Below are 115,343 nucleotides of genomic sequence, written 5' to 3'. Positions count from 1 at the left end.
AACCATTCGTGAGCGAGTTCATGGTGTAATAACCAATCAAAGCCATTTTTGTCCCTTAGATACTTTTTGCCATAGGCGTTGATGGTTTGATGTTCCATGCCTAGGTGTGGTGTCTCTACAAAGCCTAACTTTTGGTCACCCCAAGGGTAGGGACCCAGAAACGCTTCGAAAAAACTGATTTGTTGTAATAAGTCGTCTTCAATCAAGGTTTTGGCTTTATCTGTGTTTTCGTTTAGTGCCCAAAACTCTATAGGCACCGATTCACCGTTTATGCTGGTGTAGGACTGTTGAATGCGCGTAAATGGGCCAATATTAAGCGCTATATTATAATCACTCGCGGGAACAGATAATGTCCAATTAAAGCGGTGTTTATCTTCGCCAATATTGTCTATCGATTGCAAAACACCATTAGTCACCGCGCTAACTGATTTAGGCACAGTTAAGGAAATCTCCATGCTATCGGCTTTATCAGCAAAATGGTCTTTGCATGGCCAGAATAGATCACACCCTTCACCTTGCACCGCTGTGGCTATCCAAGGTGTGCCATTTTCGGTTTCGCTCCAAACAAAGCCGCCAGACCAAGGTGCGCGAAGGGCAATATGGGGTTTACCTGAATAATGCACGGCTACCTTGACTGAATCTCCGCTGGTTTTAGGCTCTGCTAGGTTGATGGTTATAATGCCGCCAGCACGCTCATAACTGACTGTTTTTCCTGCAACTGATACATTGGAAATGTCGAAACGACTATCTAGTTTTAATTCAATTTGTGATGTGTATTGAGTGATTAAAAAGTGACTACGTCCAACTCCAGCAATGCTTTTACTGTGTGGGAATATTTCTAAATCTAAGCCGTAGCTAATGACATCTGTACGGTTAGCTAAATCTGAAAAAGCTTGGCCTGTGTCACCAATTATCGGGTCAAGGGGCGCGATCGAGGTACAAGCCGTCAAGATAATTAAACCACTACAAGTCGTCAATTTTCGAAACATTTTCATTGCATATGTCACAACAATCGTCCAGCCTAATTCCTGAATATGTGTATCTTTACATGACTTGAACAACAGCACCAGTTTGCAGGTAAATCTCTTGGTTTTATTCACTAAATTGCTTATCACCAATATATTGAGTTTAAACCGTGCTTTTTTCTGATTGGCGCATATTATCTAAGGAATTCAGGTTTGTGTTAAACATGTTTGATGCACTTGACTGATTTAGTAAGTTGTAATACCCAAAACCTAAGGTACCTTTTATAGCAATTATGATGGCAACTATGATAGCAACTAAGAGGTCAATCCACTTTTACTCTTTGGAGCTTGGGAGCGAGATGAGGTATTCTATACCCATGCCACCTCAAAATGCGCGTTTCAGAACGACTGGGGCGCTTCAATTCAAGGCGCGTCAATGACTGAATGTCGGTCACCTTCTGAATTGGCGCAACGAAGAAGTGGAGTGCCCCAGCCGTTCCCTTCGGGCGGGTTTTAAAGCGATTTAACCGTTGTTGGCCATTTTTGACTTAGATTGCTAAGCCTGCAAATAGCCGCCTAGTCTAAATCGCTTTAAACTCCCGCTGAAAAATGTGTATGGAACACATTTTAACAACCGCAGGTTGGCCTATGGTGAATACCATGGATGGTATTCATAATCCGTCATTTTGAGGTGGTATGGGTATATACTTCAATTTCGGTGGACATGTTCACTTCCTTGTTAAGTAAAGTTAAGTCAAATTGGAAATGACTGAAAAAGCAAAAGTTACGCTTAAAAAGCCTTTGTTTTATGAAAATGTAAATTAGGATATTGATATGAATGAAATTTCACAGGAACATTTTCTTGAATTAAGTAAAATGTTACCCGAGCTGCGTTTTGAATATGCATTGGCACAAATGATCGAAAAACAAAACCTTTGGGGATTGTATGGTGAAAGCGGTTGGGTGATGCTCAAGGCTGATGACGATGCCTGTATACCCGTTTGGCCTCATAAAGAATTTGCTGAGTCTTGGGTGAAAGATGAATTTCCTAATTGCCAGCCTAAAAAAATTGATTTTGTGGAATGGATAGACACATGGCTTCCGGGAATGAAAAACAACAATACCTTAGTATTGGTTTTCCCATTAGGTGATGATGAAGAAGGGATCATGCTTGAGGCTGAAGAAATGATCAGTTGTATTGAAGAGGATTTAAAAACGCTAGCGGCAAACGATCCTAGCTAAATGTCACTAAGTAAGATGTTATCTGGACTGGGCGATCAATACGCCCAGTTCAATGTGTATATCGCCAATTATCGAATATTAAAATAATGCGGCTTGTAGAATTGATAAAACAACTGAGGGGGGCATCATTCACTTTATAGTAAAGGCACCAACTTAGTGCGTTTGCACCTGTTTGGTCTTTAAAAAAACAAATTGTTTACAAGTTTATTTTTAACTTCTTGATATGTATGGTCATTAAATTTGGCTCATGGCTTGCTAAAGCAAAGTTATGAAAGATGATTATTATGGATCGGAAAGATAGCTTGCAACATATCGCCTTGTCTAAAGAACAAAAAAACGTGATAGCAGAATTGCGCATTTTGTTGATTGATGAAAATCGCCAAAGAGCGGAGTCATTAACGTCAGCTCTAAATAACTCTCGATACAAAATTAGTCACTTAGTCAATCCCGACATGTCGCTGTTAAAACAGGTGGATGAGATTCAGCCAGATATTATTGTGATTGATATTGAGTCTCCCAGCCGCGATATTTTAGAAAGTTTAAGTACCATTTCTCACTACAACCCTAAACCCGTAGTGATGTTTTCTGGCGAAAAAGATACTGACACCATTAATCAATATATTGAATCTGGGGTTAGCGCATACGTTGTCGGCGATTTGCAAGCTGAAAGGGTAAAACCGATTTTGGATGCAGCTGTAGCGCGCTTTCGTGAATTTCAAAAATTAAAAGTAGAGTTAAGTGACACCAAACAACAGCTAGCCTCGCGAAATCTGATTGATCAAGCTAAACGATTATTAATGAAGAAAAAGAATCTATCGGAAGATGACGCTTTTAAAGCCATGCGCAAGACAGCTATGGATACAGGGCAAAAATTGGATGACGTGGCGAAAACTCTTATTTCTTTTCTCAACACTATTTAAGGTATTAGGTCAAAAGTATGATTGAACCTGAACAAACAGATTTAACCTTAGGATTTATACCACTGACAGACTCGGCACCATTAATTGTGGCCAAAGAAATGGGTTTCTTTAGTCAGTGGGGACTGAATGTTAAATTGCAAAAACAAAATTCTTGGGCAACCTTAAGAGACAAATTACACGCCGGATTATTAGACGCCGCTCAAATGTTAGCGCCCATGCCATTAGCCAGTTCATTAGGATTAGGTTGTGCCAAAGTAAAAGTGATCACACCTTTAGTACTTAGCTTAAATGGCAACGCTATTACGTTGTCAGAAAAATTACACCAAGAGATTTTAAAAGAAAACAACCTCGTCCATGTGACGTTGCCTCTTGCTGCCTATCTATTACAGAAAGTGATTAGCGTGCGCAGAGAACAAAACCGTCCGAAGCTAAGGTTTGCTACCGTGTTTCCTTACAGTTGTCATTATTATCAGCTCAGAGATTGGTTGGCTTCTGCGAATATTTCAGAGGCAGACCTAGACATAGTGGTTGTGCCACCGGTGAATATGGTGGCATTTTTACAAAGTGGTGAAATTGATGGTTGTTGTGTTGGGGGACCTTGGAATGCCAAAGCTGTCAGAGCAGGGATTGGTTTAACCGCTTTGACTTCATTTGATATTTGGCAAGATAGCCCTGAGAAAGTCCTAGGATTATTAGCTAGTTTTCAGCAGACTAAACCCAATACCGTTATCGCTTTAACCGCTGCGTTAAAACAAGCCTGTATTTGGTTAGAAAGTATTCCAAATCGATTTGAGGCTGCACGTTTATTGAGTTCAGATCAATATTTAGACGCGTCTGTTGATGTGATTGCACCCTCATTAATTGGCAGTTGTCTAACCCATATCACTATGCCGCCTCGTGCTATCCCTTCCTATAATCAGTTCTCCAAATCTAGCAATGGCTCAATCAATGTGCCTGAATATATTCGAGGTGAATGGTTAATTAGTCAAATGAGAAATGCAGGGCAGCTGAAAAACATTGAGGTACCGGCTGATCTAGTCAGAGATGTATTTAGACCCGATATCTATCAGCAAATGCGCTTGAAACTCGAAGACCAAGCAGTGCAATTTTATCGCAGGTCAGGTTAAACAAACATTAGGTTGATACGTCCTTGGCCCATTGCTTTTTATGGGGAGGACTGTTTTTAAACTAGAAAATCCGCTCACAGAATAGGTTTATCTTTTTTTATTATGTTTATCTCTCCACATGAGAATACCCAAAAAACACAAAGGCACTGCGGTAGTGCAAATATGCACCCCTTTGGTAATAATACTGTTTGGACAATCCGATGCTTATTTGTTAACTTATTGAAAATAAAGGAATATAATAGTTGGCATTGTTACTGCAATACCATAATTGAATGAGAGACTTCTTATAACAAGAATAATTGTCCTCAATAATTAGAAGACGTTAAGCGTCCATACGCGTTAAACAAACAATTGTAATTATGCGATGAAGCGTTGTTACAAATAGGCAATGCAGCCCGCAAAGACTTTCCGTGTCCTGGAGTCTTTGCGGGTTTTTTTTTGGCTAATAAAAATCGGAGTAAGAAATGACTAATCTGAAGTTATTAAGTTCGTTAAAACGAGTTGTTAAATCACTTCGTGTAGGGGTTATCTCAACGGTTTTAAGCGGTTCAGTTATCGTAACCGGTGTATCAGCACAAGAGTTGGGTTGGCCAGAGAAGGAAGAATTAAAATTTGGATTTATTAAATTAACCGATATGGCACCCCTTGCGGTGGCTTATGAAAAAGGCTACTTCGAGGAAGAAGGCCTTTATGTGACGCTTGAAGCACAAGCGAACTGGAAAGTATTACTTGACCGGGTGATTGATGGTCAGCTTGATGGTGCGCATATGTTAGCGGGTCAACCTTTAGGTGCAACTATTGGTTACGGCACTAAAGCAGATATCATTACAGCCTTTAGCATGGACTTAAATGGTAATGCCATCACAGTTTCCAATGATATTTGGAAAGAGATGAAAAAACATGTACCTCATGAAGGTGGAAAGCCCGTTCATCCAATCTCAGCGGATTCGCTTAAACCAGTAGTAGACGATTTCAAAAGCAAGGGTAAACCTTTCAAAATGGGCATGGTGTTTCCAGTATCTACTCATAACTATGAGTTACGTTATTGGTTAGCTGCTGGTGGTATTCACCCTGGATTTTATGCGCCCCATAAGGGTGATACGAGTGGACAAATCAATGCTGACGCCTTGTTGTCTGTTACGCCCCCACCACAAATGCCTTCTACTATGGAAGCTGGCACTATTCACGGTTATTGCGTAGGTGAGCCTTGGAATCAACAAGCGGTATTTAAAGGGATTGGTGTGCCAGTTGTGACCGACTATGAAATTTGGAAAAATAACCCTGAAAAAGTCTTTGGTGTGAGCAAAGGATGGGCTGAAAAATATCCTAATACCCATGTTCGTGTGGTTAAAGCGATGATCAGAGCGGCTATGTGGTTAGACGAAAATAACAATGCTAATCGGCCCGAAGCGGTAAAAATTCTCGCGAAAAGTCAATATGTTGGTGCTGATTATGAAGTGATTGCTAACAGCATGACAGGTACATTTGAGTACGAAAAAGGCGACAAGCGTGATGTGCCTGACTTCAATGTATTTTTTCGTTACAACGCGACTTATCCCTTTTACAGCGATGCCATATGGTACCTGACACAAATGCGTCGCTGGGGACAGATCTCGGAGCCTAAAGCTGACTCTTGGTATAAAGATATCGCCAAACAAGTTTACCGTCCTGATATTTATGCTCAAGCTGCTAAGGCTTTAATAGCTGAGGGTAAAGCCAAGGCGGTTGACTTCCCTGAGTTTGCAACAGAAACAGGTTTCAAACCTGCTCAGATACACTTTATTGACAATATTGTGTATGACGGAAGCCAACCTAACGCTTATTTAGAAAAATTTGCTATCGGTCTTAAGAATGATAGCAAAATCTAACTAGCTATTTGAGCTGATGGGGAATGCTCCATCTAGCGCGGAGTGTTCCATATGAGTAAACAACAAACGGTTCCTATGATTTTTAATCAGGTGAGAGACATAAACTGGCCAACCCTTAATCAATTTTTAACTGCCACAGCACTGCCTATTGTTGGAATTGTGATATTCCTTGGGTTATGGAGCTTAATGGCAAAGAATATTGATACGTCTTTGGGCACGTTTCCTGGTCCTGGGGCAGTGTGGCAGCAGACTATCGTGTTAGTTGATGAGCATAATACGCAGATGGAAAAAGCCAGCAAGTTTTACGATCGTCAAGAACAACGCAACGCCGCCCGTTTAGCTAAAGACCCAAGTTATGCGTCGAAGATTAGGGATTTTACCGGTGCGCCCACTTTCTTTGAGCAAATTTGGACCAGTTTATACACTGTGATGGTGGGGTTTATTGTTGCTTCATTGTTGGCCATTCCGATAGGAATTTTGTGTGGGTTAAGTAAAAATGCTTATACGGCTATTAACCCATTGATCCAATTATTTAAACCGGTATCACCTTTAGCATGGTTACCCTTGGTCACTATGGTGGTAAGTGCTGTGTATGTCAGCTCTGATCCGATGTTTTCAAAATCGTTTATTACCTCCGCAGTAACCGTTGCACTGTGCTGCTTGTGGCCCACTTTAATCAACACTGCTGTGGGTGTATCGAGTATCGACAAAGACCTAATTAATGTAAGTAAAGTGCTGCGACTTAACGGCTTATCACATGTGACTAAGATTGTATTACCTTCATCGATCCCTGCCATTTTTACCGGTTTACGTTTATCCCTTGGGATTGGCTGGATGGTTCTGATTGCTGCAGAAATGCTCGCCCAGAATCCTGGTTTAGGTAAGTTTGTGTGGGATGAATTTCAAAATGGCAGCTCAGAGTCATTAGCCCGTATTATGGTGGCAGTATTAACCATTGGTGTGATTGGTTTTGCGTTAGACAGAATAATGTTAGCGCTGCAGAGAACATTTAGTTGGGACAAGAGTGCGGTATTGCGTTAAGCCTTTTGTTTAGACGTATAGTCACCAAAAATTTTGACTGGTAGTAACCAAAAGTATATTCGAGGATAAAGTAATGAGTCACAAACATCATTTAGAGTTGACACAAGTAGGCATGGATTTCCCCACTGCTAAGGGACCATTTAACGCTTTGCAAGACGTTAACCTGCGTATCAATAAAGGTGAGTTTATTTCATTGATTGGTCACTCTGGCTGCGGCAAGTCAACAGTTTTGAATATTGTTGCTGGTTTATATCAAGCAACTAAAGGCGGCGTTATCTTGGATAACCAAGAAGTAAACGAACCCGGCCCAGAGCGAGCGGTGGTATTTCAAAATCACTCGTTACTACCTTGGTTGAGTGCTTATAAGAATGTTGAGCTGGCGGTTAAACAAACCCCAAATGGTCGCTCAAAAAAAGAAATAAAAGAGTGGGTTGAGCATAATCTTGAATTGGTTCATATGAGTCACGCTGCTGACAAGTTACCCGCTGAAATATCAGGTGGCATGAAACAACGTGTTGGTATTGCAAGAGCATTAGCAATGGAGCCAAAAGTATTGTTGATGGATGAGCCTTTTGGAGCCCTTGATGCCTTAACTCGCGCTCATCTGCAGGACTCAGTTATGGAAATCCATGCACAGTTGGGCAATACCGTTATTATGATTACCCATGATGTGGATGAAGCCGTGTTACTTTCAGACAGAATTGTGATGATGACTAATGGTCCTGGGGCAGTATATTCCAATTAACAAATGAGTCTTAAGTAAGTAAATTTTTAGGCTCGTTTATTCTGTTCAAAGATCTGGTTAAATAATTCATTACGTTCTTTTTGAAGTAATTCAGCACAAGCATTATCTGTCATTTCCATAGCTTGCTCATCTAGTATTTCAAAATGAAAGTCTGCTTTCAAATATGTTTTGGCATTGGGTAAAGATTTTAGTTTTTCATAGGGCGTCATCATACTTTTGTAAGGGTAAGTTTTACGTTGTTTCCCTTTATCATCAGTGGTGACTTCAGGAAAGAAACAAGGTCTATGATAATTGATATACGGGTAAAGATATTTTAAATTAAACGTATTGATTAACGGTGCCCATTTCTGTGGAATATGTGTGTAACCAAACTGTTTTCTTACAATTGATGCATTTTTACTTTCTGCTAAGGCATTATCGTTTGAGTGTCTTGAGCGTGATTTAGTGAGCTCTATTTCAAGTTTGGTGAGTAATTTACACACGTGTTTGTTGATGTATTCAGAGCCATTATCTGAATGAAACCCTTTGATAATAAAAGGAAATGCGGCCATCATTTGCGTTAGTACTGGAATGAGGTAACGCTCACTAATACGTTCAACTGAGCAAACAACCTCAAACTGTGTCACCTCATCAACTGCATTAATATGATACACGCCTTTTTGTTTATCTAGGTCTCCTTGGTGCACGGTATCAATACGAATATAGCCAGGCTCGCCGTTGGGTTGAGGTTTACGCCGTTCGCCAATAGGCACTTGTCTTGATTGTGTTTTTGTGAAGTGTCTGCGTTGTTTTTGGTAGCCTTGAGAGTGCCTCAAGTTATATAAATGTGAAACAGAGATAGTGGCAAGCATTTGGTATTCTGATTGCTCAAACGTATTGTAGGCACGCTCCAACAGCTTTTTAGTGGCATGACCACAGATATCATCATGCCTTGCGTCCATTTCAGCCAGTAGCTTAATATCCTTTGTACTGTAAATGGTTGAAAAGCCGTTAGTTCGGCAAGGTTGCCAGTTAATTCTGCCGACGTCCTTGTATTGTTTTATCAATCGAGTGAGTTGCTGCCGCGAGTAGCCTGTCACCTTTTTAAGGTATTGATTGACGATCCCTTTGTCGGTTTTTTTTAACGTGATATAGCGAAATTTTATCAATGTTTTTTGAATGAATTGATATCGCTGATTTTTATCACCTAAAACGGTAAAGGCGACGGCTTGGTTACCTTGAATAAAGCGTTCAAGCTCTTCAATAGTGGTGAGGTTTTCTATATTCATGATCGCTTGCATCTTATGATCATGAACAGAATTTAAGTCTTTAGACGCATTTCATTTTGGAAACACGCAATTAGTTAAGACTCATTTCATATTGGACAAGGCTGGGGCTACTATTGGTGAGATTTTATCTATAGAATTAGACAGGCCTAGGAACCGCATCGAATTAGCTGATAACCAACAATACAATCACTATCGCCACGAAGTTCTTAAGTTTTTATACGAAAAGCAGCGCAAAGTGGAATCTGTTGACGAACACCGTAAAAAACAATCCAAACGCAAGAGTGGGGCAACTCAAAGTAATGTGGCTTAGTCACAATATTACCTCATAACTTTTATTCAATAAAATTATATAACTGTTAACAGCAAACTCTGTGACAAAACAGATCTGTGCTTAAATCTAGAGAGAAAACCATGAAAACAACCATTAAGAAAATGAACAAACATGCTATCAATATTGCTCTAGCAATAGTACTTGTTGGCTCTGCTACTAGTCAAATGGCATACGCAGAAGGATTTACTGAAGCACTGACCTCAGGTAAGGGAAGTGTTAATTTAAACTTGCGTTACGAAAGTGTAGACCAAGATAACGCCCTTGAAGATGCCAGTGCGCTGACATTACGTACATTATTGGCTTATGACACTGGCAGCTACAAAGGATTTTCGGCTAAAGTTGAAATGGAAGACACTCGCATTGTGCTAGGCCAAGGCGATTATACTGTTGGACCAACCGGCTATAACCTTGGTCTATATTCAGTGATTGCAGATCCTGAGCACACTGAATTGGATCAAGGTTACATTCAGTATAAAAATGCTGGTTTAAGTGCAAAATTAGGTCGCCAAGTGATCACTATGGACGGACATCGATTTGTTGGTCATGTTGGCTGGCGTCAAGATAGACAAACCTTTGATGCGTTATCTGCAAAATATTCCGCTGTAAAAGACTTAACGTTGCAATATGCTTATATTACTCAGAGAAACCGTATATTTGCTCAAGACGCTGATTTAGATTCAAAAGATCATTTAATCAACGCGTCTTACAAAACATCAGTGGGAACATTGACAGGTTATGGCTATCTACTTGAAGTTGATAATAATACCGATAATGCTTTGGATACTTTTGGTATTAGCTTTGCTGGTAGCACTAAAGCGGGTGATACTAAGGTGTTATATCGCGCCGAATACGCCAGCCAGACCAGTGAGTCAGCGGTGGCGGACTTTGATGTTTATTATTTAAACTTTGAAGCTGGGGTCGTGTTTAGTGGTATGACTGCTAAAGTTGGCTACGAAGTGCTGGGTTCAGATAACGGTGCCTTTGGATTTTCTACCCCTTTAGCCACTTTACATAAATTTAATGGTTGGTCTGATCAGTTTTTGGGCACGCCTTCACAAGGATTAGTCGATACTAGCTTTATGTTAGCTGGTAAAGTATTGGGTGGCGGGTGGACAGCTGTTTATCATAAATTTGACGCTGATGAGGCCAGCGAAAGCGTTGATGATTTAGGCAGTGAACTCAACTTATCATATGTCAAAAAATACGCTAAATATTACACCGCAGGTATCAAATATGCGGCGTATTCTGCTGGGGATATCAAAGTAGACACTGATAAAGTTTGGATATGGGTTGGCGCTAAGTTTTAATAATATGTAATGATGAAAAAAGAGGTCAACATTATGAATAATGTTGACCTCTTTTTTATAACATTATCTAAAGTAAGCATATGACCGATGGTCAAATTGTTAATTAGATTAGAGAACTAATTCAGTCTAAAGATTGTTGGCTTTTCGATTGTCCAAACTTAGCCAACCTGTACCTATGCTTGAAACCATAAGTAGTCCAGCCATGATCCCCATATTTTTAAAGAAGTTTTGAGTTTCGTGGGTGCGTTCTAAACTTTCCGCCATACTCCAAAAGTCGTGCATGTAAATACTTATCACTAGAGTTAACCCCGCTAAAATAAAGGCCGCTAACTTGCCTTTAAAGCCAATAATAATCGCCAAACCTAATAAAATTTGTATAACGATAGTAACAGGCAATAAAAATGCAGTAGCAGGCACACTGTGCGCCAGCATATAGTCTGTCATTGTTTGATAGTTGGTTATCTTCTGTAATCCCGGCAGAATAAAATAGGTGCCCATTAACAGTCGACCTAATAACAAGCAGATATTTTCAATTACGCGCATTGGTTATCCTCAAATTTAGTAAATTTTAGTGCATTATTACACTAACAACTTGCTAACATGATGCTTTAAACAAATGGAGAATACTATGAGCCAACACCATAAAATTAATTATATTGAAATTCCAGTAAAAGCCTTGGCTTCGAGTAAAGCCTTCTTTAATAAAGTGTTTGGTTGGACATTTGTTGATTACGGGGACGACTATGCGGCGATTACTGGAGCTGGGATAGATGGCGGTTTATACGTTTCTGAACATAATGTGTCTGCGGATAAGGGCAGTGTGCTAGTTGTGTTATACAGTGATGATTTAGTGAAAAGCCAAGCCGCAATAATATCGGCTGGAGGCACAATTAAAACGGCCACCTTTGAATTTCCAGGTGGCCATAGGTTTCACTTTTGCGATGGAAACAACAACGAATATGCGGTGTGGAGTGATAAGTAACCCTAAGGTACTTGTCACCTTTTAAGTCTAGCTGGGTTGCACTGATTGGTTAGCCAGAAAAGCCGCTATCTTCTGGCATGTTTTTTCCTTCAGCTGCTTTACGAGCAAGTTGATCACAAGCTTCATTTTCCGGATGACCAGAGTGACCCTTTACCCAAAACCAACTCACTTTATGTTTAGCAACTTGTTGGTCTAAACGTTTCCATAAATCGACATTTTTGACTGGTTTTTTATCTGAGGTACGCCAGCCATTTTTGCGCCAATTTTTAATCCACTGGTTAATCCCATTTTTAACGTACTGGCTGTCAGTCGTTAAGTTAACAGAACACGCCTCATTTAAAATTGCGAGTGCCTCGATAGTGGCCAGTAATTCCATTCTGTTATTGGTGGTATGTTTAAACCCTTGACTGAGTTCTTTGCGATGCTGGTCAAAAATCATCACGGCACCATAACCACCAGGACCGGGATTACCTAGGCAGGAGCCATCGGTAAAAATTTCTACTTGTTTCATATGAACCTAATTTAGTGGATAAATGTCAGGAATTTTTAATTCAGCGCAGTATAATGGCCAAGATTGTTAATGCTACAAAATTCTATAAAGTAAATTATAAAGAGCTTGAAATGCGCCAAATTGTATTAGATACCGAAACCACTGGATTAGATCCTAAACAAGGACACCGCATCATTGAGATAGGGTGTGTGGAAATGATTAACCGACGTCTCACGGGGAAAACCTTTCACGTGTACATTAATCCACAGCGGTTGGTCAAACAAGAAGCGATAGGGGTGCACGGGATCACCAATGAATTTTTGGTAGACAAGCCCGTATTTAACAACATAGCCAAAGAATTTATTGATTTTATTAGCGGTGCGCAACTGGTGATCCACAACGCACCATTTGACATCGGTTTTATGGATCATGAGTTCAATAGGCTCTCAGGTTTGGCAGTCAAAGAGTCTGCTAAAATGTGTACCGTGCTCGACACTTTGGATTTGGCAAGAAAGCTCCATCCTGGGCAAAAGAATAATCTTGATGCACTGTGTAGGCGTTATGGCATAGATAACTCACATCGAGAGAAACACGGCGCGTTATTAGATGCAGAGATTTTGGCTGATGTGTATCTAATGATGACAGGGGGGCAAACTGACCTCAATTTAAGTGGTAAGGCTAGTGGCGAAGGTGGCGTTCAAGTAGAAACTATTCGCAGGCTGTCTGCTCAAAGAAAACCGTTAAAGGTTGTTATGGCAACGGCCGATGAATTAAATAAGCACGAAAGTCGATTAGACTTGGTGGCTGAAAAAGGTGGCGCCTGCGTATGGCGTCAATAGTGATAAATAGTGACAAAACAGTGGGTTGAGTAAACATGTTGAAATGGGTCGTATCTGCTCATATTTTGTGGTTTTTTCCTTACGTGAGCTTGTCGGTACAAGCTATTCCTCAAATTAAGCAGGACAGCGCCCCATCTTCAATTAATCAAGCTATCAGTCAAGATCGAGATCCGCCCCTTACGCAATTAGGTTCCGATTACCAAAATGGAATCGAGTTACTGCAAAACCGTTTTAGAATCGATTTCGAAGTTGAAGAAATTACCATGATATTTTTTCGTGACTTCGGTTCTGCACCTATAGTTTTAGTGCAGCCTGATGGTTCCAAAATTTTTCAATCCAGCGCCGATGGTAGCGACGTTTTTTGGTTTGATAGCAGTACTTATGACATGATCAGCATTAAAAATCCGATGCCAGGGCCATGGCAAGCGGTTGGTCAGATTTCCCCTGAAAGTCGAGTTATGGTGATCAGTGAGCTAGCATTACATGCTGAGCCTTTACCTAATATTATTTTTTCTGGTGAAATCCTTAAACAAACGGCCTACTTAACCAACAATGGTGTGCCGATTGACTACACTGCATTTAGAGATGTGGTTGAACTGACTATTTCATTGGCTAGTACAAATAATCCCAATTTTAATAATTTTGGCGCCAATAAAGAAATCATCGCCTTTTTTGAAGACAACGGTAAAGGCATGGATGAAAGACCATTAGATGGGGTCTTCACTGGGCAATTTAATCTTGCCATTGCCGATGGCGAATGGATCCCTACATTTACTGTATCTACACCTATGTATAGCCGTGAGCAAGTCGATCCTGCACTTATGCTGTTGACCAATCCAATTAAAGTGAACGTTGAGCTTGATGGCGGCGGCGATGGTTACCATAAACTTACAATAGATGCCCAGCGTGAATATGTGGATATGTCTACGTTATTGATTGATGGGAAAGTGCGCTTTCCGAATGGCGACATTCAGAACTTTTCTATTACCGATATGTCATCTGACGTACGTGAGTATCTAATTGTCAATTCCGAATATGGAGTATACCGCGTTAAGTTAACGGCTTATGGAAATACCACTGAAGGCAGAGCGTTTATTTTGGATGTGCCTGAATATAGCTTCCTATCAGAAGAACCAGAGCCGGTTGTTGTTGCTGTCGATAAAGCTGTTGTTGATGCCTCTATAACGGACAATGCTAATGAAAAAAGTGCAATGCCTGAACAAGAAGTCACATTAACTGCTGAGAAAATGGCAACATCGACACTTGTAACGTTGATTGTGAGTATTAATCTGTTTATTTTGGTAGTGGGTGGTGGGCTAATTTGGTGTCTAACCTTAGACAAAAAGCCCGAGTTTAATTTTATCAAAAAATTCAAAAAACCAACCAAAAAACCTGCCAATGTACAAGGTGACTCAAAAATAGCGGGGTTGTTTGGAAAAATATTTAAACGTAAAGCTAAACCCAAAGAAACAACAGTAGAAAATAAGCCAGAAAAAAAAACTGAGTCCAACCCTGAGTTTATGGACTTATCCCTCCCTAAAGAATAAATGTATGCACGCTTAATCGACAAATTGTTCAATACTACAGCAATCAAGGCTTTTAACTGAATTTCGTGCTAAAAAGCTATTGACTAGTATGGGGTGAACCCGTATTATCTGCGCCGCGGTTGAGAAGGGATATCCTTTATTTCTTATCTAACTGCTTGATAATGTTAAAGATTGTGGAGTGGTAGTTCAGTTGGTTAGAATACCGGCCTGTCACGCCGGGGGTCGCGAGTTCGAGTCTCGTCCACTCCGCCAACTTTAATTTTGTCTAATTACTGAGTAGCGGCACTTTTTACCGTCAGGTTTAAACGTAAAACTATAAAGTAATGTTTTGATTACGGCTGGAGTGGTAGTTCAGTTGGTTAGAATACCGGCCTGTCACGCCGGGGGTCGCGAGTTCGAGTCTCGTCCACTCCGCCAACATCAAAACAAAATACAATTTATATGCGGAGTGGTAGTTCAGTTGGTTAGAATACCGGCCTGTCACGCCGGGGGTCGCGAGTTCGAGTCTCGTCCACTCCGCCAATAAATTGATTGTTAGCTTCTTCTGGCTTAATAATTCCTTTTTGTCTCTATTAACACTACGTTATCTGCTGATGGTTTGATAAGCTTGTGTTATGCCTCTTATCCATACTTATATGATGCTCTTGACGCCATCCTCTGAGATTTAATTCCTATGTTTTTGTTGTTTTTATATATCGTTATCGCGTTAGGTTTTTCGTTTATTTGCTCAATTGCAGAAGCGGTTATCCTGAGTATTTCTTCTGCATATATTTCTGTGTTAGAAAAAAGTGGCCATCCGTCTGGGAAGCTGTTGAAAAAACAAGTCAGCGATATCAACCGGCCACTTGCTGCTATTTTAAGCTTAAATACCATTGCGCATACTATGGGCGCTGCTGGTGCTGGTGCTCAGGCCGCTGTAGTGTTTGGCGATGCTTATCTAGGGATTGCCTCGGCTATATTGACTTTATTGATATTGGTATTCTCGGAAATCATTCCTAAGACACTTGGAGCAACCTATTGGCGTAAACTTGCGCCAGCTACAGCTTATTTTTTAAAGTATTTAATCATTGTTTTGTGGCCTTTTGTACAAATGGCGCAAAAAATGACATCCAAAATGCAGGACGAGTCGCCTCTTATTGGTTTGAATCGAGATGAACTCTACGCCATGACTGCGTTGTCTTTTGAGGAAGGTCAAATTGCCGCTCGCGAGGCGACAGTTATGCAGAACTTGCTTAGTTTAAAACAAGTTAAAGTTCGTCAAGCAATGACCCACAGAACGGTGGTTTTTTCGTTACCTGATACCAAGACTGTTGAACAGTTTTTGGAACACCATGCGGATGTGTCATTTTCACGGATACCTATCTATGAAAATGGCGAGCCAGAGAAAATTACCGGCTATGTTTTAAAGTCCGATATATTATTGGCTTATGCCCGCGGCAATAAAGACAAAGAGCTCAAAGCTTACCAAAAGGACATGGTCACCATATTAAGTAGTATGTCCTTAGCCAATGCATTTGCCCCTTTGCATTCACAACGAGGAAACATGTTACTTATCGTCGATGAATATGGTGGTTTAGAGGGGGTGTTAACCGTTGAGGATTTAGTCGAGAGCTTGTTTGGTATTGATATCATTGATGAAAGTGACCAAGTGGTAAGTATGCGAAAATTAGCGCGAATATTGGCGAAAAGAAGGGAAAAGAAACGTCTTCGTAAGTACCAGAAAACAAACAGTTCTAATGCAAACTAGGGAAATGTGCTGATTATGAGTGAGTTACTCAGATGTACCAATCTAACTAAAGAATACAACGATGGAGATAATAGCGTTAAGGTGCTAAAAAACATCAATTTCTCGATTAATATAGCCGAACAAATTGCCATTGTGGGAAGTTCAGGTTCTGGTAAAAGTACATTATTGCACTTGTTAGGCGCGCTGGATAAACCTACATCAGGGCAAGTCACGTTTGAACAACAAGATATCTTTACTTTTAGTAGCAACCAACAAGCTCAATTTCGCAATCAATCTCTTGGATTTGTTTATCAATTTCATCATTTATTACCCGAGTTTAGTGCGCTAGAAAACGTAGCTATGCCATTATTAATAGCCAAAAAAGCCATCAAACAAGCAAATGAACTGGCTATGGCGATGTTAGATAAGGTCGGGTTGTCCCATAGGTATTCTCATAAACCTGCTGAATTATCGGGTGGCGAGCGGCAACGAGTGGCAATTGCCAGAGCCTTAGTGTCCCAGCCTAAGTTGATACTCGCAGACGAACCGACAGGGAACCTCGATCAAAAAACTGGTGAAAGTATTTATCAGTTACTCAGTGACTTACGGCAGCAAATGCATACCAGTTTTGTGGTTGTGACTCACGATACTCAATTAGCCAAAAGATTAGACCGCACTTTATATTTAGTTGACGGCTGTTTGACAGATACCCAAACCCCATCTGTGGCGAGTACCCTTTAGTGCATCTGGTTTGGTTGTTGGCGTGGCGTTTTCGTACAAATAAACGTCAAAATGGTTTTATTTCCTTTATTTCTGCTTCTTCGACCTTTGGTATTGGCTTAGGGTGTTTTGTTCTTATTTTATTGTTATCGGTAATGAATGGTTTTGAAAAAGAATTAAAAGACCATTTGTTGTCTGTTATTCCCCATGCAGAGTTTAAATCCGTTCATGCAAGTGGCATTAAAAATTGGCCTACGGAAGTAGAGGCTTTAATGCTGCATCCTGAAGTGATCTTTGTTGAACCATACGTTAACGCTACAGGTATGTTGCAAAAAGGCAATAAAATGAAGGCCGTGGAGATGACAGCTATAGATCCTCTTTATGCCGCGGATGGCGTCATTCCAAGTTTAGTTACAACACAGCAGTGGCAGCAATTCCAATCTGATGAAAGTGCCACTATGTTAGGCATAGGTCTGATGCAAAAACTGGGTTTGTCTGTGGGTGATAAAGTACAAATTTTATTGCCTCAGTTATCTGAAGATTTAAGTTTAAGTGCGCCAACAACATTACGACTTACTATTATTGCCAGTTTAGATATGGGCGGCGAACTCAGCAATCATCTTGGCTATATGCATATGTCCTTAGCTGCACAGGCACAAAATATTAAGTATGGTGCACAGGGTATACGTTTAAGGTATCGCGATGCTTTTGTTGCCCGGGAATTAACCCGCGAAATTGGTTATGAATTAACACCTGAAGTCTATATGTCTGATTGGACTATCAATGATGGCAATCTCTATCAAGACATTCAGCTGGTAAGGGCAGTGGTGTATATCGCATTAAGTTTGGTTATCGCAGTTGCGTGTTTCAATATAGTGTCGACTCTGGTGATGGCGGTAAACGAAAAACAAAGCGAAATTGCCATGCTTAAAAGTATGGGCGCAAAAAACAGCCTAATTATCTCAGTGTTTATGTTGCAAGGTACCTTTAATGGTCTGATTGGCACAGTAGTGGGCATAATATTAGGCGTTTTGACGGCGATTAATTTAGCGGCTATAGCACGTTTTATTGAAAATTTATTGGGTGTGCAATTCTTATCAGGTGATGTTTATTTTATTAATTTTTTACCTTCAGAATTAAACTGGAACGAAGTGTATCTCACTGCTCTAATCGCCATGGTGTTGAGTGTTTTAGCCACGCTTTATCCCGCAATAAAAGCCGCTAGAATTAATCCCGCAACAGTGTTGGGCCATTAATTTGTTTTTTGAGCAAGGTTAACAAAAATAGGTGAATTATAGTTTTTAGGCGTTTTTAGGCGCTGTTACTTACAATGAGTTGGGGTAATTTAGATGTCAAAAAAGACTATCGATGTAAAAACCCGTAGGTCACCGAGCAAAAAGACTGGGCGGCAGGTGTCACTGCTGTCATGTCGGCATATAGAAATGTCAGTGCTAAAGTCGGACCTATTAGAGGCACTAAATTACTGGCTCAACTAAATCAAATTGAAGGCTTTGACTGCCCCGGTTGAGCTTGGCCTGATCCTTATTAAAACGTTCAACCTTCGAGATTTTTGAAAATGGAGCAAAAGCAGTCGCTGACGAGGCAACGTTAAAGCGAGCAACGGCAAAATTTTTTGCCAAACATAGTGTTGATGACTTAAAACAGAAATCTGATCGTTGGCTAAATGCGCAAGGACGTTTAATTGAACCTTTATTTTTAGCCGAAGGTGCAAGCCAGTATCAACCATTAAGTTGGTCGGAAGCACTGACCCAACATAAAAATGCAGTCGCTAATATTCAGCTGATGACCAACTTTTTAATGTTACAAGGCAATATGGGTAAACCATGCGCCGGGGTATGTCCGGTGCGTGGTCATAGTAATGTGCAGAGTGATCGTACTATGGGAATTTGGGAGAAACCGTCAGCGACTTTCCTTGATGCCTTAAAGCAAACTTATGATTTTAATGTACCCAGACAATATGGCTACGACACCATAGAAACTATTCAAGCTATGGCCCAAGGGCAGGTTAAAGTATGGTTTGCCTTAGGCGGTAATTTTTATCGTGCTACCCCCGATCATAGAGCCACAAAACAGGTTTTGCCAACTGTGAATTATCGGTACAAGTTTCCACTAAATTAAATCAATCTCACCTTTACACCGCAAAAAACGCCTTGATATTACCAGCACTTGGTCGAACTGAAATCGATCAACAAACATCTGGGATCCAAACTGTTACGGTAGAAAATTCTATGGGTGTGGTGCAAACTTCCCACGGTAAAATACCGCCTGCTTCTAACTTACTCAAAAGCGAAGTCGCCATTATAGCTGATTTAGCCAGCTTAACTTTTAATCCTTTGGCTCCTCTGTGGTGAATTATTTTTGATGTTTAGCCTAAGAATCCGCGCGACCCATAAACTTAGTTTCAGCTGTATTCACTTTGATTTTTTCGCCACTGGCAATGTATTCAGGGACTTGAATTACAAGACCTGTGGTCAATGTAGCTGGTTTAGTACGAGCACTGGCCGATGCACCTTTGATAGACGGGTCGGTTTCTGTGATTAGCAACTCAACAGAGGCAGGCAGTTCAATACCGACTGGCTTTTCTTCAACCAATAAAATCTGCAGGCCCTTAGTATCTTCGGTGATGAAAGGTAATTCTTCACTGATGGTTTCAGAGTTCAAAGAATAAGATGAATAGTCTACGTCATCCATAAACACATATTCGTCGCCATCAACATAAGAAAAGCTCACTTTATTTCGATGAAAATCCACTAAGTTGAGCATTTCATCTGATTTAAAGCTCTCGTCTGCCTTAGCGCCTGTGCCCACTTCATACAAACGCATTCTATATAAACTGGCACCTGCGCGACCGCTTGGTGTCATTTTATTGATGTCTTTAACAATATAAGTTTTGCCATTAAGTTCAACGGCGGCATTCTTTTTAATTTCACTGGCTTTTGGCATGGAGCACACTCTTTTATATTTTGTGGCAAAAAATACCATGAAAATAAAAATAGGCAAGGTAAGTTGTGACTAGAACCAAAACTTTTCACTCGTTAGTTGTCATGCTTTTTGGCATAATCTCAGCCTAGGTTTTTACACTTCCATTATTTATTAAGGCGCTATGTCCAAAACATCATCTTTGTTTGCTGTAGATGGCAAGTTATCTGAGGCTATCGACGGGTTTGTTCCGCGCCAAGCACAAACTGATATGGCAGTTGCCGTTGAAAACACCATCAAAAATAAAGCACCTCTTATTGTTGAAGCGGGCACGGGCACGGGGAAAACCTTTGCTTATCTAGCACCTGCGTTATTGTCTGAAAGAAAAACTATTATCTCCACAGGCACTAAAAATCTGCAAGAGCAACTTTTTCATCGTGACTTACCTTTGATAAAGAAGGCGCTAGGTTCCAACAGCAAGACTGCTCTGCTAAAAGGCCGAGCCAATTATTTGTGTTTACATAGATTAAGGCAACACGGTGGAAATAGCACGCTAGTTGATAGACAAACGTTAACTGAACTCACGCAAGTTAGAGTCTGGGCTTCGAGTACTAAGACCGGTGATATGGGCGATATGAGAGCACTTGCAGAAGACGCTAAAGTGTTACCTTTTGTCACCTCTACAGCGGATAACTGTTTGGGTAAAGATTGCCCAGATTATGAAGACTGCTTTATGGTCAAAGCGCGACGAAAAGCCCTAGATGCCGATGTGGTTGTGGTTAATCACCACTTGTTTTTTGCAGATATGGCTTTAAAGGATACTGGTTTTGGTGAGCTTATCCCTGATGCGGATCTCGTGGTATTTGATGAAGCCCATCAAATACCTGATATTGCCAGTGAGTATTTTGGTGAGACGTTTTCTAGCAGGCAATTGCAGGATATCAGCCGCGATGTAGAAGTGGTGTATCGCACTGTACTCAAAGACGCCAAACAATTACAAAGTGCTGCTGAAAAATGCAAAATGATTGCTGCAGATTTGCGTATTTTATTTCCTGAAAATCCAGGCAAGGGTAATTGGCGTCAAATGTTATCTCGGGACGATGTACAAATTCAGATCAGGAAATTAACTGACAGTCTAAACGTATTCTATGAAGTGTTAAAATTACATGTTGGCCGAGACAAAGACTTAGATAATATTTTTGAGCGTGTGTCCGAAACTAAAGGTAAATTAGCGCGTTTAACTGATACCACACAATTAGGTGTGAGCCTTTGGTACGAAACGACTATGCGGCATATTGTGCTGCATTTAACGCCTTTGAGCATCTCCCAAAAATTTGCTGATTTTATTGCAGAGCCAAAACGCAGTTGGGTCTTTACTTCTGCCACATTAATGGTTGATGGTGCTTTTACCCATTTTCAAAAGCAAATGGGTTTAGACAATGCCACCACTTTGTCTTTAGACAGCCCCTTTGATTATCCCAATCAAGCCATGTTATGTGTGCCTCGTTTTTTGCCAGAACCTAATGCCAGGGAAATGCGCGCCACCTTGTTGGATATCTCTATCAAATTGGTTAAAGCAAGTCGTGGCCGGTGTTTTTTATTGTTTACCAGCCATGCCACACTTAATGCCATTGCCGACCAGTTAAAAGATAAAATCGACAATCCTATTTTGGTTCAAGGCTCCACTACTAAACGCGCATTGCTGGAAAGTTATTTAGAGAACAAAGATGCAGTGTTGTTAGGGACAGGTGCATTTTGGGAGGGGGTTGATGTACGAGGTGATGATTTGACTTGCGTGTTAATTGATAAATTACCTTTTGCTTCACCAGATGATCCGTTATTGCAGGCAAGAATCGAAGATTGTCGGAAAAGTGGCGGCAATCCTTTTGTACAATTACAAATTCCTCAAGCTGCTATTGCCTTAAAACAGGGGGCAGGGCGCTTGATCCGTGACGAAACGGATAAAGGGGTGTTGGTTATTTGTGATCATCGTCTGGTTACCAAAGACTATGGCAAAATCTTTATGGGCAGTTTGCCAGATATGCATCGCACCCGAGACTTACAAAAAGCAGTGGATTTTTTACACGACATTCACAGCGACAAAGATCAAGTGGAAACTCAAGCATGAATATTTTAATTATCGATACTGCTACTGAGGCCTGTTCAGTCGCCCTTGAGGTCAACGAACAGGTTTTTAATCGATTCGAAGTCTGTCCACAGCAACACAGTCAACGTATATTGCCGATGATTGATGAGGTGTTAACAGAAGCGGATGTGACACTTCAAAATTTGGATTATTTAGCCTTTGGGCGCGGCCCCGGAAGTTTTACTGGTGTGCGAATTGCGACTGGCGTGTTGCAGGGATTAGCTTTAGGTACGGGTCATAAAGTGGTGGGTATATCAACCTTAGCGGCAATGGCACAACAAGCTTATGTGCAAAATAAGAGTGAACTGGTGACTGCAGCCATAGATGCTCGTATGTCTGAAGTGTATTTTGGCCAGTATCAACTGCAACAAAATGTCATGACATTGATTGGGGAAGAGCAAGTGATACCACCAGAGGAAGCACTAGTGTTACTCAGTGGTCACTTGGAAATGGCTGGCGTTGGAACTGGGTGGCAGGCATATCCTGTATTAAATGGAGTCTCTAAGGTTGAGGTGTTAACCCGTGTTTTGTATCCAAATGCTGTGTATATGTTGCCCTTAGCTAAGGCATTAATAGCCGATGGTCACGCTGTTGAAGTGGAAGATATCCAACCGGTTTATTTACGTGACAAAGTGACCTGGAAAAAATTGCCGGGACGAGAGTAAATACTGAATGCAACAATCTGGAACAATTCTTGTATCTATTTGGGGTTGTAGGTTGGGGTTGTAGGTTTGTAAACTATTATTGCTACAGATTAGGAAAAGTTGTTGAGTATAGAGTCACTATCTTTATTAAAAGCATCTGATATTGCCCGTTCCTCTCGGGACAAGCCCCGTGAGCTAAAGTCAGATAAAAGCCAAGATGACATTCTAGTCACTTCTCAAGTTTCTATTATTCGTACTGGTGATAGCGAAACATTTGAAAAAGCCGCTTCTTTTAAACAACAAACTGACTCACTTTCTAACAATAATTTAAATGAAAAGTCAGCTATCGCCGCTTATCAAAGTATGGAAAAAGAGCAGCAACGCCAGGGCATTCAATTATTATTGGGTGTCGACACCTTCGTTTGATCTATTCTTCGTTCTGATAGATATAAAAATAAAGCCAAAATTCAGTAGCTGTTCAGTTACTATAAATAAAATAACAGATAAACATATCCTGTTTGATCTATCTGAGGAAAATTATGAATATTCGTATATGTACAATATTAGTCGCCTTGTTTCTGGTTGGCTGTTCAACATTTCCTGACAAGCTTCAGCTTGATGATACTACCCAGTTAATCTCTTATGAGGATGCCGGGTCAAAGGCCGAACAAGTCAAAGGTAAAATGTTGCGATGGGGGGGAGCTATCGCAAAAGTCGAAAATAAACCTGATTCCACTGTTTTTGAAATGGTTTATTACCCGTTAAATGGTTATGGGCGACCTGTTTCAGGTGATGAAAGCATGGGACGTTATCGTATTGTTATTAACGGCTTTATGGATCCTATGGTCTATCAAGTTGGACGTTTGATGACATTTACCGCGCAGCTGAATGGTTTAGAAAAAGGCTTAGTAGGTGAACACGAATATGTGTTTCCAACAGCAACTGTTGAGGCCTATTATTTGTGGAAAAATGTGCAGCGTATAGATGTGAGAGGTGTGCATGTATGGCCATATCAATATGGATATGGATATTATCCTCGCCCTTATCATAGAAGTTTAATTATTCACAACTCAAGTAGAAATAGCAGTCATAGGGTTCAGGCAACACGTCCAAGTGGTGCCACAAATTACCCTAAACCTGTGAATACAAAAAGAACTAAAAGATAACGGTAACTTTTTGCCAAGCAGGCAGAATATCGCTGGTTAAGCGGCAAGCTATTGCCGCTTTTTTGTGTTTAAAAAGGAAAATACGTGCAACAAGCCCTTGAATTTCCCCTTGCCAATATCACCCTTCGTGGCATCGGTTATGGTGATCCCACTAAACCCATGATTTTGGCATTGCATGGTTGGTTAGATAACGCCGCAAGTTTTCAGCCTATTGCTGAGTACCTTACTGATTATTATATTCTGGCATTAGACATTACTGGTCATGGATTGTCTTCCCACCGAAGTGATGGTGCTCACTACCACCTTATTGATTTTGCTTACGATTTATATGAATTGGTCGATTCACAAGGTTGGCAAGCATTTATATTGATGGGGCACTCTATGGGTGGCATCATTTCAACTATTTATGCGAGTTGTTTTCCTGAACATGTGAGTAAACTTATTTCAATTGAGTCGTTCGGGCCGATGACAAAAGATACCCAAAGTAGCCCAGTCCAACTTAGGGACTCCATTCTAAGCAGATTAAAAGCCCAACAAAGTGAAGCTAAACATCCTAGCAGTATTGAACGAACGGTCGAAGCCAGAGCAAAGGTGGGGGATATCAAATTAGAGTCTGCAAGATTATTGATAACTCGCAATATCCGTGAGGAAAATAAACAATTATTATTTAATACAGATAGGCGTTTACGTACTTTTTCATCCCTTAGAATGACAGAATCACAAGCAGAAGCTTTTATGGGTAATATTCAATGTCCCATGTTAGTAATAACGGGCGATCATGGTTATGAATCCATGCGAACCATTTTACAAAATAGGCTGGACTGGGTTGAAAATTTAACTGTTGCAGAATGTGAGGGGTATCATCATTTACATATGGACAATCCCCAGCCAGTCGCCGAAAAAATTGTCGGATTTTTAAGCTGAATCTGAACTGGTCTTAGTTGTTAAACAATTGTTGATTTATTTTTGCAGAAGCTTTAGGTAGAATCTATTGTAGTTTCATATTTGTTTAAAATAATTATATGTTGGTTTGGTACCTTCATCAAGGTACCAGCTTAACACCAAAGGCCTGGAGGCACAGTGGAAAAAATCTGGTTGAAGAATTATGACCCTAAGGTTCCTGCCGATATCGATCCTGATCGTTATTCATCTATAGTCGACATTTTTGAACAAGCCATTGAAAAATATTCTGCTAATGTCAGTTATATCAATATGGGCAAAAGTATTACTTTTGCGGAGTTGGATGAGCTTTCTCGTGATTTTGCTGCATATTTGCAAAACTCTGGTTTGAAAAAGGGGGATGCGGTGGCAATTATGATGCCTAACCTTATCCAATATCCAGTGGCTTTATTTGGCATACTTCGCGCCGGTATGACAGTGGTAAATGTGAATCCTCTATACACCCCAAGAGAATTACAACATCAATTAACTGACTCAAACGCAAAAGCTATTGTCATTGTTGAAAATTTTGCCTGTACTTTGAGTGAAGTGGTTAAAGCTACTGCTTTAGAAACCGTTTTAATCACCTCTATTGGTGACATGTTATCCCCCCTGAAAAAAGTCGTCACAAACCTTGCGATCAAACACCTTAAAAAAATGATCCCAGCTTATGATTTACCTAATTCGCAAAGGTTTTTAAAGGCCCTCAAGCAAGGCCATAACCAACATTATCATCGCCCTGAGGTGACAGGCGAAGACTTGGCTTTTTTGCAATATACAGGTGGCACCACTGGTTTATCTAAGGGAGCGATGCTAACCCATAGAAATATCGTGGCGAATTTGGAGCAAACCTCGACTATTCTAGAAAACGTAGTTGAGATGGGTAAAGAGTTAGTGGTTACGGCTTTGCCTCTTTACCATATATTTGCCTTGCAAGGTAATTGCCTGACCTTTGTTAAATTTGGTTGTCCTAATTTATTGATCACTAATCCTCGGGATATGCCGGGTTTTGTGGCCGAGTTGGCCAAATATCCATTCACCGTTATAACAGGTGTAAATACATTATTTAATGGATTGCTTAACACCCCAGGTTTTGCTGAATTAGATTTTAGTCGATTAAAATTTGCTTTGGGTGGTGGTGCAGCTGTCCAGAGACCAGTAGCTGAACGTTGGCAAAAAGCCACTGGACATGTTTTGCTCGAAGGTTATGGATTAACCGAATGTTGCCCAACTGTGACCGTTAATCCGCCACAACTTAAAGCCTATAAGGGCTCAATTGGTATGCCTGTTCCTTCGACTGATATAAAATTGGTGGACGAAGAAGGAAACGAAGTTCCCATGGGAGAAGCTGGCGAAATGCTAGTCAAGGGACCACAGGTAATGAAAGGTTATCTTAATCGCCCTGAGGCAACCGATGAAATGATAGTTGATGGTTGGTTAGCTACGGGTGATATAGCAACATGTGATGCAGATGGTTACTTTTATATTGTTGATCGAAAAAAAGATATGATTTTAGTTTCTGGGTTTAATGTCTTTCCAAATGAAATCGAGGAAGTTGCCGCTATGCACGATGACGTTGTTGAGGCTGCTGCAATAGGTGTGCCCCACGAGGTCTCTGGCGAAATAGTTAAGTTGGTAATAGTGAGTAAAAGCCAAGAACTGTCAGAAAAAGAAGTGATAGATCATTGTCGTAAACACTTAACGGGTTATAAAATACCGAAAATAGTTGAGTTCACAGACGAGCTTCCTAAAAGTAATGTTGGTAAGATACTACGCAGAGAATTAAGAGATAAATAGCCCAACCGTTTACACTTATGTAAAAGCCGGCATTAGCCGGTTTTTTTATGGGTCTTGTGACCACTAATTTGGAAATCCATGCAATACAACTTTATAACCAGTAATCAAGCACTCGCCGATTTTTGTCAACAAGCCAGTCAGGTAGAAGCCATAGCTGTGGATACCGAGTTTGTGCGTACACGGACCTTATATCCTCAGCTGGGACTTATTCAGATTTATGATGGAAAACAATTAGTTTTAGTTGACCCCTTGGCGATTGATGATTTCTCCAGTTTGACTGAGTTATTAACTAATCCTAATGTGGTAAAAGTGCTGCATTCTTGTTCTGAGGACTTAGAAACTTTTTGGCATGCATTTAAAGTCATGCCTAGTCCCATTTTTGATAGCCAATTTGCTGCCAGTATAGTCGGTATGGGATCCGCTTTGGGGTATGCTAAGTTAGTAGAAATGATGCTTGATGTGACAGTTGATAAAGGCGAGTCACGCACTGATTGGTTAGCGCGGCCTTTACGTGATGAACAGTGTGATTATGCGGCTAAAGATGTGTTGTATTTGTTTCAACTTTATCCAGAACTTAAAGCCCGTGTAGAAGACCAAAATAAACTCTCTTGGGTGTATGCCGAAATTGCTCACCTATCAGCAAAGAAACAAAGTTTAATACCTTTAGATTCAGTGTATTTAACGATTAAAAATAACTGGAAACTATCCAACAAAGCTGTATTAATTTTAAAAATGTTGGCTGCTTGGCGAACATCAACTGCAAGGCTGCGTGATATGGCACTGAACTTTGTGGTGCGAGAAGAAAATTTAGTCTCTATTGCTTTACTGCAACCATCAAGTAAAAATGAATTACGTTCAATTGAAGGAATAAACCCGCACGAAGTAAGGATCCACGGTGATGCATTATTAGCGATAGTCGCTGAGTGTCAAAATGTAAGCGAACAGACTTACCCGCCTATTGTAAAGCGCTTAAATGATGTTGAAAATTATAAAAATACTGTCGCTAGTGTTAAAAAATTATGCATCAGTATTGCCGAAAAATATGCAATTCCACCGGAATTAGTTGGTTCTAAAAAACAAATTAATCAATTACTTAAATGGTGCTGGTTCAATCAAGATGAAACTCGAGATATGGGACTGCAACCAGATTTATTGAGTAGTTGGAGACGCGCACTTTTTGTTAACGAACTCCTTAAAATTGAGGCTTTAAATTTGTCGAGTGAACTGCTTGAGGTCAACTCATAATGTTGTGCGCGGTTTACAAAAGCAGTAAAAAACAAGAAACCTACTTGTATGTACCAGGCAGGGACGACTTCTCTAAGGTCCCGGAAGCTTTGTTAAAAACATTTGGTACACCGGTATTTTTAATGATTATGCCCCTTAAAAAAGATCGTGAACTGGCAAGAGTGGATATTGATAAGTTGCGTACTGAGCTCAAAAAAAAGGGATTTTATTTGCAACTGCCCCCCCCCACTGAAAATTTACTAAAAACGCATCTGCAACAGCAGAACACAGACGAATGCCTATGAAAAATAACTATTTCTTATTGTCTATTCTATTACTTTTAGTCAGTCAAACCTTGAGTGCTAAACCTACCTTCGAGCAGTACTTGGCTGATCTCAAGGTACAAGCCATTGAACAAGGTTACACCAGTGATTTTGTTGAGCAAGTGTTTGCAGATGTCAGTTACCATAAAAAAACGGTCACAGCTGACAAAAATCAACCAGAAACGAAATTAACATTAGATAAATACTTAGCCACCCGTGTACCCGATTGGAAAGTTAAAAAAGCCGTTGATTTAATGGCGCAGCATCGAGTGTTATTAGATCAAGTAGAGCAACAGTTTGGTGTGCAAAAGCGTTTTATCGTGGCGCTATGGGGGAACGAGAGCAACTTTGGCAGTATTATGGGTAAACACTCGGTGATTAATTCATTAGTGACTTTGGCATACGAAGGAAGGCGAGAAACGCTTTTTAAAAAACAGTTATTTGCCGCCTTAAAAATTCTTCAACAAGGACATATTGAACTTGAACACTTTGTTGGTTCATGGGCAGGTGCCATGGGACAGAGTCAATTTATCCCTACCTCGTTTTTAGACTATGCGATAGATTTTGATAACGACGGTCGAAAAGATATATGGAACAATGAAGCTGATGTATTCGCTTCTATTGCCAATTTTTTAAAATCAGAAGGTTGGAGTAGCCAAATAACATGGGGGCGTCAAGTAACAGTTCCTGACAACTTTGATTTTAGTTTGACTGGCCTTAAATCTTCATCAAAGCGTATGTTATCAGACTGGCAGGCAATGGATGTTAGACGTTATGATGGCGGAAATTTACCCAACTTGCCTATCAAAGGCTCACTTATCGCTCCTGACGGTGAAACCGGGCGTATTTATTTGGTTTACGAGAATTTTCATACATTAATGAAATGGAACCGTTCGAGTTATTTTGGGGTATCAGTAAGCTATTTATCTGATCGTATTAAAAAAGGGTCGTGAAGTCTTGTTTGAATATAAACATATTGATAGTGATGGCAAAAACATTGATTTACCAGTAGGAAAAGTGGTTTGTGTTGGGCGTAATTATCTTCAACACATAAAAGAATTAGATAATGAGGTACCATCTGAACCCTTGTTATTTAATAAACCTTCATCGGCTTTATCTGTGCTCAATAATCCTATTGTAATACCTAAAAATTTAGGTTCTTGCCACAATGAGTTAGAAGTGGCTGTATTGATTAAGACCAGACTCTGCCAATCCTCGATTAAAGAGGCAGAGGCAGCAATCTGGGGAGTCGGTTTAGGTTTAGATCTAACTTTAAGGGATGTGCAAAACGCATTAAAAAAGCAAGGACATCCATGGGAACGATCAAAAGCTTTTGATCGTAGCTGCCCTATGTCGCAATTTGTCGCTAAAGAAAAAATGAAAAGTTTATCCAATATAGACTTCAGTTTGAGTGTGAATAATGAAATAAGACAGCAAGGTAATAGCCAAGAGATGTTGTTCCCTATATTAAAACTACTCGTCAATATTTCTAATACCTTTACTCTTTTACCTGGAGATATTGTGATGACAGGCACACCAAAAGGTGTGGCAGCTTTAGTAGTTGATGATCAGATAATAATAGAATTGAATGAGCACTTTTTAATCAGGACATATGTTGTATAAACCATGAAATTTTCTTTTGACGTTACAGTCGACTCAGCGGATAAATTACTGATCTGTGAAGCTTTTGGCGAAGTTCGAGAAGTACTTGATCTTGAACATATGCTAAAGACTGTCGTAAAGATGGCAGGCAAAAATCAACTAAAAAATATTGTGATGGATAGTACTCAATTAAAAATCCACTGCTCCAACCAAGAAATAGCTCAACTGTTGATAATCACTCAAGAGAACGATTGGCTTGGTAATCTAAAAATCGCTATGATCGTTAAACCTGAACTTAATATTTATAATGTAATTGAAGGTCTAGCCGAAAACTTATCTTTGTTAATAAAAAATTTCGAAACTCGCAGCGAAGCAATGCTTTGGTTGTTGTTTGATAAAGCATAAGAAGCACATTGATGAGTAATAAATATAAGGACTGTCATGGATAAATATTGGGAAACTACCTCCCTTGAAAATATGACTGAAAAACAATGGGAAGGTATTTGCGATGGCTGTGCCAAATGTTGTTTGCACAAGTTCATCGATGATGAAGCAGTCACTGAAGCGGCACCTACAAGTCATATTCAACAGGGTGAAAAAATTCATTACACTAACATTGCATGCGGATTATTGAACACCAAAACATGTGCATGTACACAATACGCTGAGCGAACCACTCTGGTTCCAGAATGTGTCAAACTTACCAAGGACAATTTACAAGACATCTTTTTTATGCCTCATAGCTGCAGTTATCGTAGACTTTACGAAGATAGGGGGTTACCCACCTGGCACCCACTGCTAAATAAAGGCAAGAAATCGGTTATGCATAAAGCTGGCATGTCCGTAAGGGGCAAGACTGTTGCTGATCATGATGTTGATCTAGAGCAGTTTGAAGACTATATCGCGTTGTGGCCAATGGAAGATTTGGATTAGACTTTTGAGCTACGAGCTACGAGCTACGAGTTATTATTGAGCCACAACCGAATAATTAGCCTTGTGCCAAAATCTCTATTATCTATTGAGGCTTTCTTAAATCAAGAAAGCCTCAATAGATACCAACACCATCGCCTATGACACCAAAATATGCGGCAGCGATTCCAGTAACAGTGCTTATTTTAGAAACCATTGACACCATAGATGTAACCCATACGACTAAGTATTAGATTACATCTCATAAAACCTCTCACGCAAATGATTGAATCAGTCCCAATAGTTTGTCTTAAGTGTTTTTATCAAAATGTTCAAAATCGACTTCTTCGCTTTTTATCCCCGCATTAGGATCGTTATACACTTCGATATCTAATTCGTTCTCACTTTTGCCTACTATACAGGCCACCATGCAGTCGCCTGTGACATTAACAGCGGTGCGAGTCATATCTAACAACCTGTCCACGCCAATAATAAGAGCGATACCTTCTACTGGTAAATTTACTTGTTGTAGCACCATAGCGAGCATAATCAGGCCCACTCCGGGCACCCCAGCTGTTCCAATTGATGCAAGGGTTGCCGTGAGTATGACCATCATATAATCACTCAAGCTTAAATCTACGGCATAGACCTGTGCGATAAATACAGTGGCTACGCCTTGCATAATAGCGGTGCCATCCATGTTAATTGTAGAGCCAAGGGGCACGGTAAAAGAAGCTACTGAGCGTTTAACACCTAGTTTGCTAATGGCCGTTTCCATGGTGACTGGGAGTGTGGCACTGCTGCTTGCAGTACTAAAAGCAAATAAAGCGGCGTCACGCATTTTGCGTATTAATATTAGGGGGCTTAATCCGCTTAACAGCTTCAAAATTATTGGATAAGTCATAAACGCGTGGATAAACAAAACGAACACAACGAGGAAAAAGTACTTGAGAAGTCCAGAAAACGTTTCTAATCCAATTGTTGCCGATAACTTTGCCATAAGCGCAAATACACCATAAGGCGCAAGATTCATTAAAATGGTAACTAGTTTCATTATGACCGAACTAAAATCTTCAAATACTGAAATAAGCCTTTTGCCTGGTTCCCCTGTCATAGTCATAGCAATGCCAAAAAGTACGGCAAACACAATAATTTGTAACATGTTGCCTTCAGCCATCGCATTAATGGGGTTAGTGGGCATCATATTGATAATGACTTGGCCTAAAGAAGGGGCTTCTTTGGCTATGTAGGTAGACTCTGTCGCAAGGTTTAACCCTTGGCCCGGGGCAACTAATAAGGCAAAGGTCACGGCTAGACTAATTGCTATCGCAGTGGTGCCAACGTATAACAATATTGACTTCCCGCCTAATCGACCTAATTTAGATGGGTCAGACAAACTCGATGTGCCACACACCAAAGAAACAAAAACCAAAGGTACAACCAGCATCTTTAAGCTGGCTATAAAGATACTTCCCACTATATTAAATATACCTTCGACTAAAAGTGCATACGTTGAAACATGCATGCCAAATACACTAAAAGAAAAATCTCCGCTATTATCAAACAACCATTGTAATAAAGCTCCGATAATTATTCCGGCAATCATGCCGATAAAGATACGAGCGGTCAGTCCGAGTTTTTGTGAAGCGGGTTTTTGTGATGACGAGTGAGTTGATGTGGTCATGGAAATCCTAAGCTTTATTATTGTTAAAAGTCGCGGGTATTAGTGCTATTGAATTTGGTTATCTCGTATAACCTAAGCCTAGGTTAGCAAGATTGTCGGTCAAGCTGAACTGTTAAAGTGAATTTGCCATCACAATATGGCTCATGTGTATAGGAAAGGTTTATGATTTTACGTTTTAGAACGCTGTTTGGAATTTTGGTTTTACTTACCCTTTTCTCATGTGGGGGCGGCGGTAGCCTTTCTCGTGATGATAGTACAAACGGGGGAACGCCTGGAGGTGGAACAGTTACTGTCACCAGAAGTATTGCGCTGACTTTTACTGATGTTAATGGACAGTCATCAATATCACTAAGTGAATCCACTCCTTTAACGCTCACGGCAACAGCAACAGACTCGAACGGCGACCCTGTTACCTCTACCTTGATTACATATAGGTTCCAACCAGAAGGTTTGGCTGTTTTTGGCAATGATTCAGGCACTGCTTCTACTGATGCAAGCGGCGTGGCAACTATTCAAATACTGGTTGGCGAAAACTCTGGCGCTGGGGAAATAGTAGCGGCTCTCAGTTCTGGCGAAGAAGCAACGACTACTTTTAATTCAACAGGCACAACACTCATAGGTGAACAACCTGCTTCATTGGACTTGTTTGGCAGCTCCACTCAATTGGCCTCTAGTGGCTCCGATGATATTGAACTCATCGCTTTAATAAAAGATGCAAATAACGTGCTGCTTGAGGGTATAGATGTGACCTTTTCCGCTAATGCTGGTGCAAGTCTGCAACTTGAAAACGGTGGAAGTGTTGCGGTAACTGGTGTTGATGGTATTGCCAGAGCTACCCTTTCTACCCAAAATAACCAAGAAAATCGGACTATTGAGGTTACCGCTAGTACTGCGACTTTCTCTCAAATATTAGAAGTTCAAGTTGTGGGTACACAGATAAATATCAATGGATCATCATCCGCGATTTTAAATGATCCCGTTCCTTTAACCATTAGTTTGGTCGACTCTGACGGTAACGGTATTGCGAACGAAACTGTCAGTCTAAGTGCTACTAATGGGCAGTTGAGTGACACCAGCCCAGTTACCTCAGTTGAAGGACAAATTACAGTAAACTATACCAGTGATGTGGCAGGTTCTGATACAGTGGTTGCAATTGCGCTTAACTCGCAAAGTGAATTTTCCATAGCCGTCCAAGAAGACGATTTTTCTTTTGTTGATGCGTCGGTAGATAACGAAGCAGTTGAAGTTGAACTCAATACTGCAACTGAGCTAACAGTACAGTGGTTAAAAAATGGCACTGCTTTTGCCAATGGAAACGTAACGCTTACCACATCAAGAGGTCTAGTGGCCGTAGCTATTGCTAGTACGGATAGTGAAGGTAACGTGGCATTTTCGATTCAATCTAATAATGCCGGTTTTGCTTCAATCACTGCAACAGGATTAGATGCACAGGGCAATGAAGTGAATGCCAGAACTTTAGTGGAATTTGTCGCCACAGTGGCAGATAACATTATTGTTGATGGTACTCCCGACTCTGTGGCCCCAAGCGGCCAAACCAGTACTATTACTTCTGTGGTTCGCGACCCAAATGGTAACCTTGTTAAAGGCAAGGTGATTAATTTTGTAGTGGATGATGTCAGTGGCGGCACCATAGCACCTAATCAAGCAACTACTAATAGAAGCGGCATAGCATCAACAGTTTACACCTCCAACGCAGTCAGTAGTTTTGAGGCTGTCAAGGTCTACGCAACTGTAGCTGATACTCCAACAGTCAGTGATTTTACCAGTTTGACCGTTGGTGACAGAGCGTTTGATATTTCGATTGGAACTGGACGCTTAATTGAAGCACCTGAGCAATCTTCTTACTCAAAAGAGTTCTCGGTTTTTGTGACCGACCCAGACTCAAATCCTGTACCTAATGCGCTTATGACTTTTTCCGCACCTCCAGTGAAATTTTCCGATGGGGGCGTATTTCGTAAAGGTTTCTGGAGTTATGACAAAGATAACGATATTTGGTTACAAGTCATCACAGCGACTTGCCCAAATGAAGATGTCGATGGTAACGGAATACTGGATGTGGGTGAAGATGCTAATACGGACGGACTGCTAACACCTGGAAACGTAGTAAGTATCCCTTCTACAAGTACCACAGATGATAATGGTCAGACCTTGATTAATATATTGTACGCGAAACAATTCGGAGCATGGGTAGACGTAGATATTTCGGTTAATGCAGAATCTGCTGGTAGTGAATCATCAGAGAGCCAAGAGTTCGCATTACCTGTGTCTGCGGTTGATTTGGTGGATGAAGCCTCTCCACCACCTAGAAGTCCATATGGAATAAGTTCTAACTGTAATGATACAGATTAATCTATGAAGTAGATAAAAAGCCCGATCTTATCGGGCTTTTTTATACGCATACTTATTAAAAATAAATAGGTTAAAACATCACACCTGTTGAAATGGGTAAACAGAACCTAGATCTAACAATTGCGTCAACTCATCTAATGCCGTTCTAGACTCAATCAATAACTGAGGATCGCTCAAATCATTCACATGTAATGTATCGCGATAATGTTTATCCACCCATGTATTTAATCGCTCAAACTGCATGTCGTTGATTAAGGTACTTTGATTGACCGCTGCATATTCTTTGTCGGTCATGGCGACTCTTAAGCGCAAACAAGCGGGTCCGCCACCATTGCGCATACTCTCTTTAACATCGTGGTAGTACACATGTTTGATCGGTGTGTTTTGTGCAACCAAGTTTGTTAAATAGGCCGATACTGCAGGATTTTCTTGGCAATTAGTAGGAGCAATAATGGCCATATCACCATTCGCTAATGTGATGATTTGCGTGTTAAATAAGTAACTGTTAATGGCGTCTTGCACACTCACTTCATCGGTCTTTACACAAATAAAGTGCAAGTCGTCACCCACAAATTTTTGTCTTATCTCAGCTATTGCTTGTGACGATTGATAGAAAGCTTGTTCGTGAAAGAAGAGTACATTTTGGTTACCAACAGCGATGACATCATTATGAAACACGCCTTGATCAATTAAATCCGGGTTTTGTTGCACATATACCACATTGTCATCGTTCAGTCCGTGTAATCTCACCACCGCCTGACTCGCCTCTAGTGTCTGACGGGCCGGGAACTTTTTAGGTGCGGGTTTACTGGTATCAAAAGCATGGCGTCCGTACACAAACATTTCTAGGCCTGTATTGCCATAATCGCTACAAAGACGGGTGTGGTTAGCTGCGCCTTCATCACCAAAATGTTCGTTATCTGGCAAATGCGCATGATGGGCAAAATAATCTGGGTTTGAAAACGTTGCTTGGAGAATGTTACCCGTCACTTGTGGTTCGAGTGAGCGATGGTACTTATTGGTCAAATTTGCTGGGGTAAAGTGAATTTTCCCATCACTGGTATCGGCACTAGGCGAGACAGTTGCTGCGTTCGCTGTCCACATACTCGATGCGGAACAACAGGCTTGAAAAATAGCCGGAGCCTGTTTAGCTGCCATGGCTAAAACGTTGGCATCGGTTCCACTAAAGCCCAACCTACGAAGCGAAGCTATGTCAGGACGCTCCTGCGGCGCCAGAACACCTTGAACCATGCCAAGGTGAGTTAGGGCCTTCATTTTCTTTAGTCCTTGCTTAGCGGCCTGTTTAGGACTGCTTGAAGCACTCGCATTATTTAATGACGCTACGTTACCATATGATAATCCAGCGTAATTATGAGTCGGTCCTACTAGTCCATCAAAATTGGCTTCAAACTGTTTCATCTAAACCTCTCCTATTATTATTTATCAATGGCAATGGGGTAATTTACACCCGATATATATTGTCTGAAATCGCTTTTAAAAAACGAATGTGCGAGCATTATACTGTTTTAGTTGGTTATGCCAATCGAGCTGTTCGAAAAGTGAGCAATGTAAGCCACTGAAAAAAAAGAATATTAGATAAGTATGAAGAAGAACTTGTTTTCTATTCATTTTGTCGATATATGTTAAAAAGCAATTTTAAGAGGTAAACGCAACGTTGCGTTTACCTAACCAATAAATACCTATAAAAATCAAAGGTTAAAACCAATTTATGGCAAAACATCTAGTCATTGTCGAATCACCGGCAAAGGCAAAAACGATTAATAAATATCTCGGCAAAGATTTTATCGTTAAATCTAGTGTCGGTCACGTTCGGGATCTTCCTCACAAGGCTGTGGGCAAAGTTGCGCCTAAAAAACCAGCAAAAGAGCTCAAACTTCTTTCCGATAAAAAGCGTGAAACCTATTTACGGGATTATGAATATAAAAAACTCGTTGATCGTATGGGTATCGATCCTAAAAATGATTGGCAGGCACATTACGATGTGCTTGAAGGCAAAGAAAAAGTTGTCAATGAACTTAAAAAGTTGGCAAAAAATGCCGACACTGTCTATCTCGCAACGGATTTGGATAGGGAAGGGGAAGCCATTGCTTGGCACTTACGTGAATTAATCGACGAACCTGGCAAAAATTTTCAACGGGTAGTGTTTAATGAAATCACTAAAAATGCCATTCAAGAAGCCTTCGCTCACCCTGGAAAACTAAATGTCGAGCGAGTCAATGCGCAACAAGCTAGACGTTTTCTAGACCGAGTTGTGGGTTTCATGGTGTCGCCATTGTTATGGAAAAAAGTCGCTAGGGGCTTGTCTGCGGGACGTGTTCAATCTGTAGCGGTGCGTTTAGTTGTCGACCGTGAAAGAGAGATTAAAGCCTTTGTACCAGAAGAGTTTTGGGATCTACATGCAGATTTAAATACCGCCAAACAAACAAGTTTGCGGATGCAAGTTGTCAAAGAGAATGGCGCGGCATTTAAACCCGTTAATAAAGCTCAAACTGATAAGGCGTTAGGTTTCTTACAAAGCGCAAATTATCAAGTGGTGAGTCGTGAATCTAAGCCGACCCAAAGTAAACCTTCGGCGCCTCTTATTACCTCTACTTTGCAACAAGCTGCCAGTACTCGTTTAGGCTTTGGTGTGAAGAAAACCATGATGATGGCTCAGCGGTTGTACGAAGCCGGTCATATTACCTATATGCGAACTGATTCTACGCATTTGGGTCAAGAAGCGGTTGATAGCTGTCGGGAATATATTACCAATAATTTTGGTAATGATTATTTACCGGAAAATGCTATTAAGTATGGTAGTAAAGAAGGTGCGCAAGAAGCTCATGAAGCCATTCGTCCTTCTAATGTATTACTTAAATCTGAATCCATAAGTGATGTAGAGCGTGATGCTCAGCGCTTATATGAATTAATTTGGCGTCAATTTGTTGCATGTCAAATGACACCAGCTAAATATGATGCTAGCACCATTAGGGTCAAATCCGGTGATTTTGAATTGACCGCGAAAGGCCGAGTATTAAAGTTTGATGGTTGGACAAAAGTACAAAATCCCCAGCGTAAAAAAGGCGAAGAAGATTTATTGTTGCCTGATGTGAAAGAAGGTGAAAACTTAACACTTAAAACCCTTGATCCGAAGCAACATTTCACCAAACCTGTGGCGCGTTTTAATGAAGCGTCCTTGGTAAAAGAATTAGAAAAACGTGGCATTGGCCGTCCTTCTACTTACGCCAGTATTATCTCTACCATTCAAGATAGAGGTTATGCAAGAATCGAAAACAAACGATTCTATGCGGAAAAAATGGGTGAGATAGTTAACGATCGTTTGATGGAAAATTTCGACGATCTAATTAGTTATGATTTCACAGCGAATATGGAACAACAGCTGGATGAAGTAGCAGAAGGAAAAGCCTCATGGAAAGGCGTTTTAAACGACTTTTATGAGGATTTTGAGAAGAAACTAGTGGTTGCTGAAAAATCCCCTGAAGAAGGCGGCATGCGGTTAAATCAAGCCGTACCTACAGATATTGCTTGTGCAAAATGTGGTCGTCCAATGAATGTTCGCACCGCTAGTACCGGTGTGTTTTTAGGATGTTCTGGTTACAGCTTACCCCCTAAAGAACGCTGCACAGGTACCATGAATCTGACCGCGGGTGATGAAGTCATCAAAGTTGAGGATGAGGAAGAATTAGAAACTGAAGTATTACGCTCTAAACGTCGTTGTGACCTTTGTGGTACGGCTATGGACAGTTATTTGGTTGACGAGTCTCGTAAGTTACACGTTTGTGGTAATACGCCTACATGTGAAGGGATTTATGTGGAAAAAGGCACCTTTAAGATAAAAGGGTATGAAGGACCTATTATTGAATGTGACAAGTGCCAATCCAACATGGAATTAAAAAGCGGTCGTTTTGGTAAATATTTTGGGTGTACTAACGAAGAGTGTAAAAACACTCGTAAGTTACTCAGAAGTGGTGAAGCTGCCCCACCTAAAGAAGATCCCACTGACTTACCAGAGTTGGAATGTGTCAAGTCTGATGCGCATTTTGTGCTAAGAGATGGTGCATCTGGTATCTTCTTAGCGGCCCACAATTTCCCTAAATCAAGAGAAACCCGTGCCCCTAAAGTAGAGGAGCTAGCTAGATTCAGAGATAGGATTTCGCCAAAGTTTTATTATTTGGCCGATGCGCCCGCAAAAGATCCTGATGGTAGTCCGGCTATCGTGCGTTACAGCCGCAAAACCAAACAGCAATACGTTATGTCAGAAAATGAAGAAGGCAAAGCGACGGGCTGGTCTGCATGGTGTACCGACGGCAAATGGATAGCGGAAGATAAGCGTAAGAAACCTAAAAAATAAATTTAGGTTTCCGATTGACTCTTTTACGGCAGCTTTTGGCTGCCGTAATATTTTAAACTTAATCAAAATGGCATTCAATTATGGCCCTCTCTTTACAAGAACAATTACTTAAAGCTGGTTTAACCAATAAGAAAAAAGCTAATCAAGTGCGTCAACAAAAAAACAAACAAGTCAAAGCGCAAAAAAATCATAATGTAGTACAAACCAACGATGCAAAATTAGCCGCTGAAAAGATAGTGGAAGCCAAGAAAGTCAAAGACAGAGAGCTCAACCAAAAAACCAAACAAGAAGCTGAGAAAAAGGCACTTGTGGCACAAATTAAACAGTTAATTGAAGCCAATAAACAACCCAAATTTGCTGGCTCAGGTCGCAAGGAAGAAGTTGCCTGCAACTTCACCGATGGCACGTTGATTAAACGGATGTACGTCAGCCAAGTTACTCAAAAACAAATCAGTCAAGGCAAGCTTGTCATCGTTAAATTAAATGATGGTTATGAGTTAGTACCCACGCCTGTGGCGAATAAAATCGCCGAACGAGATGAAGCAAGTGTGGTGTATCGCGCCGATAATATTAGTGACGCAGATCAGAAAAGTAGTGAAGAAGATGACTGGTATGCTGAGTATGATATTCCGGATGATTTGAATTGGTAGAGATACAATCGTTTTAACCCAAAGGTTCATTCATAAATGAACCTTTGGGAGAATGCTGCTCGTTTTCTATCTGATTTGAATGACAAGTATGAGCGAGAACCGGTCATACGATTGAATAAAACGTGACTGGTAAGTGATTGCTCATAGGAGTCGTTGAGTAATCTTGGTAAAAGTCAAAAATTACCTGATAGCTGACTTAAAATTTTGTTGATTTTCAGCGCCGATGTTCGAGAAGATAGTGCGAATACCGGAAACTAATCGCTTGGTTAGTTCAACGGCAAAAAGGGCTAATGGACTAAAAGACTAAAAGACTAAAAGACTAAAAGACTAAAATACTAAAATACTAAAATACTAAAATAATCGCACGGTAAAAGAACCTGCCTCAATGCTTACGATAATCTCCAGTAGTGGCGAAAATTTCTATAAATGTCGTTCTGGTAGCATGGTTTCATGCAATACTCCCAGTACCTCTATATAGTTCTCCTGAATGAGGTAGGAAATTATGTATTTCTTATAATCGCTGCTGTAATAGCCTTCTTTTATTTCATTACGAGGGCGGCCCATTAAGGGCATATCTGCTAGAGATTCAAAGCGTTTATCAATAAAGGGCAAGTGCGTCCTAGTGCTTTTTTGGCTCCCAAGCCTGCCACACCATCTGATAAATAATTGCTTACCCATGTGTTAACACTGCGTCTACTGACTTTTAGGTTGAGGGCAATCTGCGTTCGGTTTTTACGTTCAAGAAAATGGGATATCGCTAACAGGCTAAGGCGTTTACGTGCATTTGATTCCGCTCTTGATAGAGCTAAAAGGTGTTGTGATGTATCAAGTTTCAAGTGAATAATAATAGTGACTAATTCATCAATGCATTAGATCACAAATCATTACTAAATGGTATTACGTTGATTTTTACCGTGATTTTTACCGTGATTTTTTAGGGTATAACGTCCAATTTCTTTTAGGTCTTCTATGGCCTCCTGGTGCAATTCATATTTTATGGCCATGCTGCTAAGTGACTTCGTTATCAAGTTCTTTTATTAGCTCGTCCATAGAAAAATTATCAAGCAACGGGCTTTTTTCGGCAAGTTCTAGTTTTGCGCTCAATATTTCCATTTTCTTTTTATATTGGCGCTGTTCATTCCATACGCGCACTACTTAGCTCGATGAATTGTATAAACCGATTTCGACTTGACATTTTACAAGGCTCTCAAGTTATGGTGTTAAAGATACGTGCATGGCCTTACCTCTTGTTTGTGCTCTTTGAAAATAAAAGTAGTGACTATCATTGTCAATCTTTAACATTGGTGAGGTTATCAAAACAAGCTTGTTTCTTGCACTTAGTTTTAATTTGTAACCTTTTCAAATGAGACAGCAAGCCAAGTTTACTGTGACAATTGATAATAACTAAACCATTCATTATCATGCCCTTAATCGCCTCGCCAGGGGGGATTTCCTGCTTATCATCTTGTGGCAAGTGCTTATCTAATAAGAACACCATATTTAAGTCGTCGATAACGCCGGCAACAATACCATGATGGTCTAACCGCTTGAATTTTATTGTCATATCGCCCTCGAAAGTTGAGGTGATATTGTACTAATCTGGGGATTTTGTAGGAAATATTATAAATAGAAATAATTCAATTTTGTCTGATCAATGTGAGTTTCAGCTTCTTGTGTTTCGGGTTCATCGAGGAATAGAAATTTTGAACAGGCATTTACAAAAGTGAGGGGGTCTTTCGCTCGCCAAAGCCTAGCACGACTTTCCCTTCGGCTAAGGCTCTTGTTACCATAGGTGTGAAGTCGCTGTCAGATGAAATAAAGCACATTACATCGATGTTTTTGGTGTATATGATGTCCATGGAGTCAATCACCATAGCGATATCAGAAGCGTTTTTACCTTTGGTTAAGTAGTATTGCTGAATAGGTTGGATTGCATGTTCGTGAAGTAACTCTTTCCATCCTTTAAGTGTGGGAGATTTCTAGTTGCCAATAAAAAGCCCTGATTAACAGGGCTTTAAAAACAGGCGTTAAGCTACTTTCTTAGCTCGTGGTTTTCTTTTCGGTTTGTCTTTTTGTACACTTTGCACCAATTCACTTGGGTCAAAGTCGTCAACATTGATGGTGCGCAATCGCCCTTTTTCTGTTTCTCTAAGCAGTGCTGCCTGTTCTTCGGTTATCACGCCCAATTCAAGCCCTTTAGTTGCCACCTTATCTAACTCGGTAAAAGGTAAATATTGTTTAGCGGCTTTACATACTTTGTTATAAATAGGCTCGGCGGCGATAACATTTTCGAGGGTTTGTTCTAAATCTCCCATTAAACTGCCTTCTTCACGGGATAAGTATTGCCCTGCACCTAAACGGTTACGGGCTTCACTTGGCGTCTGTAACAGTCTGGCGATTTTATGCTCTAATTGATCCGAAGGGCGTTTATATGTTTTTCCAAATGGCATAATGATTAATTTGAGTGCTTTCCCCATTATCATAGAAGGGAAGTTGTCGAGTAACTCCTCTAAAGCCACTTCTAACTTGTGTAAACTGTCTTGCATCGCCCAGTGCATCAGAGGTAGATCGTCAGCTTTGCGACCTTCATCATCAAAACGTTTCAACACACATGAGGTGAGATACAAATAACTTAATACATCACCTAAACGAGCCGATATGCGTTCACGGCGTTTTAATTCACCGCCCAATACTGCCATGGCAACATCAGATAGAAAGGCCATATTAGAACTGTAACGTTGCATCGAACGATAGTAGCCCGCTGTTTCATCAGTAAAAGGAGCCTGAGTAAAACGCGCGCCTGTTAATGAGAACCATAAACTGCGGAACAAGTTACTGATAGCAAAACCAATGTGTCCAAATACTGCTTGGTCAAATTGTTCTAAACTTTCGTCAGCATCAGGATTGTTGGCAGCGAGCAACTCTGTCAGCACATATGGGTGACAACGCATTGCTCCTTGCCCATAGATCATCATATTACGAGTGAGAATGTTGGCACCCTCTACCGTTATAGCAATAGGAGCTCCTTGGTATGCGCGGCCTAAATAGTTGTTTTGCCCAAGCATAATACCTTTACCACCATGGACATCCATGGCGTCATTGACTACCTGACGCATTTTTTCTGTTAAATGGTATTTGCAGATAGCGGATATAACGGAAGGCTTTTCACCCAAATCGACACCTTTGGTTGAAAAGGATGTCACCGCGTCCATAAGGTAGGCATTGCCACCTATACGACCTAACATCTCTTCAATACCTTCCATTTTACCCACAGGCATTTTAAATTGACGACGAATTCGAGCATAAGCGCCAGTGGCTAAAGCAATACTTTTTGCGCCTCCTGCGGAGGTTGAAGGTAAGGTAATGACTCGGCCAACTGACAAACATTCTACTAACATACGCCAGCCTTGGCCGACCATTTTTGTACCACCGATAATGTAATCTAAAGGTACAAAAATATCCTGACCTCTGATGGGTCCATTTTGGAAGGGGACGTTAAGTGGGAAATGGCGGTTGCCTATTTCCATACCTGCAGTGTCTCTAGGTAATAAGGCACAGGTAATACCCAATTCTTTTTCATCACCTAATAATCCATCAGGATCATACATTTTGAACGCTAAGCCAATGACAGTAGCTACTGGGGCTAAGGTAATATAACGTTTATCGAAGGTAAGGCGCATTCCAAGAATTTCTTCGCCATTCCATTGTCCTTTACATACTATGCCGCTATCAGGCAAAGAGCCTGCATCTGAGCCCGCTTCTGGGCCAGTTAGTGCAAAACATGGGATTTCATCACCGACTGCTAATCTGGGTAAATAATGGTTCTTTTGTTCTTCAGTTCCGTAGTGCTGAAGTAATTCACCAGGCCCTAATGAATTAGGCACACCGACTGTTGTGGATAAAACTGCACTCACACTAGATAACTTTTGGAGTACACGAGATTGGCAATAAGCTGAAAAGTCTAAACCACCAAATTCTTTCTTGATTATCATAGCGAAGAATTTATTGTCTTTTAAGTACTGCCAAACTTCTGCAGACAGATCTGCATTTTTGTGAGTCACTTCCCAGTCATCACACATTTTACACACTTCTTCTACAGGACCGTTTAAAAATGCTTGTTCTTCAGATGTTAGTCGAGCTTGGGGAATATTATGCAGTGTTTGCCAGTTTGGGTTACCACTAAATATCTCGCCATCCCACCAAACTGTGCCTGCATCGATAGCATCTTTTTCTGTGCTCGACATTTCAGGCATGATTTTTTTGTAGAATTTGAGGATAGGTTCACTGATGTATTGTTTACGTACAGATTCAATATTAAGGGGCAGGGCCACAATTAAAAAGATTATCCAACTGAATTCATCTATCACACCTAGAATACTTCCAAGTACAAATAGGCAAAAAATTGCGACAGTTGCGTTAAACAATTTCATTCTAAAATAGCTTACTGCACCTAGTGTCGCTATCACGTATAAAAACCAAATTAGGAATTGCATAAATGCTCCAATAAGTAGAGGTCAGACCAAGTTTTCAACAATATATTTTAGCCATGTAAAAATCAAGTTTAAGGATCAGTTAGTCCCTTTGATTTGGATGGATATTTCAAATGATACTGCATAAGTTAAAATGATAATATAGCGACATAATTATAGATGAGTTGTGGGTGGAGTCAGTTTTTTGTTTCTAATTCGGTGTTTTGTGATTTGAAATATTTTAAACGTAGTTCACCTTGTTCATCACCATCTTTGAATTGTTGCAACTTCACTAGTTGATAATTTAGCTGGGGTGAAAACCAAACGATGGTTTCTCTTGATGAATTTTTTCGTAGAATTTTGACCTTGATACCTTCAATCATTCCGAAAGGTAAGTCGAGTTGTTCTTTGCCTACTACTTTTAACTCATAATGACGCAACTGGCCTCTATTATTCACAATGTCATAGGCAAATTTACGCTTACCAGAGGCCAATTTTAATTGCACATCCAAGCGATAAAGTTGGTTGTCTAATTGACCTAACCATTCTATTGGTTGCGCTTGATTGATGGTAACTGTTGATTTTTCAGCATCGAAACGAATTTTGGTGCTTTTATTCGAACCTGTTCCACTGCGGCTGTAAGCATAGGTATGGGGTTGTAACTGCTTATTTTCAAACGAAAAAAGACTGGTCTCAGAACGAATGTCTGATAAAAAGAAGGCTGAAACTTTAGAGTAGTAATCTAATCTATATAGATTATCTTCATCGGCTTTTAGGCTCAGTCTGGCTTTACCTAAACTTCGACCAAATCGATAGACTATGTATTGTGCCTCGAAACCTACTAACTGTTCGGTTTCGCCATAAGCAGGTTTATTTGCGCCAAAAGTCAGCCCTAAAAGTAAAGTGATTGATAATAACGTGAGCCATTTACTCAATTGCGTAACCCTCTTCAGCTAATATTTGGTTGTCTAGTACTGCTTTATTATTGATCATTTTCAGCCTGTCTTCACAAAACCATTTAATTACAAGGGGGTACATTTGACGTTCTTGTTGTTGAACGCGATCCGCTAATTCTTGTGCGTCTTGTTGCTCAAATACAGGCACTTTAGACTGCAACACTACTGGACCACCATCTAACTCTGGTGTGACAAAGTGCACTGAAGCACCATGCTCTTTATCTTCAGCATCAATCGCCCTTTTGTGTGTATTTAATCCCTTATACTTGGGCAACAAAGATGGATGAATGTTCAACATCCTACCGAGATAATGTTCTACAAAATCTGGAGTGAGAATACGCATAAACCCTGCTAATACAATGAGATCCGGAGTGAACTCGTTGATACACTGCACCATTTTGGCATCATATTCTTCTCTGCTAGCAAAGCTTTTATGATCAATAAAAATTGCTGGGATACCCGCGTTTTCAGCGCGAGTTAACCCATATGCTGTTTTTTGGTTTGCGATAACAGCTGAAATCTTAGCATTAATTTTTAGCTGAGAAATGTCCTCGATGATCGCTTGTAAGTTTGAACCATTACCTGAAACCAATACAACTATGGACTTTTGCGCCTGTTGCTCAGTCACTTAATTTATCTCAACCTGTTGTTCGTCGTCAGTATTTTCTATACGACCAATCTGCCAAGCATTTTCGCCAAGTTTGTTTAAAATTTTAATCGCTTGGGCAGCTTTATCATTGGGTAGCACAATCATTAAACCTACACCACAGTTGAAGGTACGGTACATTTCATGGGTAGTCACATTACCTTTTTGTTGTAACCAATTAAAAATTGCTGGCCATTGCCAACTTGTGCCATCGATCACCGCTTTGGTGCCTTGTGGTAAAACTCTCGGAATGTTTTCCCAAAATCCACCGCCAGTGATATGGGTTATAGCGTTAACTTGTATTTGTTCTAGTAAAGACAATACATTCTTGACATAAATGCGGGTAGGCTCAAGTAAATGTTCCGATAAGGCTTTGCCTTCTAGTATTTCATTGGTATCACTAGCGGATACTTCTAAAATTTTACGTATCAAAGAATAACCATTGGAATGAGGACCAGAAGAGGCGAGGGCAATCAGCGCATCTCCGTGTGCAACCCGAGAACCATCAATCACATCATCTGCTTCGACAACACCTACGCAAAATCCAGCCACATCGTAATCTTCACCATGATACATACCCGGCATTTCAGCCGTTTCACCGCCTATAAGTGCGCAGCCAGATAATTCGCAACCTTTGCCAATACCCGTTACCACTTCTGCAGCTGTATCTATATTTAATTTTCCGGTGGCATAGTAGTCGAGGAAAAACAAAGGCTCTGCGCCTTGGACTATTAGGTCATTAACACACATTGCGACTAAATCTATGCCAATACCAGCGTGTTGCTTTAAGTCCATTGCCAATCTTAGTTTGGTACCTACACCGTCGGTGCCTGATACTAGTAGTGGTTTTTTATATTTTTCTGGTAATGAGCATAAAGCGCCAAATCCACCCAAACCACCCCTGACTTCAGGCCTATGAGTTTTTTTTGCGACCGATTTAATTCTTTCGACTAGTTGATTGCCTGCATCAATATCAACCCCAGCATCTTTGTAACTTAGTGATGAATTGTTATCGCTCACGTATTTTCCTCAGTATGACCGCAAAAAAGAGCGCAGATTTTAGCAGCTTGCACAAATAATACCAACGACAGATATACTCAAATAACTCTGAATTTTCATTTTAAGGTGGTTTGACTATATAGATTGATAAACAATTGATGAATTTTGTTCTCAAATAAAAGACAATAGTCTTCAGAAATAGGTTTTGAGGAGAGTTGGCCCTGATGCCAATAAAAACACACCCTGTATTATTCGCTTTTGTGCTTATGTGGATAGTTAGCTTACAAAGCGTTAATGCAGCGGTTATTGATGATTTATACGATGCTAAGATACCCGTAGATAATCAGTCAGAACAAACACAAAATAATGCTTTTAGTCTCGCCCTTAAACAAGTGCTTATTAAAGTACGAGGTAATAACGACTTACTGACTAACCAAAAAATTAAAAATGCTATCACTAGGGCGACGGGTTTTGTCAGATCCTATAGTTATGATAAGCAAGAATCACAACTCTATTTGGTAATAAGCTTTGATCCTCAGCGAGTGGAAAATGTGATCCGTAACGCTGGTTTTCCTGTTTGGGACAAAAGACGCCCAGACACATTGATTTGGTTGGCTATCAAGTCGTCTGAAGATGCAGATAGACACATTGCTAGGCCAACAGAGTATGCAGGCCTTTATCAACAATTGCGTTTACGGGCTGCTCAAAGAGGCATTACTTTGATGTTTCCTGTATGGGATCTTGACGATATACAAAGTTTGGGAGTATTTGATATTTGGGGTGGGTTTAGTACGCAAATATCTCAAGCTAGTGAGCGTTATTCTGTTCCATCTGTGCTTTCTGCGAGAATTTACCTTAGTGATAATCAAGCATCTGATGTCTTTCAAAATCCTGTGATAGCGAACCCTAAGTCGGCGCTAAAATGGTCAGCTGACTGGACCATGATAGAGGGGAGGGGCCTATTGGCAGGGCAAGTACAAGGTGATAGCCCATTAATTATTGCAGAGGCTTTGATTGATGCTTTGGCTGATCAGTTGTCTTTGAAATATGCGATTGATCTGGCGCAAATTGATCGGGCAGATACCAAGGTTCAAATTGTTGTCAACAATATTGATTCTCTTATCTACTATAGCTTGGCTTTAAGGTCTCTCGAAAATATGAGTATTGTTTATGGTGCCACTTTGATTCAACAGCAAGGTCCCCGTGCAACCTTCGAATTGGATTTGTTAGGTGACATTGAGGATTTAACCAACGCCCTGAGCTTAGATAGCAAAATTAGACCCGTGGTAGATGATTTTGGTCAGCCTATACTGGGTTTGGAGTTCTTTTGGGTCAAGTAAGCAGTCAACTTTCATTGCCTATTGGCATAAAAGACACCGAATCATTTGCCAGCTTTATCCCTGGCCAAAATGCGCAAGCATGCAGCCATCTAAACGAGCTATTCAGTCAACTTGAAAATAAAAAGGTGAATAATTGGCTGACATATTTGTTTTCTGATTCTGGTTTGGGCAAAAGTCACTTGTTGTATGCAACTTGCCAACAAGCTGAATTAGCGGGTGAGACATGTATATATTTAAGCTTTAATGAAAAACAACATCTGTCACCAGATGTGCTGTTAGGACTTGAATCTTATCGTTTAATTTGTCTCGACGACATTGAAAAATTGCAGGGCGAACGTGCTTGGCAAATTGCAGTATTTGATTTGATCAATAGGGTGAAAGAACAGAATAATGGTTGCTTAGTCATTACAGGCGATCAGCCTTCGCAACAGTTATCCCTAGAACTACCTGATCTCATTTCTAGGCTGTCTTGGGGCACTAATTTTCAACTTTATTCATTGACCGACGAGCAGCGACAGAAGGCGTTGGTAGTAAAAGCCCAACATCGAGGGTTAAATATGTCGAAAGATGTTGCCAAATATCTGGTTAATCATTGGCAGCGAGATATGCCAGCCTTGATTGCATCTTTAGACATTCTTGATGAGCAATCACTGCAACAGCAGCGAAAACTCACTATCCCTTTTGTAAAATCTATTTTGGCTCTTTAGCTGGGGTTATTTATTATTACTGTGGCCTTCAAACGCCTGTTTTTCTTCTAATAGCTCTTCTTTAAGTTTACGAATACCTAAGCCAAGTTCACGTCCTCTGATGCGGGCATAAAAGCTACAACCTGTGAATAATAGGGTACATAATATTATCTCGACTAGGGCATACAAACGCTCCCCTTCGACGGCATATACAGCCGTCAGACCATGCAATAAATAATACATGACAATAAAATTGGTCCATGCATAAGTATAGGGTTTACCTGCTATCAGCCCTTTAGCCGGTAATAAAATTGGTACCACCCAAAATAATAAAGTGAATACGGTAGAAGTGGGTTTGTCTATGGTTAAGAAAAAATGCCAGACCACTAACCAAACAATTAAAAGTAAATAGCTAGTTAAGGTTAATCGTCGAAAAAAAGTGCTGTTAAATGTCATGTTGCTTATCTCGTATACAGGTTGCTTGTTTCGTATTCAGGTTAGTTGCCCAGTTTCGCCGCTAGTACTGCAAGCCTTCTGCCTTGTTCGATACACAGTGTTTGTTCTTCATTAGTGAGTTTGCTTTTGTTGTCCCCTTGAGCCAGATGTGTGACACCATATGGGCTGCCGCCAGACAATGTGGTGTGTAATTCTGGGTTGGAGTAGGGCAATCCACATAATAGCATACCGTGGTGAAACAAGGGGAGCATCATAGTAAGCAAGGTTGTCTCTTGCCCGCCATGCATACTGGATGTAGAGGTGAAAACACAAGCCGGTTTGTTTTCTAACGTGCCTGCTAACCATTGAGCGCTGGTGTCATCTAAAAAGTATTTTAGAGGTGCCGCCATGTTTCCGAAACGTGTGGGGCTGCCAAGTGCCAATGCACAACAATCATCTAGGTCTTGTTTTACCACATAAGGATCACCAGAACTGGGTATTGAATTCTGAATTTGAGTGAAATTATTGCTCACTTCAGGAACACAGCGAAGGCGTGCCTCAAGGCCTGATTTTTCAACGCCTAATGCTATGCTGTTAGCCATAGCTTGAGTTGCGCCATGGCGGCTATAATACAAAATCAGAACCACTTGACTCATAAAATATCCAAAATGGATTCAGGGGGGCGGCCAATCGCGGCTTGACCGTTGCATAAAACGATAGGTCGTTCTATGAGTTTTGGTGTATCAAGCATAGCCTTAATGAGACTGTCTTCAGTTAAGGTTAGATCGGCTAAATTTTGCTGTTTGTAAGCGTCTTCGCCTTTTCTCATCAATTGCCTCGGGGAGGAAAAGCCTAATTGCTTAATAATAAGCTGCAAGTCTGGTGCACTGATTGGCGTTTTTAAATACTCGATAATGTGTGGCTCAAGTCCTTTATCATAGAGTATTTGAAGGGTTTGGCGGCTTTTCGAACATCTAGGATTATGTAATATTTTAAGGTCAGACATAAATTTATTTTCACTTCGAATGAGATATCGTATTTATACGTAGTATTCTACATTTTATTCTTTTGGTTACGAGAGTAACTCATATTTAGGACACTATTATTTTGAAAAAAATTGTCATTATATTGATTGCGTCTTTAGCTTTGTTGGTCGGTTTGTGGACTCAGCAAAATTTAAAAGTGGATTTCACTTCACTTGATGGACAGGAACATCGTTGGAGTGATTCACAAGGAAAATGGACAGTAGTTAATTACTTTGCCGAATGGTGCGCACCCTGTTTGCGAGAAATCCCTGAGTTGAACCATTTCTTCCAACAATATAATAATGATATAAATATGTTTGCGATAAGTTTTGATCCCTTGAACAAATCGCAACTATTGGCTCTACAACAAAAATATAATATTCAATTTCCTATTATAGACAAACTTAATTTAATGCCATGGAACCGACCACCTAACACCTTGCCGACCACTTATATTCTTGATGCCGATGGCAAAGTACAAAAACAATTGAAAGGCGAGCAAAGTGCCGAAAAACTCATACACACTATTAATGTGTTAAAGGGTTTGTAATCGCTCTTGGGCGGTTCTAAATTGCTCAATTCTGGCTCTTATCCTTTGTTTCTCAATATTACGTTCGTCAGCGTAATTATAGGCCGTATGTAATTCATCTATTGCTCTTGGATAGGCCGCCACTAAGGCATACACCTCGGCTTTTACTTGGTGCATCTCTAGCTTTTGCTCGCTAATACGATAGGCATCTGAAAGTAGATCGTAGGCCAACATATTGTCTGGATTAATTAATAAGTAATCTTTTAAAAGTGATATTGATCTTTCAAAATTTCCAAATTTGATTAACACATTCGCCAAATTTAAGGTCAACACTTGGTTGAAAGGTGCATGAACAATTTGTGCCGATAATTTGTCAATCGCTTTTTGATGTTGATTCATTTCTATAGCAATATCGGTATAGGTATCTAAATAGAATAAATTATCGGGATATTTTTCCAACAACATATCTATTAACTTTAATGCTGGTTCAAATTGTTCGTTGGCTAAATAAGATAAAACTAAACCGTATTCTGCGGCTTGTTTAAAAACATAACTTTGTTTTTGCAATATGTCAGAAAAATATTCGATATTACGCTTAGGATTGGCATAGTAGCGGGCTATTATTCTCGTCTTAGCTAAGTGAAAATTGATGCTTTCAGGAATTTCTCGTGGTCGAAAAGATGCCGCTCGTGTTCGTGCATCGGCAATCCGTGATTCAGGTAAAGGATGAGTCAGCAAAAATGCGAGAGGAGATGATTTAAGACGATTTTTTTCAGCCAATATTCCAAAGAAACTGCTTGCACCATTTGGATCAAATCCTGCTTCAGCTAGTATTCCAATGCCAACTCTGTCGGCTTCTTTTTCATTTTGTCTGGTGTAATTGATTGAAGATTGTGCTGAGGCAGCATTACTAACAGAAAGCGCCGCCATGCCTGCTTCTGGATTCACCACTGCTACTAATATGCTACCCAGCAAACTGGCAATTTGCAAAGGAGAGGATTTTTGTCTCGCTTCAATACTACGTGCAATGTGTCTTTGAGTAACATGACTGACTTCATGAGCCAACACCGAGGCTAATTCAGATTCGTTTCTGGCATTAAAAATAAGCCCGGTGTGAATACCGATATGCCCGCCAAAAAAAGCGAATGCATTGATATCTGGACTATTAAGAATAAAAAACTTGTAAGGAAATTTTACATTGTCCGCTTGTGCAACCAAACGATTACCAATGTCTTGAATATATTCATCTAACAATGGATCGTTAATAATAGGGGCTTGACCGCGTAGTTGACGCATCAGGGCGTCGCCAATTAATACCTCTTTATCTAAGCTGATTGCGCTAGATGCCACCACACCTATTTCGGGTAAGTCATTTTTCTTATTTACTGCGCTAACAGACATAGTGCCTAATAAAAATATACTTAAGGCAGAAACAACGATGCTAGCAATAGGTTTTATCATAGATTACGTCTAATTTAAGTGTGTCTAGATTACATGACAGTATTAATTATTAAATACTTGCGTTTGTTATGGATCAACTACTCGCCAATTAGTTCAATTCCAGCTGATATATTAAGCTTGTTTTAGTTCTTTTAATTGTTGCTCAACAGATAAAAATATCTCTTGGACTGACTGGCCACTATTTTCAACCACGTGTAATGATGTGCTCAGTAAATCTATTAATTGTTCTAGTAATATATGGGCATATTTAAGTAATTCCATATCTGCCTCATCTCCGCAATGGATTGTCACCGCGATAAAGTCTTTTAATTTGGGAATACTAAGCAGTGGACCCAGACTTGATGGATTGAATTCTTTGAAGGGTGAATCGGCATCAAAAGGCTTAATCAGCGCTTGAGGTTCGTTGTTAACAATAGGAAAACAAAACAAATCAAATGCGTATTGGTTGCAGTTTTTTTTCAGTGCGATTGATGGTTTCCCTTGCTTACAATTAGCTAAATGCCAGTTTTTTTTATTCAGTAAGTATTTAATATTATTATCAAAACCGTCGGTAAATGTGCCTTCTAGCTCCAATAGTTTATTCGCTACTATTTGAAAATGATTCGAGACCTCTCCTAAATTGAGTGATTTTTTCAGTTGCAAAATAGCTTTTACGTTGCCAAAACGACATGTCCAATCTAATTGCAAAAACAGCCTCTCTTTATTTCTATAATCTAAGTTAAGTTCTATTTTATCATGCAAGGGTTGTGCAATAATGTCTTCATCCTATAGATGAACTTCCACTATCACCAATAACCTACAGATTGATGATGCCTAATAATATACAAGGACACTAGATGTTAAACGTTTTTGAACGTTGGTATAAGCGAAAATTTTCTGATCCTGACTCAATGATGCTGTTATTGCTGTTACTTATCAGTTCATTATTACTGGCGGTTTGGGGCGGAATTTTAATGCCTGTTATTGTGGCCGCTGTCATCGCATATTTGCTGGATTGGCCGGTCGTGCAACTGTGTAAGTTAGGCTTATCTCGCACATATACTACCGTGTTGGTGTTATTTGGTTTTATCAGTGTATCAATTTTAACTTTTGTGGGCCTAGTACCTGTGGTTGCCCAGCAGAGTATTAATTTGATCAAAGAAATGCCACAGATATGGGAGAAAGGACAGGCGTGGTTATTAAAGTTGCCCGACACCTACCCAGATCTTGTACAGCTCACTCAAATTCAGGATGTGTTGGACGGTATAAATGAAAGAGTGGTGGTGATGGCAGAACAACTATTGTCTGCGTCATTTAGTTCTTTGGGTGGCTTTGGTGCGCTATTGATTTACATGATTTTAGTGCCGCTAATGGTATTTTTTATGGTTAAAGATAAAGAAATGTTGGTATCTAATATCTCTTTTTTATTACCCAGCGAACGTCGGCTGATCAAACAAGTGGGCACTGAAATGAACCTGCAAATTGCTAACTACATTCGTGGTAAGGTCATAGAAATTGTCATTGTTGGTACTGTTTCGGCGGTGACTTTTGCGTTTATGGACCTTCGTTATGCACTGTTACTAGGGGTGTTAGTGGGCTTCTCAGTACTTATACCCTATATAGGTGCTGCAGTTGTGACTATTCCTGTGGCCATAGTCGCCTTGTTTCAATGGGGGGTAACCCCAGAATTTTGGTACTTGATGGTTGCCTACGGCATTATTCAAGCCCTAGACGGTAATGTATTAGTACCCATATTATTCTCAGAAGCGGTGAGTTTACATCCTGTGTATATCATTATCGCGGTGTTGTTCTTTGGCGGTTTGTGGGGGTTTTGGGGCGTGTTCTTCGCTATTCCTTTAGCTACGCTAGTTAAGGCCGTTACCAATGCATGGTCCGGTCCAAAAGAGTCAGTGACTGAGGTTTAATGTAAGCATGTAATTATGTTGATTGATTCAATCAAGGTGGAGCCGCATTATTATAAACGGCTCTGACCTTTAATGATGTTTACTTTTGAAGATATGCTAATACTACTTCATGATGATCTTTGGTTTTGAATTTATCAAATACATGTTCTATCTCGCCGTTTTCATTAATTAAAAATGTAATACGGTGAATACCGTCGTATTCTTTACCCATAAACTTTTTTAGACCCCAGACTCCAAATGCATCTGCTAATGCATGATCTTCATCCGACAACAGGGTGAAATTGAGGTTTTCTTTTTCTATAAACTTCGGCAACCTTTTAACTGCATCAGGGCTTACACCTATCACTTCAACGTTCAACTTAGCCAATGCTGCTTGGCTATCACGTAACCCTTGTGCCTGTATTGTACACCCTGGTGTCATGGCCTTAGGATAAAAATAAAGCAATATTTTTTTACCCACATAGTCGCTTAATGATACCGTTTGGTTATCTTGATTCGGTAGAGAAAATTGCGGAGCAATATCGCTCGCTTTGAGAATTTGCATAAAAAATAACCTTAAATGATTAATGAAAAGGGGTAATACGAGATTATTAATGATTTTGTTTAATTGAAGCCTCTAAATTCAATGGTTGTAATAATTCTTGAAGAGCATGTTCAATTTTTTCAACTTCGAGATCATGTGGAATAGAAATCACCATTTTACACTTCATGGGATTGTCTCTACCAGAGTCGTTTTCATACTTATCCAAAAATTTTAATCTAAAAGCACTGACAGAGATATTATGTTGTTTGAAAAAGTCGGTGATTTGGTCAATTAGACCAGGTGTGCTTTCGCCATGTATGATGACATCCGCTAGGTGTTCGAGGTTTTGTTTACAATGTTTTTTAGTGCGTTTCATCATAGACAATAAATTGTGCTTCTGACAAGTTTGCGGCAATAAACATTCGGCTTGGGTAATCGCACTTTGACTGCCTTCGATAATCATAGTGAGAGAAAAATCTTGTCCATAAACAGCTTGGCGACTATCTAAAATATTGCATCCCACTCCAGAAACTGTGTCTGCCAATTTGCTCAACACACCAAATTGGTCTGAACCTAATATGGTAATGATTAATTGTTGCGTCATTTTTAACCAATTCGTTGCTTTCAAATTGGCTATAACATACATGATTGTGGGTGGGTTGATCCAGTTTCAATTCTAATCTATCAAATGGGCTATTCAATGCTTGTTTTTAGGAGGCCAGATCTTTACCATAAGGCGCTAATTTTTGGGGAGAGCACATGTTTACTGGCAGTTTTGTGGCGTTAATTACGCCAATGTATGATAACGGGGAAATAGATTATCCGTCATTGAAGACGCTCGTTGATTTTCATATTCAAAATGGGTCTCATGGCATAGTGTCAGTTGGTACTACTGGGGAGTCTGCGACTTTACCCTTTTCTGAACATATAGAAGTGGTAAAGCGCACTGTCGAATATGCTCAGGGGAAAATACCTATCATCGCTGGGAGCGGAGCGAACTCTACCTCAGAAGCCATTTTTTTGAGTGAACAAATGTCGAGTACTGGCATTGAAGGATTTTTAAGTGTTGTGCCTTATTATAATAAGCCACAACAAAAAGGCATGGTTGCACACTTTACTGCCATTGCTGATGCGACTGACTTACCCGTATTATTATATAATGTGCCCAGCCGCACTGTCGCTGATATGCTGCCAGAGACGGTGGCAGAGTTAGCGACTCATCCTAAGATTGTCGGTTTAAAAGATGCCACAGGTGACATAGCACGCTTAAAGGCCACACAGAAACTTGTTGCAGACGATTTTATGTTTTTAAGCGGTGATGACCTAACGGGATGTGAATTTCTTGCTAATGGTGGCCATGGGGTGATTTCTGTAACCGCAAATATTGTGCCTAAACAAATGGCTGACATGTGCAATGCTGCTTTGGCAAAGGATTTCCAGTTGGCAGAAAAAATAGACAAACAAATTGCTGGCCTACATAGGGCGTTGTTCGTCGAACCGAATCCTGTGTTACCTAAATGGGCTTTACACAAAATGGGGCTGACTAATTCAGCTTTTTTACGATTACCTTTAGTTGAATCGGAACTAGCTAGCCAAAATCATATCGAACAAGTCATGCGCAGTTCTGGCGTATTATCTTAAGGAGATAGCATGACCTATAATTTTCAATCAATCGCTTTGATGACAGCCTCTGTTTTAACTGCCACTCTGTTAACCGCCTGTAGTTCATTAGAAGAAAGACAAATTGCCAGTGGTTCATTTGATTATGTCAAAGAGCAACCTGGTCAAAAAATAAATATTCCAGATGACGTGGACTCGCCTCATTTTAATGACGCCTATAAACTCCCAGAATTAGGTGAAAACGCGCCGAAAAATGCTATGGGCAAAGATTTGAGTGTGCTGTCGCCTTCATTGGTATTGGCTGTGGTGTCAGGCTCTCATATAGAAGAAGGCTCAAAAAATGCCATTGTTTGGTTTGATCAGGTTGATGATACCTTACCTCTAGATACTGCCGTTTGGAATTCGCTGATTCGATTTTTAGAAACCGAGGGTATTGGCGTCGAGATGTTTGACAAAGACAACCAGCGCTTGATCACAGACTGGATGGTGATGGACGAAAGTAAAGACAATAAATGGTATAGCTGGTCAAAATCAGAACGTACTGTCGGTCAACGCTTCGAATTTACCTTAGATAAAAAACCTCATGGAAGAACCGCAAGTCTCAGTGTTGAATTGGTTGATTATAGGGAAAAATTGGACGCTCAGAGCACCGAGATAACCAAAGCTAAAGATAAAAGACGTAACGAAGTCGACGTTCTGAATCGAGTAGTGAAGAACTATGAGTTTGAAGCAAAAGTCGCTAACGTCAAACGTTTTCGTCAAATTCGTGAAGGTTTACAGATGGACTTAGGGTTTGATAGTGACGGTGAGCCTGCTTTTGTAGTCGACGCCGACTATGAAATCACTTGGCCCAGATTGTTACTTGTATTGAGAAAATTGGGCTTTGATGTAAAAGATTATGATAAGTCTAATGGCTTATTGTTTGTTAAATACAATGGTGCTGAAGAAGGTTGGTGGAGCAATATTTGGTCTAGTGACAAAAATGAGATGAAGTTAGACACTGAAGAGTATCGTATCAAAGTAGTCTCTGTAGGCAAAAAAACCTCTATCACATTATTAGACGATGAGAGCAATCCATTCCCCGTCAATAAATTAACAGATTTATACCCCACATTTTCAAAAACTATGTCGGCTGACGATCTAGATATATAAGTGATTTACCTCTGATTGTTAGCGCAGCCAGAGGGCTCTTTTCAAAAATAAGTATCATTTAAAGCGTTCTACATTCTTCACATTAAGGAGTTGGCATAGTATGTCGATTGCGGATTCAATTTTATCGATTAACAATGACCTGCCTATTCGTACTGAATTACCGGTGCACAGCGGTAAAGTGCGTTCTGTTTATTGGTTAACTAAGCAAGACAGCCGTCGTTTAATTGAAGAAAAAGCCTATCCAGTGCCCTATGATACGCCACTAGCCATTATGGTTATTAGCGATCGTATCTCTGCCTTTGATTGTATTTGGCACGGTGAAGACGGCATGTTAGGTGTGCCCGGAAAAGGTGCTGCTTTAAATGCCATTTCTAATCACTGGTTCACTTTATTTAAGCAACAAGGTCTAGCAGACAGTCATATACTCGATATTCCACACCCTTTTGTATGGATAGTTCAAAAAGCACAACCGGTGATGATTGAAGCAATTTGTCGTCAATATATTACAGGCTCAATGTGGCGCGCTTATGATAAAGGTGAAAGAGACTTTTGTGGTATCCAGCTTGAAGAAGGACTTAGTCAAGATAGCCAATTAGCCCACTTACTTATGACACCCTCCACAAAAGGGATTTTAAAGGGCATCCCTAATGTGCCTGAAGCTGATGATGTGAATATCACCCGTCAGAATATCCTCGATAACTATTCAGCGTTCAACTTTAAAAAACAAAGCGATGTCTCACTGTATGAAAAATTATTAACTGAAGGGTTTGCGCTGATTAGCCAGGCTTTGTCTGAGGTCGGGCAAGTGTTTGTTGATACTAAGTTTGAATTTGGTTATGTCAAAGACTTAGATGGTGATAACAAATTGATTTACATGGACGAAGTGGGCACCCCAGATTCGTCAAGAATTTGGGATGCACAGCAATATGCTCAGGGCAGGGTAGTGGAAAACTCTAAAGAAGGATTCCGTCAGTTATTGCTAAATCATTTCCCTGATCCTGATATTTTGCTAAACAAACAACGTATGCCGGAGCGCCAAGCATTGGCCGAAGACAATGCGCTACCTGTTGAGGTATTGATGCAGGTTTCTAAGACTTATATTGATATCGCAGAAAAAATTACCAGACAACCTCTTACCTTAAGTCAAAACCCTAAAGCTGAAATAATTAAAATTCTGCATCAAGAATATCAACTTATTGATTGATGCGAAGGATCATATCCATTCCACTTATCTGATCTACACAAATAAATACTGTTGTTTTATCAATGTCTGATTACTTTTCTATCGCCTCAAAGACCTTCACATGCCCGTCTTGGTAGTCATAATAATAGCAGTGCTGGATATGTTGAATCCTTGGGTAAAGATATTTCATCCTTTTAACACGCTGATTTTAATCACGTTATTTTAAATTAAGTGGTGCGCCTTATTTAGGGATAAGGTTGTTTTCTTTGGATATTAAAGACTAGCCAAAGTATGGCCTTAACTTTCCAGACGGATGCGTCATATTGCTATGAGACACAAGGTGAGTTGATATTATTATCAATAAAAAATTCTCTATTGATCAGCAAGTTAATTTAAATTAGCTGATCATACCTTGCAGCATGCACTAATAAGGTTAATAACTAATAACTAATAACTGAGGGCTTAACCCTCAGCTCATAAGTGCAAGGTGGTTTGTTTGTATTGCGCGTCAATAGGAATACTCAACTTTGCATGGAGAGCCGCTTTATGTCCGCACAAACTAACACCGCCGTTAATCTACAACGTGAAGAACTGGTCAACAAGGTTGAACTGGAAGTCGAACGTAAAATTAATCTCGATACCTTGTTATACCAATATCACCGAATTATTTTGCAGGATTTGCCATTTAATGGACAGCCTGCGCTGCTGGATGATGAGCACCGTCAGGCGATTGAAAAGTTAGTCGATAAACATTTGCTACCTAGCTACCAAATTCGCATCGGCAGCATTACCGGCTACGCCAGCAGTATTGGCGAAGAGCATAACAACCTCTTGCTTTCAGAAGAACGTGCTGCAGAGGTTCATCGATATTTGCTGGAAATAATGGACTCTATGAGCATTCCCCATGCCGACATGCTTAAGAACAATTTTCAGGTGTCAGGCAAGGGGGAGTCAGAATTGATCGACTTGGGTGTCGATGCTCAGGACAGTCCTCTGAATCGACGGGTAGAAATTGTCTATGTGCTGAAAGTTACTCTGGCGCAACCGACAGGGAACGCTGCTCTTGCTAGCACCCAATGGAAAATTGATTTTGGTCCAGCAGGTAGTGGTTTTTTCCTGTCGGGCGGCTTAGGTACGCTGACTATGTTACCCGATGGGGCTAGTGGCCCAGCCACAGCCATTACTAAATCCATTAAATTTGAGCAACTGGGTATATCGGTGGGATTGTTTGATAAATTGAAAAAACTTAAATTTGTAGAAAAATTCCCTCTTCTCAAGCGACTCTTAAAAGGGTTGAATTCAGATGGCCCTGCAAACTATGCGAAAACCTCAAACCTGTTGCAGAACATTGGCTTTAGCGTGGATATTGTCAATGTAGGAGGTGAGTTTGAAACCTCCGAAGCCTTGACATTTAAAGATATGCAATCCTTTAACTACGCCACAGTATCTGCTGGACTGAGTATTTTGGGTAAGGCTGAGGGTGCCCTGTTTATGCTGCATAGCGGCTATTTTTTTGCTTATACGGTTATTTTTGGCGCCGGTCAGAATATTGCAGTTCCCGATGCCGAACTCAGTTTTGTGCCTGCGGGTTTTGTGCAAGTCACTCTGGAAGAGGACTAAGGTCATGACGTCATTAAGTAGTTTGCAAAACGTACAGGACAATATTCCCTTAGGGCCTTTAAATGACTTACTCGACCAGTTATTTGCGGATTTCTTTGAACACATTCAAATCACCAGTTTTTTTGAAACCCAAGAGCAGGGTGTTAGCACCTACAATATGGTGTTGGCCGTTGAGCAAAGTGTGTTCTTCAACGTGCCGGGATTGAATGCACTGAGCTTAGGGGTATTTCGCGAAAGTGCTGACCAGTGGCCATTGATTTTGTGTGAATTAGTGCATGCAGGAGCCCCCATCGGTGTCACTCTGCGCCATTTCCCGTTGCGGATTGTTATTGAAAACACCTTATTGCTGCCAGTTCCGCCTGACAATGAACAAGATGCCTTAGCAGGGTTCGCCTTTGAAGTGGAAGGTACGCTAGGTATTGATGCTCAGTTGAATATTAGCGCTGAGATGGAGCAGTTTTCAGTTCCGCCGTTCAGTATTGCGGGTACGGGGTTAGTGCTAGGCTTGCAAGATTGCCGCCTGATCACCAACGCTGATGCGGTGGATACCGATATCACGGATCTGGGTTTCAATCAGAGTTTTCGAGGTATACATGCGCAGTCTGCGCAATTTTATTGGGATATCCCCCTGCAGCTTAATACTCAGGAACTGCCCGGAATTCAAGCCGATCTGGAAAATCTGGCGCTGGGCAATCAAGGGTTGTCAGTCTCGGCTAGTTTATCTTGGACAGTGGTAGATGATGGTGAAAATATTGATATTGCCCAGTCCGAGTTGGCTGGCAGTTTGTTTGCACAAAACCTGCAATTTGCCCTACAACAACTTGATGTAGTGGTTGCAGCCAATATTCCTATTGGCACTCATGTAAAGGGCATACTCAAATTTCCCTATATCGAAGGGTTATTTTTAGCCGAACTGGGCTTTGCCTACGCAGGAGAAAATCAGTATAACTATTCGATTGGCTTATCGGCCCATTCCCCCTTGCGTATTCCACTGTTGCATCCGAGTCAAATACTGACCTTAAGCGAGTTGCAGTTGCTGGGAGAGTTTGACTCTGACGGCGATTTTGAGCTTAAGGGAACAACCAGTATCAGCCTAGAGGTGGATGGTTTAAGCCTACAGGCTGATAATCTTGAGATACAGTTTGAGCATCAGCAGGGCCAAGACAATTTGCTGATCAAACTGGAAAACATCAACATTGATGGATTAGCGCAAATCAATCAGGCCCAACTGGTGTTGGTGTTTATTGATAATGAGGATGAACCAAATCAGTCGCAGTTGGCGATTTTTGAACTGGTGATTGAGATGCAGTGGCAGGATATCGCCAGTCGTATCAATCTTGCGCAACAGAGCAATTTTCTGCCAATGCCTGCTAATGATGCGCAGGTCAGCTTGAATATCAGTTGGCATGAAGAACACATGGCGCTGGCTATTCAGGCTGAGCTAGATGATGTAGACCAGTTATGGCGATTCATCCCGCCAAGTCTGCGACCTGAGGTCGATGATGCCAGCATTGATATTCAACTGAGTAAAACTGGCGCAGATTTTAATGGTGAGTTAAGCCTAGGCTTTTTATTACGCTTGCCAGACTTGGCCAACCTACAACAACTGCAGGTACTGGGCTTACAAGATTTTATCGAGCTGGATAGCGGTGACGAAGATGGTTGGATGCAGTTGCAGTTTAAGGCTGAGATACATACTTCTGACACTGACACTGACACAGATACAGAAGCAGATACCGACAGTACTAAGCTTAGCGCTAGCATAGCTAACCCACTCAGCCTGCACCTGCAGTTGCCCGGCTTGGTGTTACCCGACGCGCCCATCGAAATTGTGATTAAAAAAATTGAGCTGAACTTAAGCAATGCTGACGATGAACTTAGCGGGCAGCTCACATTATCTGGCTCTTTCGTGTTACATCCAGTGTTGCCTGAGCAACTAAGCGGTTTTGTGCCACCTATGATTGCCCAGCAATTGAATCGTTTACTGGCTATTGCTAGCCAGATTGATTTAAGCGGGCAGGCCAGCTTAACCTTGGGATTCAACCCAGACAACATTTGGTTTAATGCAGAATGTGTATTTGACCAAGCGGGACTAGAGCTAGATCTGTTTGATATGTTGGCAGACTTACTCAAAGGTGGCGCGAGTCTCGTTGGGGCTCAAAACAATGGCACTGAAATTGACTTGGACATAGATGTCAGTGTCGAGCTGAAAAAAATCAGCCTGAGCATGGGCGAAGAAAATCCAGCGGCTGATCAGCCTTTGGCCTTTGCCTTTTCCATCAATACCGAACTAGGATTTGCCGGTCAGTTTGTTGAACTTGAATTTGAATTAAGTGAGCAAAGTCTTAGTTTTGGTTTCAATGAATTAACCATTCCTATCGCTATTCCCAAGCTACCTTTGAGTCTTAACGATTTGAACCGACTCAAAGATGACAATGGTAGTTGGGATTACCCAAACCGCTGGTTGCAAAACCTTGAGCCCGAAATAGCCGCTGAAATAAACCGCCTGGATCAAGAACTCGAAGAGGCCAGAGACTTATTGCAGCAACTTGAGCAGGCCAATGAAGATACTCAGGCTATTTTCATGCAAAAATTTCGTGTAATACCCAGCATTCAGGCAGACCTATTCCAGTTAGTCGGACGCAAGTTTTTGTATGAAGCCGTGCTGGCTGTGCACCAAATGTTAGGCATTGTTGGGGTTCAGGGGAGTCAGGAAATCTATCAAACTGGTATTGAAATTTATCAAGGCGCTGTAGATGTGTCCTTGGGTTGGCTGCATGTGGACACACAATTACAGTTCAAAATAACGGATGCCAAATTCGTTTTACCCTTTAACAATCCATCCGATATGCGCGTTGAAGGCGCGGCATCGATAATTGGTTTTGCTCCTGATGATCCTTTGGTCGCCATGGCAGACTTAGTATTCAAGCTTGGGATTTCAGCCGATGCCATTTATTTTGCACTTGAGGGTGGAGTTAATCCTATCCCCTTGCCCGATTTTGGCCACTATCCAGGAAGTAGCGTAAATCTTGATCGTCTGGTCTTTGGTTACGGTTATTCGAAAAATAGCTTGCTGATCGATTTTGCTGGTGAATTAATTCTGTCACAACAACTGATCGAAGATGCCGATACCTCAAACGAACTAGGCTTTGGCCTGCGTTTGCCAGTAAACAACAAACTGCAGTTTAAACTGGATTTGATCCCGGTCACCTTAGGCGAAGTAGATTTTGTCATACCGCTGATTGGTTTTGATATCGACTTGCGCAGTGATATTCCACCGCCTGCACCGCCTATGAATGGTCTTTGCCAACCGACTTGGGACGGTTTGCAACTGATTGTGCCAGGGGCCATTCGTGCGGATCTAAAACGCTTTAAAGTTTCGCCTTTTTTCGGTCCTGTAATGTCCACCAATATCACCACATCTTTCGATTTTGCCTTGGGTAACGCAGATTATGGTATCAGTCATATTTGCGAAAACTACTTTACTATATTGCCCATGACGGGCGCCCCAACGATGCCCATGCTAAACGATGCTTCGCCCTATTTTGACCGTTATTGCACACGTATCAATCTTGGGGGCTTTGGCCTGAGTTTTGACTTGAGCCGACCTTTCCCCCATCCCAGCCCTTTGTTAATTTTTGAACTGATGGGTTTTATTGCTGATCCCAGCGTGCCTATTGATCCAAACGGACACATTGCTAATATCATGTATGCCGAATTGTTTAATGGGCAAATAAGCCTGCCAGCTCCCGTAGCCCAAATGTTTCCAGTGCTAAATGGCGTGGTCAACACCGACTTTTCTGGCAAGATCAATGTAGCCACTATCATTGCCTTGGCACAGCAAATTCAATCTACATTGGCGGAGGTTTTGCAGCGAATTAGCGACACGTCTCTGCAAGGCATTGAATGGACGCAAAGTATGCTTAGTCAGCCACCACAGCTTTCTTTGTCGAGTATTTTAGCCTTGTTACCGGCACCGCTGCGTAAGGTGGAATTGCACGGGCGTTTTGTATTCTTTGATGCCAGCGCCACTTTTATGTTGATGCAGGCCCAAGAGTTGGCCCAACTAGCAGATAATCAAAATGATATCGACCCAGCTACCCCCCTATATGAATTGTTGTATCACAATGATTTTCACAACAATGACCTAAGTGACTGGCAAGTACAGGACTTTGGCATGAAACGGGGCAAAGGTATGTGGCTGGTTGATAGTGGGCGATTAGTGCAGGCCAATAATGTCGGGGATAACTCACCCGCACGTTATGGCACTATGTTAATTTATATGCCGAGAGTAGTTGAGGATCTGAAATTAGAAGTACAATTAACATCTCAGGATAACGACGGATTGGGGTTGGTGTTTCATTTTCAAAACAAAGACACTTTTTATCGTTTCCGCATGACCCAGGAGCAAAAGCAATGGGATCTGGTGAAGCTGGTAGATGGACGAGCCACCACCTTATTTGTCAGCAAAACTGCATTCAAACCCAACAAAACCTATCAAATTCGATTGGAAACCAGCAGCCGCAGCAATACCACTGCAGGTTTAAGTCGCCGTTTTTCTAACAAAACAACATTGAAAGCTATCAATATCCGCGCCTCAAGCTTGCAAGATATGCTGCAAAACATGAGTAAAAGCGAAGACATTACCAGCATTAAAATTTGGGTCGATGGACAACTGTGGTGTGCTGTGCAAGACAACCAGCATGCACTTACACAAGGCCGCGTAGGTTTGGATAGTTGGTGGGATCAGGGCGCGCAATTTGATGATTTTGTGTTGTACCAGAAAAAATCGACACAACTGGCAATGGGCTCAGCAATATCCTCCGCACAGTTGCTGCCTTTGGCTAATCAGTTATCACCCGACCAAAGCGGTTTAATGGATGAGTTTGTCGGTTTTAGCCAAGCAGATATCAGTGCAGCTATGGCTTCTGGCAGCGAGTTCGCCTTGGCCGTGGTTGCTAAGGTCAATGTGATTGATAGCCAGATTTACTCCATGCTGGGCAGCATTAATAGTAACGGCGAATTTTCACTGTTTTCCAGCCTAGATATCGAGCCCCTGTCGCTGCGGGTGGCTGGGATTGAGCTAAGCCTGCCTTTGCAACTGCATGGCCGTTTACAATTGCAAGGTCGCAGTGCCGGTGCTGACTCCTTCGCACGAATTAATGCCAGTGTTTATGCTGATTGGATAATATTACCCAACGGCAGCCCACAAAATGCGATTGCCCGTTTGCTGATTGCTGACCAACAACAACCAGCCAGTTTGATGTTGTCATCCAATCCTGACTTTGCCTTGCAGGGCAGTGGTGAGTTACGCTTGTTTGCAGAGCAAATTGTCATCAAGGGGCACGTGGATATCAGTCAGGAGCATGTCATCTTGGCCGGTCAGCTTGAGTTCGAACCTGCCATTACGGTGTTTGGAAATACTCCGTTAATGGCGTTGCACTTGAGTTGTGAAGGGCGCATTGGTCCACAACAGCTGATTGCCCTAGAAGGTTTGGGTCAATTGCAATTATTAGGTAAAAGCTTCACGCAAGTCTCTGGCTCAATCGGCTACAAAAAAATGCAGCTAAGTGCCCAGCTAAATGGCAACAATCAAAGTTGGCAGTTGGGACTGTTACCCTTAACTAATGTACAGATGCGTTTAGCTGGTATGGTGGATTTTTCTAGCCAAAATCCGCAATTTGCATTGAGTGGAGAGGGTAAATTTACGGTACTGGGTGCCGGTATTGAAGGTCAGTGCAGTGTAAAAGCCAGTGGGCAAAATTGGATGCTTGGTGCAGAAGGTCAATTATTCTGGCAAGGACGAAACTGGTTAGATGGCGGTATTTCTATTGGTAGTAACGGGGTCACTATCCAGGGTAATGCCGATTTTGGATTGGATTTAACACCGCAACAACTACCGGCCAATATAGAAATTGCCGGACTACATCTTAATGCCGCAGTATCGGGCAAATTCAGCTTAAATGCACAGGGACAGTTGCTTAGCTGGCAATTTGATCTTAACTGGCAATTGGCGATCAAACTGCCAGGCATGCAAGCTAATCAAATGTTGCCCATTGCTAGTCAACAGATAAATCTACATAACAGTCATAGTGCTAGCGAAGATATGATCGTACTTTTTGATCTTATTGCCATAAATGGCCTGAATTTGTTCGATTTGGGCAGCATAACTGTGAGTGTACCTGTGCTCGATACGGAGAAAGGTGATGCAATATACTTGCATAATTCCGTAAATTTAGATGTAGACGGTGACGGTTTTAACTTTAGCTACCTGACACCAGTAAAACCCTCCCCATCCAGCGAGCCTGTGTTTAATTTTATTATTCAGGTATATGAAGATGACATTGATGTGGATGTACCTGAAGTGACTATGCCTATCCCTGTTTTATCTAGCAATCCAATGTATTCAACGCAAGCCCCCTTGTTTAGAGTTCCTGAGATATCCCCTAGTGAGTTGTCTCTCGACTTAGGACAATTAAGGCTGGATTTATTGCAGCTTCACCTCCAACTGGTATGGAAAAATGACGAGTTGGGTATTTGGCTGGAGGAAAAAGAACTTTTTGTGTCCTTTAGCTCCTTTCCGTCGTCGCAAATAGGTACTATTAGTGGATTTCGAGGTACCTGATCCAAGAGTATATTAGTGCTGCGGATTGATGGTATGAATAGATATTGAAATCACCAAGCCCGCTTTAGGCGGTTTTGGTGATGGATTTTCAGACCTTCTCTTTGTTACTACAAGTGTTTAGTGTGAACAAGAGTTTTAGAACCCCTCTTAAAGCTCCAGCTTTAACTCAACCAATATCTATTTGAATATCTGATATAGGAAAACAGCAACAGGGTAAAATTTCATCATCATCGATAAAGGCCAGAGGATCAGTTTTATATTCCACTTGGCCTTTTGTTAACTTTGTACGACAGGCCCCACAATACCCTTCGCGGCAATGGTATTGAATTTCAATCTGGTGCTGTTCGATGGTTTCTAGTAGGGTATTTTGGGGTGGGTGTTTGACAGTTTTATGATCTTTTATCGTCACCATAAAACTGTCGCTGCTTTTACTCATATGATTTATAAATCAAAGTCACCAAAATCTTCAGCACTGACTTCTGAGTCAATTTGGCCAACCAGATAGGAGCTTATTTCAGACTCTTGAGGCGCCACTTGAACGTTGTCAGAACTTAAGTAGTTATTCATCCAAGGCAGTGGGTTATTCTTTATGTCAAAGGGCTGACCTAAGCCTATGGCCGACATACGATGATTAGCAATAAATTCAACGTATTGGCATAGGATTTCTTTATTGAGTCCGATCATGGAGCCATGTTGAAATAAAAATGCAGCCCATTCTTTTTCTTGCTCTACTGCATGCAGGAATATTTGTGTGGCTTGTTCTTTACATTCTTCGGCGATTTCGGCCATTTCTGGATCATCTTTGCCTTTAGCCCATAGGTTCAACACATGTTGAGTAGAGGTCAGATGTAAGTTTTCATCACGGGCAATCAAACGAATGATTTTCGAATTACCTTCCATCAATTCACGCTCTGCGAATGCAAAAGTACAAGCAAAAGACACATAAAAACGTATGGCTTCTAAGGCGTTGACTGAGTTCATACACAAATACAGCTTTTTCTTAAGCTCACGCATTGTAATGATATGAGTCTCACCTTTAATTGTGTGTGTACCTTCGCCTAACGTTTGCCACAATTGGGTTGCAAAAATGAGGTCATCGTAATATTTAGATATATCTTCCGCGCGTTTTTTGATTTCTTTATTTTCAACAATATCGTCAAAAATGCTACTGGGATCACCAAACAGGTTACGTAATATATGGGTATATGAGCGAGAGTGAATCGTTTCAAAAAATGACCATGTTTCTACCCAAGTTTCTAATTCTGGAATAGAAATAATCGGCAAAAAAGCGATATTAGGACTTCTACCCTGAATTGAATCAAGCAATGTTTGATATTTCAGGTTAGAAATAAAAATGTGCTTTTCTGAGTCACTTAATTTTTGAAAATCAACTCTGTCTTTACTTACATCAACTTCTTCAGGACGCCAAAAAAAACTGATTTGTTTTTCGATCAACTTTTCAAAAATCGGATGTTTTTGTTGGTCATAACGTGCCACATTGACTGGATTTCCGAAAAACATCGGTTCAATCAGAGGGTTGTTATTTACTTGGTTAAAAGTTGTATATTTCATTAAGTGTTGTTGCCATTAATAATTCAAACTGCTTAGAAACAGCTGCCTAAGCAGCTGACTGAATTTATATTTTACATGCGCCGCCTGCGCAATCGTCATCTTCTTCTTCGATAACTTCTTGCGGGACAAATTTTTGGCCCGTTAATTCTTTTTGAGTCGCGTCGTCGGCCCCATCACGAGTGTTATGGTAATACAATGTTTTAACCCCAAGTTTGTAGGCAGTCAGCAAGTCTTGGATCAGTAACTTCATAGGGACCTTGCCACCGTCATATTTATTTGGGTCGTAACTGGTGTTGGCGGAAATAGTTTGGTCAACAAATTTTTGCATGATACCAGCTAATTGAAGGTAACCTTCGTTGGACGGTAAATCCCATAACAACTCGTATTTATCTTTGAGTCTTTCGTATTCAGGCACCACTTGTTTTAACACGCCATCTTTACTGGACTTAATACTGATATGTCCACGAGGCGGTTCAATTCCATTGGTGGCATTGGATATTTGCGACGATGTTTCAGAAGGCATCAATGCAGACAGGGTACTGTTACGTAAACCGTATTGTTTAATGTCAGCTCTGAGTGAATCCCAGTCACAATGCAACGGTTCGTCACAAATTTTATCGAGATCCTTTTTATAGGTATCGATTGGCATTAGGCCTTGGAAATAAGTCGTTTCGTCGAACTTAGGGCAAGCCCCTTTTTCTTTAGCTAAATTACAAGATGCCTGCATTAAGTGATATTGCATGGCTTCGAAGGTTCTATGCACTAAACCATTAGCGCTACCGTCTGAATATTTGACGCCGTTTTTGGCTAAGTAATACGCGAAGTTAATCACGCCTATACCCAATGTGCGACGACCCATTGTAGCGTTAAGTGCTGCTGGAACAGGGTAATCTTGGTAATCGAGTAAATTATCTAATGCACGTACCGCTAAATCAGACAATTCAGCAAATTCATCTACACTTTCAATCGCACCTAAGTTAAATGCTGATAACGTACATAAGGCAATTTCGCCATTTTCGTCATTCACATGTTCTAGAGGTTTAGTAGGTAAGGCAATTTCTAAACATAGATTGCTTTGACGAACCGGAGCAAGTTTAGGATTAAATGGGCTGTGAGTATTACAGTGATCGACATTCTGTAAATAAATACGCCCTGTACTGGCACGCTCTTGCATGAATAAGCTAAATAATTCGATGGCTTTTATTTGTTTTTTACGAATGCTTTCATCTTTTTCGTATTGCACATATAAACGTTCGAATTCATCTTGGTCGGCAAAAAACGCATCGTAAAGACCTGGCGTGTCAGAAGGACTGAATAAGGTAATGTGTTGATCTTTGATCAAACGGGTATACATCAACTTGTTGAATTGCACACCGTAGTCCAAGTGACGTACTCGGTTTTCTTCAACACCCCGGTTGTTTTTCAACACCAATAATGATTCAACTTCTAAATGCCATAAAGGATAAAACAAGGTTGCTGCACCACCACGCACACCACCTTGTGAACAGCTTTTTACTGCCGTTTGAAAGTGCTTATAAAAAGGAATGCAACCTGTATGGAAGGCTTCGCCACCACGAATAGGACTACCTAACGCTCGAATACGCCCTGCATTAACGCCAATGCCGGCACGTTGACTTACATATTTTACGATAGCGCTGGTTGTAGCGTTAATTGAGTCTAGGCTGTCACCTGCTTCAATTAATACACAAGAACTAAATTGACGGGTAGGGGTTCTAACTCCAGCCATAATAGGCGTAGGTAACGAGATCTTAAACTTAGAAGTGGCATCATAAAAACGCTTGATGTAGTCCATACGTGTGTCTTTTTCATAGTTAGCAAACAAACACGCTGCTACTAATATATACAAGAACTGCGCACTTTCGTAAATTTCGCCACTGACACGATTTTGAACTAAATATTTACCTTCGAGTTGTTTAACTGCCGCATAACTGAAATCCATATCACGCCAATGATCGATGTATTCATTCATCTCATCGAATTCGGCGTCGCTGTAATCTTTCAGTAAATGTTGGTCGTATTTGCCTTTATCCACCATGCTTTTAACATGCTCTCTTAAAATAGGCGGCTCAAAACGACCATAGGCTTTTTTACGTAAATGGAATATGGCTAATCGCGCTGCTAAATATTGATAGTCTGGGCAATCAGTCGAAATAAGATCAGCAGCAGAGCGTATCAGTGTTTCATGAATATCGGCCGTTTTAATGCCGTCGTAGAATTGAATGTGAGCTTTTATTTCTACTTGTGAAACGGAAACGTTATTTAAACCTTTGGCTGCCCATTCGATTACTTTATGGATTTTATCCAATTCAATAATCTCACGTTCGCCTGTACGTTTGGTGACATATAAATTGTTATTCATGTTTTTAGCCGTTACTTTTTTATTTTAAGTCGTATAGATGACTTTTATTTAGCGCGAAAATGCATTAATTAGAGATCCCTACCCCTAAGCCCTGTGTCTGTTTGTTAAATCCAACACTATATTGCTTTATTAAATTGATTTTTTAATGTTCACGTTTTGGTAGTGCCTTTATAACTTACAGAACACAAGATAGTGAGGTTTTAAGATCAATGCAACCCAACATGTGGTGGTTTTGTGTGCGATCTTGGTGCAGCAAATAAAAGGTTAGTAGTGACTCACCTAAAAGCGCCTTTTGAGTTTCGTTTAATAGAAATGCAAGACAATATTTAAGATATTTTTTTTATTAAACTTTTTTGAAGTAAAAATCTGAGATTTATCATTTATGGATATATAGGGGTAAAAGTGAGCAGTAGGCACTAGATGTCGTGTTTGGGTGTGAATTGACTTCGATTTGTTAGCTTAAAAGTAAGCTAACAAATCGCTAGGTTCATGAATGCTAAGGTCCGCATTCCATTCGTCAGTTTGTTGAAAATCTGTGATATAGCCATATTGAGCAATGACACTCACCATATTAGCAGCATTAGCCGCCTGAATATCTCGCTCTGCATCTCCTATATACCAAGTATTAGGCGAGGTCAGAGCAAACTTTTCTTCAGCATGTAACAAAGGAAGGGGATGCGGTTTTCTTTCGCTTAAAGTATCACCACTGACAATGACTGCACAGTTTTGTAATAGGGGAAATGATGTGACTAATTGTAACGTCAAAAACTCTGGTTTGTTGGTGACTATGCCCCATGGGATATTCTTCTGATTAAGTGTCAATAATAGGCTCTCAATACCGACAAAATAGTCAGTATCTACACAAATGTTATTTTCATAATAATCTAAAAATTGCTGTCGTAATCGAGCAAAATCAAAGTTCTGTAAATCTTCCCCAAAACCTAATTCAAGCATACCCTTAGCACCATCGGAGGCAATATTTCGATAGACGTCATAATCCACAGTCGGGCGTTTCAATTCTCTTAGTATATGATTTAGTGCGTTACCCAAGTCTCTGGCGGTATCTAAAAGGGTGCCATCAAGGTCAAACAATATCGCATCGGGTTTGTTTAACATTTACACATCACTATTTTGACAATGCATAATATAGTTGACGTCAACGTTTTGATCTGACAAATAAAATTCTTGGCTAATAGGATTCATATGTAATCCAATCATTCTTTGCACTAGAAGTGGGGTGTCATCTATCCAAGACATCAATTCTGAGGGTTTAATAAACTTGTCATGTTGATGGGTGCCTTTAGGAACTAAACCCAATACATATTCAGCTCCCACTATGGCCATTAAGTAAGATTTAATATTTCTGTTCAGGGTGGAAAAAAATACATGTCCACCGGGTTTGACTAATCGATAACACGCATTAACCACAGAGCTTGGATCAGGTACATGTTCTAACATTTCCATACAAGTGACCACATCAAACTGAGCCTGATGTTTATCTGCAAATTCCTCTGCGGTAGTCTGTTGGTAATCTACCGTTAAGCCTGACTCTAAACCATGTAAACGAGCTATCTCTAGAGGTGCTTCACCCATGTCAATACCCGTTACTTGTGCACCATGACGTGCCATGCTCTCAGCCAATATGCCACCACCACAGCCTACATCTAATACACTTTTGCCCGATAAACCGTCACTATGTTGCTGGATATAGTCTGTTCTTAAAGGGTTGATTTGATGTAATGGTTTAAATTCACCAGCAAGATCCCACCATCTAGAGGCTAACTCAGCAAATTTTTGTATTTCGTTATGGTCGACATTTTGCTTATTTTGCATATTTCACATTTTGCCTAATTATCATTTTCACTTAAACTATCGCTATCTTAATCTACTATCTGAGCAAATAAAATCGCAGATATGTTAATTCTCTGCCTGTTTGCATACTATAGGCGTGACTTCTGTCTATTCATTTTAATTAGTAGGTGATAGAATCAGGCGGTTGAAAATAAAGATAAATTTGGGTGAAAGCGTAAACCTAATTTTAAGTCCTAGCTTAAAATTGACCAAACGAATTTTGCTTAATTGATATTCTAATAATAACGACTAGGGACAAGGCTGTATATGACTGAACACGCCCATGAAATTCTTCCAATTAATATAGAAGAAGAACTTAAAAACTCTTATCTCGACTATGCGATGAGCGTTATTGTTGGCAGGGCGCTGCCTGATGTACGAGATGGCTTAAAGCCGGTTCACCGCCGGATTTTATTCGCCATGAACGAATTGAAAAATGATTTTAACAAACCTTATAAGAAGTCTGCCCGTGTGGTAGGTGACGTAATAGGAAAATATCACCCTCATGGTGATTCAGCCGTTTACGAAGCTATCGTTCGAATGGCGCAACCATTTTCACTAAGGTATATGTTGGTTGATGGACAAGGTAACTTTGGTTCGGTCGACGGTGATTCAGCTGCGGCAATGCGTTACACCGAAATTCGCATGTCAAAAATTGCCCACGAGCTATTAGCTGATTTAGAAAAAGAAACCGTTGATTTTGTACCTAACTACGACGAATCTGAATTTATTCCTAATGTTATGCCAACTAGAGTGCCTAATTTGTTGATCAATGGTTCTTCAGGCATTGCAGTAGGTATGGCGACTAATATACCGCCACATAACCTGACTGAAGTGGTTAATGGTTGTATAGCCATGGTTAATAATCCTGATATAACTATCGAAGAACTCATTGAGCATATTCCAGGACCAGATTTCCCCACTGCCGCATTTATAAGTGGCAGAAAGGGTATTGAAGAGGCTTATCGCACTGGGCGCGGAAAAATATATATGCGTGCCCGTGCTGAAATTGAAACCGAAGACAACGGTAAAGAAACTATCATTGTTCACGAAATACCTTATCAAGTGAACAAAGCGCGTTTGATTGAAAAAATTGCCGACTTGGTAAAAGAGAAAAAAATCGAAGGTATTTCTGCGCTACGTGATGAGTCTGATAAAGACGGAATGCGTATTGTTGTTGAAGTGAAACGTAACGAATCAGCGGAAGTATTGCTAAACCATTTATATTCGCAAACACAAATGCAAACTGTGTTTGGTATCAATATGGTAGCGCTAGATAAGACACAGCCTAAGATTTTCACTCTTATGGATATTCTTAAGGCGTTTATTTTACATCGCCGCGAGGTCGTAACACGTCGTACTGTTTTCGAACTGAAAAAGGCCCGTGAACGTGCTCATATCCTTGAAGGTTTGGCAATAGCACTGGTTAACATTGACCCTATCATTGCGATGATTAAAGCGTCTGAGAGCCCAGCAAAAGCTAAAGTTTCTTTGACTGCGCAAGGTTGGTCTTTGGGTGATGTAGCTGAAATGCTTGAACGTTCAGGTAACGATGCTGCACGGCCTGATTGGTTAGAGCCAGAGTTCGGTATTCGTGATGGGTTATATTATTTAACCGAACAACAAGCTCAAGCCATTCTCGATTTGCGTTTAAACAAGCTAACTGGTTTGGAACACGACAAAATATTGTCTGAATACAAAGAGTTACTTGATTTCATTGCTGAGTTGTTACACATATTAAACAGCCCAGAACGTTTGATGGAAATTATTCGTGAAGAGCTTGAAGCTGTCCGTGATGAATATGGTGATGCTCGCCGAACTGTTATTACCGCAGCTTCCCACGATATTGATATTGAAGATTTGATTGAACGAGAAGAAGTCGTAGTGACCTTATCTCGTGAAGGCTATGTCAAATATCAAAAATTAAATGATTATGAATCCCAACGCCGTGGTGGTCGTGGTAAATCGGCTACTAAGATGAAAGATGAAGATTTTATCGAGAAATTATTAGTCGCCAACACCCATGATCATATATTGTGCTTTTCTACACGTGGCCGTTTGTATTGGTTAAAAGTATATCAATTACCCCTTGCTAGCAGAAATGCCCGTGGTCGCCCAATAGTGAATATTCTTCCTCTTGAAGAAAATGAACGTATCACCGCTATTTTGCCTATTCAAGAATTTGAAGAAGGTAAGTATGTATTAATGGCAACGGCTAACGGTACAGTGAAGAAAACCGCGTTAACTTCTTATTCTCGTCCCAGAGCAAACGGCATCATTGCGGTTAACTTGAATGACGGTGATGAGTTAATCGGTGTAGATATCACTCATGGGGATGACGATATTATGTTGTTCTCAGACGCGGGGAAAGTCGTACGTTTCAATGAAAAACAACGTGAGGCTGACACGGGTAATGTCAAACTTGATCCAGAAACGGGTGAAGAATTGTTGGCATTACGTCCCATGGGAAGAACCGCAACAGGTGTGCGTGGGATTCGCTTGAAAGATGGACAAAAAGTGATTTCGTTGATTGTTCCTAAAGGTGATGGTGCTATTTTGACTGCGACTGAAAATGGTTTCGGTAAACGTACACCCGTCTCTGATTACCCTGCTAAGAGTCGCGCGACTCAAGGTGTGGTATCTATCAAAGTATCTGAGCGTAACGGTAAAGTTGTCGGCGCGGTACAGGTCAACGATAGCGATGAAATCATGCTTATCAGTGACAAAGGTACACTCGTTAGAACGCGTGTTGAAGAAGTCTCGACTGTTGGCCGTAATACTCAAGGTGTACGCTTAATACGTACTATTGAAGGTGAGCACGTTGTTGGCTTACAGCGTATCGACGAAATCGAAGAGCTTGAAATTGAGTTAATCGAAGCCGAAGACGCTGAAGCGATTGAGGCCATTACTGAGCAAAGCACCGATGACGTTATTGATAACAGCACTGATGACGATACCCAAGATAACGAAGACGCATAAGAGAGTCCTATTTTTTATATTGAAAGATATGGAAACTCACTGATTTATAGGTATTAATATCGATATATTAGAAACAATAACGAGTGGCTAATGCCGCTCGTTTTTTTTGGTAAAAAAATGACAAAAATTTACAACTTCTCTGCTGGTCCTGCCATGTTACCTGCATCTGTGATGCAACAAGCCCAAGCAGAGTTTTTAGATTGGCAATCCATGGGCCGCTCTGTGATGGAAATCAGCCATCGCAGTAAAGAATATATTGCGCTAGCCGAGACGGCAGAACAGGACTTAAGGGACTTACTCACAGTGCCTGACAATTATAAAGTCCTGTTTGCACAGGGCGGTGGGCGAGGGCAGTTTTCTGCTGTACCAATGAACTTGCGAATGAGAGCCGATTCAGCCGACTTTTTACTGTCAGGTTCTTGGTCTGAAGGTGCATTAAAAGAAGCCAGCAAATTTTTGAAAACACATGTGGCAGGCGAAATAATCATGGAAGACGGTTTAAGTACCGTTCCCAGTATTACCGCAGCACAAGTTGATCAAAAAAGTGCTTATTTCCATTATTGTTCAAATGAAACGGTAGATGGTATCGAGATCAATAACATTCCAGATGCTGGTGATGTGCCATTGGTCGTTGATATGTCGTCTAATATTTTATCTAAACCAGTAGATGTCTCTAAGTTTGGAGTGATTTATGCTGGCGCACAGAAAAATATTGGGCCTTCGGGGTTATCAGTGGTAATTGTCAGGGATGATCTATTAGATTTTGCTATGCCTGAAACCCCAACATTTTTGCATTATCAAACCATGGCTCAGCATGGATCCATGTACAATACGCCGCCTACCTATTCATGGTATTTAGCTGGCTTGGTCTTTAAATGGCTCAAAGCGCAAGGTGGTGTTGAAAGTATTGCTCAAAAAAATGCTCAAAAAGCAGCATTATTATATGAATGTATTGATGAAAGTGAGTTTTATTTGAATAAAGTTCACCCTGATTTTCGTTCGAAAATGAATCCAACGTTTCATCTTCCAAATACGGATTTAGACGCTATTTTTGTAAAAGAATCAGAACAAGCAGGGTTAACCGCTCTCAAGGGGCATCGAAGTGTAGGCGGGATGCGCGCCAGTATTTATAATGCTATGCCCATCGAAGGGGTGAACGCGCTAACTGAATTTATGCGATATTTCGCTAGGAGACATAAATAATGGATCAATTGCATCTTTTGCCCATTAGTAAGGTCGACGGAACGGTCAATGTGCCTGGCTCAAAAAGTTTGTCTAACCGTGCGTTACTGCTTGCAGCACTTGCCGATGGTGAAACGCATCTTACTAATTTGTTAGATAGCGAAGACATTCATCATATGTTGAGTGCATTAACCAAATTGAATGTCAGTTATCGATTATCTGAATGTAAAACCCAGTGTTGGGTAACAGGTAACGCAGGTGTGTTTAACGTATCAAAACCGGTCATGTTATTTTTGGGTAATGCAGGTACGGCTATGCGCCCGTTATGTGCTGCACTGGCCTGTAGCCACGGTGAATTTGAGTTGACAGGTGAGCCTCGAATGGAAGAACGTCCTATAGGTGCCTTAGTTGACGCTTTGCGCCAAGCAGGGGCGGATATAGATTATTTAAAAAATGTGAATTATCCACCTTTATCGATTAAAGGCCATGCTCTAAAAGGTGGGAGTGTTACGGTGGATGGCAGTGTATCGAGCCAATTTCTTACGGCTTTATTAATGAGTGCTCCTTTGTTTGAGCAAGATACCACTATCGTTATTAGCGGAGATTTGGTCTCTAAACCCTATATTGATATTACACTGCATACTATGGCGCAATTTGGGATGGACGTCGAAAATCAAAATTACCAGCAATTTAAGATCAAAGGGCAGCAGCAATACCAATCACCAGGGCATTTTATGGTGGAAGGCGACGCTTCATCAGCTTCTTATTTTCTTGCTGCTGGGGCGATTAAAGGTGGCACAGTAAGGGTTACCGGTGTTGGAAAAAATAGTATTCAAGGTGATATTCGTTTTGCCGAAGTACTTGAACAAATGGGTGCAAAAGTAAATTGGCAAGATGACTTTATCGAAGTCACAAGTGCACCATTAAAAGCGGTCGATTTGGATATGAATCATATTCCAGATGCGGCCATGACCATCGCTACTACTGCGCTTTTCGCTACTGGTACTACATCAATAAGGAACATCTACAACTGGCGAGTAAAAGAAACCGATCGCCTAGCTGCAATGAGCTGTGAGCTGAGAAAAGTGGGGGCAATAGTAGAAGAAGGTGAAGATTTTATATCCATTACGCCACCCAAACAGTTACTCCATGCAGAAATTGATACTTACAATGATCACCGTGTGGCCATGTGTTTTTCACTGGTTGCTTTAAGCGACACAGCAGTAACGATCAATGATCCTAGTTGCACCGCAAAAACCTTTCCTGATTATTTCGACAGGTTTGCGACTATTTGTAAGTAAACTTTCCGGCTAAGGGGCTATTGCCTGTAAATCGAACTGTTTATAAGGTTCATCGGTGTAAGGTTATAAAAAGTAACCTTAGTGTCATTGCTTATCTAGCATCTATCCGTATAATTACGCCCGATTTTATTATGCTCAGGAGAGCGCATGTACATAGAACCTGTCATTACCATAGACGGTCCAAGCGGAGCAGGTAAAGGAACAGCCAGTACTTTGTTAGCTAAAAAGTTGGGTTGGCACTTTTTAGATAGTGGCGCCATTTATCGTGTTTTGGCTGTTGCTTCACTGCATCATCAAATTCCAGCTGAAGACGAGTCAGGTTTGTTGCCTTTAGCATCAGGCTTAGATGTAAACTTTGAAACGACAGAACATGGTGTAAGAGTCATATTAGAGGGAGAAGATGTTAGCGATACTATCCGCACAGAAGAGGTGGGAGCGACTGCGTCAAAAATAGCGTCATTACCTTCAATTCGAGAAGCATTGCTGAGACGCCAAAGAGGTTTTAAACAGGCGCCAGGCTTAGTGGCCGACGGACGAGATATGGGCACTGTCGTTTTCCCAGAGGCGCAGGTAAAAATATTCCTGACGGCTAGTGCCGAGGAACGCGCCGATAGACGCTTTAAGCAGTTGAAAGATAAGGGGCATGATGTTAATATGCCGCGCCTTTTAGCAGACATAAAAGCACGTGACGAGCGAGATGCGAATCGAACCGTTGCTCCCTTATTGCCAGCGAGAGATGCATTAGTGCTTGATTCAACTGCGTTGAGTATAGAGCAAGTGCTTGAAAAGATTGAAATGTTTATTGAAGAGAAATTAACTAAAACGTCTACTTCAGTAAATAGTTAAGTAGAAAAAGCCTGCCAAGTTAGGATGATTTGGTTATGAATAACAACCCCGCGCTCACTGGATTGTAACGTGGATGTCAAAAAGAAATATATTAAAACACTATGATTGAAAATTTTGCTGATCTATTTGAAGAAAGTTTAAAAGTAATTGAAACCCGTCCAGGCTCTATCGTTAAAGGTACAATCGTATCAATTGATAAGGATATAGTACTTGTTGATGCGGGGCTTAAATCTGAAAGCGCCATCCCTGTCGAACAATTTAGAAACGCCGAAGGCGAACTAGACGTTGTTGTAGGCGATGTAATTGATGTTGCTTTGGATGCCATTGAAGATGGATTCGGTGAAACGATTTTATCTCGCGAGAAAGCGAAGCGTCATGAAGCTTGGGTAGAATTAGAAAAAGCTTACACTGAAAAAGAAACCATCATAGGTGTTATTAACGGTAAAGTTAAAGGTGGCTTTACGGTTGAAGTAAACACAGTTCGTGCTTTCTTACCAGGTTCTTTAGTCGATGTACGCCCTGTTCGCGATACGACTCATCTTGAAGGTAAAGAGTTAGAATTTAAAGTTATCAAACTTGATGCAAAACGTAACAATGTTGTTGTTTCTCGTCGTGCTGTTATCGAAGCAGAAAGCAGTGCAGAGCGTGATACGCTTCTTGCTAACCTTGAAGAAGGACATGAAGTTAAAGGTATCGTTAAGAACCTTACCGATTACGGTGCGTTTGTTGACTTAGGTGGCGTAGATGGTCTTCTACACATAACAGATATGGCTTGGAAACGTGTTAAGCACCCAAGTGAAATCGTTAATGTTGGTGACGAAATCAACGTTAAAGTATTGAAGTTCGATAAAGAGAAATCTCGTGTTTCTCTTGGTATGAAACAAATGGGCAACGATCCTTGGCAAGAAATTGCTAACCGTTACCCTGAAGGCGCTAAATTAAGCGGTGCGGTCACTAACTTAACTGATTACGGTTGTTTCGTAGAAATCGAAGACGGTGTTGAAGGTTTGGTTCACGTTTCAGAAATGGATTGGACTAATAAGAATATCCACCCATCTAAAGTGGTCAACCTTGGTGATGTATGTGAAGTGATGGTGCTTGAAATTGACGAAGAACGTCGTCGTATTTCTCTTGGCCTTAAACAATGTATACCCAACCCTTGGGAAGAATTCGCTAAAGCACAAAGCAAAGGCGACAAAGTGAGTGGTAAAATCAAATCTATCACTGATTTTGGTATCTTCATCGGTCTTGATGGCGGCATAGACGGTCTAGTTCACTTGTCTGATATCTCTTGGAATAAGACTGGCGAAGAAGCGGTTAGTGACTATAAGAAAGGCGACGAAATATCTGCTGTTGTTCTTCAAGTTGATCCAGAGCGTGAGCGCATCTCTCTTGGTGTTAAACAAATCGAGGAAGACCCTTTTAATCAGTACATCACTGATACTAAGAAAGGTACTATTGTAATTGGAATGGTAACTGCAGTTGACGCTAAAGGCGTAACCGTTAAGCTTGGTGATGAAGTTGAAGGTTATATCCGCGTAGCTGATTTAGCACGTGACCGTGTTGAAGATGCATCTACAGTAGTCAGTGTGGATACTGAGATCGAAGCCAAGTTTATGGGCGTTGATCGTAAGAATCGCATCGTTAACTTATCTGTTAAGGCGAAAGACCATGCAGATGAGAAAGACGCGCTAGATAAAGTGAATCAACAAGAAGATGTTGGTTTCACTAATGCTTTTGCTGATGCCTTTAAAGCTGCTAAAAGCGACTAATTGACGTCATATGCAAGCGTGTTGGTTAATTGATAAAAACTATTTAAAATATTTATAGTTTTGACAAATACATTAACGCGCTTATTATCGGTAGTAACAGTTTTTTGAATGACGGAGAGTTACATAAATGACCAAGTCAGAACTTATAGAAAGATTGGCCGATAAAATGCGTCAGGTTCCTTCCCGGGATGTGGAGTCATCGATAAAAGTCATGCTAGAACAGATGGCGCAAACTTTACAAAAAGGGGAGCGCATAGAAATTAGAGGTTTTGGTAGTTTTTCCCTACATTATCGAGCACCACGCGTTGGTCGTAATCCTAAAACCGGTGAAACTGTTAAATTAGACGGTAAGTACGTTCCTCATTTTAAACCGGGCAAAGAATTACGAGAAAGAGTCAACGAGAACTTAGTTAGTTGATTTTTTAGTAATATTTTTATAAACGGCACTCCAATTAGGGTGCCGTTTTTGTTAGAGTTAACACAACGTTCTATCACTTAATCTTGTAGACACACATTGAGCAATCAAAGCTGTAAACTAAACTGTGTTAACAATCAATATCATTTTACATTAGACAACCCAAAGGGGGCGAAATGAAAGTTAAAGGATTATTGTTACTACTCTTGGTATTGTTATTGCTCGTTGTTGCTGGGTTTATCGGTTCACAGAATAGTCACCTAGTACCAATCAACTATATATTGGCTGAGACAGAAATGCGGATGTCAGTGTTATTGGCGGTGACATTTTTTATAGGCGTTATATTCTCTGTGTTGATATTTATTGGCTATATCCTGCGATTAAAGTGGCGTATTAGTAGCTTAGAACGCAAAAACAAAAAACTCTCACAGACTACTATCGTTACATAATGTTAGAACTCCTCTTTTTATTATTACCCGTTGCTGCCGGATATGGTTGGGTGATGGGACGCAACAGTGCCCGTCAAGCGCAACAAAGACACTCAAGTATACTGGCCAAACATTATTACAGAGGCTTAAACTTTCTACTTTCTGATGAGCCTGATAAAGCGGTTGATACGCTGATTAAAATGATTGATTTGGACAGTGATACCGTTGAAACCCATATCGCTATGGGCAAATTTTTCAGACATAGAGGTGAGCTTGACCGCGCTATTCGAGTGCATCAAAACTTAGTCAGCAAAGAACAGATCTCAGCTTTACAACGAGAATCTGCCTTATATGAATTGGGCCGAGACTATATTTTGGCGGGCTTTTTAGAGCGTGCTGAAAATGCTTTCTTACAGTTATTGAATAGCCAAAAACATTTTCTTAATGCGCAAATCCAATTGTTCAATATTTATCAAACTACCAAAGAATGGCCAAGAGCCATAGAGTTGGCAGAACAAATGATTGGTGCGGGTGGAGACAGTGATGAGTTATGCACTCGAGTGGCACATTTTTATTGCGAACAGGCAAATATTGAGTTAAAAAATAATAACTTAATCGAAGCTCAAGTGAACCTCAAAAAGGCAGTTACTACGGATGAAAAAGCGGTACGTCCGTGGCTGTTGTTAGGTGAAATTGCCATGCAACAACAAAAATACGATGACGCTATTGATTGTTTGAGTCAAATTCCTAGTCGTGATGTGAGTTGGTTAAGTGAGGCCGTGCCTTTAATCGAGGAGTGTGCCGAGCAGCTGAATGATCATGTAAAACTAGATCAAGTATTAGATGAATACTGGCAGCAATGCGCTACCGCCTACTTGGCTAAAGTCAAACTTATGGCAAAAGACGGCGAAGTGGAAAATGCAGCGCAAGTGTTGTTAGAACAATTAAAAAAACACCCCACTATGAAAGGTTTTAAAACATTAATGGGCTTGTACATAGATTTACAAGATCATGAGCAATCCACCAATAGTCTGGTATTGCTAAAAGAATTAGTAGAAGAACAAATAAAACAACGACCTAAATATAAATGTCATAGTTGTGGGTTTGCCGGGAGTAAAATTCACTGGTTATGCCCTTCATGTAAAAAATGGGGAGTGGTTAAACCGATTAAAGGCTTAGACGGAGAGTAATTTGATAAATAAGACTTTGATAAATAAGAGTGTGACAAAGATTCAAACAGATCCAAAAATTGTAGTGGCACTTGATTTTGATCAAATAATCAAAGCTGAAGCCTTTGTTGATAAGCTTGACCCAAAATTGTGTCGACTCAAAGTGGGCAAAGAAATGTTCACTCACTTTGGCCCTAGTTTTGTTACAGGCCTTGTTGAAAAGAACTACGATGTTTTTTTAGACTTAAAATTTCACGATATTCCTAATACTGTGGCTAAGGCTTGCCAAGCTGCGGCAGACTTAGGCGTGTGGATGGTCAATGTGCATGCTTCAGGTGGCCCAAAAATGCTGGAATATGCCAGAGAAAGTCTAGATAAGTATGCTGCTAACAAACCTCTTTTGATTGCGGTTACTGTGTTGACTAGTATGGATCAACAACAATTAACTGCTATTGGGATTGATTCCACACCTGAGCAACAAGTATTAAAATTGGCTAAACTCACTCACGATTGTGGTTTAGATGGCGTGGTGTGTTCGGCGCAAGAATCTACTTTGCTTAAATCAAGTTTTCCTAAATATAGTGACACAAAAGATTTTAAATTAATCACACCAGGTATTCGTCCTGAAGGTTCAGCTAAAGGTGATCAGATACGAGTGATGACGCCTAAACAAGCTATTCAAGCGGGTTCGGACTACTTAGTGATAGGTCGGCCAATTACCCAATCAGCCGACCCACTCAAGACCCTAATAGAAATCAATCATTCTATTTTGTTATAGAGTCTTCAACTTGTTAGAGTCTTTAACTTGTTACAAAGTCTTCAACCTATTATAAAGTCTCTAACGCGGTTTTAGCATCCATATACTCAAGGCCAAGTTCTTGTCCTAAAGCGTCAACAACCGCTTTATATGTCACTTTACCTTGATGCACATTCAAACCATTCATTAAATGTGGGTCATCTAACATGGCCTGTTTGGGGCCTTTATTGGCTAGGGCTAGACCAAAAGGTAGGGTGGCATTATTGAGTGCCATAGTTGATGTGCGTGCTACACCGCCTGGCATATTGGCAACACAATAATGTACCACCTCATCTATGATATACACTGGATCCTGATGAGTGGTGGCTTTTGATGTTTCAAAACATCCTCCCTGATCAATAGCAACATCGACTACGACCGAACCTGGTTTCATATTTTTAATATGTTCACGATTGAGTAACTTAGGTGCTGCAGCACCCGGAACTAATACAGCGCCAACCACTAAGTCTGCTCTAGAAGAATAATATTCAATGGCTTCTGCGGTTGAAAACACGGTGGCTAGTCTGCCCTCAAAAATATCATCTAATTCACGCAAACGATTAAGTGATCTGTCTAATATAGTCACATCAGCACCTATGCCCATGGCCATTTTTGCTGCGTTTAAACCTACCACACCACCACCTATAACAACGACTTTACCAGGAGCAACACCAGGTACGCCGCCTAATAAGGTACCGCTACCTCCTTGTGCTTTTTCCAAATAATGTGCACCAGCTTGTATTGACATTCTTCCGGCTACCTCACTCATAGGTGCCAAAAGCGGTAAGGTATTTCTATTATCAGTAACGGTTTCATAGGCAATACAGGTTGCGCCAGACTCAACTAATAACCGAGTTTGTACTGGATCTGGTGCCAAATGCAGATAGGTATACAAGGTCTGACCCGGACGTAACATTTTACATTCATTTGGTTGGGGCTCTTTTACCTTCACTATCATGTCGGCTTTGGCGAAAATTGTTGCTGCTTTATCAATTATCTCCGCACCTGCCGCGATATATTGTGCGTCAGTGAAACCAATGGAATGCCCCGCCAGAGTTTCTACCCATACTTGGTGTGAATGATTAACAAACTCTTTTACCGCAGCTGGGGTCAAGCCCACTCTATATTCATGGTTTTTAATTTCTTTTGGTACACCGATTAACATGACTCACTCCAATTATAAGGATATTTTTGAATTAAAAATTATAAGTTAATATTCGAAGTAAGTTGTTTTGTATTCAGACATTCAAAAGTATAATGTGTTGCTAAATTGTCATTTTACGGAATATTCTATGTTAATAAAAACCCCTAAACATATTGATAGGATCGATAGAAATATTCTCATTGAGTTACAAAAAAATGGGAGGATAACTAATTCTGATCTTGCCAATAAAATTGGATTGAGCGCTAGCCCATGCTTAGAAAGGGTTAAGAGGCTAGAGTCCCAAGGGTATATTACAGGCTATCATGCCAGAGTTGACCCCTCATTATTGGGCGCGGCTATGTTAGTTTTTGTAGAAATTACCCTAACAAAAACATCTGTTGATATATTCGAAGAATTTTCTACTGCGGTGCGCAAGCATGAAGATATTCAAGAATGTCATCTAGTTTCAGGAAATTTTGATTTTTTATTAAAAGCGCGTGTAGCCGATATGTCCAGTTATCGAAAGTTACTTGGTGACACTTTATTACGTTTACCGGGCGTGAGTGAGTCTCGGACTTATGTGGTCATGGAGGAGATAAAAGAATCAACTCAAGTCAAAATAAGCCTGAGATAACATTCATTGCTCGGGATTGATTGATTTGCGAGCGGTAGGCATCAGCAAACTAGGATTTTTATGACTGCACTGGTATCTTATACATCTGAATTTTAATAGGACCTAGAATCCTAGTTACTGATAACGATAATAAACACTATGGCGAGACTCACAGGCATTCAAAGAATTATGGAAGTAGGCATGATTATCAGTTGTGTCTTTGCGTTTTTTCTATTACTCGCCATGGCTTCTTTTCATCCAGCGGATCCCGGTTGGAGTCAAGCTGGATTACAAAGTGATGTGCATAACTGGGTAGGGCCAATAGGTGCATGGTTTGCAGATATATTGTTTTTTATCCTAGGTTCTTTTGCTTATACCTTGCCATTTTGTTGCGCATTTTTAGGTTGGTTTTTATTTCAACAAACCAAAACTTTATTAGAGATAGATTATCTGACCATTGGGCTTAGACTGATAGGCGTTATTTTACTGATGTTAGGCGCCACAGGTTTGTTAAGTCTTAATGTAGAAGATATCCATAATTATACTTCTGGTGGCATGGTAGGAGACGTGTTGAGTTCGTCGTTGATACCTTATTTTAGTCTGGTAGGTACTACACTCTTGCTGCTATGTTTTTTCTGTACAGGGTTTACACTTTTAAGTGGAGTTTCGTGGGTTGCTATTGTTGATAAAATTGGCGAGTGGACTATACGTATCAGCCGTTTTATATATCACACACCTGCTAAATTTAAAGGGTCTTCGAATCTGCTTTTAACCTTTAAAAAGTCTGAGTCTGAGTCTGAGCCAGTTGGTCTAGGTTCCTCTGATGAAAGTTTTTGGGGCAGTGAGTCCAAAAATAGCAGTGTTGCGTCACAAAACGACGAGGCATATCCAGCAGAGCCTGTTGTTCCTCAAAGTATTTTAGATGAACCCCAACATACAAAGAAAAATCCGGTTTCAATCAGTGAGTTAAAAAGAAAAATTAGCCTTTCGAGGAATTCCTCAAAAGTAGAGCCCGTGATGACAGACCCCGAGCCAGAACTCGCACCTTTATCCCAGGACAGTGCTGATAAAGAGCAGGGACCTATGCCGTCTTTCGACTTACTGGAACGAGCGGATAAAATTAAAAACCCCATCACACCAGAAGAATTAGAAATTGTCTCTCGTTTACTCGAAGCGAAACTCGCTGATTTTAATATCGAAGCAAGAGTGGTCGGAGTGTATCCTGGGCCTGTTATAACGCGTTTTGAAATGGATTTAGCTCCGGGTGTTAAGGTTAGTAAAATTACAACATTATCTAAAGATTTGGCTCGCTCTATGTCAGCTATTTCAGTCCGTGTGGTAGAAGTCATCCCAGGTAAATCAGTTATTGGTTTAGAGTTGCCAAATAAAAAACGTGACATGGTGCGTTTAAGCGAAGTGATCAGTGCCGATGTGTTCCAATCTTCCGAGTCACCGCTAACTATGGTGTTAGGCGCGGATATTTCAGGAAAACCTGTGGTGGTCGATTTAGCGAAAATGCCTCACCTTCTGGTCGCGGGAACTACCGGCTCTGGTAAGTCTGTGGGTGTTAACGTGATGATCCTGAGCCTTTTATACAAATCTACGCCTGAAGATGTGCGCATGATCATGATCGACCCAAAAATGTTAGAATTGTCGGTGTATGAAGGTATTCCTCATTTATTATCAGAAGTCGTCACCGATATGAAAGAAGCCGCTAACGCATTGCGTTGGTGTGTGGGAGAAATGGAACGCCGCTACAAATTGATGTCAGCACTTGGGGTTAGAAATCTAAAAGGTTATAACACCAAAGTGTTGAATGCGATTGAAGCGGGCGAACCTATTCGCGACCCATTGTGGAAGTTTGAAGAAAGCATGGAAACTGTGGCGCCTATCTTAGAAAAACTGCCAGCCATAGTGGTTGTAGTAGATGAATTTGCCGACATGATGATGATTGTAGGCAAAAAAGTGGAAGAGTTAATTGCACGTATTGCGCAAAAGGCCCGTGCAGCAGGTATTCACTTAATCTTGGCAACTCAACGACCTTCTGTTGACGTTATTACCGGTTTGATTAAAGCTAACATTCCTACCCGTATTGCGTTTCAGGTGTCGTCTAAAATTGATTCTCGTACTATTCTTGACCAGGGTGGGGCAGAAGCCCTTTTAGGGGCCGGGGATATGCTGTATTTGCCACCTGGAACCGGTGTGCCGACGCGAATTCACGGTGCATTTGTGGATGATCACGAAGTGCATGCTGTAGTCGCTGATTGGAAAAAACGGGGTGCACCTCAATATATAGATGAGATTTTAAACGGTGATGCTGGCGCAGAGATCCTCTTACCTGGCGAACAGTCAGAAGATGCAGATCAAGAATATGATGTGTTTTATGATGAAGCCGTGGCTTTTGTGACAGAGAGTAGGCGTGCTTCAGTATCAGGTGTGCAGCGAAAATTCAGAATTGGTTACAATCGCGCAGCGAGACTGGTGGAACAAATGGAACAAAGTGGCGTCGTAACTTCACCTGGGCATAATGGCAACCGTGAAGTATTGGCCGCTGCTGCCCCTAGAGATTAACCTGACAAGAAGTAATAATAAATGAACAAGTTATCCCAGCTCAAACAGCTAATTTTATTCACCACAGTCTTATTAAACAGTACATTTGTCCTTGCAACCGATATGGATGCCAAACAGCATCTAAAAGTCAAGCTGGATAAACTTGCAACCTATCAAGCTAATTTCACGCAAACTGTGGTCGATATTGAAAATACATTACTACAGCAGGCCACTGGCCGGATCGTGTTACAACAACCCAACAAATTATACTGGGAGTTATTTGAACCAAACGAAAGTGTATTGTTGGCTGATGGCGACAATATCTGGAATATTGACCCATTTTTAGAACAAGTTGTTGTTAACCGTGCTGATATCGCCCTTGTAAACAATCCTTTGATTTTGTTAACCAATCCCGATAGCAGTCAATGGCAAGAGTTTGAAGTGAGTCAAGCAGATAACCAATTTATCATTACACCACGAGAGCTAACTGGCGGTATTGTGTCATTACGTTTAGTGTTTAAGGGTGACACCTTAGTTGAGCTTGAAAGCCAAGATGGGCAGCAACAAAAAAGTGTGCTGTTGTTCTCGGAAATAAAACAAAATCATTCATTACCCGCTGATACTTTTCTCTTTGTCATGCCTGATGGTTACGAGTTGGACGACCAGCGCTAACTATGACCGCAGAATTTGAATTCGCAGAAACACAAGACTCGGTTGCACAGTTCGCACCCTTAGCGGCTCGTATGCGTCCTCAGGTGATTGAACAGTATTTTGGTCAGCAACATATCATTGGTCCTGATAAACCATTGAGAGCGGCGCTATTACGTGGTCAATGCCATTCGATGATCTTGTGGGGGCCTCCCGGAACAGGGAAAACCACGTTAGCTGAGTTGGTGGCCAAACATTGCGACGCGCATATTGAACGATTGTCAGCCGTAAGTAGTGGTGTTAAAGATATTCGTCAAGCCATAGACAACGCTAAACATTATGCGAGTCAGCATCGTCAGCGCACCATTTTGTTTGTAGACGAAGTACACCGTTTTAACAAAAGCCAACAAGATGCATTTTTACCTTATATTGAAGACGGCACAGTGACGTTTATCGGTGCGACCACTGAAAACCCTTCTTTTGAACTCAATAATGCATTGTTATCCAGAGCTAGAGTCTATGTACTTAAAAGCTTAAGCGAAGACGATCTCAGTGACGTCATCACTCAAGCATTAACCGATAACGAACGTGGTTTAGGTCTTGCTGAAATTTCTTTAGACGATTATGCCAAGTCCATGTTGATTGATATGGCGGCTGGCGACGCGAGGCGTCTTCTCAATTATTTAGAACTCAGTGCTGATTTTTTGCCATCAGGTTCAGTAGACAAAATCCTCACTGTAGACATGGTAAAACTGGCTGTAGGCGAAAAGGTCGCACAATATGATAAAAATGGTGACCAGTTTTATGATTTGATTTCAGCCTTTCATAAATCGGTACGAGGCTCAGCCCCCGACGCCGCCTTGTATTGGTATGCTCGCATGTTGGTGGCAGGTTGTGATCCTCTTTATGTAGCAAGGCGTTTATTGGCTATTTCCACAGAAGACATTGGTAACGCTGATCCAAGAGCAATGCAGATATGTTTAAACGCTTGGGATATTTTCCAACGTGTCGGACCGGCAGAAGGTGAAAGGGCCATTGCTCAAGCAACTTTGTACTGTGCTAGCGCAGCTAAAAGTAATGCGGTTTATGTTGCATTTAAGGCGGCTATGGCACACGCCAAAGACACACCTGATAGTGCTGTACCAGAACACTTAAGAAATGCACCGACTAACTTGATGAAAGACTTAGGTTACGGCAAAGAATATCGTTATGCTCACGATGAGAACCACGCCTATGCGGCAGGAGAAAACTATTTTCCTGAAGAGTTGCGTGATACCCAATATTATCAACCTAATGATCGTGGGTTAGAAAAAAAACTGAATGAAAAGTTAAAATTTCTAAAGGAGCTAGATTTACGCAGTACACAGCGCAGGTATAATTAATATGCATACAATAACCATGTATATTTTTATCGCACTCGGTGGCGCAACAGGTGCATGTTTGCGTTATTTTCTTACACAACTGATGTTTCAATGGTTTGGCAAAGGCTTTCCTTTTGGTACACTTCTGGTCAATGTAGCAGGTTCATTTTTTCTTGGCTTTTTATATGCGTTATTAGAGCATGGTCATTTAGAAACTGCCCTGTGGCGAACAACAATCGGAATTGGCTTTCTTGGTGCACTCACCACATTCTCCACATTCTCAGTAGATACGTTAATGCTCTTTCAACAGGGCTTGTGGTTCAAAGCTGCACTTAACGTAACTTTAAATATATTATGTTGTCTATTTGCAGCATGGTTAGGCACTCAATTAGTGAAAGGTTAGATAAAACAAGATGTTAGATCCAAAATTTTTACGTGGTGATATTCAACAGACTGCAGAAAAACTAAAAAGAAGAGGGTTTGAGTTAGACGTAAATTCCTTTATTGAGTTAGAAGAAAAGCGCAAGTCATTACAGATTAAAACCCAAGAATTACAAAACGAACGCAACGTGCGTTCTAAATCTATTGGTCAAGCTAAAGCTTCGGGCGAAGATATTCAACCTCTTTTAGCAGAAGTGGGAAAGCTAGGTGATGAACTAGATTCAGCAAAAGCCGAGTTGTCGGTGTTGTTAGAAGAAATTACTGCTCAGTCACTAACTATCCCCAATTTACCCGACGACTCAGTGCCGCAAGGTGAAGATGAAAATGACAACCTTGAAATCAGTCGCTGGGGCACGCCGCGTGAATTCGATTTTGAGATAAAAGATCACGTAGACATAGGTGCAAACCTAAGTAAGGGTGTTGATTTTGATGCGGGTGCAAAATTGGCTGGCGCACGTTTTGTGGTGATGCGTGGACAAGTTGCTAGGCTTAATCGTGCTATTGCTCAGTTTATGTTGGACTTACATACCCAAGAACATGGCTACGAAGAAACCAACGTACCTTTATTGGTCAACCATGAAAGCATGACAGGCACAGGTCAATTTCCTAAATTTATGGGTGATGCCTTTCATACTAAACCTGCTACAGAAGAAGGGCAGGGTTTGTCACTTATTCCCACATCAGAAGTGCCCTTAGCTAATATTGCACGTGACGAAATTTACGCAATGAAAGATTTACCGTTAAAAATGACGGCTTTTAGCCCATGTTTTCGCAGTGAAGCAGGATCCCATGGCCGTGATACCCGAGGGCTGATCCGCTTACATCAGTTTGAAAAAGTAGAGTTGGTGCAACTTGTCACACCTGAAACTTCTTTTGATGCATTAGAAGAGTTAACCGGGCACGCTGAAAAGGTACTGCAATTACTTGAATTACCTTATCGTAAAATGTTGTTATGTACTGGCGACATGGGCTTTGGAGCTTGTAAAACCTATGATTTAGAAGTATGGATCCCGGCTCAAGATACCTATCGTGAAATTTCATCATGTTCAAATATGTTGGACTTCCAAGCCCGCAGAATGCAAGCCCGCTTTCGTGAAGAACAGGGTAACAAACCTGAACTGTTACATACTCTTAATGGTTCAGGGTTAGCTGTTGGACGAACTCTAGTGGCTATCCTAGAGAACTATCAGCAAGCTGATGGCTCTGTTGCTGTTCCTACAGTCTTACAGCCTTATATGGGAGGGTTGGAGAAGATAGGCTAGAGGGGTAGTTTTTATTTGAGTTGGGGAAGGTGAGCTTTGACTCACCTTTTTTGTTTTATATTCAAAAGGGTTGGGGTAATCGAACCTGCCCCTGCTCCCGCAAGTTAATGTAGATTTCAAGCCTTTAAGGCATATGCTTCGCATACTGTCATCCCGCGCGGCGTCCGCATGACATTTTTCAAACGCATCCCTTCGTCCAACCTACTTTTTTGCTACAGCCAAAAAAAGTAGGCAAAAAAGGCCGCTCGAGGGCAATGCTCTTCATCCGGTAATTTTGCAAATTAAGCAGGTCGTGATGATCCGCTCCCGGCGGTACATCACTTAATTGGCTATCCCGCGCGGCGTCCGCATGCCAATTACCCTACTGAATTCACAAAATAACCGGCGAGCATTCAGTCGAGGGTAAGTCAAAAGCATCGGCGTTGCCGACTAAGATATTGCTTCGCAATTAATGAATATGGATTTGTTGTTAATTTAAGCTGACAATTAGCGCTAAGTTATCGTGAGTGTCCCGATAGCGTTTTCCAGACGGCGCACCGCTCAATTGCCTGTCCATGGCGATTACCCTACTAAATTGAAGTAATAGTTGGCGAGCTTTGAGTCGAGGGTATGTCAAATGCTTAAAAGCATCAGTGACGCTGATTTCAACGAACCTGCCCCGTAGGTTCTGGAATAGTTATGTTTTTGGTCATTTATGATAATATCTAGCGGATAATAAAAAACTAAATAATGGATTATTAATGTCTAGAAGTACCAATCAACAGGATGACGTGGTCAACCTAATACGACCACCTTAGTTAAGCTACTTTTTGTAATTCATTGTTTTCTCTTTCAAAGTCATTAGGACTTTGGTAATCCAAGTACGAATGAAGTCTATGGCTGTTGTACCACATGGTCATGTAATTCAATATATCTTGTTGGGCGCTAAATCGTGTTGAGTAATTGCGCCAATGCACCCGCTCTTGTTTTAGGCTTCCAAAGAAACTTTCTGCTACAGCATTGTCCCAGCAACATCCTTTTTTACTCATGCTCCCTACAAAACCATATGTCTTTATAAGGCGTCGATAAGCTTTGCTGGCGTACTGTACGCCTTGATCTGAATGCACAATCAATCCTGCTTTCGGTTGTCGTTGCCATATCGCCATGGTTAATGCGTCACAGACTAAACTGGCCTTCATTCTTGAACTCATACTCCAACCCACGACTTTGCGTGAATATAAATCAATCACCACAGCTAAATACAACCAGCCTTCTGATGTCCAAACGTAGGTGATATCTTGCACATAAGCTTGGTCAGGCTTTTGTGCTACAAAGTCTTGCTTAAGTACATTGTCATAAATAGGCTTTTTATGGTCACTGTTGGTGGTGGCTTTATATTTCTTTTTATACCGCACCCACACGCCTGCTTCTTTCATCAATTGGGCTGTTTTCCTGCGACTCACAGGAAAGCTCAGCGCATTCAATACTTTTTGAATGCGTCGTTCGCCATAGGTATTATCGCTGAACTTGGCGATATCCTTTACCCATTCCAGCATCTCTTGATGCGTTAGATCATCAGGTTTATTCGTTTGACGCTTCTGATAACTGTAATAATTGTTACTTTGTACACCGAGCAGCCTGCACATTAAGCGCACAGGCCAGGTCTTCTTATATCGGGTAATAAACGAATACTTCACTTCGTTTCTTTGGCAAAGAAGACCGTCGCTTTTTTTAATATTTCACGCTCCATTTCGAGACGCTTGACTTGCCCCTTCAAGCTGCGGATTTCGGCTTGTTCGGGTGTCAGGGTGCCGTTACCTCGAAAAGCATGACCATCATCGTCTTCGGCCTCTTTGAGCCAACGACCGAGTATCTGAGGACTGAGGCCTAAATTCCTAGCGGCCTCGACTCGACTGTATTTTTGCTCTACCACCAATGCGATGGCATCCAATTTAAATTCTTTTGAGTATTTCTTACGTGCTGTCATTATCTATCTCCAGTTAAGCTTATTATGTCTTAACTGAGGTAGTCGGATCTAGTTAACCACGTCAGGATCTTATTAAACAATTGGAGGAGCTTGCTGTTTTAGATGGCAGGTTCAGTGATATTGAATGTATCAATTGCCACGATGTTGGAGTGAGAAAAGGAGTGACAGCCTTAGTATTCAGCGCATTTGATACTGTTGAGGAAGAAAAGGTTGCGATAAAATTCTTAGACCCTGATTTGTTAGGAGATTCATATCGACAAGCAGTGTTTGAACGAGAACCTGTAATATTAAAACTTTTAAATGGAAAAAAACGCTGTTTGGCAATAGTCCACGGTCCATCTAAGTTCGATTGGGCATTCGATGTGGCAGGCAATTTGAGTTCTTTACCCATTAAGTTCTTTGTAACCAATTGGTTGGATATTGATGTTGAACCGTATTTCGTTTGTCAGGACAAATATGACGCTTTGGAAAAACTAAATGTTTTTAGAAATACAGTTCTTGCTACAGCTTCCTTTCATTCCGAGGGTATTTCACATAGAGACCTGAAATCTGATAATTTCAGAGGTTTTGATGAAGATGGAAATTTAGTAGTTGTTGTTATAGATTTTGGTACGGCTGCTCATTATGATATGCCTCCTGCAACATCATCTTCAGATTATCCAGATATGTCTGTTGGTGCTCCAGCTTTTTCTGCTCCTGAGTCTCTTATCGGTCTAGCTGGATACCGTAATGTTGGAAAATCAACAGACATTTATGCTCTAGGAGCTTTACTATATCAATTGTTCAATCCCGAAATTTTTGCAATTGCTAGAGAAAAAAATGTTCATTTTTTGCAATCCTTGACCTTTCTCAAAGCAAAAATGGCAAGCGTTAAGTCTTTTGAAGAAAAAGAAGAGTTATGGGCCTCAGAATTGAAGCCATTTAAATATATTTTGGAACCACCAAAAATAGAAGGAAACGGACATTCGATTCCTAGTTCCATAATAAATATCCTAGATACATTGCATCGAAACATGACTGTCTTTGATTATAATTTACGTTTGTCGGATTTGGATACTGTTCTAAAAAAAGTGGACAGTGCTATTAGGGTATTAACCAACCAAAAACTAGATCGGCAACGTGCGCATAAAAGAAAGGTTATGAGAGAACATCGAATAAATAAACTCTGCTTAAAAGAAAAAAAATTGACTGACTATTTGGCCCTGAAGAATCGATTGGAATCAAAATGTTAAATTCCAAGTCTGAAGTTAATGATAGAGATGTGAAGATTGTTCCAAGGTCAATAGATATCATCTTTTTTGATCAAAACTCTCCCATTGCAATTGAGATACCCTCAGCAGAAGAATTGTCTGAGTTTCGAATTGGGTATGAATTAAAATTATCCATTCCAGAAGTCTCTCAAAATGATGTATTCAATTTGCGATCACAATATCAAGATGAATTTAAAAGATTGGTTGAGAAATTTGATGATAAGGATATTTCAAAAACATATCTTTTGAATTTGGCAGATTTAGCAGAATATTCCAACGACAATGAAAAAGCTTTTACCTATATTAAGAGGGCTATTGAGTTAGACGAGACAAATTATTCTAAGAACAAGCTAGGTGATAACTATGTTAATCGGGGATTAAAAGAAGACGCGAATAAATATTTTAATTCTATAGCTAGCTCTGGTAATGGTTATGCACATTTGCGTACAGCATATTTTCATCTGCTAAATAGAAATTTAGACGGGGCAAGCCTTCATATAGAACAGGCCTTGGCAATAGACCCTTTAGATTTTAAGTCGAGACTATTTCATGGAGCTTTGTGCTTATATAAAGGTGAATTAGAAAAGGCTATACGTTCATTTAAAATAGCATCAGAAGAAGAACCTAATTCTTCAGTTGCTAAAGTTAATTTGGCTGCATCTTATTGGAAGTTGGGATTACACGGTAAGGCTTACAAATCGTTAAAACGCGCTATAGTTTTAGATCCATATGATGAGAATGCCATTAGCTTTTATGTGGATGTATCACACATTTTAGGTAAGGATGAAGAATGTATACCAATACTCGAAAAGTTCTTAGAATTTGAACAAAAAAAAGAACATATTTGGGGACAATACGCTAGAGCTTTTTACTCTGTTGGAAAACGTAAAAATAATAAGGTGATGTTACAAAAAGCATTAGAGGCATTGAGACATCAAGAAAGTTTCACCTCATCTTCTGGTGTTTGGAACAATTTAGGTCTATGTAAGTGGGCTTTGGGAGATTTTCATTCATCTGAAAAATACTTAAACTATTCCTTAAAAAAATCACTAGAAAATAGTTCAAATATTGCAGTGCCTTTATATAACTTATGTGGACTGATGATTCAAAATGAAAAACATGAGGCATTTAGTAAAGTATTCGAATCTTGTTTGCATTTATTAGAACCAGAAAATGAATCTTTAGCATTGCTTGAAAAAATCAAGCTCCAACATGTGATTCTTACAGAAGCCAATAGTAATCGGAAAGAGGCTGTCAACCTAGCAATCAAATATCTAGAAGATGACCTTGCAGATTTAAATGTAAAGTTGGATTTACTAGTCAGAATATTGTATTTCCATACCACTTCAGAACCTGATCTAAAAATTGTTTTATCTGTTAAAAATGAGGTTTTACTTCTAGTCAAATGTGAGGATAAGAGTCTTAGAACTGACCTAAAGGAACGAGCAGTTAACAATTTAGCATTCGCCTATTTGAACTTCGGGTTGATTGAGGAAGTGGATGAATTTATTAATTTAATGAGCAATTCTTTTCATATAGATCCTTTTACAACAGCAACTTTAGGCATGTATAAAATCAAGAAAGGAAATTTGGAAGAGGGGGTAAAACTATACTACGAAGCTATTTCTTTGTTATCAGATCAAAAAACAAAAAAACGATTCAAACAAAGAATGAATTTTGAAATAGGTAAGTTTTATCTAGAACATGATGAACCTAGGAAATCTGCTAGGTACTTAAAAAGAGCATTAGAGGAGAAACAAGGATTTAATTTTGTGAAGAAAGAGATAACTAAGCTGCTAGATGAGTAAATAAAAGGAGTCGTTGTGAACCTGCTACAGTTTAACGGACACTTTAATAAGAGACAATTAACCGTCAAATATTAAGGGGCAGATTCAAGTTTGAAGTGCATAACCTCTAAGCGGCTATAGCCACCATGTGTTCAGCCATTAATTTGGCTGGCGTTTTATAATTTAGTTTCTTTCTTGGCCTATCATTAAATATCGGGGTCAGAACAAAGTTAAATAAACCATAGACTATACTCAATATTTGGTTAACTCAGAGATAAGGAAATCCTATGAGTCGTTTAAAACAAAAGGGTCGTAGTCAAATTAAATGTAAATATTGATTAAAGTAAGTTAACAGGGCACGCATGATAATAATGAACTATTTTTGTTCATTAATTCCAACCTCTCGAGGCTGTGCCTCGGTTTTTCCGCATTTAATGTTTCAACACAAAATGTTTGTTTTTGGGGGGGAATTAACGTGACTGTCTAGATTGCGTTATGACAGGGGGTAAGTCGAAGGTAACGGGTGAAGAAAGTAAAAATACTATACTTTTAAAAATAGATTTATCACGATAAATTCATATACCGAGTGTATTGTTTTGTATCGGTAATAATATGAATTATCACTTCTTTTGTTTCATCAAATATTTCAAAGTATGCTACATAATTTGTATTTTGAGGGTATATAAACTTACGAATTTTATTTTTATATATGGGGTGTTTTGTTGGAGAAAATGATAAAGATTTTACAAGTGCTTTATTAAGTTTTAGTACAAAGTTACTTGCTATACTGAAATTTTTACTATTGTTGAATATATAATCAAATATGTTTTCTAAATCTTGTTTCGCACCCTCAGAAATATTAACTGTAAAATATTGCACTATAACAAACTAGCCCTAAACGCTAGGTCAAACACTATGTCGAGTTTTTGCTTGAGCAAGTAAGTTTGTCATAAATTCATCATTAAATTCTGAATATTGTCCATTACGCACTTGCTCTTGGGATTTTGCTATTTTTCTATCAATAACACGTTCAGCCACAACTGAGATAATCATTTGTTCTGCTTCAATTTCAGAATGTGCTGATCCATCATGAACTTGCTCTTCAATAAGATGATCTATTGTTTGTGCTAATGCGACCATAATTTTACCTCGCTAAAACTATACCTATTATTTTAATATAATTGTTAAAATTTAACCAGTTTACTTTTTATCAGATGCTGGTACTGAGTTGTAGCCAATTTAAGTGAAAATATTGATTAACGCTCATATTTAATTAAGAAAATCACCAACTAACGCCCTTATTTTAGCTGTGGGATCTTATTTTTAGCGGCTGTTTTTACGCATTGATTACAAACATTTTGCAGGTTTAGGTAAACCTGCAATTTTTGTTGCTTGTTTGGCAGGGCCTTTTGGGAAAAGCTTAAACAGATATCGGCTATTACCTTTTTCTGGGCCAAATTCATTGGCCATGGCTTTAACTAAAGCTCGCATCGCAGGGCTGGTATTAAATTCAAGGTAAAAATAGCGCACAAAATTCACCACTTCCCAGTGGTTATCGGTTAGCTGAATATTTTCTGTCGCAGCCAAAATTGGAGCTAATTCAGCTTGCCAATCTTCAACATTGAGTAAGTAACCAGCTTTATCTACTGCCAATTGTTGGCCATTAAATTCAAAACTATATTCCATGACTTACCAACTTATGACTTGTTTACATTCAAGGGTGAGAGCCACAAATTCAGGATAGGATATACCTTGATATAGATTGTTCTCTATTATTAACCCTCTGGCCTGCACGTCTTCATTTAATACATAAATCGGCCCTTGTTCGAGCAAACTATCGACTAAATCCCCTTTAACCATGGCATATACGGCATCTTGTATTAGTAATAATTTATCTGTCGGCTGTATTCGTTTTAGGCATTGCAGCAATGTTTGGTCTGCAAATGGACTGGTCGATATTTTATGTAAAATCATTAAAACACCATCACTTGTGCACTTTCACTAATTAATGCGGTAAGTTGATCTGATTCTATTAGGGTGACGGGGATCAATAGGTCTGTTACCTCAAGGTTTCGCTCTAATAGGCTCTGTTGGCAAACGTAGATATTATCTATATCGTAAAAGCCCAAAGCAGCGAAAGTCTTGTGATAGGCTTTGTGTTGTATCGTATCTGGGGTTTGCCGTTTAACTAATTGTAATACGCTATCTTCGATGAAAAACAGATTCACGTCTTGACCAAAGTTACTCATAGCTAACGCCATATCCAGACTCTCCTGACCATTAACCCTTCCGTAAGGGGCTGATTTATTCAGGATGGCGATAGTAGAGGCCTTCAAAATTGCACCAACCTATCACTATCAGCCAATAATATGGCTAAATCGCCTAATCCTACAGATTGAAATTCAGGCGACAAACTATGATGTATTTGGTCAGAGTCCTCAGCGTCTTGGGCATTGGTAATGCCACGCTTGGTAGCAGCACTGACACACACCATAAGTGGAATGTTGTGATCTGCTGAGAGTTGTTTCCATGCTTGATGCAAATTGAATTCATCTGATGGTATTAGCTGTAATTCACTGCCATTTAAAGTGCCATCTTGATAAAAGAAGATACCTTTTATTAGATGAGTTGACTCTACTGCTGCCAAAGCAAAGCGATAAGCACTATAAGCACTTTGATCGGAGTAGGGTGCTGAGGTAACCAATAAGGTAAATGACGACATAATTAAACTTTAAGTGCTTTTGGCAAATGTAGCATAAGTAATGTAAAAAAACGCCCCAGCAAGCTGAGGCGTTTTTAAAGTTAAGACTTTTTGCTGTTAATCATCACCACCGAAGACACCTAAAAGGTGAAGGATGGAAGTGAACAAGTTGTAGATATTCAAATACATGGATACTGTCGCACGAATATAGTTAGTTTCACCACCATTAATTATGCGGCTTGTGTCATATAGAATTAAGCCAGACATAATAAACACTATTGCTGCACTAACGGCAAGACTAAGAGCTGGAATACCCAAGAAGATGTTAGCCACTGAAGCTACCACAGCTACAATTAGACCCACTAGCAAAAAACCGCCCATAAAAGAAAAGTCTTTTTTGGTGGTTAATACATATCCAGATAATCCGAAGAATACCAAGGCTGTGGTACCAAGAGCTTGAAGAATTGTTTCAGAACCACCTGGAAAGCCTGCATAGTGATTTAACATTGGCCCTAAGGAAGCGCCCAATAAACCTGTAAAGACAAACACAAACAAAATGCCCATTGAGCTCTGTGCTGCTTTATTTAGGAAGAAAATCATAACTAGCGCACCTAGACTCATCATCAAAGCTGTGCCACGCCCTAGACCCATTGACATTGCAATTCCGGCGCAGACTGCGCTGAATGTTAATGTCATCGCCAACAACATATAAGTATTACGAAGTACTTTGTTGGTTTGCAATACCGATGCTTCACCTGCACTGCTGTAGGAAGATCTTTGTTCCATTGTATTCTCCAAAACGTAAGTTAAAATGATTCTATATTTATAGTGTCTTTGTATGGGGTTTGGTTCACTTTTTCAAGTAATAACGTATTTAATTCTTCACCCCAATAGTAACTTGATGTAAATGCGCTCAATCCGTTCAAACTATAATCAATCAATCCCTTTTGTTCAATTAGTACTTTACAAGCTCTAAAAACGTCACTATTATTCGCATCCTCAATTCGGGGCAGCAGACAAGTTTAGTTCTGCATCAACGAATTGTAGTAAAACTCGGATAGCTGGCAGAGCTCGGTTTAATGCACCTGACTTGAAATCAGACGTAGGGTCAAACCTACCGGGGGTTCGAATCCCTCGCTATCCGCCATATTCAAAAGAGCCCGCTTAATTGCGGGTTTTTTGTATTTGAAGGGTAGCGAAGTAAACCCCCTCGCGGTGCTAGTTTCAAGTACGATACCGATGACTCCCATCTAGTCGCCTAAATACTCAACAAGCACTCCTCCGCAAATTATGATTTCATCGGCTTTTCCTCTCGTTATTCTGACTAATTCAAAACCCTTTCACTGTCTAAAGCCTGTTTCGCATGACTTTTTATCTGATCGGCTAAATCTAATGGCAATCCCAATGCTCCGGCTAGTTTATTTAAATAGTTGTGTTCAGAAGCATTATCTAAATCAATAGCTAGACAAGAGGCTAAATACACCTCAGATTTTTGCTCCATGCCTTGTGTGTTATGTGCCAATTCTTCCACATAAATAGGTTGTCTGAGTAGGTCGAAGACTAACCCTTTCATTTCACTGCTCAAAGACATCTGCTCCACAGCATCAAAAATCCGCTTTTGTTCAACTTCATCAATGTGTCCGTCAGATTTAGCTGCGCCAATCATGGCTTTTATCAACGTAAGTTGAAAATCTTGGGAAACCTCTGGCACCGCTCTTTGGTTACCTGAGTCGTGAGATTGTGGTGCTGAGATATGCTGTGAACTATATCCTGTGTTATGGCCTGTATTAACTGTTGATGATTGCTGATTGTTTTGCTGCCAATTTTTATAAGCCTTAAATGCGATACCGCCAATTAAAGCAGCGCCTCCGACTGTGGCGGCCTTACCTGCAAATTTTCTTCCTTTTTTACTCCCCACTAATAGAGCCATTACGCCACCGGCTGCTGCTCCACCCATTAATCCAGAGCCAAGGCTACTGCCTTTAGTATTGTGTTGAGTTGAGGAACTGCTCGTATTCGAACCAGTAAACTGATTTAACAAGTTTTGAAAATTCATGTAGCAACATCCTTAAATAGAATACAAAGTCTCATTACTTAGCATTTCATTCTAGGATCATGCTATTTGCTTTTATTGCACAGTAAAAGTCGTATTTTAAGTAAGGAAAGATCGGAAATAACGATGTGTTGGTTGCAATCCAGTTATGCAACTATCACCAAAGAATAAGCCTGTTTAATGACATCGGTGTAGCTTGCTTATGCAAACAACATTGTGCGAGCAGTGTCACAAATTGCAGCAACAGCAGGGTGTTTAACTTTACGCTCAGCGGTAATTGCATAAAACGTTTGTTTAATGGCCTCCACTTTGCCGATTATTTCTACGTTAAAATTAAAACACACTTCTTCTGCAATGATGGTTGGCATAAAGAAGATCCCAAGTCCTGCTTGACCAAAGGACTTCATCAAAGCGCTGTCATCAAACTGGCCACGTATATTGGGGTATATTTGTTGCTCTTCAAACCAGAAGTCCACCGAGCGGCGTATCGCATATTGTGAGGTTGGTAATAATATGGGTGCATTATTAAGAGAATGGGGGAAATTAGGTCTATATTTTTCCGCCAGTTGTTTATTAGCAAAAAACGTCAAACTACTTTCGCCAAGTTTGTGATTATATGCCTTGATGCTTAGCGCCCCTGTCAAAGGTGTATCACTGAGTACCATATCTACTTTATGTATTGCCAAGTCTGCCAGAATACTTTCAACTGGCCCTTCACGACTCGTTAGGCTGATATCTTGATCAATTTGCAATCCGGGTTCAATAATTTTTTGAACAATAGTTTTTGGTAACGCACTGGCAGCACTGACTATAAATTCAGCGGGTCCTAGTTTTGGGTTGCCACGCAACACATCCCCTAGCTCTCTGCCCAAATCAAAAATTTCATCTGCGTAACCCAACACTAAACGCCCCGTTTCGGTGAGGCGTAAACCGCGTCCTTCTCTGGAAAATAGGCTATTCCCGATACTATCCTCTAACAGCGAAAGCTGGCCGCTTATAGTTTGTGGTGTGATGTGTAACTTTTCACTCGCCTTGGCAATACTGCCTTCATGAGCCACCATCCAAAAGTAATGTAAGTGTTTGTAGTTAAAGTTAATGGTCATCTTTATGCCTCTCGCAGAAATTAAACTCATCGGTTTAATCGATGAATTTTATAAATAATAAACGATTTTTTCTTTGTATTCTATGTTGCTAACGTTAATTTTCAACATACATTTATCATCCCACAGCATTGTGAGGTGATGATCCTATTATCCCAAATGAGAGGTTTCTATTATGTTAGTTCATATTCAATCCAGACATTTTTCTTTATCTGAAGCACTAAGCCGGTATGTAAAAAACAAAGTGCAAATAATGCTCGGCAGATATGAATCGAAAATTAGTAGAGTTGACGTTAATCTATTTGATATCAATGGACCCAAGGGAGGCGAGGATAAGTGTTGTAAGATTATCGTCAAAATTAATAGTACTAGCTCGGTGGTGGTCCAAGAAACCGCCGAAGACTTGTACGATGCAATTAATACTTGTACACGTCGAGGTAGAAGAGCCGTTAAGCGGCAACTTAGCCTTCATGTTAGAACACGAAGAAAAATCAAAGAAATTTTACTATTGACCAGCAAAGAGGCTGAAATACCCAATACTCTGTATTAACTACATAGGTCTGAGGTGCTCTGTTCAACCGCATCGAGAGCACCCTCAAGGTATCCGGGATCAATGCTTGCAAATTCACTGCCGATAAAATGCAGGTGAAGTGCAGCAAGCTCTTGTCGATGATTTGAGAGGGTGAATTCCGGATGACGAGAGGCTTCAAGGCTGTCGTTTGTTGTACAAATAAATTGATCAGTGGCCCAATCTTTATAATAACATTCTGTAAAATCATAGGCATCTGGGCCATAACAGGAAACAAGTTGCGCTAAACAGGCATCTTTTAGTTGTTGTTCTGTCATTTGGCTTCTGCGTGCTGCGGGCCAACCCATAAAACCGAATAAACCATGGTGTTGATTGTTATCGGTTGACGCATCATGTGTTTCAACCATAGGCTCCGTTTGACTGAATATTTGCCCTGATAGCCCTTGTTTACGCCAAAAAGGGGTCGCGTAAGTTGCCACAAATTTAGCTTGCCCAGCCATCCATGTTTGTGAATTTTGAAGATGGGCGAGTAATAATTTTGATATCCACTGTTTATTTGTTAGGAACTTAGCAATGATCCTAGGTGGCATAGCTAACATCAATTGGTCGGCACTAAAGCTTTGCTCAATGCCATTGTGAGTGGCTGACAGTTGCCATAAATTTGTGTGTCTCTCAATGTTTGTGATGACATGATTGAGTTGAATGTTGTTTTGATCAAGTGGATTTTGCAAAGCCGTTATAAGCGACTGAGTGCCGCCTTGGATCTTCAATAATTGTAAATCGCCAGCACCTTTGATCCGCCGAGGTGGCTGTTGTTCAGACATTTGATAAAGTACATCTCCAGTTGCATAATGATCGAAAAGTGAAATATCGAGTTGTTTCACTAAAGCCTGTATCTTTTTTTGATGGGGGAATATCCACGCAGGGCCTAAATCAAAGTAGTGGTCGGTGTTTTGTTTATCCTGAACCCCTAGAATGCGTCCTCCAAGCCTAGACTGAGCCTCTAGCAATAGATAAGGAATACCTTGCTGTTGCAGTAAATATGCCGCGTACAAGCCGGCTAAGCCTCCACCTACTATGATAACTTTTTTATGTTGCAAGTGATCTCCTCAACAAGTGAGTTGGCTGATAAAGGTAAAATTCACAGCAGCATATGCAATATAAATCTACCTGTAGATAGGTTTGTGATGTTAGTTTTGACTTTGGTACTTGTCAAGTGCTTACCACTGCCTGATAATTGGCAAATAAGGGGACTTAACATGACCAAAAAACAAGCATTGCTAAAAGCGGCAGAAGATAAAGTACGTTCTGGCGGCTACAGTAATTTTAGCTTTAGAGAGCTTGCCAAAGAAGTTGGGATTAAAAGTGCCAGTGTCCATTATCACTTCCCGACAAAAGCTGATTTGGGTGCTGCGTTAGCTCGGCAATATACAGATTATTTCATGGATTTACTGGGCGATCCGGGCGAGATACACAAGGCAGATAAAAGTCCGATTCAAGTATATACAACACAATTTAGACGGGCATTACTTGAAGATAAAAAAATGTGCCTCTGCGGTTTGTTAGGTGCTGAAACGGATTGTTTACCAGAAAAAGTACAACAAGAAACCAAACGATTCTTCAGGTTAAATCTAGAGTGGTTGCAAGTTGCCCATAAATTGAATGACCCCATTGACGTTGAGCAAAAAGCAGCGAGTACCTTATCGCTATTAGAAGGGGCAATGATGGTGAGCAAAGCATTAGGTGATAATTGTTTCTTCGACCAAGCGACGAATAGCTTAAAATGATAGCAATTTATCCTAAAATTTGCCTTCTCAATGATATGTGAAAATACTTAATCTAGCCTTTTTAAATGGTTTTGCTATTTCTGCTGAACCATAACTCGATTGAAAGTCACTGGAGGGCACTGTGAGTGGCGTATTATTAGAAAATTTTGGTATGGCAGGTCAAAAGTTAAGCTAACAATTCTAGTTATTGCGACTTTCAGTATGGTTTTGTTAGGTAATCCTTTATGCTCTTGGTTATCGATACTGTTGTTCATTGATAAGTATGATCACTTTCAAACAAAAAAAGAGTCAACCTGAGCTTAATAAAGTTACCACCGATATGCCGCTTAACTGCCGTTGTGGTGGTAAGCCTAGCGAACCACAAGCCATTGCAAATTGCGAAAATAGATGGGTTATTCGATGTCAGGTTGAACAATGTTACGCGTATAATATTGGTCAAGGATTAGCAGATACCATCCAAGGTTGGAACAGACTCAGTACTCATTTTTACCGATAATAATAATAAAGAGATCCTTACCTTGATTAAACTGCTGTTAGTAGATGACCATGAATTAGTCAGAACGGGAATCCGTCGTATTTTAGAAGATGTATCCGATTTTGAGGTGGTGGGCGAAGCCACCAATGGTGAAGATGCGGTAAAATTTTGTCGGAATCATGCTCCAGATTTAGTGTTAATGGACATGAGTATGCCTGGCATTGGTGGATTAGAAGCCACAAAGCAAATTCTACGTTTTTCTGAAGATACTCGCGTCATAGTGTTATCCGTACATAAAGAAAATCCGATTCCCGCAAGAGTGATGCAAATCGGGGCCTTTGGTTATTTAACCAAAGATTCTGATCCTGAAGAGATGATCAAAGCAATATACAAAGTGGCTGCGGGCCAAAAATATGTGTCGCCCGATATAGCCCAACAAATTGCACTAGGGCAACTTAATTTAAACGACAGTAACCCTTTCGAGCAATTATCAGAACGAGAGCTCGAAATTACTTTAATGTTAACCAAAGGCGCGAAAGTGCCCGATATAGCGGTATACCTCAATATCAGTGCCAAAACGGTCAACACTTATCGCTACAGAATGTTTGATAAGCTCAAGGTCAGTACTGACGTTGAGCTTACTCATCTTGCTTTGCGGCATAAATTGATATTGTCTGATCAATTGTAAACTCGCCCACAGCAATGAGTATCAGTAATGTCGAACCTTTCGACCACCAAGCCTTTCTCAAAAACCTGACTAACCAACCGGGCGTATACCGGATGTACAATCAGAAAGAGGAAGTGATTTATGTAGGGAAAGCAAAAAATCTAAAAAAGCGGGTTGCTAGCTATTTTCGAAGCACGGTTGATAGCATTAAGACTCGGTCGCTGGTTAAACAAATTTGTGAAATGGACGTCACAGTTGTGCACAGTGAAGCTGAAGCCTTTATTCTCGAAAATAACTATATAAAAAAATATAAACCTCGCTATAACGTGCTGTTAAGGGATGATAAGTCTTATCCCTTTATCTTTCTATCTGATCATATCCACCCAAGATTAAGTAATCACCGAGGCCCAAAAAAGCTCAAGGGCGAATACTTTGGCCCTTATCCCAGTGCTTGGGCGGTGCGCGAAAGTTTACGCACCATGCAGCGCTTGTTCCCCATTCGCCAATGTGAAGACAGCTATTACCGCGCTAGAACACGCCCGTGTTTACAATACCAATTACAACGCTGCGCTGGCCCTTGTGTAGAAGGTTTGGTAAGTGAGGAAGAGTATGCACAACAAGTGCAATTCGCTCGGTTATTTTTAAAAGGGAAAAACAAACAAGTTATTGACTCTTTGGTTGCCAAAATGGAACAAGCCAGTATTGACCTTAGATTTGAAGCTGCAGCTCGGTATCGCGACCAAATTGGCGCTTTAAACAAGGTGCAAGAACAACAATGGGTCAGTGGTAATCAACAAGAAATGGATGTATTTGGTTTTGCCTATCGCAATGGTATTGCCAGTATTCAAGGTTTGTTTATTCGTGACAATAAACTACTCGGTAGTAAAAGTTTTTATCCCAAAGTACCAGCCCAGTCCAGTGATGCAGAAGTGTTTCACTCCTTTATTTTGCAGTTTTACCTTGCAGGCAATAAAATTATTCCCCAGCAAATCGTGATCCCCTGTGAGTTAGAAGATCAACCCGCAATCGAGGAAATGTTAAGCAAACAAGCCGGGCGTAAAATTCAGTTCTACAAGGGAGTGCGAGACGAAAAACGTCGTTATCTCAACTTAGCCAACACCAATGCTGAAACGGCTTTGGAGTCACGGCAAAGCCATCAAAAATCAGTGTTTGCTCGTTATATCGAATTAGAACAAATCTTAGAGTTTGAACAACCTATCCAGCGTATGGAATGTTTTGATATCAGCCATACGTCTGGTCAACAAACCGTGGCGTCTTGTGTGGTGTTTAATAGGGAAGGGCCCTATAAAACCGATTATCGTCGCTATAACATTGAGGGCATTACCCCTGGAGATGATTACGCAGCCATGGCCCAAGCGCTCGCGCGGCGTTATCGAGATGTAAAAGACGAAAGCAAAATCCCTGATATTTTATTTATTGATGGCGGTAAAGGGCAACTTGCCCAAGCTGAGACCTACTTCGATGATTGGAAACAAGATAAAAAACCACTATTAATTGGTGTTGCAAAAGGCAGTAGTCGAAAAGCAGGCTTAGAAACCCTGATAATGGCAGGTAGTCACGCGACTATTCCCATGGCCGGTGACTGTGCCGCATTACATTTAATCCAGCACATTCGTGATGAAGCCCACCGTTTTGCCATAACAGGGCACAGGCAAAGGCGTCAAAAAGAAAAAAACACCTCAAAGTTACAGTCCATTCCTGGGGTGGGTTCAAAAAGAAGGCAAAGTTTACTAAAGTATATGGGGGGGTTACATGGAATATTGCAGGCTAGCAAAAGCGAAATTGCTAATGTACCGGGCATCAGTGAAGAGCTTGCCGAAATTATTTATGACCATATTCACAATTGAGCTTTGAAATAATCCCCTGCATGTGGGTTAATGTCTTAGTTTTAGAGCTTAAACCATTCATTTTACGATTACAGGGAATATAGAAAGTTAGATGTGGACTATTCCTAATATCATTACGATGATCAGAGTGTTACTCATACCTGTGTTTGTTGGTGTCTATTTTTTAGATTGGAAATGGGCACACCAAGCGGGGGCTGTTATATTTTGGTTTGCAGCCATCACTGATTGGTGTGACGGTTACCTAGCGCGAAAGTTAAATCAGACCACCGCTTTTGGTGCGTTTTTAGATCCCGTGGCCGACAAACTCATTGTGGCGGCCGCCTTACTATTAATTACCCATAGCTACCAGACACCTTGGATAACTGTACCTGCTATTTTATTAATGTCTCGAGAAATCTATATCTCAGCGTTAAGAGAATGGATGGGACAGCAGGGAAAACAAGACTTAGTCAAAGTATCCTTCATAGGCAAATCTAAAACCATGGCGCAAATGTTAGCGTTAATTGGTTTACTGTCAGAAATGGAATACTTTATGGGCATACAAATATATTGGGTGTCACTGGGATACATATTATTGTATTTCGCCGCAGTATTGTCTTTCTGGTCAATGGTGGTTTATACAAAAGCCGCATGGGACGATCAGAAAAATGTCTAAAGTTTTCACTAATAAATTCCTTTTGTGCAAATTTAGCGCGTTTAAGTCAAAATTCAGCCAGTCAGTTCAAAAACCTGCTTTTTGTGGTTGACACATATTACTTTGAATGTAGAATGCAGCCTCAGATTTAGGGAGCCAAGCGAAACATTGCAAAGCAACATAAATCTGATGCAAGGATTGCATAGTAAACCAAGCGGGAATAGCTCAGTGGTAGAGCACAACCTTGCCAAGGTTGGGGTCGCGAGTTCGAATCTCGTTTCCCGCTCCAAATTTAAATTTGGATGAAAAAAGCAAAGTCTGTATGATTTGTTAGGCTGCGACCCCAAGGGGTAGCAATAGGAGCGCCGACCGGATGCAAATCTTGTTTCCCGCTCCAATTTCTTCTAAGAAGAAATTAAAGATAAGATATTTAGCGGAATGGCGGAATGGCAGATTGGCTATGCAGCGGATTGCAAATCCGTGTATCTCGGTTCGACTCCGGGTTCCGCCTCCAAATACTCTTAACAATACCAGCTTGTATTTATACAAGTACCCCCCGTGCCCGGGTGGTGAAATTGGTAGACACAAGGGATTTAAAATCCCTCGTTCGTAAGGACGTGCCGGTTCAAGTCCGGCCCCGGGCACCATTTTATTTTTATGTTCCTAAGAAGCTTTCTGATTTACCTTTTCATTCCAATCGTTAAACTTATAACATCCTTTATATCCCAGCTTATGCTCTCTCGAGCATTGATATACCGGGCGGCGACCGCATGTGATATTTCTAGCAGAATCCTTAATGCTATTCATCTTTCTATTCGACAAATTTGGCTTCTTCTTCGCAAGCTGATTCAAACTCTTTAAATTAGTCAATCATCATCCCTGATGATCGGCACCCTAGCTCGACCTCTTTGTCGAGCTGTTCAATTGTGCGAAACCGTGCTTCTAATGAATCCAGTTTCACCCTACTTAATTGAAGTAATCGTTGGCGAGCCTTGAGTTGAGTGCAGAGAAAGAGCAAAAGATTAAACATCGGCTTAGCCGATAACTGCTTTGGTGTCTCAGCGACCGTTTTCTTGCTTTTAAAGTTATAGTGAAGGCGCTTCTCGTATTTTCATGTAAAGTATTGATTTAATATATTTTTTTACTGATTTTTTATAATGTGTATCTCAATAAGCTATCATTTCCTAGCTCGATTATACAGGGAATCGTTTAACTCTGGTTTATCGCTTAAAAAGGCAGTGAAAAGCCAGCATTAAGTGCAAATGCATGAGCCTGTTTACGATGCCATGAATCTGTCATAAAACGAATATATCCGTAAGGCATAACATAGCCTAACTCTATCGCTTTAGCTTGAATATGCCAGGCCAGAAACACCGCATTATTTTCATTTATGGGCTTATTTAGTCCTAACTGATAATGACTAAAATAACGCGTATGATAACTTTTTGTATAATAGTTAGTTCCCGTTTCAGTCGTATAACTTATTTTACCTCGCCATTTTTTTGGTAGTTCTTGATGATAATCTACAACACGACCTTCAAGCACAGGCGATGTATCTAATTGTCCATTTTCAGTTAAACGATGTACTTGCCAACGATTAATTTGGCTGAATAATGCATCACGCCAATATATTCGACTAAAAGCATCGTTTATTAATACAGCAAACTGCCATTGTTGGTGTATTTTCCAGGCAACGGCAACATCAAACGTAACACCCTCGCCTTCTGCATCAGTTTCAGGATATGGTAACAGTTCATTATGCGCGCTATATATGTGAGCAGGCGCATCAAGCTGAAAATCATCTATTCCTTGCCAAATAGCCTCTCCTCGTAACCTGGCTTGATAAAAATCTGACGTTTTTAAATAACTGCCTCCAATAGCTAAGGTGATATTTGACGGTAGTTGCCATCGATAAGCGACTTTTAAACCTGAGGCCTCAAGGTGACTCATTTGTAACCCAAGCTGATATTTCTGTTCCGCAACAAAGCCCACATCATTTTTAGTCTGGTGATAAAAGTGGGCGGTATCGTTGGTAAATTTATAAAAATAATCAAGTCGCTTGATCACGCTAAAGGAAAAATTTTCATAGTTAACACCAAAGGCAAGCTGACTGGATGAAACCGCATGATCGCCATAATCTAGGTCACCATTAAATTTATTTATAAAACTAGCTATAGACGTTGGCTCACTATAACTATAACTATCGATGCTAAAAAAAATTTGATTATCAGCTTGTTGAGAAAATGTACCGGCTGACACTGAAAGACAAACGAATAAAATAAATAGACGAATAGACATAAATTTTCTTTCAAATAAATACAATAAAAAGGGCGACTTATGCCGCCCTTACTTAATTTTGGTTAAAATATTAACTAGAGCACTTCAAAACTGCCATCCTGGTAGGTGATGATAAAGATATCACTGTCAGTATCTTCCTCTATGATTGCTGCTTGTTCACCATCAATCATAATGTGACCCGTCACCGTACATAGATCGGTCTCAACATTACAGGCTTCAGCCAGCATCAAAGTATTACCATTTTGATCTGTCACTGTCATTTCTACATCATCACCTGCTACGGCCACATCAATCTCTAAGCGATCAGAACCCACAGCAATATCGAGCGATAATAATGCCGACTCTAAACCTGTCCGCGTGGCCGTGAGCATTATTCCGGTAATAGCAGAGGAGCCTGCCAGGTCAAATTCCAGAGCGATACCAAAATCAACACCAATAAAATTATCTTCGGTTTCACCCAGAATGTCACTTTGACTTTCAAAACTAGTGACACTATCAATAAATTGACCCGCTTGGTAAAAATCAGTCCAGGAAGAGATTAAATTGTCAGTTTGAATATGAACACTGGTGTCAGGATCAATATTTATGGTGATACTGGCGGTCACCGATTCACTACCCTGGCTAAACGTACCACTTAAAGTCAAATCAAACTCATCGAGCGTAAAACTGCTCTCTTGCGTTTCAGTATAGCCAATACAATCAGTAGTACCATCAGGACTCCCGCTAGCATCACAATCTAAGATTGGACCATCCTCTACGCTTGCTGCCAACGATTCTGTTGCGTCATCGATAGTCAGACCTAGTTGCCCGGTAAAGCTGATCGGTGCCTCGCCTGTTAACTGGGCTAAAGTAATATTTAAATCCGCTGAAGCTAAGGTGACATGGGTGGTTTCAGTGTATTCAAAACCGTTTTGTGATTCGCTACTATTAAAGACATCATCTAAATCAATCGAAATATCACCTGAATTAATCGTCATCGCGACATTGACTGAACTGATCGTACCTGAAATGGCTAAACTACCCACACCGGAAAATTCTTCATCCGTCATAGTCAAATCCTCAACGATTTCTAAAGCAATCGTCGCTTCAACATCAACATCAAGTGCTACTGAGCCAGTGACAGTATCGGGGACTACCATATCGATACTGTAGGTATCCCCCGTACTCGCACTGGTAATAGTGACTGTAATGTCTAATTCAGATCCGTTAGTCACAGTATATGCAGTTAAGGCGGCTAAGCCGGCATCGATTGCTGCCATATTAGCTTCATAAGCAATTACTAACGCGGTACTGATGGGATCTAAGCTGTCAAAAATAGTATCAAGATCAACTTCGCTAACAAGCTCAGTTGCCAGTTCAAAGCTAGCAATAAAGGTTGCTTCATCAGAGCCTTCATAAGTTGCAGTCAGACCAAAAGCACGAACACGCTCAACCATGTTTTTGGCAGCTTGTACGCGGTTTTGAACGGCGGGATTAGCGGGCACTACCACTTTAGTTGAATCCGGTTCTGCTGCTTGAGCCTGCATTAATAATAATTCTGTCGTTGATTCAAGCGTGCCTAAATCAACGCCAGCAAAGCTAGGGTTTTTAATAATGGCCAAGGCTTCTGCAAATATCTCGGCTAAAGATACGGTTGCCCCATCAGTCGACTCATTATTCATCATCTGACCATTATTAGCGGCAAAATCGGCAATCATGGCAGCTAAAGCGTTGTCTGGAGAAGTACCGACAGCAGCATCGACAAGGGCAGCCGCTAATAATGCAGCATTTAATATAGCCGCTTCAGGTGCTTCGCCACTCGCAGCATTAACGTCATCAGGATTGGTAAGGTTGACAACTTCAAGCTCGGTTAACTTGCCAGTAATATTAAATAATGCAGCAACATGAGCGTTAGCTTCCGCTACCGTAGTAGCATCAAATATTGTTGCGTTTTCCGCCAGGACTGCAGCAAGAGTCGTCATTGCAGTAATGTTAGTCGTGACGTCTTCACCTTCTTGAACATCCGATACCACTGCTTTCAAGCTGAAATCACTTGTCAGTGCAAAATCTTGCCCAAAGGCAACGCCATTACAACCTGCAAAAACATCACAGACCATGACTGAATCAGTTCCAGCCGTTATTTCGATAACGATAGGCCCGGTATAATCTTCAACAGTAAGTGAATATGATCCTTTCGAATCCGTTGTGCCTTCTACTAATGCTGTCGTATCCGTAACACCATTGGTTACACCATAAATCTTAACAATACCGTTTTTGATAATACCTTTTATCGCAGTACCACCAATATTAAAGGTTTGAGGTGTCGAACCACCGCCGCCATCTGGTGAAGAGCTACTACCGCTGCCACAGGCAGTTAAAAAATAAGTTACAAGTATTGTACTGGCAAAAACGTTAACTAAACGATTCATAAATATTCCTTATAATAAACCTGAAGCGGCCCATCGATAGAAAAACTACCGACAGAATTAGAGATATGAGTGTAGGTTACAGTTAACAATACCTCCAAGCTAATTACGGTTGTTTTTTAAACCTCACTTAATGTTGACTTAGATCACTTTTACTTGCTTATTGGTAAGGATGTACATCATGAATAGAATTTTAAGGGGGAGGAATTTAAAAGGACCGTAGTCAATTTAAATAGTAGTTTTCTCACTAATCTGTGGGGTTTTCAGAGAGGTTAAACATTAATATTGCTTATGTCAGCTATTTGGCTGGTCTGTGCACAGACTGTGTAAAAACTATTAGAAGTTAGAACTTGATGAAATAATTCTCCACAAAGCTTAATATTTTGAAGTGAAATTTAATCTTAAAACCCACATCCGCAGCCAAATCGACAACTTTATAGCTGTAGTTATCCACTGACTCTCAAAAAGTCGACTTTTTACACAGACTGTGCCATAAACGGTCATACAGCATCCATTTTTTCTGAATTCTGTATGGCAAGTTAGCCACTATTGCGAACGGTCGAGTGTCAGGAGACAATAGGCTTTAGGACCCATCAAATCTGCCAACGCAAAATGGAAGACCATCAATTTGAACCTAAACTCAGGGCCTAATAAAAAGGTTGATAAAATCTCATAGTTGAATGACAAGCCGATTAAGATTGTCTTCTGTATAGAGCGAATGACAAGCCCGCTAAGCCCAGCGACAACAATATAACCGTTCCGGGTGCGGGGGCCTCAACGATTTGCTTCGTAACACTTTCTGATACACCATAAAAACTATAATCATTTTCGCCTTGATCAAAATCAAAGTTAATCCATACAAATATCTGGTTAAATGCTAATCCTGTATATGATTCAACCTCACCTAGTTCGTAATTATTGTTATTCTCCCCATTTGAAGTCGTGCCTGTCCTAACGATCTCATTGGTTTTAAACCTATTCTCGTCGTACCGTATTGGGTTGGCTAAATTACCGTCCCATAAATCCTCACCCGATGTCGCAATTATTTCTCCATTTGTGTTAAATATATTAACGGTATCACTATCCAAATTACTTATTCCGGTGTTTACCTGTGCGTTTACTGCCGATGTACTAGCCAACGCTGTCCACTCTAAACCTAAGGTACTCGTGACCGTGCCAGATAGGGCTAGATTACTCACGAAATCGTTGTAATCGCTGATGTCGGATGAAGTGGCATCTCGAGTGGTGCTCGTAACAAACACCACCCTGTACTTGTCACCCTCATTTAGGTTCGCTATTGCCTCTATAAGTGTGGCCGATGCAGTGCCCGAAACACTCAGTACTCCGAGGCTTATGAATATTGCGTAACTGCAAGTTGTTAAAACCATTTTTAAAAATTTAAATGTCATGTGTTATTCCTTTTACCCACTCCCGAAATTGAAAATGGTGAACCAAAAGTGAAATCTTACCTTTGAAGGAATATCCGCATAATTCACGCCGCAACATTTTAATTAATTAAAAACAATAAGTTACATAAAACGGGTTTGTTTAAAAATATCAATTGTGTAAATAAACCTGACACAATACTCACTAAGTAATTGACTGAAATCAACTCCGTATGATGATAAGTGTGACTGGCTACGCAGGTTACAGCGTTAAACAGGTATGAATGACTTTACCAACATGGCCAGACGAACCAAACAACAATGGCAAGTGCTTGTAGAGCAACACACCCAATCAGGACTGACTACACGCGACTTTTGCCAGCAGCTCAATATTCATTTACAAACCTTCTATTTTCGCCGCCATGCCTTAGGTCTGGCAACACCAACGAAGCGAAGTAAAACAATGCCTATCACTGCACCGACTAGCCAATTTGTGCAAGCAAAGTTGGTCAATCATAATAGCTCAATAGTCATGCAAACGCGTGAAGCCCAATTATCCTTTTCTAGCACCTGCGACCCGCTGTGGGTAGCCATTCTGCTAAAAGGATTGGCTGTATGAGAATGTTTTTCGACCCAGTTGCTGTGTATTTATATCCCCAAACTGTCGATTT

Annotated in this window: 102 protein-coding genes, 7 tRNA genes and 4 pseudogenes (1 of these 113 running past the window's edge); 70 read left to right on the top strand and 43 right to left on the bottom strand. The window is 40.5% G+C overall.

The genetic code is table 11. The features are described 5' to 3' along the window. Positions 1-1,100 carry the 5' portion of a M1 family metallopeptidase gene (locus CXF95_RS19285; RefSeq protein WP_232787938.1) on the bottom strand. Its footprint begins 697 nt before the window's first position, so the window shows 1,100 of its 1,797 coding nt (coding positions 1-1,100); it begins with the start codon at positions 1,098-1,100; its stop codon lies beyond the left edge, outside the window. A gap of 699 nt (positions 1,101-1,799) precedes the next feature. On the opposite strand from CXF95_RS19285, the gene CXF95_RS19275 reads away from it, so the two are divergent. From CXF95_RS19275 to CXF95_RS19250, 6 genes and pseudogenes are all read left to right on the top strand, one after another. After that, on the top strand, positions 1,800-2,207 hold the full coding sequence (locus CXF95_RS19275) for a DUF2750 domain-containing protein (RefSeq protein ID WP_101200217.1): 408 nt from the start codon (positions 1,800-1,802) through the stop codon (positions 2,205-2,207). Positions 2,208-2,491: 284 nt separating this feature from the next. Then, positions 2,492-3,127 carry an ANTAR domain-containing response regulator gene (locus CXF95_RS19270; RefSeq protein ID WP_101200317.1) on the top strand — a complete coding sequence of 212 codons (636 nt, stop codon included), beginning with the start codon at positions 2,492-2,494 and terminating at the stop codon, positions 3,125-3,127. A gap of 17 nt (positions 3,128-3,144) precedes the next feature. Continuing rightward, on the top strand, positions 3,145-4,254 hold the full coding sequence (locus CXF95_RS19265) for a CmpA/NrtA family ABC transporter substrate-binding protein (RefSeq protein ID WP_101200216.1): 1,110 nt from the start codon (positions 3,145-3,147) through the stop codon (positions 4,252-4,254). Between the two features lie 464 nt (positions 4,255-4,718). Continuing rightward, positions 4,719-6,122: a CmpA/NrtA family ABC transporter substrate-binding protein gene (locus CXF95_RS19260; protein WP_101200215.1), complete on the top strand. Its 1,404-nt coding sequence runs from the start codon at positions 4,719-4,721 to the stop codon at positions 6,120-6,122. A 75-nt stretch (positions 6,123-6,197) separates the two neighbouring features. Continuing rightward, positions 6,198-7,163 carry an ABC transporter permease gene (locus tag CXF95_RS19255; protein WP_369809331.1) on the top strand — a complete coding sequence of 322 codons (966 nt, stop codon included), beginning with the start codon at positions 6,198-6,200 and terminating at the stop codon, positions 7,161-7,163. 73 nt (positions 7,164-7,236) lie between these two features. Next, a pseudogene (locus CXF95_RS19250) lies at positions 7,237-7,893 on the top strand (ABC transporter ATP-binding protein); the annotation flags it as partial. Between the two features lie 41 nt (positions 7,894-7,934). On the opposite strand, the gene CXF95_RS19245 reads toward CXF95_RS19250, so the two are convergent. Beyond that, positions 7,935-9,188 (bottom strand): DDE-type integrase/transposase/recombinase, encoded by a 1,254-nt coding sequence (locus tag CXF95_RS19245; protein ID WP_101196919.1) that lies wholly within the window; start codon positions 9,186-9,188, stop codon positions 7,935-7,937. Between the two features lie 46 nt (positions 9,189-9,234). On the opposite strand from CXF95_RS19245, the pseudogene CXF95_RS30820 reads away from it, so the two are divergent. Continuing rightward, positions 9,235-9,486, top strand: a pseudogene (locus CXF95_RS30820) (ABC transporter ATP-binding protein); the annotation flags it as partial. Positions 9,487-9,587: 101 nt separating this feature from the next. Continuing rightward, on the top strand, positions 9,588-10,814 hold the full coding sequence (locus CXF95_RS19235) for an alginate export family protein (RefSeq protein ID WP_101200213.1): 1,227 nt from the start codon (positions 9,588-9,590) through the stop codon (positions 10,812-10,814). A gap of 126 nt (positions 10,815-10,940) precedes the next feature. Here CXF95_RS19235 and CXF95_RS19230 read toward each other — a convergent pair whose 3' ends face one another. After that, complete coding sequence (locus CXF95_RS19230) at positions 10,941-11,357, bottom strand: DoxX family protein (RefSeq protein WP_101200212.1); 417 nt, start codon at positions 11,355-11,357, stop codon at positions 10,941-10,943. A gap of 85 nt (positions 11,358-11,442) precedes the next feature. On the opposite strand from CXF95_RS19230, the gene CXF95_RS19225 reads away from it, so the two are divergent. Further along, complete coding sequence (locus CXF95_RS19225) at positions 11,443-11,796, top strand: VOC family protein (RefSeq protein WP_101200211.1); 354 nt, start codon at positions 11,443-11,445, stop codon at positions 11,794-11,796. 49 nt (positions 11,797-11,845) lie between these two features. On the opposite strand, the gene rnhA is transcribed toward CXF95_RS19225, so the two are convergent. Continuing rightward, on the bottom strand, positions 11,846-12,307 hold the full coding sequence (gene rnhA, locus CXF95_RS19220) for a ribonuclease HI (protein WP_101200210.1): 462 nt from the start codon (positions 12,305-12,307) through the stop codon (positions 11,846-11,848). 110 nt (positions 12,308-12,417) lie between these two features. Between rnhA and dnaQ the strand changes: the two genes are divergently transcribed. The 9 genes and pseudogenes from dnaQ to CXF95_RS31560 form a co-directional block, all read left to right on the top strand. Beyond that, on the top strand, positions 12,418-13,125 hold the full coding sequence (gene dnaQ / locus CXF95_RS19215; RefSeq protein WP_101200316.1) for a DNA polymerase III subunit epsilon: 708 nt from the start codon (positions 12,418-12,420) through the stop codon (positions 13,123-13,125). Positions 13,126-13,160: 35 nt separating this feature from the next. Beyond that, positions 13,161-14,672 carry a TIGR03503 family protein gene (locus tag CXF95_RS19210; RefSeq protein ID WP_101200209.1) on the top strand — a complete coding sequence of 504 codons (1,512 nt, stop codon included), beginning with the start codon at positions 13,161-13,163 and terminating at the stop codon, positions 14,670-14,672. Positions 14,673-14,847: 175 nt separating this feature from the next. Further along, positions 14,848-14,924: transfer RNA gene (locus CXF95_RS19205), tRNA-Asp, on the top strand. An 88-nt stretch (positions 14,925-15,012) separates the two neighbouring features. Further along, positions 15,013-15,089: transfer RNA gene (locus tag CXF95_RS19200), tRNA-Asp, on the top strand. Positions 15,090-15,117: 28 nt separating this feature from the next. Beyond that, positions 15,118-15,194, top strand: a tRNA-Asp gene (locus CXF95_RS19195). A 151-nt stretch (positions 15,195-15,345) separates the two neighbouring features. Then, on the top strand, positions 15,346-16,419 hold the full coding sequence (locus CXF95_RS19190) for a CNNM domain-containing protein (protein ID WP_101200208.1): 1,074 nt from the start codon (positions 15,346-15,348) through the stop codon (positions 16,417-16,419). A 15-nt stretch (positions 16,420-16,434) separates the two neighbouring features. Next, positions 16,435-17,139 carry a lipoprotein-releasing ABC transporter ATP-binding protein LolD gene (gene lolD, locus CXF95_RS19185; protein WP_101200207.1) on the top strand — a complete coding sequence of 235 codons (705 nt, stop codon included), beginning with the start codon at positions 16,435-16,437 and terminating at the stop codon, positions 17,137-17,139. Next, positions 17,139-18,374, top strand: coding sequence for a lipoprotein-releasing ABC transporter permease subunit (locus CXF95_RS19180; protein ID WP_101200206.1), 1,236 nt, complete (start codon positions 17,139-17,141; stop codon positions 18,372-18,374). The genes lolD and CXF95_RS19180 overlap by 1 nt, the downstream gene beginning before the upstream one ends. Before the next feature lie 93 nt (positions 18,375-18,467). Continuing rightward, positions 18,468-19,463 (top strand): annotated as a pseudogene (locus CXF95_RS31560) (molybdopterin-dependent oxidoreductase); the annotation flags it as partial. A gap of 46 nt (positions 19,464-19,509) precedes the next feature. On the opposite strand, the gene yeiP reads toward CXF95_RS31560, so the two are convergent. Continuing rightward, positions 19,510-20,082 carry an elongation factor P-like protein YeiP gene (gene yeiP, locus CXF95_RS19170; RefSeq protein WP_101200205.1) on the bottom strand — a complete coding sequence of 191 codons (573 nt, stop codon included), beginning with the start codon at positions 20,080-20,082 and terminating at the stop codon, positions 19,510-19,512. Between the two features lie 160 nt (positions 20,083-20,242). On the opposite strand from yeiP, the gene CXF95_RS19165 reads away from it, so the two are divergent. From CXF95_RS19165 to CXF95_RS19110, 12 genes are all read left to right on the top strand, one after another. Beyond that, positions 20,243-22,186, top strand: coding sequence for an ATP-dependent DNA helicase (locus CXF95_RS19165; protein ID WP_101200204.1), 1,944 nt, complete (start codon positions 20,243-20,245; stop codon positions 22,184-22,186). Then, complete coding sequence (tsaB, locus tag CXF95_RS19160; protein WP_101200203.1) at positions 22,183-22,869, top strand: tRNA (adenosine(37)-N6)-threonylcarbamoyltransferase complex dimerization subunit type 1 TsaB; 687 nt, start codon at positions 22,183-22,185, stop codon at positions 22,867-22,869. The genes CXF95_RS19165 and tsaB overlap by 4 nt, the downstream gene beginning before the upstream one ends. Positions 22,870-22,971: 102 nt before the next feature. Further along, the gene (locus CXF95_RS19155) at positions 22,972-23,274 is read left to right on the top strand and encodes a hypothetical protein (protein WP_101200202.1); all 303 of its coding nucleotides are present in this window, start codon (positions 22,972-22,974) and stop codon (positions 23,272-23,274) included. A gap of 113 nt (positions 23,275-23,387) precedes the next feature. Continuing rightward, complete coding sequence (locus CXF95_RS19150; protein ID WP_101200201.1) at positions 23,388-24,014, top strand: Slp family lipoprotein; 627 nt, start codon at positions 23,388-23,390, stop codon at positions 24,012-24,014. Between the two features lie 84 nt (positions 24,015-24,098). After that, positions 24,099-24,938, top strand: coding sequence for an alpha/beta fold hydrolase (locus CXF95_RS19145; protein ID WP_101200200.1), 840 nt, complete (start codon positions 24,099-24,101; stop codon positions 24,936-24,938). A 156-nt stretch (positions 24,939-25,094) separates the two neighbouring features. Then, positions 25,095-26,750, top strand: coding sequence for a long-chain-fatty-acid--CoA ligase FadD (fadD, locus tag CXF95_RS19140; protein WP_101200199.1), 1,656 nt, complete (start codon positions 25,095-25,097; stop codon positions 26,748-26,750). Positions 26,751-26,828: 78 nt separating this feature from the next. After that, positions 26,829-27,995: a ribonuclease D gene (gene rnd / locus CXF95_RS19135; RefSeq protein ID WP_101200198.1), complete on the top strand. Its 1,167-nt coding sequence runs from the start codon at positions 26,829-26,831 to the stop codon at positions 27,993-27,995. After that, on the top strand, positions 27,995-28,279 hold the full coding sequence (locus tag CXF95_RS19130) for a YcgL domain-containing protein (protein ID WP_101200197.1): 285 nt from the start codon (positions 27,995-27,997) through the stop codon (positions 28,277-28,279). Before rnd ends, CXF95_RS19130 begins: the two co-directional genes overlap by 1 nt. Beyond that, positions 28,270-29,250 carry a lytic transglycosylase domain-containing protein gene (locus tag CXF95_RS19125; protein ID WP_101200196.1) on the top strand — a complete coding sequence of 327 codons (981 nt, stop codon included), beginning with the start codon at positions 28,270-28,272 and terminating at the stop codon, positions 29,248-29,250. The genes CXF95_RS19130 and CXF95_RS19125 overlap by 10 nt, the downstream gene beginning before the upstream one ends. Positions 29,251-29,254: 4 nt before the next feature. Then, the gene (locus tag CXF95_RS19120) at positions 29,255-29,920 is read left to right on the top strand and encodes a fumarylacetoacetate hydrolase family protein (protein ID WP_101200195.1); all 666 of its coding nucleotides are present in this window, start codon (positions 29,255-29,257) and stop codon (positions 29,918-29,920) included. Positions 29,921-29,923: 3 nt separating this feature from the next. Further along, positions 29,924-30,304 carry a hypothetical protein gene (locus tag CXF95_RS19115; protein WP_101200194.1) on the top strand — a complete coding sequence of 127 codons (381 nt, stop codon included), beginning with the start codon at positions 29,924-29,926 and terminating at the stop codon, positions 30,302-30,304. A gap of 36 nt (positions 30,305-30,340) precedes the next feature. Further along, positions 30,341-30,832, top strand: a complete 492-nt coding sequence (locus tag CXF95_RS19110; RefSeq protein ID WP_101200193.1) for a YcgN family cysteine cluster protein — start codon at positions 30,341-30,343, stop codon at positions 30,830-30,832. Positions 30,833-31,118: 286 nt separating this feature from the next. On the opposite strand, the gene CXF95_RS19105 is transcribed toward CXF95_RS19110, so the two are convergent. Further along, positions 31,119-32,492, bottom strand: coding sequence for a dicarboxylate/amino acid:cation symporter (locus CXF95_RS19105; RefSeq protein WP_101200192.1), 1,374 nt, complete (start codon positions 32,490-32,492; stop codon positions 31,119-31,121). A gap of 162 nt (positions 32,493-32,654) precedes the next feature. Here CXF95_RS19105 and CXF95_RS19100 point away from each other — a divergent pair, with 162 nt between their 5' ends. Next, on the top strand, positions 32,655-34,862 hold the full coding sequence (locus tag CXF95_RS19100; protein WP_101200191.1) for an Ig-like domain-containing protein: 2,208 nt from the start codon (positions 32,655-32,657) through the stop codon (positions 34,860-34,862). Between the two features lie 78 nt (positions 34,863-34,940). Here CXF95_RS19100 and astB read toward each other — a convergent pair whose 3' ends face one another. After that, entirely contained in the window at positions 34,941-36,281 is a 1,341-nt protein-coding gene (astB, locus tag CXF95_RS19095; protein ID WP_101200190.1) for an N-succinylarginine dihydrolase, read from the bottom strand. A gap of 310 nt (positions 36,282-36,591) precedes the next feature. Between astB and topA the strand changes: the two genes are divergently transcribed. Further along, complete coding sequence (gene topA / locus CXF95_RS19085; protein WP_101200188.1) at positions 36,592-39,234, top strand: type I DNA topoisomerase; 2,643 nt, start codon at positions 36,592-36,594, stop codon at positions 39,232-39,234. Between the two features lie 80 nt (positions 39,235-39,314). Then, a complete protein-coding gene (locus CXF95_RS19080; protein WP_101200187.1) occupies positions 39,315-39,884 on the top strand; it encodes a DUF2058 domain-containing protein in 570 nt (189 codons plus the stop codon). A 420-nt stretch (positions 39,885-40,304) separates the two neighbouring features. Here CXF95_RS19080 and CXF95_RS31555 read toward each other — a convergent pair whose 3' ends face one another. From CXF95_RS31555 to purM, 9 genes and pseudogenes are all read right to left on the bottom strand, one after another. Further along, positions 40,305-40,448 (bottom strand): type II toxin-antitoxin system RelE/ParE family toxin, encoded by a 144-nt coding sequence (locus CXF95_RS31555; RefSeq protein ID WP_369809330.1) that lies wholly within the window; start codon positions 40,446-40,448, stop codon positions 40,305-40,307. Between the two features lie 14 nt (positions 40,449-40,462). Continuing rightward, positions 40,463-40,720 carry a helix-turn-helix domain-containing protein gene (locus tag CXF95_RS19070; RefSeq protein WP_157828186.1) on the bottom strand — a complete coding sequence of 86 codons (258 nt, stop codon included), beginning with the start codon at positions 40,718-40,720 and terminating at the stop codon, positions 40,463-40,465. 172 nt (positions 40,721-40,892) lie between these two features. Next, positions 40,893-41,036 (bottom strand): hypothetical protein, encoded by a 144-nt coding sequence (locus CXF95_RS29655; protein WP_157828185.1) that lies wholly within the window; start codon positions 41,034-41,036, stop codon positions 40,893-40,895. 136 nt (positions 41,037-41,172) lie between these two features. After that, a complete protein-coding gene (locus CXF95_RS19065) occupies positions 41,173-41,448 on the bottom strand; it encodes a DUF4277 domain-containing protein (protein ID WP_101200184.1) in 276 nt (91 codons plus the stop codon). Between the two features lie 98 nt (positions 41,449-41,546). After that, positions 41,547-41,863 (bottom strand): annotated as a pseudogene (locus tag CXF95_RS19060) (NYN domain-containing protein); the annotation flags it as partial. 48 nt (positions 41,864-41,911) lie between these two features. After that, entirely contained in the window at positions 41,912-44,377 is a 2,466-nt protein-coding gene (gene fadE / locus CXF95_RS19055; protein WP_101200183.1) for an acyl-CoA dehydrogenase FadE, read from the bottom strand. A 173-nt stretch (positions 44,378-44,550) separates the two neighbouring features. Continuing rightward, a complete protein-coding gene (locus CXF95_RS19050; RefSeq protein WP_101200182.1) occupies positions 44,551-45,288 on the bottom strand; it encodes a DUF3108 domain-containing protein in 738 nt (245 codons plus the stop codon). Continuing rightward, positions 45,281-45,937, bottom strand: coding sequence for a phosphoribosylglycinamide formyltransferase (purN, locus tag CXF95_RS19045; protein WP_101200181.1), 657 nt, complete (start codon positions 45,935-45,937; stop codon positions 45,281-45,283). The genes CXF95_RS19050 and purN overlap by 8 nt, the downstream gene beginning before the upstream one ends. Beyond that, positions 45,938-46,975, bottom strand: a complete 1,038-nt coding sequence (purM, locus tag CXF95_RS19040) for a phosphoribosylformylglycinamidine cyclo-ligase (RefSeq protein ID WP_101200180.1) — start codon at positions 46,973-46,975, stop codon at positions 45,938-45,940. Positions 46,976-47,178: 203 nt separating this feature from the next. On the opposite strand from purM, the gene CXF95_RS19035 reads away from it, so the two are divergent. After that, positions 47,179-48,294 carry a DUF2066 domain-containing protein gene (locus CXF95_RS19035; protein WP_101200179.1) on the top strand — a complete coding sequence of 372 codons (1,116 nt, stop codon included), beginning with the start codon at positions 47,179-47,181 and terminating at the stop codon, positions 48,292-48,294. Beyond that, a complete protein-coding gene (gene hda, locus CXF95_RS19030; RefSeq protein WP_101200178.1) occupies positions 48,282-49,001 on the top strand; it encodes a DnaA regulatory inactivator Hda in 720 nt (239 codons plus the stop codon). The genes CXF95_RS19035 and hda overlap by 13 nt, the downstream gene beginning before the upstream one ends. A 6-nt stretch (positions 49,002-49,007) precedes the next feature. On the opposite strand, the gene CXF95_RS19025 is transcribed toward hda, so the two are convergent. The 3 genes from CXF95_RS19025 to arsC are packed head-to-tail and all read right to left on the bottom strand — an operon-like array spanning position 49,008 to position 50,421. Then, positions 49,008-49,436: a DUF2069 domain-containing protein gene (locus tag CXF95_RS19025; protein ID WP_101200177.1), complete on the bottom strand. Its 429-nt coding sequence runs from the start codon at positions 49,434-49,436 to the stop codon at positions 49,008-49,010. Between the two features lie 41 nt (positions 49,437-49,477). After that, the gene (gene wrbA / locus CXF95_RS19020; protein ID WP_101200176.1) at positions 49,478-50,071 is read right to left on the bottom strand and encodes an NAD(P)H:quinone oxidoreductase; all 594 of its coding nucleotides are present in this window, start codon (positions 50,069-50,071) and stop codon (positions 49,478-49,480) included. Further along, entirely contained in the window at positions 50,068-50,421 is a 354-nt protein-coding gene (gene arsC / locus CXF95_RS19015; RefSeq protein WP_101200175.1) for an arsenate reductase (glutaredoxin), read from the bottom strand. Before arsC ends, wrbA begins: the two co-directional genes overlap by 4 nt. 101 nt (positions 50,422-50,522) lie before the next feature. On the opposite strand from arsC, the gene CXF95_RS19010 reads away from it, so the two are divergent. Beyond that, on the top strand, positions 50,523-50,990 hold the full coding sequence (locus tag CXF95_RS19010) for a TlpA disulfide reductase family protein (protein ID WP_101200174.1): 468 nt from the start codon (positions 50,523-50,525) through the stop codon (positions 50,988-50,990). On the opposite strand, the gene CXF95_RS19005 is transcribed toward CXF95_RS19010, so the two are convergent. Continuing rightward, on the bottom strand, positions 50,976-52,430 hold the full coding sequence (locus CXF95_RS19005; RefSeq protein WP_101200173.1) for a M48 family metalloprotease: 1,455 nt from the start codon (positions 52,428-52,430) through the stop codon (positions 50,976-50,978). The two genes, CXF95_RS19010 and CXF95_RS19005, sit on opposite strands and share 15 nt — an antisense overlap. Before the next feature lie 111 nt (positions 52,431-52,541). Continuing rightward, entirely contained in the window at positions 52,542-53,117 is a 576-nt protein-coding gene (locus CXF95_RS19000) for a hypothetical protein (RefSeq protein ID WP_232787934.1), read from the bottom strand. Positions 53,118-53,266: 149 nt separating this feature from the next. Here CXF95_RS19000 and CXF95_RS18995 point away from each other — a divergent pair, with 149 nt between their 5' ends. Next, positions 53,267-54,334 carry an AI-2E family transporter gene (locus CXF95_RS18995; RefSeq protein ID WP_101200171.1) on the top strand — a complete coding sequence of 356 codons (1,068 nt, stop codon included), beginning with the start codon at positions 53,267-53,269 and terminating at the stop codon, positions 54,332-54,334. A gap of 79 nt (positions 54,335-54,413) precedes the next feature. On the opposite strand, the gene bcp is transcribed toward CXF95_RS18995, so the two are convergent. Together bcp and CXF95_RS18985 are read right to left on the bottom strand one after the other, a co-directional pair. Beyond that, complete coding sequence (gene bcp / locus CXF95_RS18990; RefSeq protein ID WP_101200170.1) at positions 54,414-54,878, bottom strand: thioredoxin-dependent thiol peroxidase; 465 nt, start codon at positions 54,876-54,878, stop codon at positions 54,414-54,416. A 46-nt stretch (positions 54,879-54,924) separates the two neighbouring features. Further along, the gene (locus CXF95_RS18985; protein ID WP_101200169.1) at positions 54,925-55,503 is read right to left on the bottom strand and encodes a glycine cleavage system protein R; all 579 of its coding nucleotides are present in this window, start codon (positions 55,501-55,503) and stop codon (positions 54,925-54,927) included. A gap of 113 nt (positions 55,504-55,616) precedes the next feature. Here CXF95_RS18985 and dapA point away from each other — a divergent pair, with 113 nt between their 5' ends. The 5 genes from dapA (at position 55,617) to CXF95_RS18960 (ending at position 67,057) form a co-directional block, all read left to right on the top strand. Continuing rightward, the gene (gene dapA / locus CXF95_RS18980; RefSeq protein WP_101200168.1) at positions 55,617-56,498 is read left to right on the top strand and encodes a 4-hydroxy-tetrahydrodipicolinate synthase; all 882 of its coding nucleotides are present in this window, start codon (positions 55,617-55,619) and stop codon (positions 56,496-56,498) included. Positions 56,499-56,507: 9 nt separating this feature from the next. Beyond that, entirely contained in the window at positions 56,508-57,629 is a 1,122-nt protein-coding gene (gene bamC, locus CXF95_RS18975; RefSeq protein ID WP_101200167.1) for an outer membrane protein assembly factor BamC, read from the top strand. 100 nt (positions 57,630-57,729) lie between these two features. Beyond that, on the top strand, positions 57,730-58,833 hold the full coding sequence (locus tag CXF95_RS18970; RefSeq protein ID WP_101200166.1) for a phosphoribosylaminoimidazolesuccinocarboxamide synthase: 1,104 nt from the start codon (positions 57,730-57,732) through the stop codon (positions 58,831-58,833). A gap of 525 nt (positions 58,834-59,358) precedes the next feature. Further along, on the top strand, positions 59,359-60,432 hold the full coding sequence (locus tag CXF95_RS18965) for an OmpA family protein (RefSeq protein WP_157828184.1): 1,074 nt from the start codon (positions 59,359-59,361) through the stop codon (positions 60,430-60,432). A gap of 4 nt (positions 60,433-60,436) precedes the next feature. After that, positions 60,437-67,057 (top strand): hypothetical protein, encoded by a 6,621-nt coding sequence (locus CXF95_RS18960; protein WP_101200164.1) that lies wholly within the window; start codon positions 60,437-60,439, stop codon positions 67,055-67,057. A gap of 166 nt (positions 67,058-67,223) precedes the next feature. On the opposite strand, the gene yfaE is transcribed toward CXF95_RS18960, so the two are convergent. The 5 genes from yfaE to ubiG all read right to left on the bottom strand — a co-directional run bounded on the left by yfaE (position 67,224) and on the right by ubiG (position 72,842). Further along, positions 67,224-67,493 (bottom strand): class I ribonucleotide reductase maintenance protein YfaE, encoded by a 270-nt coding sequence (gene yfaE, locus CXF95_RS18955; protein WP_101200163.1) that lies wholly within the window; start codon positions 67,491-67,493, stop codon positions 67,224-67,226. A gap of 5 nt (positions 67,494-67,498) precedes the next feature. Then, on the bottom strand, positions 67,499-68,629 hold the full coding sequence (nrdB, locus tag CXF95_RS18950; protein ID WP_101200162.1) for a class Ia ribonucleoside-diphosphate reductase subunit beta: 1,131 nt from the start codon (positions 68,627-68,629) through the stop codon (positions 67,499-67,501). Positions 68,630-68,693: 64 nt separating this feature from the next. Further along, positions 68,694-71,009, bottom strand: coding sequence for a class 1a ribonucleoside-diphosphate reductase subunit alpha (gene nrdA, locus CXF95_RS18945; RefSeq protein ID WP_101200161.1), 2,316 nt, complete (start codon positions 71,007-71,009; stop codon positions 68,694-68,696). Between the two features lie 459 nt (positions 71,010-71,468). Continuing rightward, positions 71,469-72,125 (bottom strand): HAD family hydrolase, encoded by a 657-nt coding sequence (locus CXF95_RS18940; protein WP_101200160.1) that lies wholly within the window; start codon positions 72,123-72,125, stop codon positions 71,469-71,471. Then, a complete protein-coding gene (ubiG, locus tag CXF95_RS18935) occupies positions 72,126-72,842 on the bottom strand; it encodes a bifunctional 2-polyprenyl-6-hydroxyphenol methylase/3-demethylubiquinol 3-O-methyltransferase UbiG (protein ID WP_101200159.1) in 717 nt (238 codons plus the stop codon). A 285-nt stretch (positions 72,843-73,127) separates the two neighbouring features. On the opposite strand from ubiG, the gene gyrA reads away from it, so the two are divergent. The 9 genes from gyrA (at position 73,128) to pyrF (ending at position 83,730) form a co-directional block, all read left to right on the top strand. Next, the gene (gene gyrA / locus CXF95_RS18930) at positions 73,128-75,839 is read left to right on the top strand and encodes a DNA topoisomerase (ATP-hydrolyzing) subunit A (RefSeq protein WP_101200158.1); all 2,712 of its coding nucleotides are present in this window, start codon (positions 73,128-73,130) and stop codon (positions 75,837-75,839) included. A 117-nt stretch (positions 75,840-75,956) separates the two neighbouring features. Further along, positions 75,957-77,042 carry a 3-phosphoserine/phosphohydroxythreonine transaminase gene (gene serC, locus CXF95_RS18925; RefSeq protein WP_101200315.1) on the top strand — a complete coding sequence of 362 codons (1,086 nt, stop codon included), beginning with the start codon at positions 75,957-75,959 and terminating at the stop codon, positions 77,040-77,042. Continuing rightward, positions 77,042-78,322, top strand: coding sequence for a 3-phosphoshikimate 1-carboxyvinyltransferase (gene aroA, locus CXF95_RS18920; RefSeq protein ID WP_101200157.1), 1,281 nt, complete (start codon positions 77,042-77,044; stop codon positions 78,320-78,322). Before serC ends, aroA begins: the two co-directional genes overlap by 1 nt. A gap of 147 nt (positions 78,323-78,469) precedes the next feature. Continuing rightward, on the top strand, positions 78,470-79,168 hold the full coding sequence (cmk, locus tag CXF95_RS18915; protein ID WP_101200156.1) for a (d)CMP kinase: 699 nt from the start codon (positions 78,470-78,472) through the stop codon (positions 79,166-79,168). 101 nt (positions 79,169-79,269) lie between these two features. After that, positions 79,270-80,940 (top strand): 30S ribosomal protein S1, encoded by a 1,671-nt coding sequence (gene rpsA / locus CXF95_RS18910; RefSeq protein ID WP_101200155.1) that lies wholly within the window; start codon positions 79,270-79,272, stop codon positions 80,938-80,940. Positions 80,941-81,067: 127 nt separating this feature from the next. Further along, positions 81,068-81,358: an integration host factor subunit beta gene (ihfB, locus tag CXF95_RS18905; RefSeq protein ID WP_101200154.1), complete on the top strand. Its 291-nt coding sequence runs from the start codon at positions 81,068-81,070 to the stop codon at positions 81,356-81,358. A gap of 173 nt (positions 81,359-81,531) precedes the next feature. Then, entirely contained in the window at positions 81,532-81,804 is a 273-nt protein-coding gene (locus tag CXF95_RS18900; protein WP_101200153.1) for a LapA family protein, read from the top strand. Further along, positions 81,804-82,973: a lipopolysaccharide assembly protein LapB gene (lapB, locus tag CXF95_RS18895; RefSeq protein ID WP_101200152.1), complete on the top strand. Its 1,170-nt coding sequence runs from the start codon at positions 81,804-81,806 to the stop codon at positions 82,971-82,973. The genes CXF95_RS18900 and lapB overlap by 1 nt, the downstream gene beginning before the upstream one ends. Before the next feature lie 4 nt (positions 82,974-82,977). Continuing rightward, positions 82,978-83,730 carry an orotidine-5'-phosphate decarboxylase gene (gene pyrF / locus CXF95_RS18890; protein ID WP_232787942.1) on the top strand — a complete coding sequence of 251 codons (753 nt, stop codon included), beginning with the start codon at positions 82,978-82,980 and terminating at the stop codon, positions 83,728-83,730. A gap of 49 nt (positions 83,731-83,779) precedes the next feature. Here the strand turns inward: pyrF and ald are convergent, their stop codons facing one another. Further along, positions 83,780-84,913: an alanine dehydrogenase gene (ald, locus tag CXF95_RS18885; RefSeq protein WP_101200151.1), complete on the bottom strand. Its 1,134-nt coding sequence runs from the start codon at positions 84,911-84,913 to the stop codon at positions 83,780-83,782. A gap of 127 nt (positions 84,914-85,040) precedes the next feature. Between ald and lrp the strand changes: the two genes are divergently transcribed. The 6 genes from lrp to serS all read left to right on the top strand — a co-directional run bounded on the left by lrp (position 85,041) and on the right by serS (position 91,767). Further along, positions 85,041-85,526 (top strand): leucine-responsive transcriptional regulator Lrp, encoded by a 486-nt coding sequence (lrp, locus tag CXF95_RS18880; protein ID WP_101200150.1) that lies wholly within the window; start codon positions 85,041-85,043, stop codon positions 85,524-85,526. 138 nt (positions 85,527-85,664) lie between these two features. After that, positions 85,665-88,076: a DNA translocase FtsK gene (locus tag CXF95_RS31550; protein WP_101200149.1), complete on the top strand. Its 2,412-nt coding sequence runs from the start codon at positions 85,665-85,667 to the stop codon at positions 88,074-88,076. Between the two features lie 21 nt (positions 88,077-88,097). After that, positions 88,098-88,727 carry an outer membrane lipoprotein chaperone LolA gene (gene lolA / locus CXF95_RS18870; RefSeq protein WP_101200148.1) on the top strand — a complete coding sequence of 210 codons (630 nt, stop codon included), beginning with the start codon at positions 88,098-88,100 and terminating at the stop codon, positions 88,725-88,727. Between the two features lie 2 nt (positions 88,728-88,729). Continuing rightward, the gene (locus CXF95_RS18865; RefSeq protein ID WP_101200147.1) at positions 88,730-90,085 is read left to right on the top strand and encodes a replication-associated recombination protein A; all 1,356 of its coding nucleotides are present in this window, start codon (positions 88,730-88,732) and stop codon (positions 90,083-90,085) included. A gap of 1 nt (position 90,086) precedes the next feature. Then, positions 90,087-90,467, top strand: coding sequence for a fluoride efflux transporter CrcB (gene crcB, locus CXF95_RS18860; protein WP_101200146.1), 381 nt, complete (start codon positions 90,087-90,089; stop codon positions 90,465-90,467). Positions 90,468-90,477: 10 nt separating this feature from the next. Then, positions 90,478-91,767: a serine--tRNA ligase gene (gene serS / locus CXF95_RS18855; RefSeq protein WP_101200145.1), complete on the top strand. Its 1,290-nt coding sequence runs from the start codon at positions 90,478-90,480 to the stop codon at positions 91,765-91,767. A 797-nt stretch (positions 91,768-92,564) separates the two neighbouring features. Here serS and CXF95_RS18850 read toward each other — a convergent pair. Further along, positions 92,565-93,733, bottom strand: a protein-coding gene (locus CXF95_RS18850) for an IS3 family transposase (RefSeq protein WP_101198285.1) whose coding sequence is annotated in 2 segments (ribosomal slippage) — positions 92,565-93,487 and positions 93,487-93,733 — 1,170 coding nt in all. Because the reading frame shifts where the segments join, the coding sequence is not laid out codon by codon here. An 80-nt stretch (positions 93,734-93,813) separates the two neighbouring features. Between CXF95_RS18850 and CXF95_RS18845 the strand changes: the two genes are divergently transcribed. Further along, positions 93,814-94,965 carry a hypothetical protein gene (locus CXF95_RS18845; RefSeq protein ID WP_157828183.1) on the top strand — a complete coding sequence of 384 codons (1,152 nt, stop codon included), beginning with the start codon at positions 93,814-93,816 and terminating at the stop codon, positions 94,963-94,965. Continuing rightward, positions 94,959-96,791 carry a hypothetical protein gene (locus CXF95_RS18840; protein ID WP_101200143.1) on the top strand — a complete coding sequence of 611 codons (1,833 nt, stop codon included), beginning with the start codon at positions 94,959-94,961 and terminating at the stop codon, positions 96,789-96,791. Before CXF95_RS18845 ends, CXF95_RS18840 begins: the two co-directional genes overlap by 7 nt. Positions 96,792-97,334: 543 nt before the next feature. Here CXF95_RS18840 and CXF95_RS18835 read toward each other — a convergent pair. The 7 genes from CXF95_RS18835 to CXF95_RS18805 all read right to left on the bottom strand — a co-directional run bounded on the left by CXF95_RS18835 (position 97,335) and on the right by CXF95_RS18805 (position 100,257). Continuing rightward, complete coding sequence (locus tag CXF95_RS18835) at positions 97,335-97,649, bottom strand: type II toxin-antitoxin system RelE/ParE family toxin (protein ID WP_157828182.1); 315 nt, start codon at positions 97,647-97,649, stop codon at positions 97,335-97,337. 27 nt (positions 97,650-97,676) lie between these two features. Further along, entirely contained in the window at positions 97,677-97,910 is a 234-nt protein-coding gene (locus CXF95_RS18830) for a hypothetical protein (protein WP_101200141.1), read from the bottom strand. Positions 97,911-98,117: 207 nt separating this feature from the next. Beyond that, a complete protein-coding gene (locus tag CXF95_RS18825; protein WP_101200140.1) occupies positions 98,118-98,456 on the bottom strand; it encodes a TusE/DsrC/DsvC family sulfur relay protein in 339 nt (112 codons plus the stop codon). Positions 98,457-98,459: 3 nt separating this feature from the next. Further along, the gene (gene tusB / locus CXF95_RS18820; RefSeq protein WP_101200139.1) at positions 98,460-98,744 is read right to left on the bottom strand and encodes a sulfurtransferase complex subunit TusB; all 285 of its coding nucleotides are present in this window, start codon (positions 98,742-98,744) and stop codon (positions 98,460-98,462) included. Continuing rightward, positions 98,744-99,106: a sulfurtransferase complex subunit TusC gene (tusC, locus tag CXF95_RS18815; protein ID WP_101200138.1), complete on the bottom strand. Its 363-nt coding sequence runs from the start codon at positions 99,104-99,106 to the stop codon at positions 98,744-98,746. Before tusC ends, tusB begins: the two co-directional genes overlap by 1 nt. Then, positions 99,103-99,492 carry a sulfurtransferase complex subunit TusD gene (gene tusD, locus CXF95_RS18810; RefSeq protein WP_101200137.1) on the bottom strand — a complete coding sequence of 130 codons (390 nt, stop codon included), beginning with the start codon at positions 99,490-99,492 and terminating at the stop codon, positions 99,103-99,105. Before tusD ends, tusC begins: the two co-directional genes overlap by 4 nt. A 96-nt stretch (positions 99,493-99,588) precedes the next feature. Further along, positions 99,589-100,257: a Bax inhibitor-1/YccA family protein gene (locus tag CXF95_RS18805; RefSeq protein ID WP_101200136.1), complete on the bottom strand. Its 669-nt coding sequence runs from the start codon at positions 100,255-100,257 to the stop codon at positions 99,589-99,591. A gap of 269 nt (positions 100,258-100,526) precedes the next feature. Here CXF95_RS18805 and CXF95_RS18800 point away from each other — a divergent pair. After that, positions 100,527-100,618, top strand: a tRNA-Ser gene (locus CXF95_RS18800). 177 nt (positions 100,619-100,795) lie between these two features. Here the strand turns inward: CXF95_RS18800 and CXF95_RS18795 are convergent. Both CXF95_RS18795 and nhaR read right to left on the bottom strand, forming a co-directional pair. Next, positions 100,796-101,527 carry a tellurite resistance TerB family protein gene (locus tag CXF95_RS18795; RefSeq protein WP_101200135.1) on the bottom strand — a complete coding sequence of 244 codons (732 nt, stop codon included), beginning with the start codon at positions 101,525-101,527 and terminating at the stop codon, positions 100,796-100,798. A gap of 197 nt (positions 101,528-101,724) precedes the next feature. Beyond that, positions 101,725-102,627: a transcriptional activator NhaR gene (gene nhaR / locus CXF95_RS18790; RefSeq protein WP_101200134.1), complete on the bottom strand. Its 903-nt coding sequence runs from the start codon at positions 102,625-102,627 to the stop codon at positions 101,725-101,727. Positions 102,628-102,799: 172 nt separating this feature from the next. On the opposite strand from nhaR, the gene CXF95_RS18785 reads away from it, so the two are divergent. Next, on the top strand, positions 102,800-103,174 hold the full coding sequence (locus tag CXF95_RS18785; RefSeq protein WP_101200133.1) for an HPF/RaiA family ribosome-associated protein: 375 nt from the start codon (positions 102,800-102,802) through the stop codon (positions 103,172-103,174). Here CXF95_RS18785 and CXF95_RS18780 read toward each other — a convergent pair. After that, a complete protein-coding gene (locus CXF95_RS18780; protein WP_101200132.1) occupies positions 103,171-104,253 on the bottom strand; it encodes an FAD-dependent oxidoreductase in 1,083 nt (360 codons plus the stop codon). The two genes, CXF95_RS18785 and CXF95_RS18780, sit on opposite strands and share 4 nt — an antisense overlap. Positions 104,254-104,412: 159 nt before the next feature. Here CXF95_RS18780 and CXF95_RS18775 point away from each other — a divergent pair, with 159 nt between their 5' ends. The 8 genes from CXF95_RS18775 to CXF95_RS18735 all read left to right on the top strand — a co-directional run bounded on the left by CXF95_RS18775 (position 104,413) and on the right by CXF95_RS18735 (position 109,231). Next, positions 104,413-104,940, top strand: coding sequence for a TetR/AcrR family transcriptional regulator (locus CXF95_RS18775; protein ID WP_198556642.1), 528 nt, complete (start codon positions 104,413-104,415; stop codon positions 104,938-104,940). A gap of 262 nt (positions 104,941-105,202) precedes the next feature. Next, on the top strand, positions 105,203-105,436 hold the full coding sequence (locus CXF95_RS18765) for a hypothetical protein (RefSeq protein WP_101200130.1): 234 nt from the start codon (positions 105,203-105,205) through the stop codon (positions 105,434-105,436). A gap of 22 nt (positions 105,437-105,458) precedes the next feature. Then, positions 105,459-106,103: a UvrY/SirA/GacA family response regulator transcription factor gene (gene uvrY / locus CXF95_RS18760; RefSeq protein WP_101200129.1), complete on the top strand. Its 645-nt coding sequence runs from the start codon at positions 105,459-105,461 to the stop codon at positions 106,101-106,103. Positions 106,104-106,117: 14 nt separating this feature from the next. After that, positions 106,118-107,950 carry an excinuclease ABC subunit UvrC gene (gene uvrC / locus CXF95_RS18755; RefSeq protein ID WP_369809329.1) on the top strand — a complete coding sequence of 611 codons (1,833 nt, stop codon included), beginning with the start codon at positions 106,118-106,120 and terminating at the stop codon, positions 107,948-107,950. A gap of 91 nt (positions 107,951-108,041) precedes the next feature. Next, the gene (gene pgsA / locus CXF95_RS18750) at positions 108,042-108,605 is read left to right on the top strand and encodes a CDP-diacylglycerol--glycerol-3-phosphate 3-phosphatidyltransferase (RefSeq protein ID WP_101200128.1); all 564 of its coding nucleotides are present in this window, start codon (positions 108,042-108,044) and stop codon (positions 108,603-108,605) included. A 193-nt stretch (positions 108,606-108,798) separates the two neighbouring features. Continuing rightward, a tRNA-Gly gene (locus tag CXF95_RS18745) sits at positions 108,799-108,873 on the top strand. A gap of 151 nt (positions 108,874-109,024) precedes the next feature. Continuing rightward, a tRNA-Cys gene (locus CXF95_RS18740) sits at positions 109,025-109,098 on the top strand. A 46-nt stretch (positions 109,099-109,144) separates the two neighbouring features. Beyond that, positions 109,145-109,231: transfer RNA gene (locus CXF95_RS18735), tRNA-Leu, on the top strand. A gap of 580 nt (positions 109,232-109,811) precedes the next feature. Here CXF95_RS18735 and CXF95_RS18730 read toward each other — a convergent pair. The 3 genes from CXF95_RS18730 to CXF95_RS18720 form a co-directional block, all read right to left on the bottom strand. Beyond that, positions 109,812-110,882 carry a hypothetical protein gene (locus CXF95_RS18730; protein WP_101200127.1) on the bottom strand — a complete coding sequence of 357 codons (1,071 nt, stop codon included), beginning with the start codon at positions 110,880-110,882 and terminating at the stop codon, positions 109,812-109,814. A gap of 74 nt (positions 110,883-110,956) precedes the next feature. After that, a complete protein-coding gene (locus CXF95_RS18725) occupies positions 110,957-113,290 on the bottom strand; it encodes a hypothetical protein (RefSeq protein ID WP_101200126.1) in 2,334 nt (777 codons plus the stop codon). Positions 113,291-113,979: 689 nt separating this feature from the next. Then, positions 113,980-114,696, bottom strand: coding sequence for a hypothetical protein (locus tag CXF95_RS18720; protein WP_101200125.1), 717 nt, complete (start codon positions 114,694-114,696; stop codon positions 113,980-113,982). 256 nt (positions 114,697-114,952) lie between these two features. Here CXF95_RS18720 and CXF95_RS18715 point away from each other — a divergent pair, with 256 nt between their 5' ends. Beyond that, positions 114,953-115,291, top strand: coding sequence for a hypothetical protein (locus tag CXF95_RS18715; RefSeq protein ID WP_101200124.1), 339 nt, complete (start codon positions 114,953-114,955; stop codon positions 115,289-115,291). The last annotated feature ends 52 nt before the right edge of the window (positions 115,292-115,343 follow it).

The sequence above is a fragment of the Paraglaciecola sp. MB-3u-78 genome (assembly GCF_002835935.1).
In the GTDB taxonomy this organism is placed as follows: domain Bacteria; phylum Pseudomonadota; class Gammaproteobacteria; order Enterobacterales; family Alteromonadaceae; genus Paraglaciecola.
Note: the sequence above shows the minus strand (reverse complement) of the source record. Positions and strands in the feature narration are given on the sequence as shown.

What these genes read in the sequence shown, in the direction of transcription:
- CXF95_RS19275 (WP_101200217.1), top strand. Translation starts at nt 1,800, where the DNA reads ATGAATGAAATTTCACAGGAACATTTTCTTGAATTAAGTAAAATGTTA.
- CXF95_RS19270 (WP_101200317.1), top strand. Translation starts at nt 2,492, where the DNA reads ATGGATCGGAAAGATAGCTTGCAACATATCGCCTTGTCTAAAGAACAA.
- CXF95_RS19265 (WP_101200216.1), top strand. Translation starts at nt 3,145, where the DNA reads ATGATTGAACCTGAACAAACAGATTTAACCTTAGGATTTATACCACTG.
- CXF95_RS19260 (WP_101200215.1), top strand. Translation starts at nt 4,719, where the DNA reads ATGACTAATCTGAAGTTATTAAGTTCGTTAAAACGAGTTGTTAAATCA.
- CXF95_RS19255 (WP_369809331.1), top strand. Translation starts at nt 6,198, where the DNA reads ATGATTTTTAATCAGGTGAGAGACATAAACTGGCCAACCCTTAATCAA.
- CXF95_RS19245 (WP_101196919.1), bottom strand. Translation starts at nt 9,188, where the DNA reads ATGCAAGCGATCATGAATATAGAAAACCTCACCACTATTGAAGAGCTT.
- CXF95_RS19235 (WP_101200213.1), top strand. Translation starts at nt 9,588, where the DNA reads ATGAAAACAACCATTAAGAAAATGAACAAACATGCTATCAATATTGCT.
- CXF95_RS19230 (WP_101200212.1), bottom strand. Translation starts at nt 11,357, where the DNA reads ATGCGCGTAATTGAAAATATCTGCTTGTTATTAGGTCGACTGTTAATG.
- CXF95_RS19225 (WP_101200211.1), top strand. Translation starts at nt 11,443, where the DNA reads ATGAGCCAACACCATAAAATTAATTATATTGAAATTCCAGTAAAAGCC.
- rnhA (WP_101200210.1), bottom strand. Translation starts at nt 12,307, where the DNA reads ATGAAACAAGTAGAAATTTTTACCGATGGCTCCTGCCTAGGTAATCCC.
- dnaQ (WP_101200316.1), top strand. Translation starts at nt 12,418, where the DNA reads ATGCGCCAAATTGTATTAGATACCGAAACCACTGGATTAGATCCTAAA.
- CXF95_RS19210 (WP_101200209.1), top strand. Translation starts at nt 13,161, where the DNA reads ATGTTGAAATGGGTCGTATCTGCTCATATTTTGTGGTTTTTTCCTTAC.
- CXF95_RS19190 (WP_101200208.1), top strand. Translation starts at nt 15,346, where the DNA reads ATGTTTTTGTTGTTTTTATATATCGTTATCGCGTTAGGTTTTTCGTTT.
- lolD (WP_101200207.1), top strand. Translation starts at nt 16,435, where the DNA reads ATGAGTGAGTTACTCAGATGTACCAATCTAACTAAAGAATACAACGAT.
- yeiP (WP_101200205.1), bottom strand. Translation starts at nt 20,082, where the DNA reads ATGCCAAAAGCCAGTGAAATTAAAAAGAATGCCGCCGTTGAACTTAAT.
- CXF95_RS19165 (WP_101200204.1), top strand. Translation starts at nt 20,243, where the DNA reads ATGTCCAAAACATCATCTTTGTTTGCTGTAGATGGCAAGTTATCTGAG.
- tsaB (WP_101200203.1), top strand. Translation starts at nt 22,183, where the DNA reads ATGAATATTTTAATTATCGATACTGCTACTGAGGCCTGTTCAGTCGCC.
- CXF95_RS19150 (WP_101200201.1), top strand. Translation starts at nt 23,388, where the DNA reads ATGAATATTCGTATATGTACAATATTAGTCGCCTTGTTTCTGGTTGGC.
- rnd (WP_101200198.1), top strand. Translation starts at nt 26,829, where the DNA reads ATGCAATACAACTTTATAACCAGTAATCAAGCACTCGCCGATTTTTGT.
- CXF95_RS19130 (WP_101200197.1), top strand. Translation starts at nt 27,995, where the DNA reads ATGTTGTGCGCGGTTTACAAAAGCAGTAAAAAACAAGAAACCTACTTG.
- CXF95_RS19125 (WP_101200196.1), top strand. Translation starts at nt 28,270, where the DNA reads ATGCCTATGAAAAATAACTATTTCTTATTGTCTATTCTATTACTTTTA.
- CXF95_RS19115 (WP_101200194.1), top strand. Translation starts at nt 29,924, where the DNA reads ATGAAATTTTCTTTTGACGTTACAGTCGACTCAGCGGATAAATTACTG.
- CXF95_RS19110 (WP_101200193.1), top strand. Translation starts at nt 30,341, where the DNA reads ATGGATAAATATTGGGAAACTACCTCCCTTGAAAATATGACTGAAAAA.
- CXF95_RS19105 (WP_101200192.1), bottom strand. Translation starts at nt 32,492, where the DNA reads ATGACCACATCAACTCACTCGTCATCACAAAAACCCGCTTCACAAAAA.
- CXF95_RS19100 (WP_101200191.1), top strand. Translation starts at nt 32,655, where the DNA reads ATGATTTTACGTTTTAGAACGCTGTTTGGAATTTTGGTTTTACTTACC.
- astB (WP_101200190.1), bottom strand. Translation starts at nt 36,281, where the DNA reads ATGAAACAGTTTGAAGCCAATTTTGATGGACTAGTAGGACCGACTCAT.
- topA (WP_101200188.1), top strand. Translation starts at nt 36,592, where the DNA reads ATGGCAAAACATCTAGTCATTGTCGAATCACCGGCAAAGGCAAAAACG.
- CXF95_RS19080 (WP_101200187.1), top strand. Translation starts at nt 39,315, where the DNA reads ATGGCCCTCTCTTTACAAGAACAATTACTTAAAGCTGGTTTAACCAAT.
- CXF95_RS31555 (WP_369809330.1), bottom strand. Translation starts at nt 40,448, where the DNA reads ATGGGCCGCCCTCGTAATGAAATAAAAGAAGGCTATTACAGCAGCGAT.
- CXF95_RS19065 (WP_101200184.1), bottom strand. Translation starts at nt 41,448, where the DNA reads ATGACAATAAAATTCAAGCGGTTAGACCATCATGGTATTGTTGCCGGC.
- fadE (WP_101200183.1), bottom strand. Translation starts at nt 44,377, where the DNA reads ATGCAATTCCTAATTTGGTTTTTATACGTGATAGCGACACTAGGTGCA.
- CXF95_RS19035 (WP_101200179.1), top strand. Translation starts at nt 47,179, where the DNA reads ATGCCAATAAAAACACACCCTGTATTATTCGCTTTTGTGCTTATGTGG.
- CXF95_RS19025 (WP_101200177.1), bottom strand. Translation starts at nt 49,436, where the DNA reads ATGACATTTAACAGCACTTTTTTTCGACGATTAACCTTAACTAGCTAT.
- wrbA (WP_101200176.1), bottom strand. Translation starts at nt 50,071, where the DNA reads ATGAGTCAAGTGGTTCTGATTTTGTATTATAGCCGCCATGGCGCAACT.
- arsC (WP_101200175.1), bottom strand. Translation starts at nt 50,421, where the DNA reads ATGTCTGACCTTAAAATATTACATAATCCTAGATGTTCGAAAAGCCGC.
- CXF95_RS19005 (WP_101200173.1), bottom strand. Translation starts at nt 52,430, where the DNA reads ATGATAAAACCTATTGCTAGCATCGTTGTTTCTGCCTTAAGTATATTT.
- CXF95_RS18995 (WP_101200171.1), top strand. Translation starts at nt 53,267, where the DNA reads ATGTTAAACGTTTTTGAACGTTGGTATAAGCGAAAATTTTCTGATCCT.
- bcp (WP_101200170.1), bottom strand. Translation starts at nt 54,878, where the DNA reads ATGCAAATTCTCAAAGCGAGCGATATTGCTCCGCAATTTTCTCTACCG.
- CXF95_RS18985 (WP_101200169.1), bottom strand. Translation starts at nt 55,503, where the DNA reads ATGTATGTTATAGCCAATTTGAAAGCAACGAATTGGTTAAAAATGACG.
- dapA (WP_101200168.1), top strand. Translation starts at nt 55,617, where the DNA reads ATGTTTACTGGCAGTTTTGTGGCGTTAATTACGCCAATGTATGATAAC.
- bamC (WP_101200167.1), top strand. Translation starts at nt 56,508, where the DNA reads ATGACCTATAATTTTCAATCAATCGCTTTGATGACAGCCTCTGTTTTA.
- CXF95_RS18970 (WP_101200166.1), top strand. Translation starts at nt 57,730, where the DNA reads ATGTCGATTGCGGATTCAATTTTATCGATTAACAATGACCTGCCTATT.
- CXF95_RS18965 (WP_157828184.1), top strand. Translation starts at nt 59,359, where the DNA reads ATGTCCGCACAAACTAACACCGCCGTTAATCTACAACGTGAAGAACTG.
- CXF95_RS18960 (WP_101200164.1), top strand. Translation starts at nt 60,437, where the DNA reads ATGACGTCATTAAGTAGTTTGCAAAACGTACAGGACAATATTCCCTTA.
- yfaE (WP_101200163.1), bottom strand. Translation starts at nt 67,493, where the DNA reads ATGAGTAAAAGCAGCGACAGTTTTATGGTGACGATAAAAGATCATAAA.
- nrdB (WP_101200162.1), bottom strand. Translation starts at nt 68,629, where the DNA reads ATGAAATATACAACTTTTAACCAAGTAAATAACAACCCTCTGATTGAA.
- nrdA (WP_101200161.1), bottom strand. Translation starts at nt 71,009, where the DNA reads ATGAATAACAATTTATATGTCACCAAACGTACAGGCGAACGTGAGATT.
- CXF95_RS18940 (WP_101200160.1), bottom strand. Translation starts at nt 72,125, where the DNA reads ATGTTAAACAAACCCGATGCGATATTGTTTGACCTTGATGGCACCCTT.
- ubiG (WP_101200159.1), bottom strand. Translation starts at nt 72,842, where the DNA reads ATGCAAAATAAGCAAAATGTCGACCATAACGAAATACAAAAATTTGCT.
- gyrA (WP_101200158.1), top strand. Translation starts at nt 73,128, where the DNA reads ATGACTGAACACGCCCATGAAATTCTTCCAATTAATATAGAAGAAGAA.
- serC (WP_101200315.1), top strand. Translation starts at nt 75,957, where the DNA reads ATGACAAAAATTTACAACTTCTCTGCTGGTCCTGCCATGTTACCTGCA.
- aroA (WP_101200157.1), top strand. Translation starts at nt 77,042, where the DNA reads ATGGATCAATTGCATCTTTTGCCCATTAGTAAGGTCGACGGAACGGTC.
- cmk (WP_101200156.1), top strand. Translation starts at nt 78,470, where the DNA reads ATGTACATAGAACCTGTCATTACCATAGACGGTCCAAGCGGAGCAGGT.
- rpsA (WP_101200155.1), top strand. Translation starts at nt 79,270, where the DNA reads ATGATTGAAAATTTTGCTGATCTATTTGAAGAAAGTTTAAAAGTAATT.
- ihfB (WP_101200154.1), top strand. Translation starts at nt 81,068, where the DNA reads ATGACCAAGTCAGAACTTATAGAAAGATTGGCCGATAAAATGCGTCAG.
- CXF95_RS18900 (WP_101200153.1), top strand. Translation starts at nt 81,532, where the DNA reads ATGAAAGTTAAAGGATTATTGTTACTACTCTTGGTATTGTTATTGCTC.
- lapB (WP_101200152.1), top strand. Translation starts at nt 81,804, where the DNA reads ATGTTAGAACTCCTCTTTTTATTATTACCCGTTGCTGCCGGATATGGT.
- ald (WP_101200151.1), bottom strand. Translation starts at nt 84,913, where the DNA reads ATGTTAATCGGTGTACCAAAAGAAATTAAAAACCATGAATATAGAGTG.
- lrp (WP_101200150.1), top strand. Translation starts at nt 85,041, where the DNA reads ATGTTAATAAAAACCCCTAAACATATTGATAGGATCGATAGAAATATT.
- CXF95_RS31550 (WP_101200149.1), top strand. Translation starts at nt 85,665, where the DNA reads ATGGCGAGACTCACAGGCATTCAAAGAATTATGGAAGTAGGCATGATT.
- lolA (WP_101200148.1), top strand. Translation starts at nt 88,098, where the DNA reads ATGAACAAGTTATCCCAGCTCAAACAGCTAATTTTATTCACCACAGTC.
- CXF95_RS18865 (WP_101200147.1), top strand. Translation starts at nt 88,730, where the DNA reads ATGACCGCAGAATTTGAATTCGCAGAAACACAAGACTCGGTTGCACAG.
- crcB (WP_101200146.1), top strand. Translation starts at nt 90,087, where the DNA reads ATGCATACAATAACCATGTATATTTTTATCGCACTCGGTGGCGCAACA.
- serS (WP_101200145.1), top strand. Translation starts at nt 90,478, where the DNA reads ATGTTAGATCCAAAATTTTTACGTGGTGATATTCAACAGACTGCAGAA.
- CXF95_RS18840 (WP_101200143.1), top strand. Translation starts at nt 94,959, where the DNA reads ATGTTAAATTCCAAGTCTGAAGTTAATGATAGAGATGTGAAGATTGTT.
- CXF95_RS18830 (WP_101200141.1), bottom strand. Translation starts at nt 97,910, where the DNA reads ATGGTCGCATTAGCACAAACAATAGATCATCTTATTGAAGAGCAAGTT.
- CXF95_RS18825 (WP_101200140.1), bottom strand. Translation starts at nt 98,456, where the DNA reads ATGGAATATAGTTTTGAATTTAATGGCCAACAATTGGCAGTAGATAAA.
- tusB (WP_101200139.1), bottom strand. Translation starts at nt 98,744, where the DNA reads ATGATTTTACATAAAATATCGACCAGTCCATTTGCAGACCAAACATTG.
- tusD (WP_101200137.1), bottom strand. Translation starts at nt 99,492, where the DNA reads ATGTCGTCATTTACCTTATTGGTTACCTCAGCACCCTACTCCGATCAA.
- CXF95_RS18805 (WP_101200136.1), bottom strand. Translation starts at nt 100,257, where the DNA reads ATGGAACAAAGATCTTCCTACAGCAGTGCAGGTGAAGCATCGGTATTG.
- CXF95_RS18795 (WP_101200135.1), bottom strand. Translation starts at nt 101,527, where the DNA reads ATGAATTTTCAAAACTTGTTAAATCAGTTTACTGGTTCGAATACGAGC.
- nhaR (WP_101200134.1), bottom strand. Translation starts at nt 102,627, where the DNA reads ATGACCATTAACTTTAACTACAAACACTTACATTACTTTTGGATGGTG.
- CXF95_RS18785 (WP_101200133.1), top strand. Translation starts at nt 102,800, where the DNA reads ATGTTAGTTCATATTCAATCCAGACATTTTTCTTTATCTGAAGCACTA.
- CXF95_RS18775 (WP_198556642.1), top strand. Translation starts at nt 104,413, where the DNA reads ATGACCAAAAAACAAGCATTGCTAAAAGCGGCAGAAGATAAAGTACGT.
- CXF95_RS18765 (WP_101200130.1), top strand. Translation starts at nt 105,203, where the DNA reads ATGATCACTTTCAAACAAAAAAAGAGTCAACCTGAGCTTAATAAAGTT.
- uvrC (WP_369809329.1), top strand. Translation starts at nt 106,118, where the DNA reads ATGAGTATCAGTAATGTCGAACCTTTCGACCACCAAGCCTTTCTCAAA.
- pgsA (WP_101200128.1), top strand. Translation starts at nt 108,042, where the DNA reads ATGTGGACTATTCCTAATATCATTACGATGATCAGAGTGTTACTCATA.
- CXF95_RS18730 (WP_101200127.1), bottom strand. Translation starts at nt 110,882, where the DNA reads ATGTCTATTCGTCTATTTATTTTATTCGTTTGTCTTTCAGTGTCAGCC.
- CXF95_RS18725 (WP_101200126.1), bottom strand. Translation starts at nt 113,290, where the DNA reads ATGAATCGTTTAGTTAACGTTTTTGCCAGTACAATACTTGTAACTTAT.
- CXF95_RS18720 (WP_101200125.1), bottom strand. Translation starts at nt 114,696, where the DNA reads ATGACATTTAAATTTTTAAAAATGGTTTTAACAACTTGCAGTTACGCA.
- CXF95_RS18715 (WP_101200124.1), top strand. Translation starts at nt 114,953, where the DNA reads ATGAATGACTTTACCAACATGGCCAGACGAACCAAACAACAATGGCAA.